The sequence below is a fragment of the Pseudomonas sp. BGI-2 genome (genome assembly GCF_004310295.1).
Taxonomy (GTDB): domain Bacteria; phylum Pseudomonadota; class Gammaproteobacteria; order Pseudomonadales; family Pseudomonadaceae; genus Aquipseudomonas.
In genome coordinates, this window is record NZ_SISB01000002.1 from 172,853 (window position 1) to 280,874 (window position 108,022).

Sequence of the window (108,022 nt, forward strand, 5' to 3'; positions counted from 1 at the left end):
AGCGAATAAGCTGGCGGCAATTATGGTGGTACTGATGTTGGATTAACAGGTCTACCAGGTTCTCACACCCGATCACTGAGTCTTCAGTGACAGCCCCAGACTAGACAGCCCACGTCCGACGAACAACCTGAAAAAAGCGTGGGAAACGTCCGCCATTTTTGCATTCGTATAAACACATCTAAACAACCCCAGAATCACAATCCCCCTGTGGGAGCGGGCTTGCTCGCGAAAGCGGTATGTCTGTCTCGTTGATGCTGGACGTGCCGCCGCCTTCGCGAGCAAGCCCGCTCCCACGGTGGATTTGTGTCGAACACGGAACCTGTGAACGACGATAAACCCCTGTAGGAGTGAGCCTGCTCGCGATAGCGGAGTGTCAGGCAAAGTGATGCTGAATATGCCGCCGTCATCGCCAGCAGGCTAGCTCCCACAGGTTCCGTGGTGTGCTTGTGGATCAGCGGCGGCGCATGAGGCCGATGAAAAACAACCCGCCAATCGCCGCCGTGGCCACGCCAATCGGCAGGTCTTCCGGGGCGATCAGGGTGCGGGCGGCCACATCGACCCAGACGAGGAAAATACTGCCCAGCAATACACACACCGGCAGCAATCGTCGGTGTTCGGCCCCGACCAGTCGACGGGCAATGTGCGGCACCATCAGCCCGACAAACCCGATGGAACCACTGATCGACACCAGTACTCCGGTCATCAACGACGCAATCAAAAACACGCGCAGGCGTACGGTGCGGGCGTTGAACCCAAGGGTCACTGCCGTCTGTTCACCAGCCATCAAAGCGTTCAGCGGTCGGGCCATGCCCAGCAGCAAAACCAGTCCCAGCAACACACTGGCGGCCGGCACCGCAAGCAACTCCCAACGCGCCAGCCCGAGCCCGCCCAGCATCCAGAACATCACCGCGGAACTCGCCCGATGGTCACCGAGAAACAGCAGCAAATTGGCAATCGCCATCATCACGAACGACACCGCCACGCCGCACAGCAGAAGCCGGTCACTGTCCAGCCGACCGTTGCGATTGGCGATCATCAGTACGATCAACATGCTCAGCAGCGCGCCGATAAACGCTGCAATCGGCAAGGTCAGCAGGCCGACGATTTCACCGACATGCAGCACCACAATCACCGCGCCAAGGGTCGCGCCGGAAGTGACCCCGAGCAGATGCGGGTCGGCCAATGGATTGCGCGTCACCGCTTGCAACACCGCGCCGATCAGCGCCAACCCGGCACCCACCAGCGCGCCCAACAGCATGCGCGGTACACGGATCAACCAGACGATATGTTCCTGTCCTGCGGCCCAGTCCGGAACGCCGAAACCAAACATCTTGTGCAGCAATATCCGCCACACCACCTCCACCGGAACCCGCGCCGGACCGAAGCCCAGCGACACCACGCACGACACCAGCAACAGCGCACCGAGCATCACCAGCAGCAAGGCATAGCGACGATCAATCATTCGCCGTGGAACCCTTTGGCCAGGGTTTCAACCGCCAGCACGTTGTCGATGCCCGGCGTGGCCTGCACATACGGAATCACGATGAAACGCTGGTTCTTGATCGCGTCCACCGATTGCAGCGCTTTGTTATTGAGCAGAAATTGCTCCTTCTGCTCGGCGGTGACTTCGCCATAGTCGACGATCACGATCACCTGCGGATTGCGCTCGACCACGTTTTCCCAGTTCACGCGCGTCCAGCTCGCCTCGACGTCGTCCAGAATGTTGCGCCCGCCCGCTGCGTCGATCAGTGCCTGCGGCATGCCGAGGCGGCCGGAGGTCATGGCGCGGTCTTCGCCGCTGTCGTAGAGGAACACGCGCGGTTTATCGGCGGGCAGCTCCTTGCGCACCTCGGCGACTTGCGCCTGCATGTCGGCGATCAGGGCATTGGCGCGATCCTGCACGTCAAAGATTTTGCCGAGGTTGCGCAGGTCGTTGTAGGTGTCTTCCAGACTGGCCGGTGGGCGCTTCATGACGAAGGCGCAGGACTCGGTCAGCTCATAGACATTGATGCCCAATGGCTGGAGCGTTTGCGGCGTGAGGTCGCCGCCCACGCGCATGCCGTAATCCCAGCCGGCGAAGAAGAAATCGACGTTGGCGTTGAGCAGGGTTTCCACCGACGGGTATTTGGCTGCCAGCTCCGGCAGACCGTCGAGGATAGTCTGCATCTGGGGCGTGACCGACTTCCAGCCCGTCACGCCGCTGTAGCCGGCCATGCTCGGTTTTAGACCGAGGGCGAGCATCATCTGGGTCATGTTGATGTCGTGGCTGACCGCGTGTTTCGGCCCTTGCTTGAACGTCACTTCGCGGTTGCAGCTCTGGATCGTCAATGGATATTTCGTGGTCTCGGCCAACGCTTGGGCACTGCCCAGCAGCAGAACGACGCAAAGCAGGGAACGCAAAGTCATGGTTGGGTTATCCAGGTGATTCGAGGGTAGCCGTGCAAGGGGTGTTGATCGATCAGCGCTTCGACGCCAAATACTTCGCGCAGCAGCGGGGCGGTCAGGACTTCTTTCGGTGTGCCGCTGGCAACAATGCGACCGTGATTGATCACGTACAAACGATCGCAGAAAGCGGCGGCCAGATTGAGGTCGTGGATGCTGGCTAACGTGCCGATTTTCAGGCGTTTGACCAGTTGCAGCAGTTCGAGCTGATAGCGTGGGTCGAGGTGGTTGGTCGGCTCGTCGAGAACCAGCAATTGCGGTTGTTGAGCCAAGGCGCGGGCAAGAATCACACGTTGTTTTTCTCCGCCGGAGAGGGTGGCGAAGGCGTGGTCTTCGAAGCCTTTGAGGCCGACTGATTCGAGGGACTGGGTCGCGAGATTGCGGTCTTCGAGGGTGTCGCCGTCGAACAGACCCTTGTGCGGCGTGCGGCCCATGGCGACCACCTCGTCGACGGTCAGGCCGAAGGCGTCGGGGAACTCCTGCAATACCACGGCGATGCGTTGTGCGCACCAGCGTGAGGATTGCTTCCAGACATTGTGGTGGTCGAGCCGGACCTCGCCGCTCTCCGGTTTGCTGAAGCGATAAGCGCAACGCAGCAGGCTGGTCTTGCCGCTGCCGTTGGGGCCGATCAACCCGACGAACTCACCGGCGGCCACGTGCAAGGAGGCATCACGCAGCTGGAACTGGTGATGACAATGGCCGTGGCCCAAGGGCGTCCAGGCGAGGTGTGTGAGGTTCAGCGAGGTCATGCATTTGCTCTGAATTATTCGGTGTTGCTCATGACCTCTTCGCGGGCAAGTCGGATCGCCGCCCGCACGCTCCTACAGGGTTTGTGTCGGTCACACATATTACGTACGACACAACTCTGTAGGAGCGTGCGGGCGGCGATCCGACTTGCCCGCGAAGAGGCCGGATGCTTAAAACATATAATCCGCGGTGACAAAGAACGACCGCGGCTCACCAAGGGGCCACTGCTGCCCCTCATTGTATTGGCTTTGCGCATACTGCCGGTCAAAACAGATTGTTCACCTGAAACCCCAGCGTCGTATTACGCAACGCCTTCCTGTGAATCACTTCTTCAAAAGAAAACCCGCAGCCAGGGCTGCGGGTCAGGCGGTGCATTTGGCGTTATACAGTAACACTAAAATTTACCGGGAGATAAGCGCGGAAAGTCTACAGATCCCTCTAAGCCACGCATCTCGCCTGTTTCATGATGAAGATGAGGCCGATTCAGTTTGCCGGGTGAAGCGCGAAAACAGCACGCGATCCAGCAGCCACACCACCACCAACGAAGCACCCACCAGCGGAAACGCCACGGCCAGGGCGAACATGATCACCATCGCGGTTTTCCATTTCGGCAGGTCGTGGCGCAACGGCGGCACACCGATCTTGCCTTGCGGACGACGCTTCCACCAGATCACCACGCCGCTGACCGCGCTGAGCAGAATCATCAGGCAGATCAGCAACACGATGATCTGGTTGAGCACGCCGAACATCTTGCCTTCGTGCAACATCACGCCGATTTCCGTGGCGCGGGCGACGGTGCCGTATTGCTCGTAGCGCACGTCGGCGAGGACATCGCCGGTGTACTGATCGACATGCAGCGTGGCGTCGTTGCGCGGGTCGTCGGCAAACACGGCGATGGTGAACACGCCCGTTGCAGTGGTTGGGAAGGTGATGCTGTAACCCGGCTCGACCTTGCGCTGCACGGCGATGTTCTGCACGTCTTGCAGGCTGATGGTCGGCGCGGCAGGGCCGGCTTTTGCGCCGTCGTGGGCCATGTGTTCGGCGTGGGCGCCGGACATCGGCATCGGCGTGTTTTCCATGGCCCAGGGCACGGTCTGGCGAGTGGCGGTGTTGAGGCTGCGGGCCTCGACGTCGGACTTGGGCACGTTGTCCCACATCGCCGCCGGGAACACGTTCCACACCTGCGCGTATTTCTGGCCCCAGAACCCGGTCCAGGTCATGCCGCTAAGCAGCATCACCAGCAAAAACGCGGCGCCCCAGAAACCGGTGACGGCATGCAAATCGCGCCACAACACCCGACCGCGACTGGTCAGGCGCGGCCACAAAATACCCGCGGCCTGGCCACGGGGCCACCACAGAAATACGCCGGAAACCACCAGCACCACGGCCCAACCGGCGGCCAGTTCGACCAAACGATCACCGACGGTGCCGATCATCAATTCGCCGTGAATTGCTCGCGCCACCGCTTGCAGATTCTTCTTGGCGTCTTGCTCACCGAGGATGTCGCCCTGGTAGGGGTCGACGAACACGTTAAGCTCGTTACCGCCATTGATCACCACAAACTGCGCGCTGCGCTCGGCGTTGACCGGCGGCAGGTACTGTTTGATCGTGGCTTGTGGGTACGCCTGTTTCACCCGCTTGAGCAGGTCGTCGGCCGGGACGCTGTGATGCCCGGCCGGGACGTTCATCAGGCTGCCGTACATCAACGGATCGAGTTGCGGCTTGAACAGGTAGATGACACCGGTCAGGGCCAGCATCACCATGAAAGGCGCGACGAACAGACCGGCATAGAAATGCCAGCGCCAGGCCAGGTTGTAGAAATTCACTTTGGGCTGTTTCATCGGTTGTGCTCCGCTTGGCTTGGTTCTTTTGTTGTTGTCTGGTGACTGCTGCGCAGTCATTCGCGGGCAAGCCTCGCTCCTACAGATTGAGGTGTTCCTGTAGGAGCGAGCGGTGCGGCGATCCGACTTGCCCGCGATGCTTTTAGAAGCTCATGTCCACCTTGGTCCAGAGCGTTCGCCCCGGTTCTTTAATGGCCTGCGGGTCATTGGCCGGGTAGCCAAAACCGGCGTTGCCGGCCAGGTTCAAATGCTCGGCGTACGCCTTGCCGAACAGGTTGTCGACGCCACTGCTGACCTTCCAGTTCTTGTTGATGCGATAGGCACCATTGAGCGAGAACACGCCAAAACCCGAGGTCTTGTCGAAGTCCTTGCCCACCACGTTGCCCTTGTTCCGGTCGATGCGGTTTTGCGCCGCGACCACGCGCCACAAGGCCCCGGCGCTCCAGTTGTCTTCGCTGTAGGTCAGGCCGAAACGCGCATCCAGCGGCGGCATTTGCGGCAATGCGTTGCCATCGCTGCTGTTCTTGCCCCAGGCGTAGGCCAGGGTCGCGTCGGCTTTCCAGTTGGAGGTCAACTGGTAAGCCGCTCCCAGTTCGCCGCCCATGATTCGCGCGTCAATGTTCTGAGACTGAGAGGTGGTGCCCATCATGGTCGGGGTGTAGTTGAACAGGATGTAATCGCGCACCTGGCCGACGTAGCCCGAGGCCCAGGCTTCGAGGTCTTCGGTCTTGTATTGCAGGCCGAAATCGAGCTGGGTGGTTTTTTCAGGCTTGATCGAATCGAAGGCATTCACCGATCCTGCAGGCCCGGACTTGGGTGAAAACAGTTCCCAGTAATCCGGGAAACGCTGGCTGTGACCGAGGCCCGCATACAGCGTGGTCGGGCTGTCGGCCAGGTCGTGCTCGTAGCGGATGAAGCCGCTCGGCAAGGTGTCGGCGCGGGTGTCGTCGGCGGTCGGGTTGGGGCGGGTCATCATCCCGGAACCGGTGGTCTGCCGATAATCCTTGGCCGAGGCGCGGTCCAGGCGGGCGCCAGTGATCAGCCGGTCACGGTCGGCGGCGTACCAGGTCAGTTCGCTGAACACGCCGTAGTTATGGAAGTCGGCATCCTTGGTGTACGGCAGATCCTTGTAGGTATCGATGCCCATGCTGCCGCGTTGGCGATGTTCGTTGGTCTGCGCGTCGATGCCGCTGATCAATTGCACATCGGCCCAGCGCCAAGTGGCCTTGACCCGCGCGCCGAGGGTCCGGCGGTCGACGTTGGAGGCCATCGGGCCGGCCATCATCCCGGTGCCGGACGGCGTGCGCAGGGTGTAGTTGTCCATCACGTGGTCGGCGTAGTTGTAGTAGATCTGCCCTTCGACCTTGTCCAGCACGTCGCCGATGTTGGACTTCTCGAACCGCAGGCCCAGGCTTTCACGCTTGAACTGCGAGCCGTCCATGCCGCGCCCGGCGTAACGGGCTTCGCCATCGCCCTTGCCGGCGGTCAGTTCCAGCAGGGTGTCAGCGTCCGGGGTCCAGCCAACTGCCACATCGCCGTTCCATTTGTCATAGCGCGACGGCACGGTGTCGTTGTTGCCGTCCTTGTAGTCATCGGCGTGCGCGGTGTTGCCGATCACGCGCACGTAACCCAACGGCCCGCCGGCAGCGGCGTCCACCACTTTGTCAAAGCGGCCGTTGGAGCCGGCCAATACACTGGCGTTCACTCGCGTACCGAGTTCGCCGAAGCTTTCCGGCTCACGGTCGAAGAGGATCGTGCCGGCCGATGCTCCCGGTCCCCACAGCACGGTTTGCGGGCCTTTGATAACGGTGAGTTTGTCGTAGGTTTCCGGCGAGATGTAGGAGGTGGGCGCATCCATCCGGCCGGGGCAGGCGCCGAGCAATTGGCCGCCGTTGGTGAGGATGTTCAGCCGCGAACCGAACATGCCGCGCAGCACCGGATCACCATTGGTGCCGCCGTTGCGTACCAGGGCGAAGCCGGGAATGGTTTTCAGGTAGTCGCCACCGTCGCTGGCCGGAACGGGTTGGCGCGGGTCCTTGGGGTTGGTGACGATGGTCAGCGGCGAACTCGGCGCGATGGCGGTGATCACCGTCGGGCTCAGATCTTCACTGTGGCCCGCGTGTTCGTTGGCCAGCACCGTGGGTGTCAGCAATGCGCCGCAAAGGACGGCAGTAGCGTGCCTGAAACGAATACTCGATTCGTTCGGGGCAGAAGAAGCTTGGGCAGGGCGCAAGCGTGTGTCAGCAGTAAACCTGGACATGACAATTTCCATCGAACAGTCGTAAACGACACGGCCGGCAGCCTGTGGCTGTCTTCGAAACCGTGTGAAATCGGAGGTGCGTGTTTACGTGACGATGGGTGGCGCGCGGGTTCGGGCGCCAGGGAAGAAGGTTTGCCGGGCATGGCCCAGGCGAGGGGAAGGGGTGGTGAAGGTGGTGGCTGTCGGCGTGTCAAATGCGGCGAAAGTCTGGCCGCCAGTGAGCGCCGGACAATTGAACAACAGGCTGCAATAACCGCATTTTTCCCAGAGCACATGGTGCGAGGCTTTGGGCGGGCAGTGTTCGGCGGCGGGTTGCGCGCCGTGGTCGGCGTGCTCCATGGCCGACATGTCCATGCTCATGTCCATCGACAGGCTCATCGACATCGACGAGGCGCGTTGATCCATCGGCATCGACTGAGAAATCAGCGGGCCGATAAAGATCATCAGCATGGCGAACAGGCTGATCCAACTGCCGTGCGTCAGGCTTGACGACTGACGACGGTGTGCGGATGACCTAGCGCTAAGCGGGCGCATGGCGTTTTCTGCTCAGTCGGTTACTGGGCGTGGGCGTGCATTTTCATGTCTTCCGGCGGCTTCTTCTGCACCGAGACTTCGACCGTCACGTCACCGGATTTTTCGAAGTGCAGGGTCAGCGGGAAGCGTTTGCCGTCGCTCAGCAGGCTGCGGTCTTTCAACTCCAGCAACATCACGTGGTAGGCCATCGGCGCAAACGTGACATTGCCACCGGCAGGAACATCGACGTTCGGCACTTGCTGCATTTTCATCAGATCGTTTTGCATGATGTGCTCATGCAATTGAGCAATACCTGCAATCGGCGAGTCGACGCTGAGCAGGCGGTCAGCGGTTTTGCCTGGGTTCTGAATGACAAAATAGGCCGCTACGGTTGGCGCGTTCGGCGGCAACTCCTGCGACCACGGGTGAGCGATCTCCAGTTCGCCCGCCTTGTATTCATGGGCATTGGCAAAGCAGGCAGGCAGCAGCAACGCAGCCAGAACGATGAGTTTATTCAACATGGCAGTTCTCCAGAGCGATTCAAGACGCAGGTCAATTGCGAGAAAGAATCACACCAGAGGGGACGCGCGGGGGTTGAGGCTCGGCCATTGCTGGCGCGGGGTGGGTGTTTCGAGAGAGGTTGCAGGCACGCTTCGATTGGCATCGAAACGGGCGAAATACAGCTGCGGCACATGCCCGGGTAACGCCACCAGCGGTGCGGAACCGGAGCAGCACCAGCAATGCTGCATGTTGGAATGATCGTCGTTCTGCGGAGTTTTCTGCTCAAGGTCGCCCAGAGAAATCGCCACCATCTTCGTGCCGCTGGACGTACAAAAACTGCCCCACAACAATTGCTCGGCGGGTGATTTCGCCGACTGCGCCATGGCTCCGGTCATCGGCATGGCGAGCATATTGAACAGCACTGCGAAGCAGGCGATCCAGGCAATTGCGAGCCGTTGTCGGGACATGGGACAAAATCCGTTGGGTGGGCGATCAGGCGCGGCTATTTAGCCTGATCAGGGCCGATAAGTAAAAAAGCAGCGTGCGGTGTGGTGTCGCAGGAAAAACAGTTTTTTTTTCGTTCCATCAGTGCGCACGTACCGCATGCACTTGCATATCTACCCCAAGCGTAGCGCGAATTACGGCAAATATCGCAGCCAGGTTATCCATGCTCGGGTTGCCCTTGGCAGACAACATTCGATGGAGACTTTTGCTTGGTTTTGCTGTTTCCTTCGCCAGCTCTTCAAAACCAACGGTGGCGTTGACGAGATCGCGCAAAATGATCCTGGCCATTTCAGGTTCACCATTAAGAAACAGAGTAGCAGCCTCATCCAACAATGCCTGAGCGAACTCGGGATCACGCTGGGCACGCTCGGCGATGGTGTGTTTGTAGCTTCGGGTGAGCGCCATGACTTTATCTCCGGGTTCGTTCAGCTTTCTTACGGGTTCTAAATTCAGCTATCAGTGTTTTTGCCTGTTTGATGTCGGCCTTTTGGGTGGACTTATCGCCGCCACCAAAAAGGATGATCAGGCGTTTTCCCTCTTGAATAAGATAGATTCTGTAGCCTGGGTCCCAATTTATTCGGTATTCGCCGAGACCTTCAAGCCACTTGATATTGGAAGTATTGCCCAGCTCCAGTCGGACCAAGGCAGTAGATACCTTAAACGCTGCCCGCTTATTTAAGGTGGAAAACCAACGTCCAAAGGGGCTTGTTTCGTTTTCCTGCAAATATTCTTCGAGTGTGATCACAGACGGCCCTGAAGGTAACAAATAAGTTACTTGTCATGCAAGCCAGCGATCCTGCCTTATTGAACAAAGGTGGCCAACGCATCAAGTGTTTCTTGAAGCGTCAGTAGCTCCCGATCCACCCCCGGCAACATCGGCCGCTGCAACACAATCACCGGCACCCCACGCTCTCGTGCCACTTCCAGCTTCGGTTCGGTCGCCGTGCTGCCGCTGTTCTTGCTGATCAACACATCAATCTGCCGACGTTCAAACAGCTCCCGTTCATCCTCGATCAGAAACGGCCCGCGTGCGCCAATCACTTCGCAACGTTCGTTGCCGGGGTAAACGTCCAGTGCACGCAAGGTCCAGAATTGCTCCGGCGGGATTTCGTGCAGGTGCTGCAACGGTTCGCGGCCGAGGGTGAACAGCGGTCGGTGGAAGGGTTTCAGGGCTTCGATCAGTTCGGCCCAGTCGCTGATGTCCCGCCAGTCATCCCCGGTCTGTGGCTGCCAGGCCGGGCGGCGCAACGCCCAGCATGCAATGCCGCTCAGCTGCGCGGCAGTCGTGGCGTTGTGACTGATTTGTGCGGCGTAGGGATGGGTCGCGTCCAGCAGCAGATCGATCCCTTCATCGCGAATGAACTGTGCCAGGCCTTCGGCACCGCCGTAGCCGCCGACGCGAACCTCACAGGTCAGGTCCGTCGGCACTCGACCGACACCGGCCAGGCTGTAAATGTGTTCTGGCCCCAGCGTGCGGGCGATGGCCAGGGCTTCCGTCACGCCGCCGAGCAGCAAGATTCGTTTCATTGAAAAGCTCCCGCATGGCCGACAATCCCGCCCTGGCGATCAATGGCAAACACCTCGACTTGCACCTGTGCCGGCACCACACTGCGGGCAAAATCCAACGCGTGCTGGCAGACCGCGTCACCAAGGGCGATGCCCGCCGCGCTGGCCATCGCCAAGGCTTGCTGACTGGTATTGGCTTCGCGAATGCTTTGCTGCAACGCCTCATCGGCACCCATCGCGGCGGCCCATTCGGCCAGTTGCGGCAGGTCGATGCTGGAATGCCGGCTGTGTAAATCCATATGCCCGGCCGCCAGTTTGCTGATCTTGCCGAAGCCGCCGCACAGGCTGAGCTTATCCACAGGCACTTTGCGCAAGTGTTTGAGCACGGCGCCGACGAAGTCGCCCATTTCGATCAGGGCGATTTCCGGCAGGTCGTAGACGCGGCGCATGGTGTCTTCGCTGGCGTTGCCGGTACACGCGGCGATGTGCAGGTAACCGTTGGTTTTGGCGACATCGATGCCCTGGTGAATCGAGGCGATGTAGGCCGCGCAGGAAAACGGCCGGACGATGCCGCTGGTGCCGAGGATCGACAGCCCGCCAAGAATGCCGAGTCGCGGGTTCATGGTTTTCAAGGCTAACGCTTCGCCGTCCTCGACGTTGACCGTGACCTCAAAGCCGCCGCTGAAGCCGAGCTCTTCGGCCAGCAACGTCAGATGCTGAGTGATCATTTTGCGCGGCACCGGGTTGATCGCCGGCTCGCCGACACCCAGTACCAGGCCTGGCCGGGTGACCGTGCCGACGCCACGGCCGGCGCTGAAACGGATGCCCGGCTCGTGGCTCAGTCGCACTTGGGAATACAACAGGGCGCCATGGGTCACGTCCGGGTCATCCCCGGCATCCTTGATCGTCCCGGCTTCGGCGCCGTCGTCGATCAATCGGCAGAACTCCAGGCGCATCTGTACCTGTTTACCCTTGGGCAGAACGATTTCCACGGCGTCCGCGCTCATCCCGCTCAACAACAAACGCGCCGCCGCCAGACTGGTCGCGGTGGCGCAGCTGCCCGTGGTCAGGCCGCTGCGCAGCGGGGCGGGTTGTTCGGCGGTTTCGTCACGCATCGAAGGGCTTCGTCACGTCCAGCAAGGTAATCGGCAACGCCTGACGCCAAGTGTCGAACTCTCCGAGGGGCTGGGCTTGGGCGACGTGAATGCGGGTCAGCTCACCACCGTGGCGTTCGCGCCAGGCCATCAGGGTTACTTCGCTTTGCAGCGTGACGGCGTTGGCGATCAGTCGGCCGCCGGGTTTGAGCTGAGCCCAACAGGTGTCGAGCACCCCGTCACGGGTGACCCCGCCGCCGATAAAAATCGCATCCGGACGTTCGAGCCCGGCCAGGGCCTGTGGTGCACTGCCGCGAATCAGCTGTAAACCGGGCACGCCGAGGGCATCGCGGTTGTGTTCGATCAGCTGTTGCCGACCGTCATCGGCTTCGATCGCCATCGTTCGGCAACTGGGGTGAGCGCGCATCCATTCGATGCCGATCGAGCCGCTGCCGGCGCCGACATCCCACAGCAGTTCGCCGGGGACCGGGGCGAGGCGCGCAAGCGTGATCGCACGGACGTCGCGTTTGGTCAGTTGACCGTCGTGCTTGAAGGCCGAGTCTGGCAGGCCGGCCAGTCGCGAGAGGCGTGGTGCGTTCGGCTCGGCGATGCACTCGATGGCGATCAGGTTCAGATCGGCGACCGATGGAGCGTTCCAGTCATTGGCCACACCATCGATGCGTCGTTCGGCTGTGCCGCCCAGATGCTCCAGCACGCTGAGACGGCTCGGACCGAAACCGCTTTCACGCAGCAGTGCCGCAATGGCGGCCGGGCTTTGGCCATCGTTGCTCAGCACCAGCAAACGCACGCCGCTGAACAACTGCGCGTTCAGTGCGGTGATGGGCCGCGCAACCACCGAAAGTGTCACCACCTCCTGCAACGGCCAGCCCATTCGTGCCGCTGCAAGCGAGCAGGAGGAGGGCGCGGGCAGGATCAGCATTTCATCGTTGGGCATTTGCCGCGCAAGGCTGGCACCGACGCCAAAGAACATTGGATCACCACTGGCCAGCACGCAGACGGGTTCGCCGCGAAGCGCGAGCAAAGGGTCGAGGGAAAACGGACTGGGCCACAACTGCCGCTCGCCACGGATGCAGGCCGGCAGCAAATCCAGTTGTCGCTGACTGCCAACGATCCGCGAAGCGCGCAACAGGCCATGCCGGGCGTTTTTGCCCAGGCCCTTGAAGCCGTCTTCACCGATTCCCACTACTGTCAGCCAGGGTGACATCTGTAGCCCTCAAAAATAGTCTCAAACGAGCTGTTCCGACGGGCAGGCTTTTCATGCCGTCGAACAAAGCAGGCATAATACCGCGCCTTCGCCCGCGAAGCGTCTTTCCCCATTGCCGGTCGCCCCCTTGAACGAACGCCCGATGTCCTCAGCCTTACGCCCCTCGGCCTGCCCGGGATTGCTGCGTATTGTCCAGGCGCTGGATGGCGGCATCTGCCGAATCAAGTTGAATGGCGGTTCGATCAGCGTGGCTCAGGCCGAAGCAGTGGCCGATGCCGCCGAGCGATTCGCTGGCGGGGTGATCGAGGCAACCAACCGCGCCAACCTGCAAATCCGCGGGATAGGCCGTGAGCACGGCGCGTTGATCGACAGTTTGATGTTGGCGGGTCTCGGCCCGAGCAGCGTGGCGGGCGACGATGTGCGCAATCTGATGCTCAGCCCCGGCGCCGGCATTGATCAACAGATGCTGGTCGATACGCGCCCGCTGGCTGAGCAGATCCTCACGACGCTGCAAAGCGATGAACGCTTCCACGACCTCAGCGCCAAGTTCGCCGTGCAACTGGATGGCGGCGAACGTCTGGTGATGCTCGAGCATCCCCATGATCTTTGGTTGTCCGCAGCTGAACGAGACGGTACGCGGGTGTTTGCATTCGGTCTGGCGGGTTGCCTTGTCGACGCGCCCGTAGGCGCGGTGTTGCTGGAGCAGGGCCATGCATTGGTGGTCGCGGTGCTGGAGTTGTTCCTGGAATTGGCACGCCCCGAGCAGACCCGCATGCGGCACCTGCTCGCCGAGTGTTCGCTCGACACGTTTCTCGCACGCCTCGCCGAGCGTGTGCCGTTGATGTCCATCAAGGCTTGGCAGCGCGAGGCAACTCCAGGCGCCCTGCACATCGGCACCCATCCACAGCGTGACGCCGGGCGTGTCTACATCGGTGCTGTGCCTCCGCTGGGCCGCCTGAATCCGGCGATGCTCAGGGGCGCCGCACAACTGGCGCGCGAACAGGGCGACGGCACGTTGCGTTTCACGCCTTGGCAGAGCCTGTTATTGCCCGGTGTCTTTGGCGACGATGCGCCTCACGTTATCCACAGCCTCGAACACCTCGGCCTGCGTTGTTCGACCGATGATGCCCTGGCGCACCTCATCGCCTGCACCGGCTCGACCGGCTGCGGCAAAGGCCTGGCCGACACCAAGGTCGATGCCCGACAACTGGCGGCGCTGCTGCAACGCCACGGCCAGGCGCTGAACGTACACCTGTCCGGCTGCCAGCGTTCCTGCGCGGCCGCGCACATCGCACCGGTCACTTTGCTGGCGGTTTCTCTCGGTCACTACGACCTCTATTTTCGCGATGCAGCGCAGCCGGGTTTCGGCGCGCTGCACGCACGCAATCTTACTATTGAAGCGGTCGCGGCCTTGCTCGACGCCCGCTCACGGAGCCCCCTTGATGCTTGATTACATCCGCGACGGTCAGGAGATCTATCGCAACTCCTTCGCGATCATTCGTGCCGAGGCCAACCTCGAGCGAATCCCGGCCGATCTGGAAAAACTCGCGGTGCGGGTGATCCACGCCTGCGGCATGGTCGATGCCATCGACGGGCTGCAATTTTCCGCAGGCGCGGGCAAGGCCGGGCGTGAGGCGCTGGCCGCCGGCGCGCCGATTCTGTGCGATGCGCGAATGGTCAGCGAAGGCGTGACCCGCACGCGTTTGCCGGCCAACAACCAGGTGATCTGCACCCTGCGCGATGAAAGCGTTCCAGAACTCGCACGTGAGTTGGGCAACACCCGTTCCGCCGCCGCGCTGGAACTGTGGCGCCCGCATCTGGAAGGCAGCGTGGTGGTGATCGGCAACGCACCGACCGCTCTGTTCTATCTTTTGGAAATGCTCGATGCCGGCGCACCGAAACCGGCGTTGATCCTCGGCTTCCCGGTCGGCTTCGTCGGCGCCGCCGAATCCAAGGCAGCGCTGGCGGCAGACAGTCGCGGCGTGCCGTTTGTCATCATGCAAGGCCGGCTGGGCGGTAGCGCCATGGCCGCCGCCGCCGTCAACGCCCTCGCCACGGAGATCGAATGATGCAGTCACCTGGACGCTTGATCGGCCTGGGCGTCGGCCCCGGTGATCCGGAACTGATTACCGTCAAAGCCCTGCGCCTGCTGCGCGAATCGCCCGTGGTGGCGTACTTCGTCGCCAAGGGAAAAAAGGGCAACGCCTTCGGCATCATCGAAGCGCATTTGCAGGACGCGCAAACGCTGTTGCCGCTGGTGTACCCGGTGACCACCGAAGCGCTGCCGTCCCCGCTGTCGTACGAGCAAGTGATCAGCGATTTCTACGATGCGGCGGGCGAAGAACTCGCCGCGCATCTGGATGCCGGTCGTGACGTGGCCGTGATCTGCGAAGGCGATCCGTTCTTCTATGGTTCCTACATGTACCTGCACGATCGACTGGCCGAACGCTACGAAGCCGAAGTCGTACCAGGTGTTTGCTCGATGCTCGGCGGCGCTTCGGTACTGGGCGCGCCGTTGGTGTATCGCAATCAGAGCCTGTCGGTGCTGTCCGGCGTGCTGCCTCACGAGGACCTCAAACGTCGGCTGGCCGATGCCGATGCGGCGGTGATCATGAAGCTGGGGCGCAATTTTCCCAAGGTCCGTCAGGTGCTCGAAGAACTCGGTCTGGCAGAGCGTGCGCTGTACGTCGAGCGCGCGACCATGGCCAATCAGAAGATCGTTGCGCTGGATCAGGTCGAGCCGATGTCCTCGCCGTACTTCTCGTTGATCATTGTTCCAGGCGAACGGTGGCAAGGCTGATGGCCCGTCCAGTTCCGGCGATTGTCATTCTTGGCAATGGCAGCCTCGCGACCGCGCGCAAGATCCAGCAGGTCTACCCCGGCGCCTTGATCCACGGCCTGGCCGAACGGGTTGAAGGCGCGGATCGTGTCTATCACGAGTTCGGCGCGACCTTGCGCGAGCTTTATCAGCAAGACACTCCCATTATTGCCTTGTGCGCAGCGGGCATCGTGATCCGCACGTTGGCGCCGTTGCTGCTGGAGAAGGGCGCGGAGCCACCGGTGCTGGCCGTAGCCGAAGACGGTAGCGCCGTGGTGCCGCTGCTCGGCGGCCTCGGTGGCGTGAACGTCATGGCGCGGGAGATTGCAGCCAGTCTCGAGGTCGCTGCGGCGATCACCACCAGCGGTGAATTGCGCTTCGGCACCTGCCTGCTCAATCCACCCAGCGGTTACGCCCTCGGTGATCTGGAACTGGGCAAGCGCTTCGTCTCGGATTTGCTCGCCGGCCAAAGTGTGCGCATCGAAGGCGCCGCGCCGTGGCTTGCGCAAGCGCAGTTACCGGAAGACCCGCAGGCGCAGTTGTCGATCCACGTCGGCAGTGCCGAACGCACACCGTCGGCCAATGAATTGTTGATCTACCCGCGTAGCGTGCTGGTGGCGGTGAACGCCGAAGTGGCGGATTTGCCGAATGCGATTCGCGCAGCGCTGCATCAGGCGAACATCGCTGCGCAGTCGCTGGCCTGCCTGCTGGCCAGCGATCTGCTCATGGCCAGTCCTGCGTTGCGCGAAGCCGCGCTTGAACTGGGCGTGCCGCTGCGGTTTGCCTCGGTCAGCGGCGGCGTCAGTGAGCTGGCCCGCACAGTGCCGAACGCTACCGTCCTGTCGGCAGATACCGGCATCGCCATCGCGGTGACCAGTCAGCCGCTGGAGCTTGCACAGATCGGTCGCGCGCGCGGTCGTTTGGCCGTGATCGGCCTGGGCCCTGGCGCCGCTGAACTGATGGTGCCGGCGGTCAAGGCAGAACTGGCGCGGGCCAATGACGTGCTGGGTTATGAAACCTACGTGCGCATGGCCGGGCCGTTCCGCGATGATCAAGTGCTGCATTGCACTGACAACCGCGAGGAAATGCAGCGCGCTCGCCACGCCTTTGAACTGGCGGCTCAGGGGCGTTCGGTGGTGGTGGTTTCGTCGGGGGATCCGGGCGTATTCGCCATGGCGGCGGCGGTGCTCGAAGCATTGCACGAGTCGAGCGATCCGAGCTGGCACAGCGTTGATCTGGAGATTTTACCGGGCGTCTCTGCGTCCCTGGCAACGGCGGCCCAGGCCGGCGCGCCACTGGGACATGACTTCTGCGTGATGTCGCTGTCGGACAACCTCAAGCCATGGTCGATCATCGAGAAACGTCTGGATTTGGCGTCTCAAGCCGACCTGGCGCTGGCGTTCTACAACCCGATCTCGCGTTCGCGACCTTGGCAATTAGGGCGAGCACTAGAGATTGTCGCGCAGCACCGCAATGGCGAAACACCGGTGGTGTTGGGGCGAGATGTCGGTCGTCCGGGCCAGACCCTGCGCGTTATCACTTTGGGGCAGTTGACCGCGGATCAGGTGGACATGCGCACCATGGTGCTGATCGGCTCGTCCACTACCTGCACCTTCCCTCGCGCCGAAGGCGGCGAATGGGTGTACACCCCGCGGTGGTACGGTACAAAGCCGCCGTCCTGATGACTATGCGGTCTAACGATCGAGTGTTTTACAGGTGGAGAACCTGAACTGCATTCAAGTCGTGTCGTTACAGAAGGTCGTGGACTCTCTAGTTCACGGCCTTTTTTATAGGTCGTTTTTTAACGATTTATAGGTACAGCATCGTCGGGATGCTGTAGTTGAATGTTATTTGATGTTTCATATGACATTATTTGAAGTTTGTTGAGTTTGAATGGCTGTCTCTTTTGCAATAGCTTGCTCTCAAGTTGTGCGCGTTGCGTGGTATTTAGAATGTTGACCAGTGGCTCGTCTTCACGGTGATGAGTCATAAGCCAGCTGAGGTTCTATTTGATTACGGCGCTTGCCAATGTTGAATGCGCGAGCGAGTTCGCGTGCTTGAATGGCAGTTCTGCCAATACTGGAGCAAGGATGTGAATGTAATGAATGGGACAAGCGCTGCGCATGGTCATGGTTTCCCCTCGGTCGCAGAGTTTTCGAAAATTAAAGGCGGCTTCAGCGAGTTTTTTGAGAGCGCAGAGTATGAAGCGTTAGAGAGGTATTATCAGGCCGCCGTTGAAATTAATGATCCCAATGAAAAGCTGATGCCGGTTAAGTTGTTCCAAAGCACATTTGAATCGTTGCTTCGTCAAAAGTCGAAACCTTTGCCTTTGCTCGAACAGGCATATGCCGGGCTAACACGATATACATCCAGACTCGCAAATACTGTGGCCATGCTTTCAACAGTGGCTGATCCCGTGCCCAGGATCATGCACTTTGTATGGGTAGGTGGCAGTGAGGTCGGCGCTATTCAGCGGGACTACATGAATATCTGGCGAGAAATGCTGGCGGCGCAGAATTACAAATTCAATCTTTGGTACGACAGCGACGCATTATTGGCCTTTGAAATGAATCGGGTGATTCTTGACAGTGCCAGAGTTCATGCGATGGCGTCAGGAGGGGATCGGGTGACGAGGCCCGCCAATCTGTCGCAAATGATTGAAGATCGTGCGCGGGTGCTGAAGCTGCAGATGGCGGATCATCTCAATCAAGCACAATGGGCTGGCCGGGCAGATGAGGCGCGAATTGACCTGATGGTTCAAGCCTATGGCAAGGATCGAGCGATTCTTGAGGCTTTCCGCCAGCGGTGTCTTGACAGTCATACGTCCATGATCGGGCCTGATCTGCGGTTGCGCGATGTTCGCCATGAATTTGCCGGTCACTTTCTACGGGATGTCTATCAGCGTGAGGTCGCCATGCGCGGCAACTTTGCCGCGGCCAGCGATGTTGTCCGTTTACAGGCCGAGTATCTGGAAGGGGGTCGTTACAGTGACATGGACTATTTGCCACCCTTGATCGAAAAGCCGGGTGGAGTTGATATCAGTGGATTTGACGAGCAAGCACGAATCGGCGTGCTGCAACTTCTGCTAAATCATAACGACGCTTTGATGCCTGGTCGCGATCAACAACGCTATGCTGATAGAACTGGCAGAATTCCCGCCGAGCATAAAGAAGCACTGCTTACGTTCGCCCGCAGCAAACCTAATATTGGCGAAGTCTTTACTGCCCCGAAGGAAAGTTTGGTGCCGCGGGACGGGTTTCGCATGGGCACTGCATTCGGGTCACCCAGTGCGGGTGAGATGAACGCTCATTTTCTGGCTCATCCGGGCAGCGGAATGACACAAGCCATCATGCAAATGATTCGGTTGAATTATGACTGCCTGCACGAGGTTGAACGCCAACTCAGCAAGGAAGGTATAACCCCGGATGATAAAGATCGGTTATATGACGTCATTCTGAGTGTCGTTGATAAAAAACAGGCCGAAGGGAAGTTTCCGGAATCAATTAACTTCTCTACGAGCAAACTTGTCGAAGCTATTGGCACGTATTACCAGGACGGGATTCGCATAGGCGCTAGAGGCACTATTACCCTGACCGGGCCTGGCGCCGCTTCGAGCGGGTTGCTTAATTATATGTTGAAGCACCTTGAGCCCGATCATCTGGAGACGGTTCGTACACGGCTGAAATTGACCGAGGGTTATAACGTCTACACCGAAGAAGAAATGGTTTCTGGCTGGACGGTCAATGGTTCTGAGGACGAGTGGCTGGCAAAAGAAAATGAAAAATGGAAGACAGGCAAACTCAAATCTCGTTACATCGGCAATGTGACGGAGTTGCTGAAAGAGCAAACGCTCACCTTCAAACAAGGCTGGCCGGTCATTGAGGGCAAACAGGTATTGTTGACGTCGGTTCTGCAACAATTGCTCGATGATTTGGGCGCGCCGTTCATCCGTGCGATGAATGACAAATTGAGTGGCGACATCCCCGTCGGTAGACGTATCGCCCTCAGCTTCGAACAGCGTCAGATGATCCTGGCGCAGCCCGCCCTTGAGCTGCCGCCATCGGTAGGCGCCGAGCTGTTCGGTAATCTGAATGAAGCGCTGACACGGATCGCCGGCAACAAGTTGCCTGTTGAGCAATTGAGCCCCCTGCACCGCTTGGTGTTCGGTGGACTGTTTGGCGCGACAACTCTGGACATCGAGGGCTTCGCTGATGCCTGGGAGGCAACCCGTTCCCTCGCCGGCAACACCCAGGATCGTGGACTCGGTGCGCGCTACGAACAGATTGAGCAGACCCTTCGTGAGCAGAACAGCGCGGCATTTGAGGCTGGCTTCAATACACCCGTGCCTGACACGCGAACCACGGAAAAGTCTGCGGTGCTCAAAGGTCTGGCCTTCGCTGAACCATTGAGCATACGTCAATGGGGTGAGCACATTGCCGGGATCCAGCTCCAGGCCCAATACGAGCTGCGTCACGTTATTTTCGAGCGCAGTGCCACGGTGCTGGAAACCTTCATTGCACAGGGCGCTTCCAGCGGGAGGTTAATGCCTCAGGGATTGCTGATCAGGGGTGAAGGCGATCCCGGAAGGCGTTGTTATCCACTGGTGTTGGCCATGGCAGCGGCCCTCGAAAAGGGCACCTCTGCCGTGGACGCTTTGAGCGGCAGACTGGCCAATGCCAACCTCTCGCCCGACGCCAATGAAACCCATGCATTTCTCACAACCCTCGATGAGCTGCGCACGGTACCGATGGCGCGCTCCGGCACTTTGTTGGGTGCGTCCCGGCTGGACCAGATCCTGCAAACACTGGAAGCCAGGACTTCCACCAGCACACTGATGCTTAACACCGAAAGCCATTCCCTGCTGGTCGCAAAAGTGGTTGATGGGGCGTCGATGGGCTACCGCTTTTATGATCCGAACTTCGGTGTCTTCGGGTTTGAACAGGTTCAGAACCTGCGACTGGGTCTAGAGCAGTTTCTTGGCAATCCCGAGCTCGCCAGACTGTATGACATCGGTCAACTGAAGGACGCTGCTTTCAACGTCGTTGACCTCAATGGCCCGCTCATTGCCGATCAGCGGCTACCGTCGCGCAATAATGTGTCGGGCTTGCTGAGCCATGACCCGATCAGTGCCGGTGTGACCGTGACGCCATGGGAACATCAAGCCGCATTGAGGGCCCGTTCGTTGTCGGAAAATGCCCGATTGGGGCGCGGTTTGAACGAGCTGGATACCCGCCACTGGGCGCAGCAAATTCAGCAGAGCACTGATCGTCTTCGCACGGAAAGCAACCTTGGGAAAGAATACGTTCCGGTGTTCGACAGCGTCCGAGAGGTGCCAGGCGGTCGATATGATATCAGCCTGGTCAATATCAAGGACCCTGCGCGCACGGTCCGGGTCTCCAGCGCTGATGGCGTTTTGTCGCGAATCCGTTCCTATCTGACAGAAACCTTCCAGACCCTTTCAGTAAAGCCGTCCGTTCCGGGCAAGGTTGACCCGACTGACGTCAGTGCCGTGCATACCTTGAATGCGGCCTTTACAGTTCAGGCGTTGCTGTTGGCGCTCAAAACCCATGAGCAGGTCGGCGACATCAATGAAGACCGGAGCCTGACGACTGCCGTGCGAATGCATGGCTACCTCAGTTACGCGCAACTGGTCCACGGTAATTTGCTCGACGTCGTAGAGCTGGTCAAATTGTTCCAGGTGGCGTTGAGCGATGCACAGCTGGTGGCCCGGACCACCTCCTCGGTGGTGGTCAACGCGCTGGGACACATTGCCAGAGATGGTCTGGCCACCGTGTTGCAACTCGCCACGGTGGGCTTCGATATCTATCTGCTGGCCAATGCCAGGGACGATCTGCAACGGGCTCAATACGCTACCCAACTGGCGTTCGATTCGCTAGGGCTGGGGCTTTCGGTGGCCGGGGTGGGCGCCGGACTTGCCGGTGCGACTACGACGGCTGCATTTCTTGGTGGCGCCGGAGTGATTCTGGGCGGATTGGCCATTGGCGTGGGCGCGCTGGTAGAAGGGTTCAACGGTACGTTGGAGCGAGGGCGGCGGGTAGGTCAGTACCTGAACCGCGTCGACAAAGCCTATCGCACGGGGGGGCACTCGGTCAGGGAGGGTGTGTTTTATCCGAATCCATACGCAGACATTCGCGAGATCGATTTGCGCAGGAAGCGAATGACCTTCGATAGCCAGGAGATTTTGTCGGCCACCACCACCACGTTGCATGTGCCGGATCAGAACCCTGATCGTTCAAATGCCATTAATATCCGGACAAGTCTCGGGTTGCCGGAGCATGCCACGGTCACCGATCCGTCGACCTTTCAAACCATCGTCCTGCCCTGCGTAGCCAAGACCTGGTTCGGCTTTGATTACTCGGCGCTGCCGTTATCGACCACGCGATCCGAGCATTTTGAAACCGCCCTGAAACTGGAACACGACGCAGCAGGCAATCGTCAGTTCTGGTTTACCTTTTACAAATTTCCCTCCGAATACATTTTGCATAACTTGTATCCGGTGGAGGTCGACACAACGATCAGGGTCTTGCTCGATGAGGCGCCACGTTCGTTGCTGGTACCCGAACTGCCCAAAACATTGCACGGAAAGTTGTCTTACAGTATTGAAGGAGAGGGTGGCTATTGTGCGTTGACACTTGACCCGGGCGTGCAATCGGTGACTCTGTCCCAGGTTCAAAAATCTCGTCCCATGGCCTGGACCTTGCGCGCGCTCTGGTTAAACGAAGCAGATGTCGTTGTTGATGAGGGGCAGCTGAAGCTGGGGGCTATAAACGTCCAGGTTACGGATACGCCTGAATTGGTTATCCAGACCTCGCATCATTCATATCGGGTTGACTGGACGGATCGGAAGTTGTTGATCGAACGGCTGGAGACTGATCTGACTGTCGATATCGCGACTGTCCAGGTCCGAGTCAGGGAGTTGGCCCGCACCCATCGTCTGGCCAGCCCGTTCACAGCGGTAGAGAATTTCCCGGTTCCGTTCGCAGACCCACAAGAACCACAACTCACAACGGCTTTTTATGAGCAGGCCCGTGATCGCTTTATCTACTCTCGAGACCTGCCATCGGCGCTGGCGGATCAAGTCAGCCTGGGCGAGGTGATAGGAGGACAGGCGTATTTCTTTTGTCCCCGCGAAGCGCTTGTCTGGCGTTCTGATGTGGTCACGGGGCAGGTCAATCGATTCTATCGTCTGATGGATCCGGTGCCCGGCTCGAACATTTCGGTGTTTCAAGATCTAGGGCACGGGGTCATTCGCATCGTTCAGCAGGTGACACAGCGCACAGGGCGTGAAGCCGAGGTGATCTACCTGTTAGGTGAGGAGGACGTCAAGTTGATGGCAATCGCCGGCCATCTGACCGAGCGTCAGCAAAGCCTGTTGCTCAAGAAGGAGATGAAAGGGTGGTCAAACTTCTTTTGGGATTACGAGTTATTGGTCACGGATTCGAAACTTTGGCCTTTGACCCAAGTGAAGGTCGTGGACTACAAGCCGGCGGAGTTTGTCTCGATCACCCCGTTGTTTGAGGGTAAAAAGGATCCGGTCAGTACTTGGGTGCGTGGTGCAGATGGCCTTTTGATCGGGCCCGATGTGCCGCAGACAGAAGGGCCGGGGGGGGCGGTGAGTCCGTCATTGCTGACACCCGCTACACGTGCGGGTGATGTCTTCCTGTTTTTCGACAAGCGCAATCGTACCCTTTATCGCCGGAAGATCGACCCGGCCACTACCGCCGTGAATGTGCGGGCCGAGATTATCGAACCCTACAATGTGATAGAGGTCGTGCCCAATGAGCGTCGCTATCTCGCGTTGACCCTCGAGGGGTTTTATTTCGATATCGATGACCAAGGGCAATCGCAGTTGGCTGCGATAACCGCAGACTGGCTGAATGAGGCCAAGGGGCCAATAGACTTTGATTTTGAATGGTGGACAGCGGTTGAAGCCGTTGCCAACGACCATCTAGCGTCGAGCGTTGCCATTCTTGGTTTAGAGAACAGTACAAGGGATAGAAAGTTGCGCGCCTGGTATACCGGCCGTCAGTGGTTGATTGCAGATTTTGGGCCAGCATCGGTAGTGCGGTTAGTGGCAACCACACCTGATGGTCGGGCGGCCTGGCTGTTGGATGTTTCCGCTGGACAGCTCTTTCGTCAGGCGTTTATCGAGCCTGAGCAGTTGAGCCGCGCGTTCGGCAACGGCTTGCATCTGGTCAATGCCGAGGCGCTCCCTCAACCAGAAAAAGTGTGGAGCCCATGGTCGTTTTCTGAAGTGCTGCCCGACGGCACCGGTTTGCGTGGCCGTACCCGTGACGGGGTCAATCTTGAACTGATTGAAGACGAACCGGCAAGGATCATCAGTGTCGAGTACGCCTGGACCTATCGTTACATGGAGTCGACTGAAGCACTGGCGGGTCGCCTGAAAGATTTAGTGTCCGGTCAGGCACATGCGCCTTACCTGCCGATCGGGAATTCGACCAACCGTTACGCCTATTACGTACCCGAACTCAATCGTGTATTTGATATTTCCGGTAGGGCTGACGGGCAATGGGCGAACTTCCTCGGTACGAAACGAGGGCGCGTTGCGCTGTTGTTTGATCCGGTGGACGGCTTGATTTTCAACCGCAATAGCAGTGAGGTTCTGTGGGTCGCGGCGAACAAGGCCAGCCGGGAGGGTGAAGTCATGACGCTGGAAGTTTCGGGAGAGGTAAAAGATCTTCTGGCCCTGGTGCCCGACGGTGTCAGCACATTGATTTTGGGCTGCGCTGAAACGGGGTCGACTTATCACGTGTCGGAAACCGACTGGCAGCACTTCGACTGCATTGTGGTCGATTGCACTGCCTGGCCGGGTGTTGATGCTGTGCCCACGCAGCTGATTCTGGCCACCGGAGCGCAGGACAACTGGCGTGTCGCCCGGGCGGACAAACACCTGGTGTTCACTGACCCCGACAACGGCAGCAGCCTTGTTTTTCGTTCGGCGCAATCCGAGGACTGGGCATTGGCCCAGTCGCTGAAACTGAGTGTGAAAGTCCTTGGCGGTACGCTTGAGGTCAACGTCCATGAACTGTGGCAAACCCTGTTCGATCAGGAGGAAAGCAGTCTTGAATTGAAGGCGCTCGTCGAGAAGTTGAACTCGGTCTAAACAAACAGGGGGTGACAAGTGGGTGTCTGCCCTCGTTAGTACGAAGAAGAAATCTTCGTGAGTGTCGGCGGCCTCGTCCTGAGGCCGCTCTTACATACAGGGAAGTATCTTTATGGGTGAGCAAACTGTTCGTCGTGTGAACGGCTACGTCAATTTTATTGATCTGTTTAAACTGTCTGATCTTGAACAGGCGTTACAGGAGCATAAAGGGACAGACGAATACGACGCGGTGTTTCGGTATTACTTCGCTTGTATCGCCGTGCTCGATTTTCCGAGAATGCTTGCCCCACTTGGGTTGCTGCGCGAGGCGCTCGGGTCTTTTGTTGAACCCAAGCGCCGGCGTCGACGTGCGGCGGGGATGGAACCGCCAGCTGCACAGCAGGGCGCTGCCGCTCCGGGCCTGACTGAAATCCGCGACAGAATCGAAGACTTTCAGGTGCGCCTGTCCGACAGCATTGAACAGCTGAGTGTCGCGGCTTTCGAAGTGCCGAAAAATCTGCACTTCGTCTGGCTTGGAGGTGGCCTCGGACCTATCCAGCGTGACTACATTAATGTCTGGAACAAGGTGTTGGCCGGGCAGGGCTATGCCGTGAAGCTCTGGTACGACAGCGATGCATTACTGGCCTATGAAACCAACCGGATCATTGTCGAAGCCGCGAAGGCCGATGCGATGATTAATGGTGGGCATAGCACTGAATCCAATAATGATCTTGGTGATAAATATGAGGAACGGGCCATTGTTCTCAAACAACAAATGTTCGCCCATATCAATAAAGCGGTAGGGCGCGGTGTTAACCCGGATGACGCACGTATTGATCTTCTGGTTCGTGGATACGGCCAGAATGAAGCAAGCCTGAAGGCCTTGCGTGACAAAAATGGCCAGAGTATTTCGGCACTGGGCGAGGCCGGCGTGGAACTTCGTGATCTTGCGGCGAATGTAACACCGCTTCACTTGCAGGACATTTACCAACGGGAAATCAGTCTGCGAGGAAATTTTGCAGCGGCCTCCGATGTGGTACGCATTGAGGCCTTGATGGCTGAAGGTGGAAATTATGCGGATGTCGATAACCTGCCATCTCTTGTGGAGAGGCTGGGCGATGTGGACATCAGTCAATTCAGCAGCGATGCACGCCTGGGCGTAATGCAGTTGTTGCTCGATCAAAACCCGCAATGGATGCCTGGTCGCGAAGCATCGAGGAGTCAGTACAAAAGCTACGTTAAGTACATTCCTGAAGAGCATCGACCGGCGCTGGAAAATTTCGCTAAAAGTCGCCCGCAGTTGACCAGTGTTTTTCGCGCCCCCAAAGAACGTCTCGTTCGTCCGAACGGAATGCGAGCGGTTACCGAGGGGGGCAGCCTCAGTAATGCGTTTCTAATGGCTCATCCCGGATCGGTCATGTTGAGCGCCGTGATCGATCGTTTCAAACTCAATTATGAGATCGTTGATGCTACGGCCCGTTTGGCCATGGAGAACCAGGTCGCCGCTATCGACGCTGAGGCCATCAGTCGTATTGCGCTGGAGGTCGTCGAAGAACAGTTCGGCCTTTTGCATGCTCTGCCGGCGGATGTAGAACTCGCGCTGTATTTTCTGGCCAAGGCTGCAACCTTTTACTACAGCGACGGCATTCGCCCCCAAAGCGAAGTGACCATCTATTTGACCGGGCCTGCTGCGGTGCGCGATGCGCTCGCGGATTACGCAAAAATGCACTTCACCCCTCGTGCCGCGGGCGTCTGGCGAAACGATGTGGCTATTGACCCCGCCGCAGCGGTGAACCGGGACACCGAGGAGGAGCAGGACCACTCCTGGAAAGAAAACGAAAGTGACACCGTCGACTGGCTCAAAAACGAAAAACAACGTTGGGAGACCGGGCAATTCAAGGCGCGTTACGTGGGGAAAGTGGATCAGTTGCTTAAGAGCCGGACGATCCATTTCGACCATGGCTGGCCTGTCATTGAAGGTCGACATGTGTTGTCGACCGAACTGCTGCAATCCCTGGCGCAACACTTTGGCGAACCCTTTTTGCGAGCGATGAGTCAGCGGACCACCGGTGAGGAGACTTTCGACAAGCCGTTGCAACTGGGCTTTGACGAGCGTCAATCCATCCTCGCACAGGAAATCGCGCTACCGCCGTCGTTGGTCGGTGAGCCGGCGGCCGGGGATTTGCCTCTGGACGAATTGCTTCATCGAATTGGCCGGGACACTTTGCAGGTTGAACAGCTTGACCCCCGGCAGCGGTTGTTGATCGGTTCGTTGCTGGGCGCGCGGGCAATGGATAAACGCAACTTTGATCTCGTCAGTGCACGGCTGGAAAACCTCGCCAACAACGTGTCCGAGTTGGGCGTATCCCATCGTTACGGGGCCATTGAGCGGGAGCTGTTCAAAGAAAATCACCCTGCTTTCGTTGCCGGTTTGGCCAGCGCCTCGACACCCTTCGTAGCGTTGTCCGAGACCAGCATCGAGTTGAAGAAACAGGCGCTGGAGCAGTCTCTGACCTTGCTGCAATGGGGGCGCCAGGTCGCCCGTATTCAGCAGGTCGCAAAACTCGAGTTCCGTGACCGGATTGGCGAGCGTATGACCGATGTGCTCGAAAGCTTCAATCACGGCACTTTCAAACTGGTGCCACAAGACTTGTTGCTCCAGGGCGCCGGTGACCGGATCGCCGGGCGCTGTTATCCGTTGTCATTGGCCATGGCGGCTGCGATCAGCAAAGGGAACGAAGCGGGCAACATCCTTCGCGAGCGGTTTTACCTGGCGGTCATCGAGCCCGGTACCCGCGATTCGACGGCATTCGTGAGCATTCTCGAAGAGCTTCGCGATGTCGACGTTCATGACCTGGGTGGGCCGGTGGAGCGCGCCGATCTGGCACAGGTGATTGCGATGCTTGAAGAGAAAACCGTCAGCAGCACGTTGATGCTCAACTCGGATAACCACTCGATGCTGGTGGCCAAAAGTGTCGTTGACGAGCGCAGTACCTATCATTTCTACGATCCGAATTTCGGTGTTTTCGAGTTCGATACTGCTGAAGCGCTCAGCGCGGCGCTGACCCATTTTTTTGTTCGGCAAGAGATGGCCAGGCCTTACGCCGCGTATGGCGAGCTTGCTCGTCCAACCTTTGATTTGATTGAGCTCGACGCGGGTCGACTCAATGCAACGGTGCTGTCGTCGGGTGTCCGGGTGTCCAGTCTTTCCGATTCGGACAGCCTGCCTGAGCAGGCGCCTCGGGTCAGGCAGCGGCTGGCCAGCGCGCGAGGACAGTCGCTGGTCAAAAATGGGGTACTGGGCAATTCGTTACTGGAACTGGACGCACACTGGTGGGGCGGGCAGATCGCGCAGGCGACACGGCAGTTGCAGGAGCAACACGGGCTGTCGTCGGGCGCCGTTGCGTTGTTCGAGTCACTGGAGATCACCCCGACAGGCGAGTACAAAATCAGTCTGGTCGATACCGATCCTGCTCAGACCGTTGTGCGCGTCACCACCGCTGACCATCGATTCCTGAGGATCAAGAACTACCTCTCGGAAACCTTCCATACGTTGGCAGCGCAACCGCATGAGCCGGCCGGCTCGGCTGACGCGACGGACGCCGGTAGCGTCCATACGCTCAATGCCGGTTTTACCGTACAGGCCTTGATGAACGCGTTGCGCCATCACGAAGGCGAGGTCAGCGGTGGTGACAAGGCACTGACCACTGCCATTCGTTTGCATGCCTACGTCAACTACGCCCAGCTGGTCCACGGCAACGTGGTGGATGTGATTGGCGTTGTGGCACTGGTGCGTCAGGCGCTGGACGATGAAAAGCTGATCGCCCGTACCAGTGCGCCGTTGGTGCAAAAGGCATTGGGTCATGTGGCGAATGAAGGCGTCGGTACGGTGTTGGGGATGGTGAATGTCGGGTTTGATATCTACCAGTTGAGCCATGCCACCAATGACATTGAAAAGGCGCAGTTCGGGACGCAGCTGGCATTCGACTCCGCGAGCGCCGTGTTGGGCGCAGCCGGGCTTGGTGCGGCATTAGTGGGCGCGGGTACCGTGGCGGCGGTGCTGGGCGGTGCCGGGGTGATTCTGGGCGGGTTGGCGGTGGGCGTCGCTGCGCTGGCCGAAGGATTTGCCACCATTGCCGAGGAAGCCAAAGAGGTCGCCCGGTTTTTTGAGGGGCTGGAAAAGGCTTATCTACAGGACGGCTATCATCTGGACAAGGCCTCGAATGCCTGGATTGCGCACCCTTTGCTGGTATTCGCCGATCTTGATTTGCGTGCATCCAGCATCCGTTTCGACAGCCCCAGGTTGTTCCCGCTTCGGGACCATCTAGGGGTTCCGGGTTTCGATGTGGATTACAACCGCGCCACCGATATCCGTGTGGGCCTAGGGTTGCCCGACTCGGCGTCTTTTTCGCCGCAGCCCGGGCAGGCGATCGTTTTGCCCTGCACACCCAAAACCTGGTACGGCTATGAGTACAAGTTGCTGCCGTTTGTCTCGTTTCGTCATGCCGGCGGATTCGATACGGCCCGTCGGCTGGAGAAAAAGAATGCACAGGGGCAATGGCAATTTCTGTTTTCGTTCTATTCGTTTCCCGGCGAATACGTGGTCAACCGGCTGAACCCTGTCTACAAACCAACGGTGTTCAACGTTCGTCTCGACAACATTGAGCGCTCGCTGGTGGTGCCTGCACTGCCAAAGGCGTGGCATGGCATGGTTTCCTACCGTATAGAAGGAGCAGGCGCCCGCTGTTCCGTACTGCTCAATCCCGGGGTCAACCTTGAACTCCACGCGCCCGGTCACACGGCCATGCGCTGGGTGCTGCAGGCTCCCTGGCTGGCCGAAGCAGACATCCGCATAGCCGCTGCGGGTAGCCTCGTTGCGGATACGCTGGGTGTGAAGTTCAGTGGCGGCGTTCACGATGTGTTGCTCAAGCTTGCGAGTAACACAATCATGCGCGTTGATCTTGTTGCCCTGACGTTGGAGGTGGTCGAAGAAGAGGCCGATCCGGCGCTCGGGGAGCAAGCGTTGCTGGACCACTTCAAGTCACTGGCGCGTGAACATCGACTGACCATGCCTTACACCCCCGTTCACAACTTTGTGGTGCCGTTTGAAAAGCCGGACGAGCCGAGGACAGTGGCCGCGTATTACGACTCGGCTCAGGATCGTTTTCTGTATATCCGCGATCCGAATGTCTTGTTGGCCGATGAGGTCGTGTTGGGAGCGGTGGTCGAGGGCTCGGCCTACTTCTATCACCCCGAGAACTTCGATGTCTGGCAGGTCGACGCGATCACCGGCACGCTGGTTCAGCGCTATCGTTTGCTGCTCAGAGATGGCTTGACGATTGCCCGCTGTGAGGCTGTGGTCAACGGTGGCATTCAGATCGTTCAGCGGTCCACTCCCAAGGAAGGCCCGCACGATGAGCTGACCTATGTGATCCATGACGGGGCAGTGTTGCTTGGCTCAATCACCCGCGGTCACGACCCAGCATTGCCGGCCGTTTTACAGGTCGACACGCTCACGGACTGGAAGCAGGTACTGGGCGATTATGTGTTGCCCGCAGAGTCCATCGATACCGTGAATTGGCGCCCTGGGGCGCTGGTTTCGATTTGTTGGCAGTTCGAAGACACGTCTCGTGATCTGGTCTGGGTCCGCGATGTTGACGGGTTGATCATCCGTGCGGCTGCCCGGCGTCACCATGCGCGGGGATGGGAGGATTCGATCAAGGCCTTGAATACCCTTTTACTGATTGCTCCCGCCAGTGCTGAGGGCGAGGTGTTCGTCACTTTCGACAAGCCTGTTGGAAGCCTCGTGCGACAGCAAAGGTCAATGGTGGAGGGGCGCGTGCAATGGTCCTCCAGAGAGATTGCCCCCACAGGGCTGAAAAATGTTGTCGCTGTTGAGCAGGGCCATCTCGCCCTGACCGACTCCGGCCTGTTCTTCAATATGACGCCGGACGGGTATCTGCACTTGGGCGGATTGACTGAAACCTGGTTAAAGGATCGAACCCAATGGTGGTCAGCATTGCCAGCGGTGTCGACGCGGTACCCGGTGGCTAGTTTCGCCCTCCTTGGGTTGACCAACTTTACCGGGGGCGCCGGTTTGTGCGCCTGGTACCTGGACGATCGGCTGTTGCTCGCGGATCTTGGCCATGGAAAAGAAGTGCGGTTGCTGAGTATCGCTCCAGACAATCAGGCCGCCTGGTTGTTCGATCTTTCAACAGGCAAGGTTTTCAGCCAGCGCTTTATCGATACGAAACTATTGGGCGCTGCATTCGGCCAAGGAACCAGACTTTTGCAAGCTGAGGCATTGCCCGCCCCGATGCAGGAATGGGCGCCCTGGATCTTTACCGACGTGAAAGTGGACGGTGCTGGCCTGAGGGCGACGACGCTCGGTGGCCTGGAGGTGGATTTACAGCACAACGAACCGTTACGGATTACGGGTGTGGACAGCCGCTGGGTCACCGCACTGAAACGACCATTGAGAGAGGGGCTGGCGGTGCTGGCGAACGAACATCGATGCGCCGATTTTCTGTCCGTAAAAGACCCTGACAGCCTTCAATGGTATGTGGTCCGGACCGGACGATTGATCCGGATTCCGAAAGCCGGCATTACTGCGCAATACGCGCTGGTGGGCACCCGGGATCAAACCAATGTGATGCTGCACGAACGCGGGGATGGTTTGTTGCACACCTATCCGCAAAACAGCACGGTCGGGCCGCTCGACTATGTTCAGCGAAACGCCGAAGTCCTGGTGGTCGAGGGACCGAAGACGGCTCATGACCTTCTCCCGTTGATTGCCGATGATGTCAGCATCCTGGTGCTCAAAATGGGTCAAGGGGCAACGACTGGCCGGCTGACCCGGGCGGCGTGGTTGAAACTTGAATCGGTCATCGTCGATTGTCGTTATCCGCTTGAGCGCCCACCCTTGATTCCGGGGAAATTGATTCTGGACGCTTCAATCATGGATCGGTTATGGGTCAGCCTGGTCGATGAACACTTGGTGATGAACGGCCTGGACAGCGGGCACAGCCTGATTTTTCGCGGCGTTTACTCAGCGGATGTGGCGTTGCGGGGTGACGTGTTCCTTTCGCTCAATGGCTATCGATCACGTGCGGTGTCGGAAATAGTCACCGAGTTGCTGAGACAAAAGGGCGCTTCCGGCAGCGCAACGTTGACGGAGCTGATGTCGAATTATCAGGTCGAGGTGATCGCAGAAGCGGCTATTTAGAACGTAGCGCTCACTGGCTGATTACGGCACCAGATAACCTTTCACGCCCGTGAAGATAATCTGTGCCGCCAGCGCGCACACAAACAATCCCATCAACCGGCTGACGATCTGCAACCCTTGGTCACCGAGAATCCGCTCGATGCGGTTGGACAGATAAAGCACCACGCCGACCGTAAAACTGGCCAGGGCAATACTGAGAATGGCCGTGAGTTTGTCGTCCCAATGTGGCTGGCTCACGCCCATGACCAGCAAGGCACCGATGGTGCCGGGGCCGACCGTCAATGGAATGGTCAGCGGGACGATGGTCACGTCCTGCTGCACATTGTCGGTCTGCACCGCCGACTTGCCTTGGGCCATGCCCAGTGCCGAGATAAACAGCACGCTGCCGGCGCCGATGCGGAACGCGTCCACGGTGATGCCGAAGACATTGAAAATGACCCGCCCGAACAGGTATAGCAAAACGCTGGACACCAGCGTGGCGGTTGCCACTTTCCAGGCCAGTCGACGCTGTTCCTTGCGTGAATAACCGCGGGTCAGACTGATGAAGCAGGACAACACGAAGAACGGGCTGTAGAGCACCAGCATCTTCAGGTAAACGCTGAATAACACGTGGAGCATGGTTTTGGCTCGCATCCAGAGAGGGGTGAGTCGGAGTCTATCAGTCGGCCAATTGTCTGTGGGTGTCGAGTTTAAAAGATCTGAAAGTTATTTTTCTTCACGTGTAGTCTGTTCGACTGAGTTTGATTGGTTAGTTGTTTGTGATTGATTCTGTGGATGATGTTACAAGTTTGGGTTTGTCAGAGTGAGTTTGTTTGTTTATCGTTTCTTCCAGCAAGTTCATGATGAGCTTGCATTAATGTCGATAAGGAAGAAGTCGTGAATAATTTGTCTAGTGAAGTTCATATTGCTGCCTGTTTAAAAAGTCTTCAGGCTTATGACCTGGGTGAACAACTATTTATTCGACCCCGCGGTTTGTTTGCGTCGGGTGACGAAGTTGAAGTGCCGTCGAAGGGATCGATCGTAGGCGAAGGCCTTATTAGTTTCAGCGGTAACCTCACCGGTATTAACCGCAGTGACGCACAGAATGCTTATCAGTATGCGACGCTTGTGGCAAACAAACAGTTTCCACTGGAGCACCAGGGCAAGGAATGGTACGCGCAGTTCCGTAAAGTCATGGGTGAGATTGGTTGGGCGGAGACTAGCAAATACTTCAATGATCTGGACGTGTCGGGAACCAGTGTCCGCATGGACAAGTTGGTACTGGAGATCCTTGCTTCGGTAGTCACAGGCCTTGCCGTACCGGGCCCGGCTGCTGCTCTGATGCTGAAAACCGCGGGGGATGCGATTTCCGCCCTGCAAAAACGCGATACCGCATTGACGCTTTATGAGAGCAACTTGCTGAAACATGGTGTGGGTGGCATATCGGCCGGCTCGTGTATCGATGTTAACGGTGCTTCTGTTTTTGCCATTGGTACAGTACGTTTTCTACGCGAGAATTCATCGAGAAAAGTGCTGTTCGTCGATGTGGATGTTCGTAATGTAAATCTGTATCGCGGTGAATCAGTTTTCGAAAAGAATGATCTGCAGGCTGCGGCTACTCGTGAGTTGATTGCATCGAAACTTGTTAAGTACTCGACTGATAAACTCGACTACGATATTTGATAGGGTCTGGAAGGGCGGTCGAAACAACGACTGCCCTTCGCTGTGTGGAGGTATTTAAATGAGATGTGATTATTCAGTACTGGTTGTCGGGGCTGCGGTTTTGATAGTGCCCGAATCAGAGGGTCTGACCACTTATGATGATGTGGTCAATACGGTGTTGTATGCACAGTTGGCAGCCAATAAAAAAACAGAACTAGAGCCAGGTGTGAGTTGGTATGACACCTATATGAAAGTTTTGGATGGTATCTGGACGTGGCCCGTTAAAGCGCGCGAAGACTTGAGTCTCCCTCCAGAGAGTGTTGAGTCGGCGGTTCAGTGGGCGGCCGCAGCGATGTCCAGAGTGGGGGCAGATGAAGGGCATGTGACTGCCGAAGTGTTGTCACGAATTGCCAACGAATCGGACATCGACCCGGCAGCCAACTTGTTGCGCAGCCATATGCAAAAAGTGTCCAAAGAGCAGTCCTCCGAGGTGCCGACACCTGCGATGGATATTCGTTTACTGGTCATCGTGGCGCCAACACCGACGTCGTTCAGCAGCGTATGTATCGAGCTCAAAACCAATCAATTGCTGAGTTCCAACCCTTTGGCGCACCTCTATTTTGGCGAAGATGTACAGGGCATCATTAGCCGCCGTTACGTCCGGGCGAAGCTGTCGGAAGCGGTATATGCACCAGTACGGGATCAAATTGCTCTGAAGATCAAAGACCGGATCGGAACCAATGTTGCAAAGCTGACCCTGCACGACGATGCCTGCAGCACCACGGAGCCAGGGGAGGTTCGGTCATGACGGATCTGATTGCACCACCGGCAGCGGTGGTCGGCGGCAGTATCGTGTCGTTCGCCAGCGGTCTGCCTGCGTCCCACCGCGAAGACGTCTACATGAGCACGGCTTTTGCGCAAAGAGCCACACGCGATGCCGTTAATGATGGATTATCGGGCGATTGGTTCGACTACTACTGCAACCAACTCCGATTTCTGGGATGGGATGTGCCCACACCTCAAACGTTTTCACCCGCGCCTGCCGCTCCGATGGGCAGCAAAGCGATACAACGTATCCGGGAATCCATCGGTGATAGATTCTCAATACCCATCAGCCGCGCCCTGACAGCGTTGGAGCGCAATTCGCTGGCGCTCGAAATGTTTGAGTCCACGACCCTGAAGGGAGACATTGCCTACTTTCAGATGATTCCTTGCGTAATGAACGGCGCGCACAAGGTGGATATGGCCGTCTATCACCGCAAGTTTTCGATGGTGGGAGGCATCTCTCGGTTCCTGTTCAGCAAAAATGATTCGCTTGAGCAAAAAAGCACCGAACAGATAACCACGATCACGTTCAACACGCTTCATTACGGCGCGTTTCGGGAGAAGGTGAAGAAGTCTGTAGTGTCCCAGTCCCTGAAATACTTGAGCGCTCTGGACATCTGACCGAGCGCCAGCCCGAGGGATTTCAGATGGTCGACACTGTGCGGTTCTGCTGATCCCGCTGGGCAACCCAATGCTCGATCAGGTCGCGCAACTGCGACAGCTCGACCGGTTTGGCCATGTGCCCGTCCATGCCGGCCTGGCGCGCACGCTCTTTATGCTCGGCCAGGATATGTGCGGTCAGCGCCACCACTGGCGTGCGGATCCGCTGGTTGCCGACTTCCCAGGCACGTAGCTGCTGGGTGGCAGAGAAACCATCGAGGATCGGCATTTCACAGTCCATCAGGACCAGGTCATAACGCCGGGCTTTCATTGCCTGCAAGGCTTCTTCGCCATTGCTGGCGGTGTCCGGTTGCAGGTTGAGCTTGCCGAGCATGCCGCGAATCACCTTGGTCGAGATGTTGTTGTCTTCGGCCACCAGGATGCGGAAATCACTCGGGACCTTGACCGGAAGCGTCGGGCCGGTGGGCAGATGCTGCGAGACGGCCGGGCCTTTGTTGCGCTGGTTCAGCTCGTCCGCCAGGGTGGTCTTGAGGGTGTAGCCGGCCACCGGTTTGGCGAGGATGCGTTTGATCCCCGAGTTGCGCGCGATGATCTTGCTCGGCGCGTTGCTGATGCCGGTGAGCATGATCAGCAGAATGTCGTGGTTCAGGCTCGGGTCTTCCTTGATCTTGGCCGCCAATTGCATGCCGGTCATGCCAGGCATGTTCTGGTCCAGCAGGACCACGTCGAAATAATCGCGCAGGTGAGCCTTGGTGCGCAGCAGCGCCAGAGCCTCTTTACCGGATGGCACGGCGCTGACGTTCAGGCCCCAGGCGCTGCATTGCTGCACCAGCACTTTGCGGCAGGTGTCGTTATCGTCCACCACCAGCACGCGCGCACCTTGCAGTGGTCCATCGAGGTCGGAGGTCGGGTGCTCGAGACGATCAGGGTCCAGCGGCAAGGTCAGCCACAAGGTGCTGCCCTGGTTGGCACCGCTCTTGATACCGAATTCCCCTTGCATCAAGCGGATCAGCTGACGGGCAATCACCAGCCCCAGGTTACCGCCCAGGCTGGTCGCCGAGAGGAAGTGTTTGCTGTGCAGTTCGGCGTGCATCAGGGCGTCGCGTTCTTCGGCCTCCATCGGCACGCCGCTGTCCTGCACGGCGATGCGCAGGCGCGGTTTGGCGCTGCGTTCGTCGAGGGCGACGACGATCAGGATCTCGCCCTCGTCGGTTTTCTTCAGGGCGTTTTCCAGCAGGCTCAGCAAGGTCTGGCGCAGGCGCGTCGGGTCACCGCTGATGACGCGCGGCACTTGCGGCTGGATAAAGCTGATCAACTCGACGTTCTGCTGTTCGGCCTTGGCGCGGAAGATGCTCAGGCAGTCTTCGATCAAGGCGTTGAGATCAAACTGCACGTCGTCCAGTTCGATCTGTCCGGATTCGAGCTTGGAGATGTCGAGAATCTCGTTGATCAGGGTCAGCAGTTCGTTGCCGGCACTGTGGATGGTCTGCACGTAGTCACGCTGCTTGACCGACAACGGTGTGCCCAGCAGCAGTTCGGTCATGCCCAGCACGCCGTTCATCGGGGTGCGGATTTCGTGGCTGATCTTCGCCAGGAACTCGGCCTTGGCGTTAATCTCGGCGTTGCTGGCCGCCAGGTCGCGGCTGACGCTGAAACGATCTTCGGTGATGCTGCGCTGACGTTCGCCCAGCGCAATGCTCATCAACAGGCCACTGATGCAGATGAACACCAACAGCGTGATGATCAGCCCTTGAGGGGCGACCAGGGTCAGCCCCAGCAGGGCGGGCAACATGATCAGCGTACCAATGTTGAACACCACCATCGCCGCCACGAACAAGCGCGCCGGGCGATACCCCTTTTGCCAGTGATAGGCACCGACGAACAACATGCTCAGGCCTGCCAGGGCGACCAGGGCGTAGGTAATAATGTTCAGCGGCAGTGTGTTGACGAACAACAGCAGCAAGCCGCAGACCACGATGAACAGAATGTCCCCCAGCAACAGCTTGTTCAGCGGGTGCGACCCGAGCGGGGCGAAGAAGCGATAGGCGAACATCAGGCCGCAGGGCGCCGTCAGCAGCAAGGCGAGATAAGCGCCGGGCGTCTGCACCGCGTGCCAGTTGGGTAGCCATGGTCCTGCCAGATTCAGCAGCAGCAACAGGCTGAGCATCAACAGGGCTTCGCATCCGGCCAGCCAGACGCTGCTGCGCGAGCGGGTATAGGCATAGCGGACGAGGTTGTGCAGGATCAGCATGCCGATGCAACCGAACAGCAGGCCGTAAATCAGCATCTGGTTCTGATTGGCTGCGGTCATGACCGCCGATTGCAGGGTGATGTACGGCCGCAACTGGTGTTCGGACACCAGTCGCAGGTAGACGTCCAGGGGTTTGTCGCTTTGCGGCAGCGGCAACATGAAATCGCTGCTGGGCAGGGGACGGTCAGTCTGGGGCTGGCCGGTGCCGGTGTTCAGTTGATCGATCAGCGTGTCGCCGTCGAGCACATACAGATTGAGGTGCGACAGGTCGGGGGCGAACACTCGCAGCAATTGCTCGTGCTTGCCGGGCGTGAGCCTGAAACGCAGCCACAACGCACCTTCGGGCTCGGCCGCGGAGAGGCGGTCGAGTTCGATGGGGCTGAATTGATTGGTGTAGCGAGCGGAACGGATGTCGCTCAGCTGCAGGTCGCCCTGTTCGTCAAGCAATACCGCCCAGCCACTGCCTTGCGCGGCCTGGGCCGGAAGCATGCAGAGCAAGGTCAGCAACGTGACGGTTAATCCTATGGCAATCCTGAGCCAGCGCACGGCGAAATCCCTTCGTAGGTTGATGCCAGATTATAACTATGCGCGGCGTCGGAACAGTCCGGCAAGGGCTTGAAGCTCAAGCCCTGCCGAACGGATCGCTTATTCCTGATTTTCGCCACGCTCGCGGGCAATGGCGCGGTAGCCAATGTCCTTGCGATAGAAACAGCCTTCCCAGTCAATCTTTGCCGCCAGTTTGTAAGCCTGCTGCTGGGCAGCATCAACGCTGGCGCCCATGGCGGTTGCACAAAGCACACGACCACCGGCCGTCACCACTTGACCGTCCTTGAGCGCAGTGCCGGCGTGGAAGACTTTACCTTCCAGTGTGGCGGCTGCATCCAGACCGTTGATGGCAACGCCTTTAGCGTAGTCGCCAGGATAGCCGCCCGCGGCCAGCACGATACCGACGCTCGGACGTGGATCCCATTGCGCTTCGACCTTGTCCAGGGCTTGCGCCAGGGCCGCTTCGACCAGCAACACCAGGCTCGACTGCAAACGCAGCATCACCGGTTGGGTCTCAGGGTCGCCGAAACGGCAGTTGAATTCGATGACTTTTGGGTTACCAGCTTTGTCGATCATCAAACCGGCGTACAGGAAGCCAGTGTAAACGTTGCCTTCCTCGGCCATGCCACGCACGGTCGGCCAGATCACCAGGTCCATGACCCGCTGATGGACCTCGGCGGTGACGACCGGGGCCGGGGAGTAAGCACCCATGCCGCCAGTGTTCGGACCGGTATCGCCGTCACCGACGCGTTTGTGGTCCTGGCTGGTGGCCATTGGCAGCACGTTCTTGCCGTCGACCATGACAATGAAGCTGGCTTCTTCCCCGTCCAGGAATTCTTCGATCACGACACGGGAACCGGCGTCGCCGAACGCATTGCCCGCGAGCATGTCGCGCACAGCGTCTTCGGCTTCGGTCAAGGTCATGGCAACGATCACGCCTTTACCGGCAGCCAGGCCATCGGCCTTGATCACGATCGGCGCGCCTTTTTCACGCAGATAAGCCAGGGCAGGCTCGATCTCGGTGAAGTTCTGATAGTCGGCAGTCGGGATCTTGTGGCGCGCCAGGAAATCCTTGGTGAAGGCTTTCGAACCTTCCAGCTGGGCAGCGCCGGCCGTCGGACCGAAGCAATCCAGGCCACGGGAGCGGAACAGATCGACAACACCGGCAACCAGCGGCACTTCCGGGCCGACGATGGTCAGGGAAACGTTTTTCTCGGCAAAGTCGGCCAGCTGTTCAAGGGCCAGCACGTCGATGGCGACGTTCTCACACTTGGCTTCAATGGCGGTGCCGGCGTTGCCCGGGGCAACAAACACTTTCTGCACACGCGGATCCTGAGCCACTTTCCAGGCCAGTGCGTGTTCACGGCCACCGCTGCCAATGATCAAAACATTCATTTCAAAAACCTCGGATGACGCTAATTCTGTGGAGCAGCCTCAGCTGCTTGGCTGCCAGTGCGCGGCATCTGCCATCACACCGAACCTGTAGGAGCGAGGCTTGCCCGCGAAGGCCTCACCTCGATGTTGCTGTTACACCGCGGCGTCCCCTTCGCGGGCAAGCCTCGCTCCTACAGAAGCAAAGAGCAAAAATCAGTGACGGAAGTGGCGCATGCCGGTGAAGACCATGGCGATGCCGGCTTCATCAGCGGCTGCAATCACTTCGTTGTCACGCATCGAGCCGCCTGGCTGGATCACCGCAGTGATACCGACCTTGGCCGCGTTGTCGATGCCGTCGCGGAACGGGAAGAACGCATCCGATGCCATGACCGCACCTTGTACCTGCAAACCAGCGTGTTCAGCCTTGATCGCCGCAATACGAGCGGAGTTCACGCGGCTCATCTGGCCCGCGCCGACACCGATGGTCTGGCGATTCTTGGCGTAGACAATGGCGTTGGACTTAACGTACTTGGCGACTTTCCAGGCGAAGATCAGGTCGTTGATTTCCTGTTCGGTCGGAGCACGCTTGGTCACGACTTTCAAGTCGTCGGCACCGATCATGCCGATGTCGCGGCTCTGCACCAGCAGACCACCGTTGACGCGTTTGTAGTCCCACGCAGCAGCGCGATCAGCCGACCACTCGCCGCAGGCCAGCAGGCGCACGTTGGCTTTTGCCGCCACGATGGCGCGGGCTTCTTCGCTGACGCTTGGCGCGATGATCACTTCGACGAACTGACGCTCGACGATAGCCTTGGCGGTTGCAGCATCCAGCTCGCGGTTGAACGCGATGATGCCGCCGAATGCCGACTCGGTGTCGGTGGCGTAAGCCAGTTCGTAGGCCTGACGGATACCGCCTTCGGCGTCCGGGCTGACGGCAACGCCGCACGGGTTGGCGTGCTTGACGATCACGCAAGCCGGTTTGACGAAGCTCTTCACGCATTCCAGCGCGGCGTCGGTGTCGGCCACGTTGTTGTACGACAGCTCTTTGCCTTGCAGTTGGGTCGCGGTGGCGATGCCGACTTCGGCTGGCTTGGCTTCCACGTAGAACGCCGCGCTCTGGTGCGGGTTCTCGCCGTAGCGCATTTCCTGCGCCTTGACGAACTGGCTGTTGAAGGTGCGCGGGAACTCGCTGCGACCTTCGGTGCTGAGGGTGTCAGCGGCCTGGTTCACGGAGCCCATGTAGTTGGCGATCATGCCGTCATAGGCCGCGGTGTGTTCGAAGGCCTTGAGCATCAGGTCGAAACGCTGGGCGTAGGTCAGGCCGCCGGCCTTCAGGCCTTCGAGGACGCTGGCGTAGTCGCTGGCATTCACCACGATGGCCACGTCTTTGTGGTTTTTCGCTGCCGAACGGACCATGGTCGGGCCGCCGATGTCGATGTTTTCGATGGCGGTCGGCAGGTCGCAGCCTGGCTTGTTGATGGTGGCTTCGAACGGGTACAGGTTGACCGCGACCAGGTCGATCGGCTTGATGCCGTGCTCGTTCATGATGGCGTCATCGATACCGCGACGACCAAGGATCCCGCCGTGGATTTTCGGGTGCAGGGTCTTGACCCGACCGTCCATCATCTCTGCGAAACCGGTGTAATCCGCGACTTCCACTGCGGCAACACCGTTGTCGCGCAGCAGCTTGAACGTTCCGCCGGTGGAGAGGATCTCGACGCCCAGGGCTTCAAGCTCTTTGGCGAATTCGAGGATCCCGGTCTTGTCGGAAACGCTGATCAAGGCGCGGCGGATCGGCAGGCGGGTAGTCTGGTCGGTCATTTCAATTTCCATCAAAAGCAAAGGAGTCAGCAAAAAAGGCGACCGGTTTTACGCGGGCGCCTTTCTGGTTTGATTGAATGCTTACAGCAAATCGTACTGCTTGAGTTTCTTGCGCAGCGTGCCTCGGTTCAGCCCGAGCAACTCGCTGGCCTTGGTCTGGTTGCCCTTGACGTAGTTCATCACGCACTCGAGCAGGGGAGCCTCGACTTCGGAGAGCACAAGGTTGTACACATCCGTGACGGCAGCGCCTTCAAGGTGGGCGAAATAATTGTGCAGCGCTTTCTCGACACTCCCGCGAAGGGTCTGACCTTCTTCGCTCGGCGTATTGAGGTGCTGTTTCAAATTCACATTGTCGCTCACGGGTGTTGTTCCACTCACTAAAGTCTCGGTCATCATCGTCATGCGGCCACCTCGTCTCCGTCCCCTGTCAGGCTCTTGTTACGTTCGGCGAAGAAGCCCTGAACGTTGGCGCATTGTGCTTCCGTATCTTCCAAACGATTGAAGTGGGCGCGAAACTCCCTGGCGCCCGGCAAGGTTGCGAGATACCAGCCCACATGCTTTCGAGCAATGCGTACGCCCATGACGTCTCCATAGAAGACATGCAGCGCAGCCAGATGCTCTAGCAGAATGCGTTCCACCTCGATCAGTTCCAGCGCCGGGAGTTTCTCGCCGGTACGCAGGAAATGATCGATCTCGCGAAAAATCCATGGCCGCCCCTGGGCAGCCCGGCCTACCAACAGGCCATCGGCACCGGTCGCGTCGAGCACGTACCGGGCCTTCTCGGGTGAATCGATATCGCCATTGGCGAAGACCGGGATCGACACCGCCTGCTTGATCGCGGCGATGGTGTCGTACTCGGCTTCACCGGTGTACAGATCGGCACGGGTGCGGCCATGCACCGCCAGCGCCGTAATGCCTGCCTGCTCGGCGATCTTCGCCACCGTCAGGCCGTTCTTGTTGTCGCGGTCCCAGCCGGTACGGATCTTCAAGGTGACCGGCACATCAACCGCAGCCACGACGGCTTGCAGGATCTCGGTCACCAATGCTTCATCCTTCAACAGTGCGGAACCGGCGGCCTTGTTGCAGACCTTCTTCGCCGGACAGCCCATGTTGATGTCAATAATCTGTGCGCCCAGTTCGACGTTGGCCCGGGCCGCATCCGCCAGCATCTGTGCATCACCCCCGGCGATCTGTACCGAGCGTGGCTCGGGATCACCTTCGTGGATCATGCGCATCCGCGATTTGCGGGTGTTCCACAAGCTCATGTCGCTGGTGACCATTTCCGAGACTACAAGCCCTGCGCCCAGTCGCTTGCACAGCTGACGAAAGGGCTGGTCGGTGACGCCCGCCATGGGGGCGAGAATCAAGCCGTTGTGCAATGTATATGGACCGATGCGTACCGCCGACATAGGACTTCCCTGTTGTGGGGCCGGATCATGAGAGTTCGAAAAAGGGTTGGCATGATACCCGCTCTCGATGACTGGATAAAGGCTGAATTGAACAAAATCTGAACAGTAATTCTGTTATCGCCAGCGGTTTGGTATGAGCGGTCGAAGTCAGAAATATGCCGTCAAAGCCGTAACACTGAACCGTTTCACTCGGGCGAATGGAAGCTCAGGCTGTAATTCACCGCTTTGGCGCCTGGATCGAGGATATCCAGTGCGATGTGGATCGGCGTTTGCGGTGGCATCTCCGCCATGCCTTCGAGATCGCCGTTGAGGTACTCGCCGGGCTTGAAGCGACGGCTGGCGATCAGGTGACCGTTAAGGTCGGCGAAGCGCAGTTCCAGCAGCGGGAAGGGCTGGGAGAAGGGTGCGCGGTTGTAGATGATCGCATCGACCACCAGGGCTCCGTTGAACTCCGGGTGGCTGCGGACCACGAGGTTGCTGCTTTTGATTTTCGCAATGTCTACTTTAGATGGCACCGTGCAACCGAGTTGCGGGCACAGTTGCTGGAACCATGGACGGTACTGGTCCTGACGCGCCAGTTCGTCAAAGTGGTAAGCGACGTATTGGCCGGCGAGCGCGGCGGCACCGAGCAGCACCAGCAGCAGCCAGAAAAGCCGTCGGCCCCAAGGGGAGCGACGTTTTTGCCAATCGAGTTGCAGCGGATCGTCAGTCAGGTCTTGCAAGGCGTCGGCACGTTCGGTCGACTCGCTGCGTTCGTGTCGCTTGCGCAAGGGGACAATCGGGGGCAAGTCGTCGTCGGGTGCATCGGTTGCCGACAGGCGATCATGGTGCAGGGGCATGTCGAGCGGATCATTCAGGCGCAATTGCGGCACCTGGGGCTCGTCGTCCAGATCAACCGGTTCCAGCGAGAACGAAGGTTCAGTGCGCGAGTGCTTGCCCGGATCAGTCTGTGTTTCCCGTTGGTCGGCTTCGACCGCCTGGGCGCGATCAGCCGCCGATTCGCTGAAGAGGCTGTCGGACCAAGGGGCTTCGTCATGATCGTTAGAGTCGCGTCGAGCGCTGAGGCTGTCTTCGCGTTGCCGGCCGAATTCCGTAGTCGGCTGGATTTCCCGTTGTTCGAGCCGGGCGAGTTCTTCGTCCAGGTCCAGGCTGTCCAGATCCAGTTCGGTGGCGGACCATTGCTTTTGGCTGATGGCGCGCTGGGCCGGCGGTTCGACAATGGCCGGGGCGACCGGTTTGACCGCGTCCTTGTCGGCCCGTTGCTCTAGCAGCTGCTTGGCGGCGTTGAACACCTGCAAGCACGAGCCGCAACGAACCACTCCGCGTGCCACGCTCAATTGAGCATGGCTGACGCGGAAACTGGTTTGGCAATGCGGGCACTGGGTGACGAAGCTGTCGGTCATGCGGCGATCCGGTTTATGCAGGCGCTCATTCTAGCGCCGACGGCCAGTGATGCGCACCCAGCCATCGCGATTGGCGATCGGGTCCAGATCGAAGTCTTGAGCGTAGGCTTTGGCGACTTCTTCACCTTGCTCGGCGAGGATGCCCGACAGCGCCAGACGACCACTGGGTTTGACCAGGCTGGACAATTGCGGCGCCAGGGAAACCAGCGGTCCGGCAAGAATGTTCGCCACCAGCACATCGGCCTGAACCTGCGGTAGATCTTCCGGCAGGTACAGCGGGAAGAGTGCTTCGGCAATGTTGTTGCGCCCGGCGTTGTCGCGAGACGCTTCAAGCGCCTGCACGTCGATGTCGGTGCCGACCGCTTCCTTGGCGCCCAGCAGCAGGGCGGCAATTGCCAGAATCCCCGAGCCGCAACCGAAGTCGAGGACGTTGCAGTCTTTGAGATCCTGACCGTCGAGCCATTCCAGGCACAGTGCGGTGGTCGGGTGGGTGCCGGTGCCGAACGCCAGGCCCGGGTCCAGCAGAATGTTCACGGCGTCGGGTTCAGGGGCGGCGTGCCAGCTTGGAACGATCCACAGGCGCTGACCGAAGCGCATTGGCTGGAAATCGTCCATCCAGCTCCGTTCCCAATCCTGGTCTTCGATGACTTCGCTGTGATGCTCGGGCAGCGGGCTGCCGGTCAGCAGCTCCAGATGGGCCAGCACGCTGGCGGCTTCGGTGCCACCTTCGAACAGGGCCAGCAGGTGCGTATGCGACCACAACGGCGTGGTGTTGAGTTCTGGCTCGAAGATTGGCTGGTCTTCGGCGTCCATGAAGGTCACCGACACGGCACCCACTTCAAGGAAAGCGTCTTCGTAGGTTTCGGCTTGTTCTGGGCTGATGGCGAGACGGACTTGCAGCCAAGGCATGGCGGGCACCTTTGAAAAATATTGATTGCAGCCTAGCGGGCTGCGAGAAGCGCGCAAGTTTACGCGAGCGCGGAGCAGAAGACGACAAGGCCGACATATGCGTGTTCTTCGTAGGAGCGAGGCTTGCCCGCGAAGAACGATGACATGGTAAGTCTGAAACACCGCGGCGTTTGGTTCGCGGGCAAGCCTCGCTCCTACAGAGGGAGATATGAAACCTCCAGAAACAACAAAGCCGCTCGAAAGCGGCTTTGTTAGATCGGATCACAGACTAGTGCTTGTCGCCAGCCAGCTTGTGTTCCAGGTAGTGGATGTTGATTCCACCTTTGCAGAAGCCTTCGTCGCGGACCAGATCGCGGTGCAGCGGGATGTTGGTCTTGATCCCGTCGACAACGATTTCGTCCAGCGCATTGCGCATGCGCGCCAACGCTTCGTCACGAGTTGCGCCGTAGGTGATCAGCTTGCCGATCAACGAATCGTAGTTCGGCGGAACGGCATAACCGCTGTACAGGTGCGAATCGACGCGAACGCCGTTGCCGCCTGGGGCGTGGAAATGCTTGACCGTGCCTGGGCTCGGCATGAAGGTTTTCGGGTCTTCGGCGTTGATCCGGCATTCCAGTGCATGACCGCGGATAACCACGTCTTCCTGGGTGTACGACAACTTGTTGCCAGCGGCGATGCTGAGCATCTCCTTGACGATGTCGATGCCGGTGACCATTTCCGAAACCGGGTGCTCAACCTGAACGCGGGTGTTCATTTCGATGAAATAGAACGCGCCGTTCTCGTACAGGAACTCGAAAGTACCCGCACCACGGTAGTTGATGTCGATGCACGCCTTGACGCAGCGGGCGAGGACTTCAGCGCGAGCCTTCTCGTCGATGCCCGGTGCCGGCGCTTCTTCGAGAACCTTCTGGTGACGACGTTGCAGCGAGCAATCGCGGTCGCCCAGATGGATGGCGTGGCCCTGGCCATCGGAAAGCACCTGGACTTCCACGTGACGTGGGTTGGTCAGGAATTTTTCCAGATAGACCATCGGGTTGCCGAACGCCGCGCCTGCTTCGGTGCGGGTCAGCTTTGCGAAGGAGATCAGGTCTTCTTCTTTATGCACAACGCGCATGCCACGACCACCACCGCCGCCAGCGGCTTTGATGATCACCGGGTAACCGACTTCGCGACCGATGCGCAGAGCGGTTTCTTCGTCTTCAGGCAGTGGGCCGTCGGAACCCGGAACGGTTGGAACGCCCGCAGCGATCATGGCGTGCTTGGCCGAAACCTTGTCGCCCATCAGGCGAATGGTGTCGGCTTTCGGACCAATGAACGCGAAGCCGGAGTTCTCGACCTGTTCAGCGAAATCAGCGTTTTCCGCAAGGAAACCGTAGCCTGGGTGAATGGCGGTAGCGCCGGTCACTTCGGCTGCAGCGATGATTGCCGGAATATGCAGGTAAGACTTTGCAGCCGAGGCCGGACCGATGCAGACGGATTCGTCTGCCAGGCCCAGGTGCATCAGCTCTTTGTCAGCCGTGGAATAAACGGCGACGGTCTTGATGCCCATCTCTTTGCAGGCGCGCAGGATTCGCAGGGCGATCTCACCGCGGTTGGCGATCAGAACTTTTTCCAACTTCGCAGTCATCAAAGTCTCTCCGCGGTTCAAACGATGGTGAACAGCGGTTGGTCGTACTCAACCGGCTGGCCGTCTTCGACGAGGATGGATTCGATCACACCGCTGGTTTCAGCTTCGATGTGGTTCATCATCTTCATGGCTTCGACGATGCACAGGGTGTCGCCTTTCTTCACGGTCTGGCCGACTTCAACGAAGGACGGCGAGCTTGGCGAAGACTTGCGATAGAAGGTGCCGACCATCGGCGAACGGGCAACGGTGCCGTTCAGAACTGGCGCGGCCGGAGCAGCAGGTGCTGCAGCGGCAACCGGAGCGGCAGCAACAGGCGCAGGTGCCGGAGCGTGCATTGGAGCCGGTGCGTAGTACTGCTGAGCCGGGGTCTTGCTATGACGGCTGATGCGTACGGACTCTTCGCCTTCCTTGATCTCGAGCTCGTCGATGCCGGACTCTTCCAGCAGTTCGATCAGTTTCTTAACTTTACGGATATCCATGAATCATCAACTCCCAAGGGTCGGTCAGGGGCGTTACGCTTGTTGTTCAAGCTGTTGCCGGTCTTTCAAGCTGCTCCAGGGCGGCCTCCAGGGCCAGTCGATAACCGCTGGCGCCAAGGCCGCAGATCACTCCCACCGCTACGTCGGAGAAGTAAGAGTGATGGCGGAAAGGTTCGCGTTTGTGCACGTTAGACAAATGCACTTCGATGAATGGGATGCTCACCGCCAGCAACGCGTCACGTAATGCGACGCTTGTGTGCGTAAAAGCTGCTGGATTGATCAGAATGAAGTCCACACCTTCACTGCGGGCAGCGTGGATGCGGTCAATCAATTCGTACTCGGCGTTGCTTTGCAGGTGCAGCAGATGGTGGCCGGCTTCACGGGCACGGCGTTCCAGGTCCTGGTTGATCTGCGCCAGTGTCGTAGCGCCATAGGTGCCCGGCTCGCGGGTGCCGAGCAAGTTCAAGTTGGGTCCGTGCAAAACCAATAGCGTCGCCATCTGCTGTTCCTTGTTATCTGTGTGCAGTTGTCAGAACCCGGCGACTATGCCGCAAAGCCTTTGTGACTGTCCAGTTCTATGCAATAGCCAGCACGATGGCCGATGTTTGCGCGAAATATGTGACCGGGTGATTAAATCCGGTCATTTGCTTTCGCAACACGTTCGGCGAAGTCTGGCGCGTTGATCTCGCCGATCACTCGCACATCGGCGCGTTCGACACCGTCCTTGCCGAAAAACATCAGGGCCGGAGGGCCGAACAATTTGTAGCGATCGAGCAGTGCGCGTTGCTCGGCATTACTGGCAGTGATGTCGAAGCGGATCAGGCGATAGCCTTTCAGGCGTTCGACGACCGTGGCGTCGTTGAGCACTTCGCGTTCGATGACTTTGCAGCTGATGCACCAGTCGGCGTACCAGTCGAGCAGCAGTGGGGTGCCTGAAGATTTGGCTTCGGCGAGGACGCGGTCCAGGTCCGCCGGGGTGCTGATGGTTTGCCAGGCGCTGGAGTTTTTCGGCTGTTCATTGCCGGCAACAATGCGCGGCTGACCAATCGGGTTGAGCGGGTCGGTCTGCCCGCTGAACGCCCCGAACCAACAGGCCAGCGCGTAAAACAGCAGAAACACCCCGAGCAGTTGGCCGAGGCGTTTTCGAGGAGGTTTGTAGACGAATTCCAGAGCGCCCATGAACAGGCCGACGCCACCGGCCAGCAAACCGATCAGCAGCAAGGTGATCTGGCCCGGCAATACGCGACTGACCAGCCCGATCGCCAATCCCAGCAACAACACGCCAATCGCATTTTTCACATAGACCAGCCACGGCCCGCTTTTCGGCAGCCAGGCCGCGCCACCAGTGGCCACGAGCAGCAGCGGTGCGCCCATGCCGAGGCCGAGCATGAACAGTTTCAATCCGCCCCCCAGCGCATCGCCGCTGGCGCTGATGTAAAGCAGCGCACCGGCCAGCGGCGCCGAAACGCAGGGCGACACCAGTAGGCTGGAAACCACGCCCAGCACCGCGGCGCCCCAGAGCGAACCGCCTTCGGTGCGGCCGGCGATCCGGTCCAGCCGACTGCTGATGGCCTGTGGCAACTTGAGTTCGAACACGCCGAACATCGCGAGGGCAAACAGCGCAAAAAACATCGCGAAGGGCACCAGCACCCACGCCGATTGCAGACGGGCCTGGAGGTTGAGTTGAGCGCCGAACATCCCCATCAACGCCCCCAGCAGGGCGAAGCAAACGGCCATTGGCAGCACGTAAGCGAGCGACAGATTGAAGCCGCGCAACCCGCCGACCTGACCGCGCAAAACCACGCCGGAGAGGATCGGCAGCATCGGCAGGACACAGGGGGTGAAGGTCAAACCCAGACCTGCGAGAAAGAACAAGGCGAGTTCGCGCCAGCTCCAGCGCTGTGCCGTGGCGGGTGTCGGTACGCCAATGCCATCGATGTTCAGGCGCTCGGTTTCGGGGGGATAACACAGGCCTTTGTCGGCGCAGCCCTGATAGGTCACGGCCAGCGTGAAGGCGCGCGGATCGGTGCGCGGCACTTCGACGTCGAGAATGCCGTGATAGACCTCGACGTCGCCAAAGTACTCATCGTGCTTCTGTTCGCCCTTGGGCAATTGCGCCGCGCCAAGGCCAACCTCGGTTGGATCGGCGCGAAACTGAAAGCGATGACGATAGAGGTAGTAACCCTCTGTCGCGACAAAACGCAGTTTGATCGATTGCGGCGTGCTGTCTACCAGGCTCAGCTGAAACGCCTCGCGCACCGGCAGGAAGTCGGCGCTGTTGTTGATCGAGCCCAGGGTGGAACTGGGCCGACTCTCCAGCAACCCGGCGGCGGTAGCCGGCAGGGCGAGCACTAAAAGCAGCAGGCAGAGCAAACGGCGCATGACAATCTCGCGTATCGGAATTGGGGGCATGATAGCGGACGTCGGGCGGGTGTGCAGGGCGGGGCGTTTTTGATCGTTCCCACGCTCCGCGTGGGAATGCAGCCCGGGACGCTCCGCGTCCCAAAAGCGGACGCAGAGCGTCCATTGAGGCATTCCCACGCAGAGCGTGGGAACGATCATCAGTAAGCCGTCAGACGCGGAAGGCCTGAACGGCTGTATGCAATCGCCCGCCCAACACCAGCAGATTTTCCCCCTGCTCGCGTCCCTCGCCGATGCGCAGCAAGTTATCCCCGCCCAATTGGTGAATCCGTTCGCTGTGATCGCGGATCTCACTGACAGCCCCACTCTGCTGCGCAGTGACATCGGCGATGCGCACGGCGGTGTCGGAAATGGTCTGGATCGCCCCGACGATTTTATCCAGTGCACCATCGGCCGCCTGCGCCTGATTGGCCGTGGCTTCGGCGTGCTCGACCTGGGCGCGCATGCCTTCCACCGATTGCCGCGCGGCGGTTTGCAGGCCTGCGATCAAGGTCTGGATTTCTGCCGTGGCCCCGGCCGTGCGTTGCGCCAGTGAGCGAACTTCTTCCGCCACCACCGCAAACCCTCGCCCCATTTCTCCAGCGCGGGCGGCTTCGATGGCGGCGTTCAGGGCCAGCAGGTTGGTCTGGTCGGCAATCGAGCGGATCACCGTCAACACGCCGCCGATGGTCGCTGATTCTTCAGCCAGGTGCTCGATCATCTGTGCATTGCCTTGCACTTCACCCACCAGCGCATGCAGGCCGGTGAGGCTCAGGCCGATGACTTTCTGGCCATGCTCAACCGCCAGTCCGGCATGGCGACTGGCGTCGGCGGCCTGGCTGGCATCGCCGGCGACTTGTTGAATCGTTGCTTCCAGTTCGCCGAGAGAATCACGAATCAGCGCGGTGTCGCCGGCCTGGTGTTCGGCGCCGCTGTGCAAGTCGTTGCTCAACTCGGCCAGGGTGCGACTGCTGCCGGCGACCTGCTCGGCATTCAGGCGAATGGTCCCCACCAGGTCCACCAGGTACGCACGCATGCGATTGAGCGACGCTTCAATGTCGTGCAGTTCGCGATTGGTTTTGCCCAATTGAATGTCCTGGCTGAAGTCGCCTTCGGCCCAGGTCGAAAGGGCGGGGGCGAGGTTGGTCAGCGTCCGGGCCAGTTTCCGTTGCAAGGTGTCGATCAACAAGGCGATCAGCAGAATCAGGCCGATCATCACGCCTTGCATCAAGCGCACTTCGCCCTGAATCTGCCCGTGCTGGGCGCGGACCACCGGCTCCAGTGCGGCGATGGCCTGCTGCACGTCGGCGATTTTCAGGTGCGTCGCCGTGCTGAGGTCGGTGCGCTTCTGGATCTGGTCGCGAGTGCGTGAAAGTTCTGCGGGGTAGCGCGTCAGCAGGCTGTTGAGTTCCCGTTTGAGGCCGACACCGGCATCTTCGGCGACGGCTTTTTCGGTATTCTCCAGGCCCATCATCGCCGCGAAATCATCCGTGCCGGATTCGCTGCTGGCCGCCACGCCGAGCAACGGCAAGGCGCCAATCAGCTCAGACTGCGCGCGGATGCTGGCGACTTCGCGCTCGACATCAGCGGCCAGTTCACTGCGACCGCTGCTGACCAGTTTGTCCCGGGCCAGCGACAGTTTGCCCAGGTGCTGGGACGCAGCGAGCAAGGGCGCAAGGTACGCCGCGTTGCCACTGGCGTACTGGCTGAGTTGGTCGAGACTTGCGCCCAGTTCGCGTTCGGCTTGCAGCAACAGCGCCTGAGGATCACCGGCGAGTTTGCCGGCGGCCAGCAGGTCGGTTTTGCTGAATTCATTCAGGTTCGACAGGCTCGGACGCAACGTGTCGGCTAGGGCCGGCGGCAGTTCACCGAGTTCCTTTTGCAGGCCGTCAATGGCCTGGTTGGCGCTGCTCAGGCGCAGGGCATCGCCGCTGGCGAGGTAGTCGTCGACGTTTCGCTCCACTTCATTTTGAAATTGCTGGGACAAACTCAGGTAACGCTCCATCAGCAGATAAGGGCGTTCGAGGGCTTTTTGCGACCACCAGAGCGTCGCGCCAAGGGCCACGCACACGGCGACTAAAAGGAGGGTGTTGAGATTGGTCAGCAGCTTCAGGCGCATCGCGGGTCTACCAACGGCAGAATGGTAAGCGCCTGAAGTTATTGCGTTTCTGTTACAGAGTTATGACCGAATGGGTCCATTCCGATGAAAAAGTGGCACTTTGCTTTGACGTCCGCGCAGCTTGCACGCGATTACGTCCGCCATCCTTGGCGCGGTACAGCGCTTCGTCTGCCTGGCTGGCCATCATCAGGCTGTCGGAGTGTTCGCACAGCTCCACCACACCCGCGCTGAACGTACACCACAGATCCTGGGGCTGGGCCGGGTAGTGGATTTCGGCAAATCGCTGACGGATTTCATCGAGTACTTTGTGGGCCGATTCGAGATCGGTGTCCGGCATGACGATGGCGAATTCTTCACCGCCGTAGCGGCCGATGAAGTCGGTCTTGCGCAACCGCTGCTTGAGGAACAGCGCCAGGCTCTTGATGACCCGGTCACCCATGGGGTGGCCGTGGCTGTCGTTGACCCGTTTGAAGTGGTCGATGTCGAGCATCGCAAAACTCAGCGGCTTGCTCTCGCGGCGGGCGCGGAAGCTGCAGTCTTCGAGCAATTGCAGGATGTGGGTGTGGTTGTACAAGCCGGTCAGGCTGTCGCGGACCATCCGCGCTTTCAGATTGCGCGCCCGCGCCGCGCGGTTGCGCACGGTGGTGATCAGGTGTCGCGGCTTGATCGGTTTGGTCAGGAAGTCGTCACCACCTTCGCTCATGGCGTCGAGTTGCTTGTCCAGATCGTCTTCGGCCGACAGGTAAATGATCGGCACGCTGACGTAACGGTCGTTGTGACGGATCACTTTGGCCAGTTCCGTGCCGGTGCAGGTCGGCATGTACATGTCGAGGATGATCAGGTCTGGCTGGAAGTCCGCCAGTTCAGCCATGGCCTGAATCGGGTCGATCAAGGTTCGCGTGACGATCCCGGCGCTGTTGAGCAGGCGCTCGGTGTGCAAGGCCTGGGCGCGGGAGTCGTCGATGATCAACACTCTATAAGGTTCGTACTGGGCGACACAGGTCAGGACTTCGATCTTCTCCAGCAGGCTCGAGGCTTCGAGGGTGCCGGTGAGGAATTCCTGGCCACCGGCCCGCACGGCGGCGAGGCGGGTCGGGGTGTCGGTTTCAAGCAAGCTGAAAAATAAAAGCGGCAGCCGATGGTCGAGACCTTCCTGGGCCTCGGCGGCCAGTTTCAGGCCGATGCCGGGGCCACTGAAGTCCACGTCCATGACGATCGCGGCAGGAAGGCGCTCGACCATCGAGGAGCGAAACGCAGCAACGCTGTCCAGGGACTGGGCGCTGAGCCCGAAAAATTCCAGCTGCTTGGCCAGGCGTTCGGCGCGGTCATGATCCTGCAGCATCACGTAGATGGGCTTGCGCAGCGGCGGCAGAAAGGTTTGATCGAGCTGATCGCCGTGGCGCAGACCGGTTCGCGACAGGCGCTGCATCAAGCGATTGAGGTCGGTGATCAGTCCGCTGCTCAGGCGTCCGCGATTGGCGTCGACAGCCTCCAGCGACTGGCCGATGTAGCGCGCCAGTTGAGTGTGTTCCGGTTGTTCGAAACGCTCGGCAAACCGCAGCAGGCGCAGGTTGGCCTCGCTCAGTTCCGACAAATCGATGGTGGACCATTCGCTGCGTTGCAGGCGCTGCCATATCTCAAGAATTTGACGTGCCTGATGAATTACCCGCTGGGCAAAGTGGTGCTTGAGGCGCTCACGGCTGGGGTCTTCTGGCTCGGTCATATCCTGACTACTAGTTAGGGTGCATGCTGAGATCGACTGGTGGCTCTATGCTAGCACCTCTTTTTCGATCGCATGAGTGTCGCACGTCAATAAACTGCAAAGCGACGTTATTCAGTTTATGACCGATGAGTCTCGGTCGGGGCATCACTGACCGATAGAGCCTGATGAATCGCGCGTTTCAGGACGTCTCCTGATCATTTCAAGGCAACTTCCCAGGGCTCGGCAAGCTTCGTCTGTCAGGTATTTCTGATTTTCCGCACAGATGATCCGATCGGGATTTGTGGCTGATAGGGTTCAGGGATTCCCTTGAAAGCCGTCCGCAAACCATGACCCAGTGTTTCAAAGAACACCCCTGCGATGAGCAGCGCCTGAACCACAACAGCACGCCGGTTGCTGAGTGTGAATGTAAGGAGGTGCGGCTTTATGGCAGCGAGACGCTTGTTACCGATGTACCGATTCTGACTTGCGCAGGCCTATGGCGCATCTACCAGCGCGAGGCCGAAGACATCATCGCTCCTGATGGGTTTTTGATCGTTGATCCAGTGGAGCGGAATCGCGCGATCAACGCTGCGTATGCCCGACTGTGGTTACACGACTCGCGGTTTCAGTGGGCTGGGCTGGCTGCGTTTGCCTCTAAGCAGGTCGGCTGCGGACTTTTGCGTGCGGCGCACAGTGAGGAGCGAATCCGTGATGAGCGGGAAACCAGGCAGCGATTGCGAGATAGCCGCCGAGAGTTCGGATTGTTGAGGCCCGACCGAATGGCGGAACAGGCAGACGCCTTGCGTGACTATAAAGAAGCAGACGCGCGCAATCCTGTTCCCTTTGTTGACCTGCATTTAACGGGGGAGGACTTGTCTCTGGTGCAGCAGCAATTTCGATATGTGCACGAGATGATGGCATTGGGTAACACCACGCTGTTTCTGGATATTTTTCCTCTACATGCGTTTTACGCGAAGCGAGGCCTCAAGGAATTGAAAACGTGCCTGAAAGCGCGGGTTGGGATTTTTGGGCATCCGGAATTTCCGGTGATTTGGCCGGTAGGGCAGGAAAAGCTCCAGTTCGGGTTGCAACACGACGAAATCTTGAAAGCTTTCGACGCGATTGAAATAGGCGATGTAGCATTGAGCGTGGAGCATTTGGCAGAGCATGAACAGCGAAATATCCTGCAGCCGACTATTTATGAGGACTCGCATCTCGCCGCTTTGCTGCAGGGCAATCATGCGTCTTTTGTTACGGGTTTCCCTTCAGGCGTAGCCCAAGCAATCGAGCTGACACTTACCAGTCAATGTCAGCGACTTGATGATGGGCGCACTGTTGGTTTTGGCAACAATCCTCTGGCCAACCTCTCCGATGTTGAACAGCGCATGGTATTTGTACTCAGGGCTGCCGAACGTTTCGATGATCTGTTGCGCGACGATAACCGTTCTGCTCTAGAGCAGTCGATCCGGGAAATTGCAGCCGGTGGTGCACCTCCATGAATTTCCGACGATGGATCGATGGTTGGCGCTTCATACTGCTGATGGTGCTGGCGGTGACGTTGCTGCGCTGGTGTATTGACTCTACGCTGGACGACTTCGAAATCTCCCTGATTATCAATGAGCCTTGGGAGGATATGCTTCAGCGTTCAAACGCTGCAATCGGCCCCATACCCTCGGGAAAGGTATGGTCCAACAAATCCAGATCCGGTGTATGCCTGCGTTTCAATGACCCTGATTATGGTTTTGTCACGCCACTGGCCCGCTATTTCACAATCTCGTCCAAGAACGGACGGGTTGGAACGGTGCGTTTATCCCCACAAATCGAGCCACTACCGCTTGATGACGCTCTTAAAGTCGTACTGGGCTTGCATGATCAATGGCGCAAAAAAGGCTGGGTTGCGGCGAAAGTTCTTGATGACCCTGTGATAGCCGATACGCCTGAATGGCGGGCTTGGCTTCGGGACGGGACAGGGTACGCAATGTCTTTCTGGTTGGCTGGTGACAGGTATCAGCTAATGCTGGACCTTGAGCCGTTCAATCGTTCTCGTCATCGAACTGACCAGCGCTATTTAATCTTCGTCACTCTTGCTGAACCCTGGTTACCCTTCGAATACGCCGAGCATGCGCGGATTCAAGACCATTCGATCACTCCCGTATTCCCATCCAAATCTGACGGAGCCCCACCATGCCAACCCCCGCCTTCATGACACTCCATGGTGAGAGACAAGGCTTGATCAGCGCCGGCGCCTTCACCGAGGCGTCGGTTGGCAACGTCTACCAACTGGGCCGCGAAGACCAGATCATGATTCAAGCCCTGAGCCATGGCATTTTCGTGCCCAAAGGGTCGGGGGCGGGGCGCCGGATGCACAAGCCCTTGGTCATTACCAAGGCAATCGACAAGTCGTCGCCGCTGATCAACATCGCCTTGTGTTCCGGGGAACTGCTCAGCAAGTGCCGCGTCGAGTGGTATCGCACCTCGGCTCAGGGAATCCAGGAACATTTTTACACGATGGAGCTGGAAGACGCGGTGATCGTCGGCGCTGAAGTGCTCATGCCTCATTGCCAGGATCCCGGCACTGCTCACCTGACTCAGCTGGAAAAGGTACACTTCAGTTACCGGCGGATCTATTGGCGGCATGAGATCAGCCGGACCATGGGCTCCGACGAATGGCGCGCCGAGGAGCAGGTATGAGGCTGGTCAATGAATTTCATCTGTCCGCGTGGGAGCGCCAACATGCCTATTCCAGTGAGCAAGCGCTGGATCACGTGCGCCAGGCGTTGCTTGATCGGCAACCCATCGAAGGTCTTGACGAGTTGCGTGCGGGCCTGTTGATCGATATCGACAGCGAGGTGCTTGAACCGCTTGAGCGTGGATCGTGGCGGTTGATCCGGGCTGAGGCCGACTACGGCGACTGGCCAATACCGGTCCGGATCATCGATCAGAAGATCATTGATTTGATGAAAAATCCGCCAGCCCAGACCTCACGATCGCCAAGGATTTTCCGCCTCGTTGACAGCATAACGGCCGAGCCGCTGGCGCAGCAGCGTTACGTCGCAACCGTGGACGGGCAGGCTGCCCAGAGAAGAACCGACGGCGAAGGCATCGCCCATCTTTTTGCGCAGGCCGAGGTGCGGCAGATTTCAATGGAGGTCATAGGCGTATAGCGCATGGATGGACGCTTGAGTTTATCGGCAACGATTGCCGCAGGTTCGGCCGTAATTTTTTTGGATTAACCCAACGGCAGGTGCCGGCCAAAGGCACGTTGTTGTATGGTTGTGGTCGAACCGATGAACTCAAGTGATTGAAAGGATATCGCCATGCTGGACTGGAAGAATCGCGCGGGCAGCGCGCCTGAACGTGCCGCTGAACCGAAATCGGCCACCCGCAGTTACTTGGGTGGCCTGTTGTTCAGCCGGGCGCTGGCCACTCTGATTGCCATTTACCTGCTGGTGGCTATTGCGCTGGGCTGGTACTGGAGCCAGGAACCTGCACTGTTCCCGGTTCAGCAGAATGCCCAGATGGCCGCCGAGAAAGAAGGCAAGCAAATGGTCATCGGCTACACCACGGTCGAAACCCTCAAGACCGTCGCCGGTACTTTGCTGACCAAGCCGGGTGGCTATATTTCCAACGACCGTTTCCCGCCGGGCCTGTGGATGGACAACACGCCGAGCTGGGAATATGGCGTGCTGGTCCAGGTCCGTGACTTGACGCGTGCCTTGCGTAAAGACTTCGCCCGCTCGCAATCGCAATCTGCCGAAGACTCTGATCTGGCCAAGGCCGAGCCGCGTTTCAACTTCGACAATAAGAGCTGGGTGCTGCCGTCCAGCGAGTCCGAGTACCTGGAAGGCATTAGTTCCCTGAGCCGTTATCAGGCGCGCCTGTCCGATCCGTCGCAGAAAAACGCGCTGTTCTATGCCCGCGCCGACAACCTGAACAACTGGCTGGGCGATGTCGGCACCCGTCTGGGTTCGCTGTCGCAACGGCTGTCGGCCAGTGTTGGCCGGGTCAAGCTCAACACCGCATTGAAAACTGAAGTCGTCGCTCCAGGTCAGGTGCCGCAGGTTGACGAAGAGATCGTCGAAACCCCGTGGATGCAGATCGACAATGTGTTCTACGAAGCCCGCGGCCAGGCCTGGGCCTTGTCCCATCTGTTGCGCGCCATCGAAGTCGACTTCGCCGATGTGCTGGCCAAGAAAAACGCCACGGTCAGCGTGCGCCAGATCATTCGTGAGCTGGAAGCCTCGCAAGAACCGGTCTGGAGCCCGATGATCCTTAACGGCAGCGGCTTTGGCGTGCTGGCCAACCACTCGCTGGTCATGGCCAACTACATCTCCCGGGCCAACGCCGCAGTGATCGATCTGCGTCAATTGCTCAATCAGGGCTGAGTCATGGTCGATACTGCCAAAGAGGCTGCCCACCGCGCGGCCTCGGATGCCGAACAGATCGCCTGGGTCGACGAGCAGGACAACCTGCTCGGCGCTTTGGTCCGTTCCGACCTGCGCGAGCGCGGGCTGATCGGGCGCGGCACCTACATCATGCTGTTCAATTCGGCCGGTGAACTGTGCGTTCACCGTCGAACCCTGAGCAAGGCCATTTATCCCGGTTACTGGGACGTGGCGGCGGGCGGCATGGTGCTCGCCACCGAGACGTATGCCGAATCGGCTGCACGTGAACTGGAAGAAGAGCTGGGTGTGAGCGGCGTAGAACTGACCGCTCATGATCACTTCTTCTTCGAGGACACCGGCAATCGCCTCTGGTGTTCGGCATTTTCGGCGGTGTGGGACGGCCCGTTGATCCTGCAGCCGGAAGAGGTGCTGGAAGCGCGCTTCATCCCCATCGATCAGGTCCTGCTGGAAATCCAGCAAAAGCCTTATTGCCCGGACTCTTTGGCCGCGTTGAAGCGCTATCTGCGCGCGCGTGGCGAGAACGTCGCAAAAGAGCTATAAATTGGCACCGATTGGCTCTTAGCAAGTCGGCTTTTTGCCGTTACACTGCGCGACCTTTTGTAGGAGCGAAGCTTGCTCGCGAAGGTCTTCAACGATAACGCATACATTCAGGATGTACGCATCGTCCTTGCGTTCTTCGCGAGCAAGCTTCGCTCCTACAGGGTTGTACCGTATCAGTAGCGCTGCCCCTGCCTGAGTGGGGCTTCGCGGTCGATGGCAGCTTCCCGAGTTGCTGCGACCAGTCTTTGTCCTCCCAAGAGGATTGCCGGTGGCCAAAAAAGCCGCATCCTTCGCCGCCCTTGGTGGCTTGGTATTTTCCACCGACGCAGGTCGTCATTGCCCCGATTGCAGTAAACCGGTGGACGCCTGCATCTGCAAACAGACCGTTATCCCGGCCGGTGACGGCATCGCTCGCGTGCGTCGCGAAAGCAAGGGTCGCGGTGGCAAGACGGTGACCACCATTACCGGCGTGCCGTTGGCGGAAGAAGCGCTCAAGGACCTGGCCACCACGTTGAAGAAACGTTGCGGGACCGGGGGAGCGTTGAAAGACGCAATCATCGAAATCCAGGGCGATCATGTCGAGCTACTCTTGGCTGAACTGATCAAGCTGGGTTTCAAAGCGAAGAAATCCGGCGGCTAGCAGCCTCTGTGAAAACCACCCCCGGCTTGATCCAGTCCCGTTTCTACTCTGGCCTGGCGTCGTCTACATGGTTTTCACAGAGCCTGTTCTGACCGGTTTCTAAACTCAGCGCTGAATGTGAGGTCTATGGCCCTTGCATGCAGGCTAATCGTCATTTTCATTCTTTAGACTGCGCCGGCCTGAACCCAGGCGACGCTCTATGACTTCTTTATAGGGGACTTCAATGTCCGTACGACGCACACGCAAAGACGATGGCAGCCAATGGACAGTTGCGGACAGCCGCAGTGTTTACGGGATTCGCCATTGGGGGGCCGGGTACTTCGCGATCAATGACGCCGGTCGCGTCGAAGTTCGTCCGAACGGTCCGACCAGTTCGCCTATCGACCTCTTCGAGCAAGTCGACCAGCTGCGCCAAAGCGGCCTGTCCTTGCCGTTGCTGGTGCGTTTTCCTGACATTCTGCAAGACCGCGTGCGTCAGTTGACCGGTGCGTTCGACGCCAACATCGAGCGCCTGGAATACCAGAGCAAGTACACCGCGCTGTACCCGATCAAGGTAAACCAGCAAGAAGCGGTGATCGAAAACATCATCGCCACCCAGGACGTTTCCATCGGCCTGGAAGCCGGCTCCAAGCCTGAGCTGCTGGCCGTGTTGGCCCTGGCGCCGAAGGGCGGCACCATCGTCTGCAACGGTTACAAGGACCGCGAGTTCATTCGTCTGGCGCTGATCGGCCAGAAGCTTGGCCACAACGTGTTCATCGTGATCGAGAAAGAATCCGAAGTCGCGCTGGTGATCGAAGAAGCCGCCTCGCTCAAGGTCAAGCCGCAGGTTGGTTTGCGCGTGCGTCTGTCTTCCCTGGCGTCGAGCAAGTGGGCGGACACCGGTGGCGAGAAATCCAAGTTCGGTCTGTCGGCGGCGCAGTTGCTGTCGGTGGTCGAGCGTTTCCGCGCGGCCGGCCTGGATCAAGGCATTCGCTTGCTGCACTTCCACATGGGCTCGCAGATCGCCAACCTGGCGGACTACCAGCACGGCTTCAAGGAAGCGATTCGTTACTACGGTGAACTGCGCAACCTCGGCTTGCCGGTTGACCACATCGACGTCGGCGGCGGTCTGGGCGTGGACTACGACGGTACGCACTCGCGCAACGCCAGTTCGATCAACTACGACATGGACGATTACGCCGGTGTCGTGGTCGGGATGCTCAAGGAATTCTGCGACGCGCAGAACCTGCCGCACCCGAACATCTTCTCCGAAAGCGGCCGCTCGCTGACCGCTCACCACGCCATGCTGGTGGTGCAAGTAACCGACGTCGAGAAACACAACGACGACGTGCCGCAGATCGAAAACAAGGAAGAGCTGCCGGAAACCGTGCAGTGGCTGGTTGACCTGCTGGGCCCGACCGACATCGAGATGGTCACCGAAACCTACTGGCGCGCGACGCACTACATGAGCGACGTGGCCACCCAGTACGCCGATGGCAAGATGACCCTGGCTGAAAAAGCCCTGGCCGAGCAATGCTACTTCGCCGTGTGCCGTCGCCTGCACAACTCGTTGAAGGCCCGTCAGCGTTCGCACCGTCAGGTGCTCGACGAACTCAACGACAAGCTCGCCGACAAGTACATCTGCAACTTCTCGGTATTCCAGAGCCTGCCGGACACCTGGGCCATCGGTCAGGTGCTGCCGATCCTGCCGCTGCACCGCCTCGACGAAGAGCCACTGCGCCGCGCCGTGCTGCAAGATTTGACCTGCGACTCCGACGGCAAGATCAAGCAATACGTCGACGAGCAGAGCATCGAAACCAGCCTGCCGGTTCACGGTTTGAACGAAGGCGAAGACTACCTGCTGGGTATCTTCCTGGTCGGCGCCTACCAGGAAATCCTCGGCGACATGCACAACCTGTTTGGTGACACCGATTCGGTGAACATCTACCAGAACGCCGACGGCAGCGTGTACCACGCCGGTATCGAAACCCACGACACCATCGAAGACATGCTGCGTTATGTGCACTTGTCGCCGGAAGAGCTGATGACCCACTACCGCGACAAGTGCGCGAGTGCGCGCATCACTGCTGCCGAGCGCACCCAGTTCCTCGATGCTTTGCGTCTGGGCCTGACCCGTTCGTCTTACCTGTCTTCTTGAGGTAAGGCACTGCTCTCATCAGGTTGTCAGAAAATGTTCCGCACGCTGCGGAAATTTCAGATGACCTGGTGGGACGCTTCCCTGATTTCAAGCGAAATGACTCACATCCCCGGCTATCCAAGCGATGTGGTCCTCTTTTCGCGTAGGTCATTTCCTAAGTTGTACTTCGGCACTCTACTCGGCCAACTCTCTCAGAGAGAATCCCCGGCCGCCCCTCCTGTAGAGAATCGCCGATGTTCGATCCAGTCAACGAGCCGTCATTTCGTCTGGATGTAGAGGGTCTGCCCGACCCCGTTGAGGTCTTGGCCTTTACCGGCAGTGAAGCGATCAACGAACCCTTCGTGTTCGACGTTGATCTGCTGATCGATGACCCGACATTGGACCTGGCAAGCCTGTTGTACCGTCCGGCCTTTTTGCATCTCGGGCCGCCGGGGACCGGTTTTCACGGGCAGTTGCATGAGCTCGTCCAGGCTGGTCATGGTGCTGCCCCGAGGCTTTGTCGCGTGCGTCTGAGGCCGAAACTGGCCTGCCTGGCCCAGCGTTTCAGCCAGCGTATCTTCAGTAACCGTTCTGTACCCGAGATCCTCGCCCAGGTGCTCAAGGAGCATGGCATTGTCGGCAAGGATCGGCGCTTTGACCTTAGCGGCGATTACCCACTCCGTGATTTCTGCACGCAATACCGGGAATCGGATCTGCGGTTTCTCCAGCGTCTGTGTACTCAGGAAGGGCTTCATTACCACTTCGAGCATCGCCGGCGCGGGCACTGTCTGGTTTTTGGTGACGGGCAGGGACAGTTTCAGCGGGGAGCCGAGATGGTCTTTGAACCCGACACCGAACAGCCCGGCGTGCAGCAGTTCAAGGTTCAAGGCAAGACGCAGGCTGGCGAAGGTCAGACGAACCTGATGACGCTGCGCAGCGGTCAGCGCGTTCTGCTTTCAAGCCATCCGTGCGCCGACTGGAATCGTCTCTGGCTGCTGACCCATGTCGAGCATCAGGGCGGGCAGACGCCGGGGTTTGCTTATGGCAACCAGATCCGCGCTGTTGCCGGGGAGTTTCCTTTCGCGGCGCCTCATTCGACCATGAAACCCCGGATGCACAGCTTGCAGCGGGCCTGGGTGGTCGATGTCGATGAGCCGCAACCCGATTCATCCAGACCCGTTGCCGTGCAATTTGACTGGGTCTATCAGGGCGAAGGCGCTGCGCCCAGCCACTGCTGGCTGCCGTTGGCACCGGAGCTGGACGGCGCGCACGTCATGCCGTTGAGTGAAGGTGCGCAGGTGCTGGTGAGCTATATCGAAGGTGATCCGGATCAACCCTTAATCACTGGTTTTCTTCCCGGCCCACCCTTCACCCAAGCGTCAGACTTGCCTGAGCTTCCACCCGCTGCTGCAACAGATGACCACGTTGCGGTCGACGGACTGTTGCGTTTGTTGCAATCCAGCGAACCGATCGTGCTGCTGTGTCTGCTGCCCGGCGGGGGCAGTTTCAGCCAATGTGCGCAAGCCTTCTGCACCTGCCGGGCAGCAACGCAGTTTGGCCAGAGCGGTGCGGCATGATCGTAGCCCAGGCGCCCGACTCCATCGCGCAATGGCTGTTGCTCGATGTCCCGGGGGAGCCCCGGGCCGGTGCGGTGCTGCGCCAGCAGTTTGCGCAAGTCCGACGGTTCTGGCTGTTCGATGGCACCGAATTGCAGCCGATACGCGAGCACGGGCCGCTGTTGATCGATCTCAAGGGCTGCCCGGCACTGGCCGAATTGTGCCTGCGCGAACCTCACATCTGGAGCGGTTTGTTGCTGGTCAGTGAGGCTTCGTCGGCGCAACTGCTCGAGCATTTGCGCCGCATGCTCACGGTCACCTTCGGCCTGCACCACCGCGCGTTGTTGAGTTACTACAACCCCCACACCGCGAGCTACTTTTTCGATGCCTGCGATGCCCTGGAACTGAGTCGCTGGCTGGGGCCGATCAGTCAGTTGCGCTGGTTCGGCGGAACCTGGGCCGACCGCGCAATCGGCAGTCAGGGCTGGCAGCAGTTGTTCAATCCGGGGCTTGCCGTCAGCCCGTTAGCCATCGAGGAAAATCTGACGCCTCGTCAGCGGGACTCCTTGCAAACCTGCTTGCTTGAGCAGCATGCCTGGCATTGGAGCCGGTCCACCGGGACCGATTACCACCACCTGTGGGCTCACGTGCAGGAAGGGCTGGCGCTGGGTTTCAGCGAACGCGTGGTGCTCGATGGCTGGTTATGGCTGCGCTTGCAGTACCCTGGCGCTACGCCCGTTCAGCCATTGCCGGGCGTTACCCAGCAGGAACGTCTCGATAGCCTGCGCAACCTGTGGCAGAACGATCAACCCTGAACACACGGTTCGATGTTGATGGCGGCCCCTATCCGGCGGATGCCGACTCAATCAACTCGGCCTGTGAACCAGCCGTCATTCTTGCGCAGCAACCAGGCAATCGCGCCGAGGGTCAGGCTGCGCAACGCCATGAACAACAGGAACGTTATCCACAGTCCGTGGTTGCCCAAGCCTTGTAGTGCCCAGGCGAACGGCAGCAGCGCAATGACCGTCAGCAGCATGCCGTTGCGCATTTCCCGGGCACGCGTGGCACCGATGAACAGCCCGTCGAGCAAGTAACTCCACACAGCAATCAGCGGTAGCACGGCGAGGTAGGGCAGGTAGATAAACGCAGTGTCGCGCACGCTCTGGATGTCGGTCTGCATCTCGATGAACAGGTGCCCGGCGAAGGCGAACAGCACGGCAAAGCCCAGGCTCGCCAGCAACGACCAGCCGCAGGCAACCACCAATGAACGACGCAACGCTTCTCGATCGCGCGCGCCGATGGCATGCCCGCACAGGGCTTCCACAGCATGGGCCAAACCATCCAGCGCGTGGGCGGTCAGCAGCAAGCCATTGAGCAGCAGGGCGTTGGCGGCGACGGTGGCATCACCCAGCCGTGCCCCCTGTACGGTGATCAGAAAAAACACCGATTGCAGCGCCAGGCTGCGGATAAAAATATCGCGGTTGACGGCCAGCAGTGGCCGCCAGCTTTGCCACAACGCCAATGCGGCCCAGGCAATGTGGCCGGGATAGGCACGCAGGGCTTTTCGGGTCATCAGCAGTCCGATCACGGCGCCGGTCCATTCGGCGATCACCGACGCCCTGGCCGCGCCGACCACGCCCCAGTCCAGACCGAGGACGAACCACAGGTTCAGCGCGATGTTCACCAGGTTGGTGCTCAAGAGAATCGCCAGCGGTGCCCGGGCGTTCTGGGTGCCAAGGAACCAGCCGACCAGCGCATAACTGGCCAGCGCCGCCGGCAGACCGAATAGCCGGGTGTGGAAAAATTCGCGGGTCAGTTGATCGAGCTCGGCCGAAGGCTGCATGAAATGCAACGCGACGCCGCTCAACGGCACGCCCAGTGCGCCCAGGACAATGGCCAGCCCCATCGCCAGCAACAAGCCCTGCAACAAAATCTGCCGCAACGCCGCGCCATCCCCGCGTCCGGCAGCCTGGGCAGCGAACCCCGTCGTGCCCATGCGCAGAAAGCCCATGCCCCAAGCCAGAAAGGTATACAGGCTGGCCCCTACCGCGACGGCGCCCAACTGATGGGCGTGGGGCAGGTGACCGATGACGGTACTGTCGACCAGTGCTACCAGCGGAACGGAAATGTTCGAAAGAATCATCGGCGCGGCCAGCGCCCAGACCCGACGATGGGTAGGACGGTCGCGCCAGTCGGCAATCAGGTTGGACATGCAGGCTCCTTGGGGAGCGGGCATTGTAGCGACACATTTGAGATCTACAGCGATCCATTGTAGGAGCGAGCCTGCTCGCGTGATGGCGGCAGTCCAGTCAATATTGATGTCGTCTGACACTGCGCATTCGCGAGCAGGCTCACTTCCACAGGGGGGATTGGTGGTGTCAGTGAATGATCCAGCTCAGCAACCACAGCCCCAACAACAACCAGATAATCCCCATGATGATCGACGCGTTCATGAATGCCCGGATCGCCGACCACAACAGCATCAGCCCCAGAATCAGCGCAATGATGCTGATGATCGAAGTATCCATCCCCAACGCACGGGACAAGCCTTCGACAAAATTGCTGCCGGCATGGCTTAACAGGTTGAACAAGCCGCTGAGGCCATCAACGATAAACCGGATGACCGAACCGAGTGCCTGGCCGAGCCATTCAAAAAAACTTTCTACCTGCATGTCGTGAACGTCCTGATGTAAGTGGTGGCGTGCTTGCCGGACTTGAGCCTTGGGCCATGGATCACGGTGCCGAGTTCCCCACAAGCATAGAGGGTTGCATAGCCCCTGTGGGAGCGGGCTTGCTCGCGATAGCGGTCTGTCAGTCAACATCGGTGTTGGATTTCAGTCCGCTATCGCAAGCAAGTCGGATCGCCGCACCGTGGCTCCCACATTAAATCTGCCCACTTGCCATCCCCGGCCATCCCCCCGAAGCTATACGCCTTCAGGAGAGCCCGATGAACCTTGTTGAACTGACCGAACGCCTGCACGCCATCCGTGACCGCAATGACTGGCGGCAATTTCACAGCCCGAAAAACCTGGCCATGGCCGCGAGCGTGGAAATGTCCGAGCTGGTGGAGATTTTCCAGTGGCTGACTGAAGACCAGTCGCGCCAGTTGCCGGCGGATAAGCTCGCTCACGCCGGGCAGGAAATCGGCGACATCGTGCTCTATTTACTGCTGCTGTGCGGCGAGTTGGGGTTGGACATGAATGAAGTGGTGCGCAGCAAACTCGCGGACAGCGAAAAGAGGTTCAGCTGATGAGCGATCGTCATTTCGATCAACTGGCGACCCGGTTTGCCGAAAAAATCTACGGCGGTGCCAAAGGCGCGATCCGTTTGGCTGTACTTCAGGCCGACTTGGCCGAAACCCTGCCGGACCGGCCGTTGCGCGTGCTGGATATCGGCGCGGGCCTGGGGCACATGTCGTTGTGGCTGGCCCAGCGCGGTCATGACGTCACGCTGGCCGAACCCGCCGAACCGATGCTCGAAGGCGCCCGCCAGCGCTTCGCTGACGCCGGGCAGACCGCTACTTTCATTCAGGCGCCGTGGCAGGAGTTGCTCGGTCAGCTCACCGAACCTTACGACCTGGTGCTGTGCCACGCCGTGATGGAATGGCTGGCCGAACCCCATGCGATCCTGCCGGTCCTGCATCAGTTGACCAAGCAGGATGGGTGGCTGTCGCTGGCCTTCTACAACCGCGATGCGCTGATCTACCGCAACTTGCTCAAAGGTCATTTCCGCAAGATGCGCAAGAACGACATGGCCGGCGAGAAGCAGAGCCTGACCCCGCAGCAGCCCCTTGATCCGCGTGAACTGGCGGCGCAACTTGAGGGGCTGTGGCAGGTCGAAACCCAGAGCGGGGTGCGGGTTTTTCACGACTACATGCCGGTGGAATTTCAGGCACGCGCCGAACTTGTGGACTTGCTCGAAATGGAGCTGGCCCACCGCCGTCACCCAAGCTTCGCCGGGCTTGGGCGCTATTTGCACTGGATCTGTCGGCCGGTCTGATCGGAGCGCAACATGAAAAGTCGTTCAGGGTTACTGGTGATCTGTCTCGGGTTGGCGGCCTGCCAGGGCAGCAACCCTTATGTGGCGACCTCCAACCCCTTGCCGCCCGCACCGCCTCAGGCGGCGAACACGATCGACCGCAGTGCCTACCCGGCACCGCCGCGTGACTATGGGCGTTACCGCAGCTGGGCCTGGCTCAACGGTCAGCTGCCACCTGGCAGCGCCTGGGCGGACTCGGCCCAGGTCGCCGAAGCGGTCAGCAACGCCCTCGATCAGCGCGGCTTGCGCCCATTGCACGATAACGCCCGCCCGGCCGACCTGTTTGTCAGCGCCAATCTGCATCTTGAAACCCGTTTGCGCCAGGTTCAGGATGACTATGGTTATTACGGCGGGGGCTACTATGGCGGTGGTTACAACCGCTATGGCAACGGGTATGGCATGTACAACACGGTGCCGATCGTGCGCACTTATCAGGAACAGGTCGTGGTTGTGCGGGTCGATTTGTTCGACGCTCAAAGCGGTCAGCCGGTGTGGAGTGCCAGCGCCGAAACCGGTAATCGGGGTAGTCAAAGTGAGCGTGCCGATGCAATACGGGAGGCTGTGGAAAAGGCCATGTCGGCGTATCCTCCTAGTTAGCTTCTCTAGTTGAGAAGCCTTTCACAGGTTCATGTCTTCAACCGGAGAATCATCATGATCCGCCGTTTCGCTTTACTGGTTGTGGCCGCGTTGCTCAGTGCCTGTGCCGCCAACCGGGTCAATAATGACTTCGATGCCAGCCGCGACTTCGCCGCCTATCGCAGCTGGACCTGGAAGGAACCCGCCCTGCAATATCGCCCCGATGACCCACGGATCAAGAGCGACCTGACCGAACAGCGCATCCGCCAATCGGTTGCCGATCAACTGGATCAGCGAGGCCTGCGTCCGGCCGCAGCCGGCAGCAAAGGGGAATTGAACGTTCAGACCTACCTGATCGTCGAAGAGCGCCAGCAACAGGTGACCACCAACTATGGCGGCGGTTGGGGTAATCCCTGGAGCGGCTACTGGGGCGGGCCGATGTACAACGAAACCCGCAACGTTACCTATAAGGTGGCGACCATCCAGATCGACCTGCTCGATGGCAAGGACGGCAAACTGGTGTGGCGTGGTAGCGATGAGCAAATGCTCAGCCGTACAACGAATCCGTCCGATCGCAGCACGGCGATACGTGAAACCGTCGGGCGAATCCTCGCCAACTATCCACCGCGCTAAACCCAGCCCTCAAACACCACAAGCCCCCTGTGGGAGTGAGCCTGCTCGCGATGACGGTCGTTCAGTCGATACAGATATCGCCTGATGCATCGCCATCGCGAGCAGGTCGGATCGCCGCACCGTCGTTCCCACATTGGGTGCGCTGCTTTTTCTCCTCCGCTTGCAGTGCTTGATAAATTGACGCCATCACTTTGACATTTCTGTAGTGTCTAAATGATGGCTCGTGTACATTTGCCGCGCCCGAACAAGCAGCCTGCTGACGGGCCGGTAGGGATGCCTGATTGAAACTGCTAGCCCTGCTGGAACATTTCCAGGTTTCAGAAGGGATTCTCGATTGAACACCTCTTGCCTGCGCCGCTCCTTGCTGGCGCTGTCCGTCTGTGTTGCCACTGTTCACGCCGCCGGCGTTCAGGCGGTCACGTTCGTCCACGATCTGGGCAGCGGGCCGCTGATCAGCTCCAACCAATATTATGATTTCGTCAACCTCATCGGCAGTGTGAGTGTGGTGCAAACCTCGCCGTCGGCGCTCACCAGCGCGGCGCAGTTCACCCGGCCCATGGCCAACTACGATGTCAGAAACAAAGGGTCGATCACCATCAATGGCGCCACCCACGGTGTCGGCATCGGCTTGAACTCGGGCGGGGTGACGTGGGCGAAAATCAACTACAACCTGTTCAATGAGGGAACGATCAAGCTCAATGGCCTGGCCGCTAGCGGCGAGTCGATTGGTATTGCCGATCAAGGCGTCCAGTTCGGCGGTAATTTCATTAACTCTGGCGAAATTGCTATCACCGGCAACAACGCTACCGGTGTCTCGTTCGTCGATACGACGTTCGGCAAAGGAATTATCAACGACGGCACGATCACTGCCAGTGGTACGGATGCCCACGGTATTTACCTCGAAAACACCACACAAACGATGCCGGTCTCTAATAGCGGGATCATCAAGGCCACGGGCACGAATGCTGAAGCACTGACCCTCAAAAAAGCGACGTTCAACCCGCCTGTCGGCGTAAGGACCGGTAGCATTTTCAACTCAGGCACGATCTCGGGCGAAAGCATCGGTATTCATGTCAGCAATCAACCTGTCGGCATGGGCCCGCTGAGCATTTATCATTACGGCCGTCTTGAAGGTGGCAAGGCCGCCATTCAGGTCGATGATGGCCAGAGCTATCTTTACTGGACCGGTGGCGACGTCAAAGGCGATTTACTCGGCCTGTCCGGCGTATCGATTGACGGTGAAGCAACTTTTGACGGTTCGACCATCAAGGCCGGCTACGTGACGATTCAAGAGGGCCAGCTGACGCTGGTGCAGCCTCACACGACGATCATCGGCGACTTCGACATGGAAGAGGCCGACTCGATTCTTGCAATGTCCGTGGGCAACGATACCGACATCAATCGACCGATTCTGACCGTCACCGGCACCACTGATATCAGCCCCGGCGGACACCTGCAATTGCAGGCACGCTCCAGTGATTTCCGCACCGCTGCCGGCGGCAATCGCTACACGTTGATCCGCTCGGGCACACTGGTCGGGGGTGAAAACCTGGCAGTGGTGTCTTCATCCGCATTGCTCGACGTGAAGAGTTATGGCGTCGAAGGTAATGATGTGAAGGCGTTGGTCAGCACCAAGGCGGATGACGAGGTTGCGCAAAACACCCTTGACGCTGGGGGCACGCCTAACGCCGCGGTTGCGGTGGGGCGTCTTTCCAATTCGTTGATGGCCAGGCTCGACGAGCAAGACCCGGTATTCCAGGCATTCGCCAATGCCAGCACCGATGTCGAGCTGGCCGCGCTCGCCGAAAAACTCAGCCCGGACGTGAGCCGTGGTGTGCTGCACGCCGCCACTAACAGTCAGACGCTGGTGTCGAGCGTGATCAACGATCGTTCGAGCCGCGCGCGCACACTGAATTCATCCACTGAAAAAGGCGTGTGGCTGCAAGCGCTGACGAGCAATGCCGATCAGGACGCTCGCCGTGGTGTCGATGGCTACGACGCCGACAGCCAGGGCATCGCGGTGGGTGCCGACGGCCAGTTGAACGCCGATACCACCCTCGGTCTGGCATACAGCTACCTCAACACCGATGTGAAATCCGACGCCGGCAGCAAAACCGACGTAACCGGCCATGCGCTGACGCTGTACGGCAACTGGACCCACGACAACTGGTTCGTGGACTCATCGCTGATGTACGGCTGGAACGACAACGAGTCCAAACGCTACATCGCCGGCACTCGCGCCAAGGCCGATTACGACAGCGACATCTTTGGTGTGAGTGCGTTGGCCGGCTACAGTTTTCGCCTCAATCACAGCCTTCTGCTGGAGCCTCAGGTCGGCGCGCGTTATGCCAACGTGGGCATGGATGCTTATCGCGAGAAGGGCAGTTCGGCGTCGCTGAATGTCGGCAGTCAGCGTTATGAAGTCGGCGAGATGGGTGTCGGTGCGCGGCTGGCCGCTGCGTTTGATGTCGGCGCCGGCAGTCTCGAACCTGAGGCAAAGGTTATGGCCTGGCACGACTTCATCGGCGACAAAACCGCCACCACCTCGGCGTTCGTGCTGGGGGGCGATTCGTTCACCACGCGCGGCACGACCCCGGTGCGTGACACCTATGAAGTAGGCCTCGGTGCCAACTACCGACTGGGCGCCTGGAGCGTGGGTGGTTCGTATAACTACGTGACCGGCAGCGATTTCAATGCCGATACGTTTACTGCGAAAGTGCGTTACGCGTTCTGATCGGGTTCGGTGGTGCCTGCGCCACCGTCATCGCGAGCAGGTCGAATCGTCGCACCGTCACTCCGAAATTGGATAGTTGGCGATCACAGATTTTGTGCACGCAGGTGAGCCGTTGTGGGAGTGAGCCTGCTCGCGATGGCAATCTGACAGACACCTGAAATCAATCAGGCAATCGGCCGCCAATGCCCCGCCATGTGCTCCAGATCACCCGCCCCCACCAGCCGAAAGTCCCCGCTTGACCCTGCCGCGCTGGACAGCAACGTCACCTCGCTCGGCAACCGCACCGGTTTCCTGAATTGCACCGAAATCTCGGCATTCGCCGTGGGCAGATGCTCACTCAACGCCGCCAATGTCCGGGCCTTGTTCCACAGGCCATGGGCGATGGCTGTCGGGAGCCCGAACAATTTGGCGCTGACGGCACTCAGGTGAATCGGGTTGTAATCCCCGGACACCTTGGCGTATTGCCGGCCAATGTCCGCCGGGGCTTTCCAGCGCGCCACTTCCAGCATCTCCAGGGTGGAGGCCAGGACTTCCTCGACAGGTTCGCCTTCCAGCTTGACCCCGCGACACAGCATCTGACTTTCAGCCTCCCACAGCGGGCCCAACTGATCGTCGAGCGACGTCACCAGATCGAACGTTGCACCCTTGGCATGGGGTTGCAGGTTCTGCACCTGCACGCTGACCCGCACGCGGTTCACCCCGCCCATGGGGCGCAATACACGAATGCGATTGCTCAGGTGAATCAGCCCCAGCAGCGGGAACGGAAATGCCTTGGCCGTGAGCAATTGCATCTGCAAGGCAAACGCCAGGATGTGTGGATAGGTCGGCGGCAGCAAACCGTTGTCGGCAATACCGCAGACCGTGCGATACGCCGCCAGGCGTTGCGGATCGACCTCGACCCAGCAGCGCAAACCCGTGTCGGGCAACGTGGTGCCGGTGATTTTGCGCCGTGTCGCCGCCTGCACGTAGAGGCCCGTCAGGCTCGGTTCGCGGTTGAGTGTGTGCCAATCGGTGATCATCTTTATGCCCCCAAGACACTTTGCCCGCAGACTCGCAACGCTTGCCCGGTAAACGCGCCGGTCCCCGGTTGAGCGAGCCACGCGACCGCTTCGGCAACGTCTTGTGGCAGGCCGCCTTGGCCCAATGAACTCATGCGTCGCCCGGCCTCGCGGATGCCGAAGGGCAGGTGCGCGGTCATCTGGGTTTCGATGAACCCCGGTGCCACCGCGTTGATGCTGATACCGCGCTGATCCAGCAGCGGCGCCCAAGCCTGGGCCAGACCGATCAGCCCGGCCTTGCTCGCGGCGTAATTGGTCTGCCCGCGATTGCCGGCGATGCCGCTGATGGACGCCAGCAAAATCACACGACCGTTGTCATGCAGGGCGCCGCTGTCGAGCAGTGCCTTGGTCAGCACTTGCGGCGCGTTGAGGTTGACGGCGAGCACCGCGTCCCAGAATTCCGGGGTCATGTTGGCCAGGGTTTTATCGCGGGTGATGCCGGCGTTGTGGACCACGATGTCGACGCCGTCGGGCAGCAGTTCAACCAACTGCGCAGCGGCGTCTTCGGCGCAAATGTCCAGGGTGATGCTGCGCCCGCCAAGGCGCGCGGCGAGTGCATCGAGGTCAGTTTTGGCCGGAGGCACGTCAAGCAAAATCACCTCGGCGCCGTCACGGGCCAGGGTTTCGGCGATGGAGGCGCCAATGCCGCGGGCGGCACCCGTGACCAGCGCCTTGCGCCCGGTCAGTGGGCGAGTCCAGTCCGTCACCTGCGTATCGCAGGCCTTCAAGCGAACGACTTGCCCGGACACAAACGCGCTTTTGGGCGAGAGGAAAAACCGCAGCGGCCCTTCGAGTTGATCCTCGGCGCCTTCACCGACATAGATCAGTTGCAGAGTGCCGCCACTGCGCAGTTCCTTGGCCAGCGAACGGCTGAAACCTTCCACCGCACGCTGAGCGCTGGCGGCGAACGGGTCGGTCAATGTCTCTGGCGCACGCCCCAGAATCACCAAGTGCGCGCTGTGATCGAGGTTTTTCATCAGCGGCTGGAAGAACTCGCGCAGCTGTTTAAGCTGATCGGTTTGCACCAGGTCGCTGGCGTCGAACACCACGGCTTTGAGCTTGGGGCCGTGGCCGGGAATCCACTCGGTGGCCAGGGACGGCTCGGCGCCGTAGCTGTAGATCGCGTCGGTCAGGCGATTGGCGAAGGCACTGACTTTCTCCGCCAATGGGCCGCCGCCAATCAACAGCGCCCCTTCGACAGGCCGCAGCCGGCCTGCTTGCCAGCGCTCCAGGCGCACCGGAGACGGCAGTCCCATGGCCCCGACCAGACGATGGCCGATGGACGAATTGGCGAAGTCGATATAACGGTCAGACATGGAACGCACTCCGGCAGCTGGGGTTCAAAGTGTGGACCACGAATGGCAATCAGTCGTTCGATCCACGAGATAAGGCCTACGCTTGAATTCATCAGATTAGTTGAACCTGGGTTCAGCAAGCTTCGCAGGGGAAATGCGGTCAGTGTGGGAGCGGGCTTGCTCGCGAAAGCAGTGTGTCATTCACCGCAGATGTTGGATGTATCGGCCCCTTCGCGAGCAAGCCCGCTCCCACAGGGTTCGGTGTTCACAATTAAATATTTGTAAGGAGCTTTTCATGACTCAGCTGCGCCGCGTCGCGATTATTGGCGGTAACCGTATTCCCTTCGCCCGCTCCAACGGGCCATACGCCACCGCCAGTAACCAGGCGATGCTCACCGCAGCGCTCGAAGGCCTGATCGAACGCTACAACCTGCATGGCCTGCGCATCGGCGAAGTGGTCGCGGGGGCGGTCCTCAAGCTGTCACGAGACATGAACCTGACGCGCGAGTGTGTGCTCGGTTCACGGTTGTCCCCCGGCACCCCGGCCTATGACATCCAGCAGGCTTGCGGCACGGGTCTTGAGGCGGCGTTGCTGGTCGCGAACAAGATTGCCCTGGGACAGATCGATTGCGGCATTGCCGGTGGCGTCGATACCACCTCGGATGCGCCGATCAGCGTCAGTGAAGGTTTGCGCAGGGTGCTGCTGCAAGCCAATCGCGCCAAGACCACCGGCAACAAACTGAAAACGTTTCTGCAACTGCGTCCCCGGGACCTGATCCCGGAGTTCCCGCGCAACGGCGAGCCGCGCACAGGTTTGTCCATGGGCCAACACTGCGAATTGATGGCCCAGACCTGGAACATTCCCCGCGAAGAACAGGATCAACTGGCGCTGGAGAGTCATCAGAAACTCACGGCCTCGTACACCGAGGGCTGGCACAACGACCTGATGACGCCGTTCCTCGGCCTGACCCGCGACAACAACCTGCGCCCGGACCTGACCCTGGAAAAACTCGCCTCGCTGAAACCGGCCTTCGAGAAAAGCGCCAAGGGCACGATGACGGCGGGCAACTCCACACCGCTCACCGATGGCGCGTCGCTGGTGCTGCTGGGCAGTGAAGAATGGGCGAAGGAACGCGGCTTGCCGATCCTCGCGTATTTGCGTGATGGCGAGGCCGCAGCGGTGGATTTCGTCAACGGCGCCGAAGGGCTGTTGATGGCCCCGGTGTACGCGGTGCCGCGTTTGCTGGCGCGCAACGGCCTGACCTTGCAGGACTTCGACTACTACGAAATCCACGAAGCCTTCGCCGCGCAGGTGCTCTGCACGTTGAAGGCCTGGGAAGATCCGGAGTATTGCAAAACCCGTCTCGGCCTCGACGCGCCGCTGGGCTCCATCGACCGCAGCCGCCTCAACGTCAAAGGCAGTTCACTGGCGGCCGGGCATCCGTTTGCCGCGACCGGCGGGCGCATCGTCGCCAACCTGGCGAAGTTGCTCGACGCGGCGGGCAAGGGCCGAGGCCTGATCTCGATCTGCGCCGCCGGTGGTCAGGGCGTGACGGCGATTATCGAGCGCTGATCGGTTCGGCATTTTGCTGCGCTATGCGCTCGCGGTTGCGGTTGGCGTAATTCTCGGCCATCACCGAACAGACAATCAGCTGCAACGGGTGATAGATCATGATCGGCAGCAGGATCAAGCCGAGGCCCGGGTTGGCGCCGAAGATCAACGCGGCCATCGGCGCACCTGCCGCCAGGGATTTTTTGCTGGCGCAGAACACCGCCGCGATCTCATCGGCGGGGCTGAACTTCAAGGCGCGGGCGGTGAGGGTGGTCATCCACAGGATGATCGCCAGCAGGATTGCACTGCCGATCAGCGCGCTGAGAATCACGCTGTTGCCCTGTTGCTGCCACATGCCCGAGACCATTGAATTACAGAACGCCGAGTACACCAGCAGCAGGATCACCAGCTTGTCGACGATGTTGGTGTAACGCTTGTGGCGGGCAAAGAATTTGCCCAACAGCGGTCGCAACAGTTGGCCGAGCACCAGCGGCAACAGCAACATGGCGCAGAGGTCGAGCAGGGTTGAGCCCAGATCAATGCCGCCGGCACCGCTGCCGACCACCAGACTCACCAGCAACGGCGTCAGAAAAATCCCCAGCACGCTGGACAGGCTCGCGTTGAGAATCGCCGCCGGCACGTTGCCGCCTGCGCTGCCAGTCAGGGCCACGGAAGAAGAAATGGTTGAAGGCAGGGCGCACAGGTAGAAGAAGCCGAGCATCAGCAGCGACGGAATGTGCGAACCCAACAACTTGTCGCTCAGCCACCAGATCAACGGGAACACCGCGAAGGTGAAGCCCTGAACCATCACGTGCAGCTTCCAGTTTTTCAGGCCATGGCTGATCTGCTCGCTGGACAGGTTGACCCCGTGCAGGAAGAACACCAGGAACACGCCGATGTTGATCACGTACTCGGCATGCATCCCGCCGCCCGTGGCGCCGAAGACCGGGAAGAAATAGGACAGCAGCGTGGCGATCAGCATGCCGCACAAGAACCAGTCGGTGACCACACGTTTGAGGTGTTTAAAGGCATGCATAACAGGCACCGAATACATTTGTAAGAATTGATGACTTAGCCTAACGTCGGCCCTATCTGCCGTCTTGCGACACAAGGCCAATCAATGCCGACTAACGGACAACTTTCCCTCGAACGAACGATTCCGACACTGAAGGCGTTGCCGCGTCCGCTGTTCGCGCGGGCGGAAAGTCTGAATGCCGGGTCGTGGACGCCGCCTCATCGCCACGACTGGGTGCAATTTTCCTACGCCATCAGCGGCGTTCTCGGTGTGCACACTGCTGAGGGCAGCTTCTTTGCGCCACCGCAGTGGGGGATCTGGATTCCGGCGGATCTTGAGCACCAGGTGGTGACCTCGATGCGCGCCGAGATGCGCAGCCTCTACGTGCGCCGCGAGGATTGCGAATGGGCGGACGGGCGTTGCCGGGTGCTGGAAGTCACGCCGTTGGCCCGGGAGCTGATCAAGAGTTTTTGCCTGCTGCCGGTGGAATATCCACAGGGCGACAGCCAGGAAGCGCGGTTGGTGAATGTGCTGCTCGATCAATTGGCGAATCTGCCGGAGGTGGGGTTTTCCCTGCCGTTGCCGCGGCATGAGCGGTTGCTCGGGTTGTGCAATGAGCTGATCGAAAGCCCGGAGCACACCGTGACATTGCAGGAATGGGCGCAGCGCCTGGGGATGTCGGAGAAGACGCTGATGCGCTTGTTTCAGCGCGAGACCGGGTTGAGCTTTCGAGGCTGGCGGCAGCGGATGCGGTTGCTGTCGTCGTTGAGTTTGCTGGAGGAGGGCGACAGCGTGACCAATGCGGCGCTGTCTTGCGGGTATGACTCGACGTCGGCGTTTATTGCGGCGTTCAAGGGGTTATTCGGGTTTACGCCGGGGGAGTTGTTTCGGCAGTGATGACGCCTTCGCGGGCAAGCCTCGCTCCTACAAGGATGGCGTCTGTACCAAAATCAGGTACGACACGAAACCTGTAGGAGCGAGGCTTGCCCGCGAATGGCCGCGAAGCGGCCACCGGGATTCAGGATCAGGTCCTGAAACGGCGAACCAACCCATCCAGCTCATTCGACAACCCGGCCAGGCTCTGGGAGTCCAGTCGCGCCGAGTTCGCCAGTTCCGCCACCAACTGCGCATCGCCATGGATCTGGCTGATGTGCCGATTGATGTCTTCAGCCACCTGATGCTGTTCTTCCGCCGCCGTGGCGATCTGCGTGTTCATGTCACGGATCACATCCACCGATTCACGAATCAGCCCGAAACTGCTGCGCGCTTCGCCGATGCGGGTCACCGATTGTTGCGACACTTCCAGGCTCGCATGCATTTGCTGAGTCACTTGGCTGGTGCGCTTGGCCAGGTTGCCGAGCAAGCCATCGATTTCCGCCGTGGAATCCGCCGTGCGTTTGGCCAGGGCCCGGACTTCATCCGCCACCACCGCAAACCCGCGACCTTGCTCACCGGCCCGAGCCGCTTCAATGGCCGCGTTCAGGGCCAGCAGGTTGGTTTGTTCGGCAATCGAGCGAATGGTCCCCAGGATCGACTGAATGTCGTTGCTGTCGCGTTCAAGCTGTTGCATCGATTGCGCCGACTGTTCGATTTCCTGGCTCAAGCGATCAACGCTGGTCACTGCCGCATCAATCTGCTGCTGACCTTGACGCGCCTGGCGCTGCCCACTGTCGGCGGATTCCGCCGCTTGGCTGCAAGAGCGCGCAACTTCGTTGGCGGTGGCAACCATTTCGTGAAACGCGGTGGACACCATGTCCACCGCTTCACGCTGGCGCCCGGCGGCTTCAGCCATGTCGCTGGAGACCTGGGTCGAACTCTTGGAGGTGGCGAGGATTTTCGTCGCGGCGCCGCCGATGCTTTGAATCAGATTGCGAATCGCCGTCAAAAACTGGTTGAACCAGTTGGCCAACTGAGCGGTTTCGTCGCTGCCACGGATTTCCAGGTTCTTGGTCAGGTCGCCTTCACCTTGGGCGATACCTTCCAGGCCGCTGGCCACGCTGCGGATCGGCCGCACGATGACACTGGCGAAACTGGCGCCGAGGATGGCGAAGACCACTGCCAGTACGGCGGCGATGATTGCGATCAGCCAAGTCAGCTGGGTCGCGGAGCTCATCACGTCGTTTTGCTTGATCAGGCCGATAAAGGTCCAGCCCAGTTGCTCCGACGGCCAGACGTTGGCCATGTAGCGTTCGCCGTTCAACTCGACTTCCACCAGGCCTTTACCGGCCTTGGCCAGTTGCGCGTAACCCTCGCCCAGGCTGCTTAATGCCTTGAAGTTGTGTTCCGGTTGCTTCGGATCGACCAGCACGGTGCCGGTGTTCTCCAGCAACATCAGGTAGCCGGTTTCACCGAGCTTGATCTGTTTGACGATTTCGGTGAGCTGCTTGAGCGTCACGTCGATGCTGACCACGCCGCCATGGGTGCCCAACTTGTTGTCGATGGTGCGCACGGTGCTGACGTAGGTCGCGTCGTCCTGGGCCCAGTAATAGGCCTCAGTACGGAACGGCTTGCCCGGTTTGGCCTGGGCAGCCTTGTACCACGGGCGCTGACGCGGGTCGTAATTGCTCAGCTTCGCATCGTCCGGCCAGGAAACGTAACCCCCCGCCGCAGTGCCGAGGATGGCATAGGCGTAGGACGGATGGCTGTTGCCCAGGTCCTGCAGAAGGCTGAAAACCTTTTTGTCCATCTCACCCTGGGGAATGCTCTCGGCGTTGGCGCTCATGTAGGTCTTGAGGCTGTCGTCGGACTCCTTGATCAGGGGTTGTTTGGCCAGGTAATCGACGTTCTGGCTGATGCCGTCAAAGAACAGCTGCATGGCGTTGCTGACCTGACGAATTTCACGACCACTGCCGTCGACGAAATTGTCCTTGGCGTCACTGCGCAAGTTCATCACAACGAGGGTCGCGACCAGCACCACCGGCAAGCAGGCGATGATTGCAAACGCCCAGGTCAACTTTTGTTTGATGTTCATCCGCGCTCCAGATTTTTCTTGTAGGCCCACGCAGTGCAGATGACTCGCGGATTATTGGCAGAACGATTGTCGGACAAATCACTTTGTCACTGATGAATTCGGCTGATGGAGGCGGAAATTGAGGCCTATTAAGAAAAATCCTACGAAGGGTATGAGTCGAGGTGTCAACTTCTGTCGCAAATACCCTCCAAGCCTTACAGCACCAAGTGACGCTGGCTCAGCTATGATCTGGGGCGGCCGATGACGAGGGTCGGGTTTGCCTGATTAATCCGGCACAGTGTGTGCTTCTTGATGTCGATGGGAACGTTCATAGGTCGGCAACCCCTCCCCCGAATGAGCGGATTGCCGTATAACGAATGACTTTCGCGTGTTTGGTAATAAAGGACCCCCAATAAAAGCTGATGAAGACTCCAAAACGCATTGAACCCCTGATCGAGGACGGTCTGGTCGACGAGGTGCTGCGCCCACTCATGAGTGGTAAAGAAGCAGCTGTTTATGTGGTGCGCTGCGGCAACGAGTTACGTTGCGCGAAAGTCTACAAGGAGGCGAATAAACGCAGTTTCCGTCAAGCGGCCGAGTATCAGGAAGGCCGCAAGGTGCGCAACAGCCGTCAGGCTCGAGCGATGGCCAAGGGCTCCAAGTTCGGCAAGAAAGAAACCGAAGACGCCTGGCAAAATGCCGAAGTGGCGGCGTTGTTCCGTCTGGCCGGTGCTGGCGTTCGGGTCCCTCAGCCTTACGACTTCCTTGAAGGCGTGCTGCTGATGGAACTGGTGGCCGACGAGTACGGCGATGCCGCACCGCGTCTGAACGACGTGGTGCTGGAACCGGATCAGGCGCGCGAATATCACGCGTTCCTGATTTCGCAGATCGTGCTGATGTTGTGCACCGGTCTGGTGCACGGAGACCTGTCGGAGTTCAACGTATTGCTGACCCCGACTGGCCCTGTGATCATCGACCTGCCGCAAGCGGTGGACGCGGCGGGCAACAACCACGCGTTCAGCATGCTGGAGCGGGATGTTGGCAACATGGCGTCCTATTTCGGGCGGTTTGCGCCAGAGTTGAAAAAGACCAAGTACGCCAAGGAAATGTGGGCTTTGTTCGAAGCCGGCACCTTGCACCCGGCCAGTGTCTTGACCGGCGAGTTCGACGAGCCTGAAGAGTTGGCTGACGTGGGCGGGATCATGCGCGAGATCGAGGCGGCACGCCTGGATGAAGAGCGTAAGCAAGCGGTGCGTGCGGCAGATGATGCACCACCGGGCAAAACCGAAGAACCGCCTCCACCGTGGATGCAGTGATCGGTTAAAGAAAACCCGGCTTCGGCCGGGTTTTTTGGTTCATGACCTGGTAAAAGACCGAGTCGCCTGGTTCGCGGGCAAGTCTCGCTCCTACAGGGTTTTGTGTGGCAGCAATATTTTGTAGGAGCGAGGCTTGCCCGCGACGGCGTCAGTCTGTGCGCCCCGGAATTTTCATACCCACCACACTCAAGGACTGAATGTGAACACCTCCACCCGCAACGCCCAGTTGATCATCGCCGCCCGTCTGGTCTCGGACTTCGGCGCCTTCCTCAACATGGTCGCCCTGGCCACTTACGTTTATCTGCTCAGCAACAGCGCCATGAGCGTCGGGATCTTCCTCGCCAGCCGCGTGGGCGGAGGGGTTTTCGCCAGCCTGATTGGCACTTCGTTCTATCGTCGCTGTGCCGGGCGCATGCCGCTGATTGTCTTTGATCTGCTGCGCGCGGGGTTGTTGGGCCTGCTGCTGGTGCTGCCGGTCGCCCAGCAAGCACTGCTTTTACCGGTGATCGCGTTCGGCCTGGGGTTCGGCAACTCAATGTTCGCTATCGGCCTCAACAGCCAGTTACCGCACCTGATCGAAGGCGAACACCTGCTCAAGACCAACGCCTGGATCACTTCGGCATCGTCCACTGCCATGGTCGGCGGAAGCCTGGTGGCGGGCTTGTTGGTGGCGGCGTTTGGCTTTGAAACGGTATTTGCATTGAACGTGGTCACTTATCTGCTGGCCGCGTTGTTTATCCTGCCGTTGCGGTTTTCCCGACCTGCGCCCAGTACTGAGCTAACCCCGGCGCGTGGTGAGTGGCACGCCCTGCGCCAAGGCCTGCGCAGTACACCCGTGGTGGCCGCGATGCTCGCTGTCACCATGGCCGACACCCTGGGCAGCGCCGCGCACAACGTTGGCTTCCCGATCATTTCCAGACTGCTGACCCCGGAGTCGGCCAGCACCACGCTGGGTTTGATGCTGGCGGTCTGGGCCTGTGGAAAACTCATCGGCGCGCGCATCGCCAGTCGCCTGAAAGGTTCTGACAATGCACACCTGGAGCGGCGGTTTTTCTTCGGCGTGTTGCTGATGTCCTGCGGCTTCATCCTGATGTTTCAGCAGCAGACCCTCTACGGATTGCTGCTGTTCTCGTTACCGGCGGGGTTGGGCGACGGCTTCTCCGAGGTCGGCTTGATGTCGCGCCTTCAACGTGAACCGGACAGTCTGCGCCTGCCGATTTTCAGCTTGTTGACGTTGCTGCAAATGACCGGCTTCGGCGTCGGCATGTTGATCGCCGCGCCGTTCTATTCGTGGTGGACGCCGGGGGCCGTGGTGCTGCTGTTCCACGGCATTCCCGTCACCACGTTGCTGGTGGTGAAGGCACTCGCGATCAGGGGCGAACGGGTTGCGCGCAGCAGCCCGACTCCAGGTTCTTGAGGATCGGGCAGTCGGGGCGATGGTCGCCCTGGCAGTGTTCGACCAGGTCCTGCAAGGTGTCGCGCAACTGACCGAGTTCGCGGATCTTCTGGTTCAGTTCGTCGATGTGCTGGCGGGCCAGGGCTTTCACGTCGGCGCTTGCGCGTTCGCGGTCCTGCCAGAGGGTCAACAGTTTGCCGACCTCCTCGAGTGAAAACCCCAGGTCCCGGGAGCGCTTGATGAACGCCAGCGTGTGCAAGTCGTCATCGCCATAAACGCGGTAGCCGCTGTCGGTGCGATGGGCAGCCTTGAGCAAGCCGATGGATTCGTAATAACGAATCATCTTCGCGCTCAGGCCGCTATGGCGGGCTGCTTGGCCGATGTTCATCGGTTGTCCTCCAGATCCTTGGGTTTCCAGGTTTTCAACAGTAGCGCATTGCTCACCACGCTGACGCTCGACAACGCCATCGCCACGCCGGCCAGCACCGGATTGAGGAAACCGAATGCTGCCAAAGGAATGCCGATCAGGTTATAGACGAACGCCCAGAACAGGTTTTGCCGAATTTTCGCGTAGGTCTTGCGGCTGATTTCCAGCGCGGCGGGCACCAGCCGTGGATCGCCGCGCATCAGTGTGATACCGGCCGCGTGCATGGCTACGTCGGTGCCACCGCCCATGGCGATGCCGATGTCGGCGGCCGCCAGGGCCGGGGCGTCGTTAATGCCGTCACCGACCATCGCCACCACGCCGGTTTTCTTCAATTCGGCGACGGTGGCGGCTTTGTCTGCCGGCAACACTTCGGCGTGGACATCGGTAATGCCCAGGGCTTCGGCAACCACTTTGGCACTGCCACGGTTATCGCCGGTCAGCAGGTGGCTGCTGATGTTGCGTGCGCTGAGCTGTTGCACCGCGTGCAAAGCGCCGGGTTTGAGCGTGTCACCGAACGCGAACAGACCCAGTACGTTGGGCTCGGGGCTTTGTTCGATCAGCCAGGAGAGGGTGCGGCCTTCGGTTTCCCACGCAGTTGCGGAGTCAGCCAATAGGCCTGCGCTCAATCCACTTTCTTCCAGCAGCCTGCGATTACCCAACGCCAAACGACGACCGTCGAGCGTACCGGCGATGCCACGACCGGTCAGCGATTGGCTGTCGCTGATATCGGCCACGGTCAAACCGCGTTCGGCGCAAGCGTCCAGAACCGCCTTGGCCAGTGGGTGTTCACTGCCGCGTTGCAGAGCGCCGGCCATTTGCAGCAGGGCGGCTTCATCAGCGTTGATGGCACTCAAATGAGCGATACGCGGTGCGCCCGAGGTCAGCGTGCCGGTTTTGTCGAACACCACGGCGCTGACTTCATGCGCACGTTCCAGTGCCTCGGCGTCCTTGATCAGAATTCCGTAGCGGGCGGCGACGCCGGTGCCCGCCATGATCGCGGTCGGCGTGGCCAGCCCGAGTGCGCAAGGGCAGGCGATGACCAGCACGGCGACGGCGTTGATCAACGCGGTTTCCATCGGTGCGCCGTACAACCACCAGCCGATCAAAGTCGCCAACGCGATCAACAGAACGGTCGGCACAAACACCTGGCTGACTTTATCCACAAGTTTCTGGATCGGCGCCTTGGCGGCCTGGGCGTCTTCGACCAGACGGATGATCCGCGCCAGCACGGTTTCTGCGCCCAGGGCCTGGGTGCGAACCAGCAACCGGCCTTCGCCATTGATCGCGCCGCCAGTGACTTTGTCACCGGGTTGTTTGGGCACCGGCAGGCTTTCGCCGCTGATCAGCGCTTCGTCGGCGTGGCTCTGGCCTTCGACCACTTCACCGTCCACCGGGAAGCGTTCGCCGGGCTTGACCATGACCAGGTCATTGAGGCGCAAGGCGCTGATGGCGACGTCCTGCTCGCGGCCGTCGACCACCTGAATCGCGCGTTCCGGGCGCAAGGCTTCGAGGGCGCGGATAGCGCTGGCGGTCTGGCGCTTGGCGCGGCTTTCCAGGTATTTGCCCAGCAACACCAAGGCAATCACCACCGCCGAGGCTTCGAAATACAAGTGCGGCATGCGCCCGGCCGCCGTGGCCCATTCATAAAGACTCAAGCCATAGCCGGCGCTGGTGCCCAGGGCGACCAGCAAATCCATGTTGCCGGCCCCGGCGCGCACGGCTTTCCAGGCGGCCACATAAAAACGTGCGCCGAAAACGAACTGCACCGGTGTGGCCAGCGCGAATTGCGCCCAGGCCGGGAGCATCCAGTGCACGCCAAACGGCTGCAGCAGCATCGGCAACACCAGCGGCAAGGCAAGGGCAGTCGCCATGATCAACGCCCAACGCTCACGGTGCAGGCGCTGTTGTTGCTGGTCGGTTTGCGGGTGTTCGACTTCCCAGACGCTGGCGCTGTAACCGGCCTTGGTCACAGCGGCGATCAAGGCTTGCGGATCGATTTGTCCGAGCAGTTCCAAGTGTGCCCGTTCGTTGGCGAGGTTGACGCTGACGCTTTTTACCCCGGGCACCTTGGCCAGCGCCCGTTCGACGCGGCCGACGCAGGATGCGCAAGTCATGCCGTCGATGCTCAATTCCAGGCTTTGCTGCGGGACGCTGTATCCGGCCTGTTGCACCGCGTCCATCAAGGCCGGCAGGCTGTCGCGGGGTGCCTGGACCCGGGCCTGCTCGGTGGCGAGGTTGACGCTGACGGCAGAGGCGCCGATGACTTTGCTCAAGGCACGCTCGACACGCCCGGCGCAACTGGCGCAGGTCATGCCGGCAATCGGCAGATCGAAAGTGGTGGATTCGGACATCGGTCGCGCTCCCTGTAGAAGATGCTACAGGATCAACCTTGCCATGCTGGCAAGGTCAAGCGCAAAGATCGAGGTGCTCAAACCCGCCCTGTAGGAGCGAGGCTTGCCCGCGAAGGGGCCGTAACATTCAACATTGATACTGAATGCAACGGCCCTTTCGCGGGCAAGCCTCGCTCCTACAGGGGTCGATGGTGGTCAGTAGTCCAGGACAGTGGGCTTGAGGTACATCCCTTCCTGCGTCATCGCAATCCGGAATTTCAACACATCCCCGGCCTTGAGCGTGATGTTCTGCGAGCCCGGTGCGAGCATGCCCGGGTTGCAACCCGGTGCCTGGCCCGGCAACAGTTTGAGGCGCAGGGACACATTGCCCGGCGGCAGGTTGAACGAAGTGCTTTGTTCCTGGAACAGCCGCGCCGACAGTTGATCCTGGATGTACACGCCGATCTCGCAGGAGGTCGCGACTTCCAGGCGCTCGCGGGAAATGATCAGTACGCCATAGTCCTCCCCGGCGGCTTGAACCGAAGGTGTCGCGGCAAATAGGCTGAGGAAGCCAAACAGGCTGAGAGCTGACCAGCGCATGGCTGAATCTCCTGAAGTCGAGTCATTGATGCACGCAGCTTGGCCGAGCACGACGCCGATTGCCAGCCCGGCAGCTCTCTCCAGAACTTGACCTTGCCAGGGTGGCAAGCTCGAGACTGCCCGCAACCCTCATGAAAGGAGCCACACCATGCAAGTGTTCAACGTTCAAGGCATGTCCTGCGGTCACTGCGTCAAAGCCATTACCCAGGCGCTGCAAGCCAAGGATCCTGCGGCCAGCGTGCGGGTTGATCTGGCGGCAAAGGAAGTCGGCGTTGAAAGCGCGCTGTCGGCCGAGCAAGTGATCGCTGCGATCACTGAAGAAGGCTACAACGTAAAACTCGCTTAAGACCCAACATAAATCTCCTGTGGGAGCGGGCTTGCTTGCGAAGAGGGAGTATCAGGCGACATTACTGTTGAATGACACACCGCATTCGCGAGCAAGCCCGCTCCCACAGGTTTTGCATTCATTAAGTGATTTTAATAGTTAGCGACCTAACGGAATGTTCAAGGCGTCGATGCGCGGCTAGACTGTCGGGCTGCCGACTTATGCCCAACTGGATGCCTGATGAACTTCCGTACCATTTTGATTCTTGGCGCCCTGAGCGCTTTCGGCCCGCTGGCGATCGATTTCTATCTGCCGGCGTTCCCGGCGATGGCGCTCGCGTTCGGCACCGATGAGAAACACGTTCAGCTGACACTGGCCGCGTATTTCCTGGGCCTGTCCCTCGGTCAACTGGCGTACGGACCGGTAGCGGATCGCTTCGGGCGGCGGATTCCATTGCTGACGGGCGTCGGGTTGTTCACCGCCGCCTCCCTGGCCTGCGCGTTTGCGCCGAATCTGGAATGGTTGATCGGTGCGCGGTTCATTCAGGCGCTCGGTGGTTGCGCGGGGATGGTGATCGCCCGAGCGGTGGTCAGTGACAAATGCGATGCGGTGGGGTCGGCGAAAGTCTTTTCGCAGCTGATGCTGGTGATGGGCCTGGCACCGATTCTCGCGCCCATGCTGGGTGGACTGCTCGTCAATACGACGGGCTGGCAGTCGATCTTCCTGGTGCTGACCGGTTTCAGTGCCCTGGCGGGGTTGGCCGTGGCGATCGGGTTGCCGGAAAGCCTTCCGGCCCATGTACCGCGTCAGCCGCTGTCGGGAGCGTTGCGTCAATACGGTCGGCTGTTGTCGGATCCGGTCTACCTCGGCCACGCCTTGACCGGCGGTATCGCCATTGCCGGGATGTTTGCCTACATCGCCGGTTCACCCTTCGTCTTCATCAAACTCTACGGCGTACCGGCCGAGCATTTCGGCTGGCTGTTCGGGACCAACGCGGCGGGTTTCATTCTGGTGGCGCAGGTCAACGCGCGACTGCTGGCCAAGCGTGGCCCGGCATTCTTGCTGGTGCGTACCGTGTGGATCTACCTGGGTGCGGGCCTGACGCTGCTCGCCGTCAGTGCGCTGCACACCGAGCAGTTATGGCCGCTGCTGATTCCGCTGTTTATCTGCATCGCCAGCCTCGGTTGCATCCTCCCCAACGCCTCGGCCTGCGCCATGAACGGGCAGGGCGCCCGCGCCGGCAGTGCGTCGGCGATGCTCGGTTGCCTGCAATTCAGCGTCGCCGCCGGTGCTGCGGCGTTGGTCGGTGTTTTACACGATGGCAGCGCCGTGCCGATGGCCATGGTCATCAGCCTGTGCGGGATTCTGGTGGTGAGCGTGGCGATGCTCACCCGGCGTTTGCAAAATGCGCGGGCATTGGCGCAAGCCCAGGTCTGAGGACGGACTCAGCCAGCAGCGCGCTGCTGGCGGTCGGGGAATTGATGGGGCGCAAGCAATCGCGCTTCAAGGGTTTTAGTGAAGGCGAGTGCTTCAGCTTCGCTGCGGAACGTTACAGCGTGTTGGTCCAGACGGACCTGCCACTGGGATTTAGCCACTTCTTTTATCAGGATCTTCATTGCTGAACTCTCCTCTCTTAAAAGATGTTACGTAAAAGAATGCATCGCAGAGGTTTCGATTGTAGACCCGTATACGATCACAAATATGACAAAGGTCAACTCTCGGACTGACGGTGTCGTCCATCTGGACGACACCTGTTTCATCTTGTTTCAGAACCCTTCGAGCACAATCTTGCCCTTGGACTTGCCACTTTCAAGCAGCTCATGGGCGCGACGCAGGTTGGCCGCGTTGATGGTCCCGAAGTGCTCGCCGACCGTGGTCTTCAGCGTACCGGCGTCGATCAGCCCGGCCACGCGGTTGAGCAGTTTGTGCTGCTCGATCATGTCCGCCGTTTCGAACAGCGAGCGGGTGTACATGAACTCCCAGTGCAGCGACAGGCTCTTGCGCTTGAGCTTGGTCACGTCCAGCGCTTTCGGATCATCGATCAACGCCAGTTTGCCCTGTGGCGCTAACGCCTCGACCAGTTGATCCAGGTGGTGCTCGGTCTGGGTCAGGCTGGCGACGTGGGTCACATGGCCGATGCCTGCGCGTTTGAGTTCTTCACTCAACGGCTGGCTGTGATCGATCACCAGATCGGCGCCCAACTCGCGCACCCAGCTCTGGGTTTGCGCACGGGAAGCGGTGCCGATGACGTTCAGCCCGGTTAGCTGGCTGGCCAGTTGCGTGAGAATCGACCCCACACCGCCCGCCGCGCCGACGATCAGCAGGCTCTGGCCCTCATCGGCTTGACCTTCGCGCACTTGCAGGCGTTCGAAAAGCAATTCCCAGGCGGTGATGGCGGTCAGCGGCAACGCGGCGGCTTCGGCGAAACCGAGGGTTTTCGGCATATGGCCGACGATGCGCTCGTCCACCACGTGCAATTCGCTATTGCCCCCCGCACGGGCGATGGAACCGGCGTAAAACACCTTGTCGCCCGCCTTGAACAGTGTGACTTCACTGCCGACAGCCTTGACCACACCGGCCACGTCCCAACCCAGCACTTTCGCCGCGCCATCTTCAGGCTGGACGTTCTGACGGACCTTGGTGTCGACCGGGTTCACCGAGATGGCTTTGACTTCCACCAACAGATCACGCGGCCCTGCAACCGGTTCTGGCAGTTCGATGTCTTGCAGGGAATTGGCGTCACTGATCGGCAAAGACGCGTAATAGGCGATGGCTTTCATGTAGGGCTCCTGAACAGTCATAGAAGAAGGGATCAAGCCACGGTGCGCAGGCGCTTGAGTTCGAAGTGCTCGAGAAAGTCGTCGGCCTTGGCGCGGAAGCTCTGGACATGGGCGCTGGCGTCATGGGCTTGCAGGGCCTCGTCGCTGCTCCAGTGTTCAATCATGTAGAAAGCCAGCGGATTGGCCAGGTCCTGGTGCAGGTCGTATTGACCGCAACCGGCCTCGGCGCGGGTCGGTTCAACCAGCGCACGCAGGTGCTGTTCGAGGGCGTCTTGCTGGCCGGCTTTGGCGATGAGGGTGGCAATGGCGGTGAAAGGCTGGGACATGGTCAGCTCCAGAAACGGGATGATTTCGATGGGACGGATGATTGGCTATTTCTCTGCAAGATAAAACCCGCTAAAAGAGCAGTCTCTTTCAGTATTTTTTTGATAATCGGGGCTGGAAATGCTGCGTTTCGATGACTTGCAGTTATTCGTCCGGGCTGCGGACCTGGGGAGTTTGTCGGCGGCTGCACGGGTGATGGACATGTCGGCGGCGGTGGCCAGTGCGGCGTTGAAGCGCATCGAACAGCAACTCGGCGCGCGTTTGCTGGCGCGTTCCACCCGTAGTTTGCGCTTGACCGCCGAAGGTGAGGGCTTTCTGGAATATGCCCGGGCTGCCCTGAGCAATCTCGATGAGGGTCGCCGTTTGCTGGCCAGCGGTCAGGATCAGGTCAGCGGGATTTTGCAGTTGTCGGCACCGTCGGACTTCGGCCGCAACCTGTTGCTGCCATGGCTCGACGAATTCCAGCGTGAGCATCCCAAACTGACCGTGCGCCTGTTGCTGGGTGATCGCATCGCCGACCTGTTCCGCCAGCCGGTGGACATTGCCCTGCGTTACGGCGAACCGGAAGACTCAAGCCTGGTGGCACTGCCCATCGCTGCGCAGAACCGCCGTGTGCTCTGCGCGGCGCCGAGTTATCTGGCCAGGCATGGCGAGCCGCGGCATCTGGAACAACTGGCGCAGCACAATTGTTTGTTGTTCATGCTCGGCAGCCGGGTCCATGACCACTGGAGTTTCCACGACGGCAAACGCGAGGTCGGCCTGACCGTCAGTGGTGATCGCTTCAGTGACGATGCCGATGTCGTGCGGTTGTGGGCGGTCGCAGGGGCAGGGATTGCTTGTAAGTCCTGGCTCGATGTCGCCGCCGATGTGCTCGCCGGACGATTGAAAGTGCTGATGCCGGAGTTGCTCTGCGAGCGCGCACCGCTGAATCTGCTGTGCGCCCATCGCGCACAATTGAGTAAGCCGGTGAACCTTTTGCGGGAAATGCTTGCCAGCCGATGCGCTCATTTAGGCAGTCAATTTCCGACGATATCGGGCATCGATCATTAGTCGCAGGCAAATAGCGAAATTTCTGTCAGGAACTATCACCACCCGCGCTTTCCCAAGGGCAGGAACCGGCGGTTAACCCGCTTATACTAGCGCCCGCCTCATGTACGCACCGTCGATCTCGCGATGGCGAGTCCGCGTTCCAGTCGGCACGGACCCTCGGCCAGGCATCAGACCTTCGCGATACCTGCGAGGCAATGGCACAGGTGAGTGAGGGACTTTGCCCGGCTTATGGCGGTTTCCGCGTCTTGGCCGATGACACATTACTGGTCAAGATGTCTCTGAGCAGCAGACGAAACGATTCAACAGGGAGTGAATACATGGAACATGCACCTTGCATCAGCCAGATCGCCACGTTACTGGCTGACCCCAAGCGCAGCGCAATGATGTGGGCCTTGATGGACGGCTCGGCGCGGCAGACCGAAGAGCTGGCGCTACTGACCGGTCTGTCACCGTCTTCGGCCAGTGCACACCTGGGGCGTTTGTCCGCCGGAGGTCTGTTGAAAGTCGAAATCCGTGGGCGCAAACGCTTTTTCCGCCTGGCCGCGCCTGAAGTCGGCGCGGCAATCGAAGCATTGGCCAGCGCGACGCTGGCCAGTACCCCGCAGCCAGTCCCGGACGTTTTCAAGCGCCCCAGCCCCATTGCCAAACCTCAGGCAGCGCCTTCGTCGTTATTGCGGGCCCGACTGTGCGATGACCATTTGGGAGGCACTCTGGCCGCCGATCTTTACCAGCGGCTGCTGGATGCGGGCTGGATCGAGCAGTTCGAACAGCGCGTCATGATCACCCACAAGGGTTCCACTCAACTGGCCTCGCGCGGGGTGTTCATCCAGGCCCTGGCCCATCGCAACAGCAGAGTTGCGTGCCCGTGTCCCGACTGGAGCGAAAGACGCCCGCACATGGGCGGTTCGCTGGGCGCTGCGTTGTTGCAGCTGTTCATGCAGTCCGGCTGGTTGAGCCTGCCCAACGATTCGCGAGCCTTGCAGATCACGGCCGCGGGGCAGCGGGAGATCCATCGTTTTGCCAAGGAAACCGAGCTGGAAATGGCGCTTTAGAACCGTTTGATGGACTAAGCCGGTAGGGCAGAACACCGAACCTGTGGGAGTGAGCCTTTGTGGCGAGGGGATTTATCCCCGTTCGGCTGCGAAGCAGTCGCAAAACCAGTGCATGCGGTGTATCTGATACTGCCTTATTGCAGGTTTGGGGCCGCTGCGCGACCCAACGGGGATAAATCCCCTCACCACAAAGGCTCGCTCCTACAGGGGTTATGCGGTGAGGCTTATGGTTTCACCAATCGGGCATCCAGGCTGTTCTGCGCCAGTCGTTTGGCCTGATCCTGGGTCATGCCCAGATCGGTGTATAGCGCATGGAAGTTCTCTGTCACATACCCGCCAAAGTACGCCGGGTCATCCGAGTTCACCGTCACTTTCACGCCACGCTCAAGCATGTCGAGAATGTTGTGCTGGGACATGTGGTCGAACACGCAGAGCTTGGTGTTGGACAACGGGCACACGGTCAGCGGGATCTGCTCGTCGATGATTCGCTGCATCAAGCGCTCGTCTTCGATGGCGCGCACGCCATGGTCGATGCGCTGGATTTTCAGCAGGTCGAGGGCTTCCCAGATGTACTCGGGCGGGCCTTCTTCACCGGCGTGGGCGACAGTCAGGAAACCTTCGTGACGGGCACGATCGAACACGCGCTGGAACTTGCTCGGAGGGTGACCCATTTCCGAACTGTCCAGGCCCACTGCGACAAACGCCTCGCGAAACGGCAGCGCCTGGTCGAGGGTTTTCTGTGCTTCTTCTTCGCTCAAATGACGCAAGAAGCTCAGGATCAAACCGCTGGTGATGCCCAGTTGCTGCTCACCATCCTTGAGCGCCGCCGCGATGCCGTTAAGCACCACTTCGAACGGCACGCCACGATCGGTGTGGGTCTGCGGGTCGAAGAACGGTTCGGTGTGAATCACGTTCTGCGCCTTGCAACGCAACAGGTAGGCCCAGGTCAGGTCGTAGAAATCCTGGGAGGTGCGCAACACGTCAGCGCCCTGGTAATACAGGTCGAGAAACTCTTGCAGGTTGTTGAAGGCGTACGCCTTGCGCAGGGTTTCGACATCGCTCCACGGCAGGGCGATCTTGTTGCGTTCGGCCAGGGCGAACAGCAACTCAGGCTCCAGCGAACCCTCGAGGTGCAGGTGCAGTTCTGCCTTGGGCAGGGCGTTCAGCCAGTCGTACATAGTCTTTTCTCATCAGGTGCAGATGGCGAGCATTCTACAGATGCCCGTAGAAACAATTAGCAAAACCTGACCAGCCGGTTCATCACACCGCTGGCTGTTCCCGTCGATAGGCGTAGGTCTCGGCGAAGCGCGAGAGCAGGAATTCGGCGCAGGTGGTGGCCGGGTACTTCGCCGGGTGTGATTCGTCCTGGCAACCGGGCAGGCATTCAATGGGTGTGTCGGGGTGGGGTTCGGCGAAGAACGGCATCGAGTATCGATCGACACCCAGCGGGCTGATCACCCGGTGCGGCGTCGACACATAACGGTCGTTGCTCCAGCGCGCCATCATGTCGCCGAGATTGACCACGAACGTGCCTTCGATTGGCGGCGCGTCGATCCATTCGCCTTTGACGTTGCGCACTTGCAGGCCTCCGGCGGCGTCCTGATACAGCAGGGTGATGCAGCCGTAGTCAGTGTGGGCGCCGGCGCCTTGCTGATCGATGGAACTGGCGGAGTGGTGCGGCGGGTAGTGAATCATCCGCAGTACGCTGACTGGCTCATGGAAACGCGTGTCGAAGAAATCGCGCTCGATGTTCAGCGCCATCGTCATGGCTCGCAACAGGGTTTGGGCGAGCGCTTGCATGTCGACGTAGTGCTGCTCCATCAGCGCTTCCCATCCAGAGATTGATGGATGACGGTTGGGGCCGCGCAACGGTTTTTCCGCCAACACGTGCGGGTGATCGGCCGGCAGGTGGAGGCCCATGTCGAAGGTTTCTTTCAGGTCGCTGGGTTTGCTCGGGTCAAGTTGCTCGGTCGCGATGGCGCCGTAGCCGCGATGGTGACGGGTTTGGGTGATGTCGATCTTGAGCTTTTCGCCGACGGGCAGGGCGAAGAAGCGTTGGGCATGGTCGAGCACGGCGTCGATGCGCGAAGGGCTGATCGGGTGCCCCTTGATGTAGAAAAAGCCCCACTCGCGGCAGGCGTGGTCGATCTCTTCGGCAACGCATTTCCAGGCGTGCTGGTCTTTGCTGTAGAGCGGGGTGATGTCGATGATGGGAAGGCTATTCATGCGGCTGTCCTGATAGAGGTATTGGCTGGATCACAATCCATCAAACACCACAGATCCAATGTGGGAGCGGGCTTGCTCGCGAAAGCGGTGTGTCAGCCAACATCAATGCTGAATGTACTGCCGATTTCGCGAGCAAGCCCGCTCCCACAGGGATTTGTGTTCGCCTTGGGAGTTACTTCGGGATGTCGGCCTTCATGCCTTCAACGTAGTAGTTCATCGACGCCAGTTGCGCATTGCTGGCCGTCGCGCCCGCCGCGATTTTCTCGGTGCCGGCCTGATCCTTGATCGGCCCTGTGAACGGGTGGAAGGCGCCGCTCTTGATGTCCGCAATGATCTGCTCGGCTTCGGTTTTCACTGCCGCTGGCACCAGGTCACTGATTGGCAGCTCAACCGTGCCTTCTTTCAATCCGCCCCAGTAGTCCTGCGACTTCCACGTGTGGTCGAGCACGCTTTGGGTCGCCTGAATGTAATGCGGGCCCCAGTCGTTGACGATTGAAGTCAGCACCGCTTTCGGCCCGAAGTGCGCCATGTCCGAAGCGTAGCCGACGGCGTACACGCCGCGACGTTCAGCCGCCTGAATGGGCGCAGGGCTGTCGGTGTGCTGGAACACCACGTCCACGCCCTGGTCGATCAGCGCATTGGCGGCATCGGCTTCCTTGCCCGGGTCGAACCAGGAATTGACCCACACCACCTTGATCTCGGTGCCGGGGTTGTACTTGTTCAGGGCCAGTTGAATGGCGTTGATGTCGCGGATCACTTCCGGGATCGGGAAGGACGCGACGTAGCCGATCTTTTTGGTCTTGGTCATCTTCGCCGCGAGGAAGCCGCCAACGTAGCGACCTTCATACGTGCGCGCCAGGTAGGTGCCGAGGTTCTTGTCCTGCTTGTAGCCGGTGGCGTGTTCGAAGGTCACCTTGGGAAACTGCTTGGCGACTTTCAGGGTCGGGTTCATGTAGCCGAAGGACGTGGTGAAGATCAGGTCGTAGTTGTCCTTGGCCATGTTGCGGATCACCCGCTCGGCGTCGGCCCCTTCGGCGACGTTTTCCACGTAGTTAGTGGTGATCTGATTGCCGAACTTGTCGGCCAGCGCCTTTCGCCCCTGTTCATGCTGATACGTCCAGCCGTGGTCACCGATCGGACCGATATAGACGAAGCCGACTTTCAGCGGGTCGGCGGCACTGGCGGTCAGGCTGGCGCTCAGACCGATGGCTGCGACGACGGCGCAAAGCAGCTTCTTCAACGGACGTTTGTGCATGAATTCGAACTCCATGTTGTTGTGAGGTTGGCAGGGGCAATGCAAATTGCTGACCAACAGGACAACAAAAACTCCGAAACCGTGTCGAGGCCATCGCGAGCAGGCTCGCTCCTACAGGAGACCGCATTCCAATGTGGGAGTGAGCCTGCTCGCGATGAGGCCGGTAAGGCCGATAAAAGTGCACGCCCGAGCACAGCCGCCATCCACTGGTGCGCTAAGGTGTAACGAAACGTTAGCGCCGCCTCGCAGTCAGTAGCTCATCACACTGGTTTCGCTTCACTCGGCAAAAAGGCCTGGAATGCTCACACTCCTCAAGCAAGAAAAGTTTTTGTTGCTTGCCCTGATCGCAGCATTCATCGCTTACCCGATGGAACACTGGATGCTGCACAGCGGCCAACCCATTGCGCTGACCGCCGGCCTGGTGCTGATCGCGTTCATCGTCGTCGCCTCCATGCGAGTCGCCCATCACGCCGAACTGCTCGCTGAAAAAGTCGGCGACCCTTACGGCACGATGATCCTGACCCTGGCCGCGGTGCTGGTGGAAGTGGTGATCCTGGCGATCATGATGAGCAACGAAGCTTCGCCGACCCTGGTGCGGGACACGATTTATTCGGCGGTGATGCTCGACATCAACGGCATACTTGGCCTGGCCGCGTTGATGGGCGGGATCAAGCATGGCGAACAGTCTTACAACGACGACTCGGCCCGCAGCTACAGCGTGATGATCCTCACCGCCATGGGCGTTTCCATGGTGGTGCCGGAGTTCATCCCCGAGGCCAACTGGAAGATTTATTCGGCGTTCACGATTGGCGCGATGGTCGTGCTCTACACTCTGTTCCTGCGCATGCAGGTCGGGCCGCACAGTTACTTCTTCAGCTACAGCTACCCGGAAAAACGTCGCAAGAAAGTCCCGGAGGAGGAGCCTGAACCGGTCAATCTGGCGCTGAGTATCGGCACGTTGGTGTTTGGCGTGGTGGTCATTGGCGCCTTGGCCGAAGTGATGTCCAAGACCCTCGACCTGGGCCTGGAAGGAACGGGCGCACCGCCGGTGATAACGGCGATTCTGGTGGCGGCCATTTCCGCTGCACCTGAGATTCTGACCGCGTTGCGCGCGGCGTTGGCCAATCGCATGCAATCGGTGGTCAACATCGCCATGGGCGCGTCACTGTCGACGGTGATTCTGACGGTGCCGGTGATGGAAGCGATGGCGCTCTACACCGGCCAGCCGTTCCAGATGGCAATGACCCCGGTGCAGACCGTGATGATCTTCCTCACCCTGATCGTCAGCGCGATCAACCTCAACGATGGCGAAACCAATGCCATCGAAGGCATGACCCACTTTGTGCTGTTTGCGACATTCATCATGTTGTCGCTGCTGGGCCTTTAAAAGCTTCGCGGGCAAGCCTCGCTCCTACAGGTACGGGGTCATTCTCATGACTGATGAAAAACCTGTAGGAGAGAGGCTTGCCCGCGAAGGCGTCCTATCAAACGCCGGCGATTAGCTGCCGAGCCGCCTGGCTGTGATCGGCAATCAAGCCTTTCAGATCCAGCCCTTCAACCTGTCCATCAATCACCCGCCACTTGCCACCGATCATCACCCGATCCGCCCGATCCGCACCGCACAGCAGCAACGCCGACACCGGATCATGGCTGCCGGAGAAGCGCAGTTCATCGAGCTTGAACAGTGCCAGATCCGCCTGCTTGCCCACCGCCAATTCGCCAATGTCGGTACGACCCAGCAAACTCGCCGAGCCCGTGGTCGCCCAACCCAGCACCAATTCCGGCGTGATCTTCTCCGCGCCATACCGCAGCCGCTGAATGTAAAGCGCCTGGCGGGTTTCGAGCATCATGTTCGACGCATCGTTGGACGCCGAGCCGTCCACGCCCAGCCCCAGCAACGCGCCAGCAGCGGTCAGGTCCAGCGTCGGGCAAATGCCAGAGGCCAGGCGCATGTTCGAACTCGGGCAATGGCAAATCCCGGTGCCCGCGGCGCCGAGGCGGGCGATTTCGTCCGGGTTGAAGTGGATGCCGTGGGCCAGCCAGGTACGTGGGCCGAGCCAGCCGACGCTGTCCAGATAATCCACGGTGCGCAACCCAAAGCGTTGCAGGCAGAAGTCTTCTTCGTCGAGGGTTTCGGCCAGGTGCGTGTGCAGGCGCACGTCGAGTTTGTTCGCCAGTTCGGCACTGGCGGACATGATTTGCGGCGTCACTGAAAACGGCGAACACGGTGCCAGGGCGATCTGGATTTGCGCGCCATCGCCACGCTCGTGGTATTCGGCGATCAAACGCTGACTGTCGTCGAGGATCACTTCGCCTTCCTGGACGGTCTGCTGCGGTGGCAGGCCGCCGTCCTTTTCGCCAAGGCTCATGGAACCGCGCGTCAGCATGGCGCGCATGCCCAGTTCGCGGACGCTTTCGACTTGCACGTCGATCGCATTTTCCAGACCTTCGGGAAACAGATAGTGGTGATCGGCGGCAGTGGTGCAGCCGGACAGCAGCAATTCAGCCAACGCGACTTTGGTGGCGAGGGCGAGTTTTTCAGGGGTGAGGCGTGCCCAGACCGGGTAGAGGGTTTTCAGCCAGGGGAACAACGGCTGATTGACCACTGGCGCCCAGGCGCGGGTCAGGGTTTGATAGAAGTGGTGATGGGTGTTGATCAGCCCCGGCAGGATCACATGCTCGCGGGCATCGAAGACTTGTCCACAGGGCGCGGACGGTTGCTGGCCAGCGGCGAGCACTTCGACGATCACGCTGTCTTGCACAACCAGACCGCCACGGGCATCGAGGTCATTGGCAGTAAAGATCGCGAGGGGGGTTTTTAACCAGGTACGGGTCGCAGGCATGTTGGCCGGCTCCTCTGAAAGTGGGGTTCAGGTTAGCCAGCTCAGTGATTACCCTGTCTGCTGATCCAGGGTCGCCGCTAGGGCGAGGTGCGGAGTTTCGAACAAAACCGCCTGGCCGGCAAGCCCGGCCCGACCAGACGACGCAAATCCCGGATATGAAATGATCCCATGTGGGAGCGAGCCTGCTCCGGGCGGCGTTCCGACGATGACGGAGTGTCAGTCGACATCAGTGGTGTCTGACACTCCGCTATCGTCGGAACGCCGCCCGGAGCAGGCTCGCTCCCACAGGCGAATTGCGGTGATTACCAGGGAATGGTTTCGCCTCTGTAGTTCACAAAATGATGCCCACCCTTGCCGACATAAGCATTCACCTGATCAACCAACCCACGCGTGCTGGTTTCCACATCGATGTCGGCACCTTCACCGCCCATGTCGGTCTTCACCCAGCCCGGATGCAACGACAGCACAGTAAGTTTCTGCTCGCCCAGTTGAGTCACGAAGCTGTTGGTCATGGAGTTCAGCGCCGCTTTACTGGCCTTGTACAACGCCAGCTCCGGCGCGTCCGGCATGGTCACGCTACCGAGTACTGAACTCATGAACGCCAGCACGCCGGTGTCCGGGCGAATCTGCCCGGCAAAACGTTGTGCCAGGTTGATCGGCGCCACGGCGTTGGTGAAGAACAGTTGACCGACTTCGGCCAACGTCGCGCCGCCCGGCGTCTGCACCTCCGGCCCCTTGACCCCGGCATTGACGAACAGCAAATCAAACACTTCACCCTTGAGCTGTTGGCTCTGGGCGATGACGGCCTGCTGATCATCCATGTCGAGTTTCTCGATCCGTACCTTGCCCAACGCTTGCAGCGCTTCGGCGTTCTGCGGGTTGCGCACGGTGGCGGTGACTTGCCAGCCGTCGCCCAGCAGGGTTTTCACCAGACCGAGGCCCAAGCCCCGGGAGGCGCCGATGATGAGTGCGGTTTTTGCCTTGGACATGAGTGGCTTCCTTGATAAATGAGGATCATGGACGTAATGGACAGCGTTGCCCGAGCCGTTGTTGCAACTCGTTTCGCAATGCACCGAGTTCGTCCATACGGGTTTCAATCAGCTTGAGCTTGTCTTGCAGCAATTGCGTGACGGCGCTGTCAGGGTCGGGCGATTGCCATATCGCGGCGACGCTGTTGCCGATCTCGCCAAGCGTAAAGCCCAACCGCTGAGCCGTCTTGATGTACAGCACCAGTTGCACCATATCGGGCGGATAGTCGCGATAGCCGTTGGCACTGCGTTGCGCCGCGATCAGTCCGCGCTGCTCGTAGAAGCGCAGTGTGTCGCGGCTGACCGCGCTGGCCTGGGCTAATTCACCGATGCGCATCATGACGTCTCGAGAGGGGCTTGACCTTGGAGCATACTCCAGGCTTTAGCCTAGTTGCTCCCTGAATTTATGGAGCAAGGCCGATGTGGACTTCAACGCAATATCGCCGGTTGGTGCGGGGCAGCGCCTGGTATGACTTGATCGTCATGGTGGCGTTTGTCACGCCGTGGAGTTTTGCTGCATTGCATGGGATGTTGTTGAGTGTGAGTCAGGCTTTCGAATTGTCCGGCGAGCTGCCGCCGTTTGAGCCGATGCACATGCTGATGGCCAATCTGTTGGGGTCGATTGTCTGCGTCTGGGCGGTGCTGCGGATTCGGGATCCGCAGCAAGTGTATGGGCGGTATGACGCGGTGGGGCGGTTTTTGTTTGCGGCCTGGCAGGCTTATGCCTTGGCCCACGGCGGGAGTTCGCTATTGGCTATTTTCCTGTTCTTTGAATTGGCGTGGGGCGTAGCTCAGGTGTTGCCAGTGCGGGTGTCATCGCGAGCAGGCTCGCTCCCACAGGGGAACTCGGTCTAATGTGGGACCGAGCTTGCTCGGGATGAGGCCGGTGCAGGCCATCACTAATGTCCGCCCTGCCACGGCTGCCCCAACGACACCGGCGCATACAACCGCGTGCGCACCGCATCCCGCGACAGCAGCACCAACACCACAATCGTCGCGACGTACGGCAGCATCGCCAGCAGACTCGACGGAATCGCCAGCCCCAATCCCTGCGCCACCAGGTGCAGGATGCTGGCGAGCCCGAACAGGTACGCCCCCAACAGCAATCGCCACACTCGCCAACTGGCAAACACCACCAGCGCCAAGGCAGTCCAGCCACGCCCGGCGCTCATGTTTTCCGCCCACATCGGCGTGTAGGCCAGGGACAAATAAGCCCCGGCCAACCCCGCCATCGCGCCCCCGAACAGCACCGCCAGCGCGCGTACGCCCAACACCGGCAAGCCCATGGCGCTGGCCGCATCCGGGCTTTCCCCGACGGCCTGTATGATCAGCCCGACACGACTTTTCAGAATCACCCACGCCACCAGCGCAAACAGTGCGAACGACAGATACACCAGCAGATCCTGCGCAAACAGCATCCGCCCGATCAGCGGAATCTCACTCAACCAGGGAATCGCCACCGGCTCAAAACCCGCCAGTGGTTTACCGACCCACGCCGCGCCGACAAACGTCGACAGGCCCACGCCGAAAATCGTCAGCGCCAATCCGGTGGCCACCTGATTGGCGTTGAACACCAGCGCCACCAGCGCAAACAACGACGACAACAGCATCCCGGCGAGCATCGCCAGCCACACGCCGAGCCACAGGTTGCCGCTGTTCAGCGCGACGATAAACCCGATCACCGCGCCAAACAGCATCATGCCTTCCTGACCCAAATTCAGTACGCCGCTCTTCTCGCAGACCAATTCACCCAAAGCCACCAACAGCAACGGTGTGCCGCAGCGGACCATGGCGTAGAAAATATTGCTCAGCAGATCGATATCCATCACAGCGCTCCTGCGTGTACGGCGGTAGCTTGCGCGCGACGGGCCCAGCGCAGGTTCAAGCGCGGTCGGTAGAGAATCAGCACGTCGCTGGCTAGCAGGAAAAACAGCATCATCCCCTGGAATAATTGCGTGATTGCTTGCGGCAGATTCATGCTCATTTGCGCGCTCTCGCCGCCGATGTACAGCAACGCCATCAGCAGGCTGGAAAACAGAATGCCGATGGGGTTGAGTCGCCCGAGAAACGCTACGGTGATCGCGGCATAGCCATACCCCGGCGAGACTTGCGGCACCAGTTGGCCGATTGGCCCGGTGACTTCACAAACCCCCGCCAGCCCCGCCAATCCGCCGCTGATCAACAGCGCCAGCCAGATCAGCCGCTTCTCGCGAAACCCGACGAAACCCGCCGCTCGCTTGTCCAGCCCGAGCACTTTGATCTGGAAACCGACAAAGCTTTTCTGCAATAGAACCCAGGCCGCCACCAACGCGAGCAGGGCGAAATACACCCCGGCATGAACCCGGCCGTCCTCCATCAACAGCGGCAAGCGGCTGGCATCGCCGAACATCGCCGATTCCGGAAAGTTGAACCCGGCCGGGTCCTTCAGTGGCCCATGCACGCAGAACAGCAGCAGGTTCAGCGCGATGTAATTGAGCATGATGCTGGTGAGGATTTCGTTGGCATTGAAGCGCGTGCGCAACCACGCTGTCAGCCCGCCCCACGCGGCACCGGCGAGGGTGCCGACGAGCAGGATCAGCACCAGCGCCCAGCGACTTTGCATGTCGATGATGTTCACCGCCAGTGCGCTGCCGGCCAGGGCGCCGAGCAGCAATTGGCCTTCGGCGCCGATGTTCCAGATCCGCGCCTGATACGCCACCGCCAGGCCCAGCGCGCAAAGCAAAATCGGCAAGGCTTTGACCAACAGTTCGGAGACACCATACAAGTCGCTGACCGGCGCAATCAGCAGGGTGTGCAACGTGAGCAGCGGGTCATGGCCCAGCGCAATAAACAGCAGCGAACCGCAGCCCAATGTCAGGACGGCCGCCAGCAACGGCGAGCACCACAGCATCAGGCGCGATTGCTGGCCACGGGGTTCGAGAGAAAGCAGCATGTGAAACTCCGTTAAGCTGTTGCGGATGCGTGTGATTGAGGGGTGTCGAACTGGCCGGCCATCCAGCGGCCAACATCGATCAGGCGCGTGTCGACCGTGGCCCTGAGTGGCGACAGACGTCCGCTGCACAAGGCGCCGAGGCGGTCGCTGATCTGGAACAATTCGTCCAGGTCTTCGCTGATCACCAGGATCGCCGCGCCGGCATCGCGCAGGGCAATCAGCGCACGGTGAATGGTGGCGGCAGCGCCGACGTCCACGCCCCAGGTCGGGTGCGCGGCCACCAGCAACTTCGGCTGCTGAAGGATCTCGCGGCCGAGGATGAATTTCTGCAAATTGCCCCCGGACAAGCTGCGGGCTGGCGCCTGGGTATCGGGTGTCTTCACGCCAAAGCGGCTGATGATTTCTTGCGCCAACGCTTCGACCTTGGCGCGCTGGATCAGCCCGTTGCTGACCAGCCCTTGTTGAAATGCGGTGAGCAGGGCGTTGTCGGCGAGGCTCAATTCGGGCACCGCACCGTGGCCAAGACGCTCGGCAGGAACGAGCGCGAGACCGAGTTTGCGTCGTGCATCGGGCCGCAAATCGGCGACCGGTTGCTCGCCGAAACGGATCGTCGCGTTGTCGTTTCGGGCCAGCCGTTCTTCGCCGCTTAGCAGGGCCAGCAACTCATCCTGACCATTGCCTGCAACGCCGGCGATACCGACGATTTCGCCGCTGCGCACTTCGAGGGTAATGTCCGACAGGGAGCAGCCGAACGGGTCCGGGTTGTGCCACGACAAGTCGCTTACGTTCAAAAATCCATCACCGCCGATCACCTTTGGATAATCGGTCATCAGTTCAGCCGCCTCGCCCACCATCAGCGTTGCCAATTGCTGATCCGAACACTCGGCCGGCACGCAATGCCCGGCCACTCGACCGCCGCGCAGCACCGTGGCGCTGTGACACAACGCGCGTACTTCTCCGAGCTTGTGGCTGATAAACAGAATGCTGCAGCCCTCTGCCGCGAGTCGGCGCAGGGTGACAAAGAGGTCGTCGGCCTCCTGCGGTGTGAGCACCGAAGTCGGCTCATCGAGAATCAACAGACGAATGTCCTGCATCAGGCAGCGAATGATTTCCACCCGTTGCCGCTCGCCGATCGACAGGCTGTGGACAAGTCGCTCCGGTTCCAGCGCCATGCCGTAGCGCCGGGAGACGTCACGAATCTTTGGCTCAAGCTGTTTCGGCGTACCGGCCGCCGCCCCCATCGCGAGGGCAATGTTCTGCGCCACGCTGAGGGTTTCGAACAGCGAGAAATGCTGGAACACCATGCCGATTCCCAGTCCGCGAGCCTGCGCCGGGTTGCGCATGTTCACGCGCTGGCCTTGCCAGATCAGTTCGCCAGAATCGGCGTGGGTGACGCCGTAGATGATTTTCATCAACGTACTTTTGCCCGCGCCGTTCTCGCCGAGCAGGGCGTGGATTTCACCGGGAGCAATGTTCAGGTCGATGGCGTCGTTGGCTAGGCAACCTGGGTAACGTTTGCTGATGCTGCGCAATTGCAGGCGGGGCGTTTGATCGGGGATCGGCATGGGGTTGGGCATGACTGGCTCGGGTCGACAGGAGTTATGCTTGTGGATAAAGCAATTTCCTGGCCATTGAGTCAGGAAAACCGAAAATCCTTGGTGGCAAAGGCATTGGGGTCAGGGCCTCGCCATTTTTCGAACACCGATCAGGCACTACTTAGGGGCAAAGTCTTTGATCAGGCTCTGATTTTGCTCGCTGTGAATTGGTCAAAAAACGAGCAGCACGCGGCGACCTATGCCGGGTATAGGGCTGCGCCAGCCATGAACGGGTTATCCACAAGTTGTTCCACAGTATTTGTGCGCAAGCCGAAAGCACGGGCATAAGCACTGTGCGGCTATCTTCTAAAGGTGATAACCGACGCTAACTGTTTGTTTTTTCGTGGAATTACTCTTTAGTGTGGGAGATTGGACGAAAAATGAGCAAAGCCCGCAAAGCCGCATGACAGAAGGGTTACAGCAGGATATGCGCAGGTTATCCACAGCCGGGTGCACAGCAGATGTGGGCAACTGAACAGGCTCGACGAAAGGCCAGTGAACGTTGTTGGTGCGATCAGTGCTGCAACACAATGCGCCCGCGACTCAAGTCTGCGAGCTGCGTTTGCAAGGTCGTGATCTGCTCTTTGCCGATCGCCAATTGCAATTCCACGCCATCGGCGGTGAAGGTTTCTTCCACCACCAAACCACCCGATTCCGCGACCCGAAGTTTCACCAGCGCCAACTCGCCAAATGCACAGGCACAACTCACCGGCACCCGGCTAATCAGTTCGACTTTTGCCGCGCCTTGCAGGCACTTGTTGGCGCCGCCGCCATAGGCCCGGGCGAGACCACCGGTGCCCAGTTGAATGCCGCCGTACCAACGAATCACCAGCACCGCGACCTGATCGCAATCCTGCGCTTCGATGGCCGCCAGAATCGGTCGTCCTGCAGTGCCGCTCGGTTCGCCATCGTCATTGCTGCGGTATTGATCGCCGAGCTTCCAGGCCCAGCAGTTGTGCGAGGCGTTCAAATCGCTGTGCTGATCGATGAATGCCTGGGCTTCAGCGGGGCTGGAGATCGGTGCGGCGAAGGTGATGAAACGGCTTTTGCGAATCTCTTCGCGGTATTCGCAAAAACCGCTGAGGGTAAAAGGCATAAGTGTCTTAGATAACTGGCGTGAGGCCGCAGCCCTTGAGGATGATGCGGATCAGGTTGTTGCCGGCGTCTTCCATGTCTTGTTTTGTCAGCTTGGTGCGACCGCTGACACGGCAGATCTGTGTGGCGAAGTCGGCGTAATGCTGAGTGCTGCCCCACAGAAGGAAGATCAGGTTAACCGGATCGACCGGGTCCATCTTGCCGTCGTCGATCCACGCCTGGAACACCGCCGCCCGACCCTGAAACCAGGCGCGATAGTCCTGGTTGAAATACTCGGTCAGGCATTCGCCGCCACTGATCACTTCCATGGCGAAGATCCGCGAGGCTTGCGGCTGGCGACGGGAGAATTCCATTTTGGCGCGGATGTAACGCGTCAGCGCTTCGGCCGGATCATCCTCGGCGGTCAGGGTGTTGAAAGTGCTGTCCCACAACTGGAGGATGTTGCTCAACACCGCCACGTACAAACCGAGTTTGTTGGTGAAGTAGTAATGCAGGTTCGCCTTCGGCAACCCGGCATTCAGAGCGATGGTGTTCATGCTGGTGCCTTTGAATCCGTGACGGGCAAATTCGTCTTCGGCGGCTTTGATGATGGTCTCTTCGTTCTTCTGACGAATGCGGCTGGCAGGTTTGCCGCCGTGAGCGGGGACTTCAAAGGTCATAGGCACTTCCGAACAGGATGGGTGGGTGCAACCAAATGCGTTGATAGCGCACCCACAGGCTTCAGACAAGTCCCGACGCGATAAAACCTGAACACCCCAGATCCCTGTAGGAGCGAAGCTTGCTCCGGGCGGCGTTCCGACGAAGGCGTCTTAACATTCAGCATTGATGTTGATTGAGCCGACGTCTTCGTCGGAACGCCGCCCGGAGCAAGCTTCGCTCCTACAGTGCATGTTGGTTCTTAGCGGGTTGCGGCAAGACTCTCCAGAAAGCTTTCCAGCACCAAATGCGGGCGACGGCCCTTGCGCGTGACCGATGCGAGGCTCAGGTCATAAAAGCGCGCCTTGGGTTTCAGCGCACGCAATCGACCTTGCTGCACCCAGAGGCTGGCGTAATGGTCCGGCAGGTAGCCGATGTAGCGCCCGGTGAGGATCAGGAACGCCATGCCTTCGCGGTCCGAGGCACTGGCGGTGCAATTGAGTGCCTGGTAGTGCGCCTGGATTTCTGCCGGCAAACGAAAGGTCGGCGCGATGGCGTCCTGACTGTTGAGGCGCTCGTCGTCCAGCTGCTTGTCGTCGACATAAAACAAGGGGTGGCCGACCGCGCAATACAGCAGCGAGCGTTCGCTGTAGAGCGGCTGATATTCAAGCCCCGACAGCGCACTGGCCTGTGGCACCACGCCGACATGCAGGCGTCCGTCGAGCACACCTTGTTCGACTTCGTTGGGCGCGATCATGCGGATCTGAATCTGTACGTCCGGCCCGCGTTCCTTCAATTGCGCGAGGGCATGGGTGATGCGCATGTGGGGCAGGGTGACGAGGTTGTCGGTCAGGCCGATAGTCAATTCACCGCGCAGATGCTGGTGCAGACCGTTGACCTCGGTGCGGAAACTTTCCAGCGCACTTAATAGTTGCAACGCCGATTGGTAAACCTCGCGACCTTCTTCGGTCAGGGAAAACCCGGCGCGACCGCGTTGGCATAAACGCAGGCCGAGGCGTTGTTCCAGATCGCTCATTTGCTGGCTGATGGCCGAGCGACCGATTCCCAGCACCGATTCCGCCGCGGAGAAGCCGCCGCATTCAACGACGCTGCGGAAGATCCTCAATAAGCGGATATCAAAGTCGCTGACTTGTGCGAGTGGATCGGGACGGCGGCTACTCATAGTTTAGTGGTGGCCTGACTGAACGTTAGAAGAGTTGGATTTCATCGACTTTATCCCCGTGGCAATTTAGCTGCAAGAACGCTTTTGATCTCTATGCCGCTTATTGCCCTGCGAGGTTTTGCCCATGAACTTGCCCGAAAACGCCCCGACTTCCCTGGCCAGCCAGCTCAAGCTCGATGCTCACTGGATGCCCTACACCGCCAACCGCAATTTCCAGCGCGATCCGCGACTGATCGTGGCGGCTGAAGGCAGTTGGCTGACGGACGACAAGGGTCGCAAGGTCTACGATTCGTTGTCGGGTCTGTGGACCTGTGGCGCCGGGCATACTCGCAAGGAAATCCAGGAAGCCGTCGCCAAGCAACTCGGCACGCTCGATTACTCGCCAGGTTTCCAGTACGGCCATCCGTTGTCGTTTCAACTGGCCGAGAAAATCACTGATCTGACGCCGGGCAATCTGAACCACGTGTTCTTCACCGACTCGGGTTCCGAGTGCGCCGACACGGCAGTGAAAATGGTGCGTGCTTACTGGCGCCTGAAAGGCCAGGCCACCAAGACCAAAATGATCGGCCGTGCCCGGGGCTACCACGGAGTGAACATCGCCGGCACCAGCCTTGGCGGTGTGAACGGCAACCGTAAGATGTTCGGTCAGGCGATGATGGACGTCGATCACTTGCCGCACACGTTACTGGCGAGCAATGCCTACTCCCGTGGCATGCCGACAGAGGGCGGAATCGCGCTGGCTGATGAACTGCTCAAGCTGATCGAACTGCATGATGCTTCGAACATCGCTGCGGTGTTCGTCGAGCCAATGGCCGGTTCCGCTGGCGTACTCGTTCCGCCGCAGGGCTACTTAAAGCGTCTGCGTGAAATCTGCGATCAGCACAACATCCTGCTGGTGTTCGACGAAGTGATCACAGGTTTTGGCCGTACCGGTTCGATGTTTGGTGCTGACAGCTTTGGCGTGACCCCGGACCTGATGTGCATTGCCAAGCAAGTCACCAACGGCGCGATCCCGATGGGCGCTGTAGTTGCCAGTTCCGAGATTTATCAGACGTTCATGAACCAGGCGACGCCGGAGTACGCGGTGGAATTCCCGCACGGTTATACCTACTCCGCACACCCTGTTGCTTGCGCGGCTGGCCTGGCCGCACTCGATCTTCTGCAAAAGGAAAACCTGGTGCAGAGCGTGGCCGAAGTCGCGCCGCATTTTGAAAATGCGCTGCATGGCCTGAGGGGCTCGAAAAACATTATCGACATTCGTAACTACGGTCTGGCCGGGGCGATCCAGATCGCACCACGTGACGGCGACGCCATCGTGCGTCCGTTTGAAGCGGGCATGGCGTTGTGGAAAGCCGGGTTCTACGTGCGCTTTGGCGGCGATACCCTGCAGTTCGGCCCAACCTTCAACAGCAAGCCCCAAGACCTTGATCGCCTGTTCGACGCGGTCGGCGAAGTGCTGAACAAAATCGACTGATATTCCTTTCTATATAGAGGCGTCCTTTGAAGGGCGCCTGTGGACAACTTTTCTGGAGCCCCGCATGAGCCTTATCCCGCATTTGATCAATGGCGAACTGGTGACCGAAGACGGTCGCACGGCTGACGTGTTCAACCCGTCCACCGGCCAGGCGATCCACAAGCTGCCGTTGGCCAGCCGCGAAACCATTCAGAAAGCCATCGACTCGGCCAAGGCTGCGTTCCCGGCCTGGCGTAACACGCCACCGGCCAAACGTGCGCAGGTGATGTTCCGCTTCAAGCAGCTGCTGGAACAGAACGAAGGGCGTATCGCTCAACTGATCAGCGAAGAACACGGCAAGACGCTGGAAGATGCGGCGGGTGAATTGAAGCGCGGTATCGAGAACGTTGAGTTCGCTTGCGCAGCGCCGGAAATTCTCAAGGGCGAATACAGCCGTAACGTGGGTCCGAACATTGATGCCTGGTCGGACTTCCAGCCGTTGGGCGTGGTGGCCGGTATTACCCCGTTCAACTTCCCGGCCATGGTGCCGCTGTGGATGTATCCGCTGGCGATCGTCTGCGGCAACTGCTTCATCCTCAAACCGTCCGAGCGTGACCCAAGTTCGACGCTGTTGATTGCTCAATTGCTGCTGGAAGCCGGTCTACCAAAAGGGGTGCTGAGCGTAGTGCATGGCGATAAGGCTGCGGTGGATGCGCTGATCGAAGCGCCGGAAGTCAAAGCGTTGAGCTTTGTGGGTTCGACACCGATTGCCGAATACATCTACGCCGAGGGCACCAAGCGCGGCAAGCGCGTTCAGGCACTGGGTGGCGCGAAGAACCATGCGGTGCTGATGCCGGATGCGGATCTGGATAACGCGGTCAGCGCACTGATGGGCGCGGCCTACGGTTCTTGCGGTGAGCGTTGCATGGCGATTTCGGTGGCCGTTTGCGTCGGTGATCAGGTGGCGGATGCGTTGGTGGCCAAACTGGTGCCGCAGGTCAAAGCACTGAAAATCGGTGCCGGTACGACCTGTGGTCTGGACATGGGGCCGCTGGTTTCCGGCCAGGCTCGCGACAAAGTCAGTGGCTATATAGAAGACGGCGTTTCTTCTGGTGCGACCTTGGTGGTGGATGGTCGTGGTCTGAGCGTTGCCGGTCATGAGGAAGGCTTCTTCCTGGGTGGCTGCCTGTTCGATAACGTCACGCCAGAGATGCGCATCTATAAAGAAGAGATCTTTGGGCCGGTGCTGTGTGTCGTTCGGGTCAATAGCCTGGAAGAGGCGATGCAGCTGATCAACGATCACGAGTATGGCAATGGCACCTGCATCTTCACCCGTGATGGGGAAGCGGCGCGGTTGTTCTGTGATGAGATCGAAGTCGGTATGGTCGGCGTCAACGTGCCGTTGCCGGTGCCGGTGGCTTATCACAGCTTTGGCGGCTGGAAGCGTTCGCTGTTCGGCGATCTGCATGCGTATGGCCCGGATGGCGTGCGTTTCTACACCCGTCGCAAGGCCATTACCCAGCGCTGGCCACAACGAGCGAGCCATGAGGCATCGCAATTCGCATTCCCTAGTTTGTAAGTAGAAGGGAAGAAGGCCGGCCCCTTGGGGCCGGCCTTTGCGTTTCAGGGGCTTTTTTGACCTATATGACAGAATTGTGAAAATAGGTGTTGACGGCAGATTCTGGAAGTCTATAATTCGCCCCACTTCCGGCGCAGTCGAAACGGAAAACTCCTTGGTAAACAATGAGTTACGCGGTTTTCGACAGCGAGTTGCTTCAGGTCATCGAAGCCCAGAAGGAGTTGAAAGAGCAGGGTTGTGTGGCTCTTTTAACGGTTCGATCTTCTCGGTCGAAAGCGGTGCAAAAGAGGTGTTGACAGCAGCGAGTAACGCTGTAGAATTCGCCTCCCGCTAACGAGAGATCGAAAGCGCAAGTGGTTGAAGTTACAAAGGAAACTTTGAAAACTTCTTAAAATAACCGCTTGACAGCAACAGAGGCTGCTGTAGAATGCGCGCCTCGGTTGAGACGAAAGATCTTAACCAACCGCTCTTTAACAACTGAATCAAGCAATTCGTGTGGGTGCTTGTGGAGTCAGACTGATAGTCAACAAGATTATCAGCATCACAAGTTACTCCGCGAGA

Annotated in this window: 88 protein-coding genes and 2 pseudogenes; 37 read left to right on the forward strand and 53 right to left on the reverse strand. The window is 59.6% G+C overall.

From position 1 onward, the window contains the following. Positions 1–451: 451 nt before the first annotated feature. The 14 genes and pseudogenes from EYC95_RS02045 to cbiE form a co-directional block, all read right to left on the reverse strand. Complete coding sequence (locus EYC95_RS02045; RefSeq protein ID WP_131058873.1) at positions 452–1,462, reverse strand: iron ABC transporter permease; 1,011 nt, start codon at positions 1,460–1,462, stop codon at positions 452–454. Continuing rightward, positions 1,459–2,406, reverse strand: coding sequence for an ABC transporter substrate-binding protein (locus tag EYC95_RS02050; RefSeq protein ID WP_131058874.1), 948 nt, complete (start codon positions 2,404–2,406; stop codon positions 1,459–1,461). Before EYC95_RS02050 ends, EYC95_RS02045 begins: the two co-directional genes overlap by 4 nt. Beyond that, on the reverse strand, positions 2,403–3,191 hold the full coding sequence (locus EYC95_RS02055) for an ABC transporter ATP-binding protein (RefSeq protein WP_131058875.1): 789 nt from the start codon (positions 3,189–3,191) through the stop codon (positions 2,403–2,405). Before EYC95_RS02055 ends, EYC95_RS02050 begins: the two co-directional genes overlap by 4 nt. A 168-nt stretch (positions 3,192–3,359) precedes the next feature. Next, a pseudogene (locus tag EYC95_RS30435) lies at positions 3,360–3,504 on the reverse strand (hypothetical protein); the annotation flags it as partial. A gap of 146 nt (positions 3,505–3,650) precedes the next feature. Further along, positions 3,651–5,030, reverse strand: a complete 1,380-nt coding sequence (locus EYC95_RS02065; protein WP_131058876.1) for a PepSY domain-containing protein — start codon at positions 5,028–5,030, stop codon at positions 3,651–3,653. A 142-nt stretch (positions 5,031–5,172) separates the two neighbouring features. Beyond that, on the reverse strand, positions 5,173–7,290 hold the full coding sequence (locus EYC95_RS02070; RefSeq protein WP_131058877.1) for a TonB-dependent copper receptor: 2,118 nt from the start codon (positions 7,288–7,290) through the stop codon (positions 5,173–5,175). A gap of 84 nt (positions 7,291–7,374) precedes the next feature. After that, positions 7,375–7,824, reverse strand: coding sequence for a DUF2946 domain-containing protein (locus tag EYC95_RS02075; protein WP_131058878.1), 450 nt, complete (start codon positions 7,822–7,824; stop codon positions 7,375–7,377). A 20-nt stretch (positions 7,825–7,844) separates the two neighbouring features. Further along, the gene (locus EYC95_RS02080; RefSeq protein ID WP_131058879.1) at positions 7,845–8,324 is read right to left on the reverse strand and encodes a copper chaperone PCu(A)C; all 480 of its coding nucleotides are present in this window, start codon (positions 8,322–8,324) and stop codon (positions 7,845–7,847) included. A 48-nt stretch (positions 8,325–8,372) separates the two neighbouring features. Next, positions 8,373–8,771 carry a DUF2946 domain-containing protein gene (locus EYC95_RS02085; RefSeq protein WP_131058880.1) on the reverse strand — a complete coding sequence of 133 codons (399 nt, stop codon included), beginning with the start codon at positions 8,769–8,771 and terminating at the stop codon, positions 8,373–8,375. 118 nt (positions 8,772–8,889) lie between these two features. Continuing rightward, a complete protein-coding gene (locus tag EYC95_RS02090; RefSeq protein WP_131058881.1) occupies positions 8,890–9,213 on the reverse strand; it encodes a DNA-binding protein in 324 nt (107 codons plus the stop codon). 4 nt (positions 9,214–9,217) lie between these two features. After that, positions 9,218–9,553, reverse strand: coding sequence for a type II toxin-antitoxin system RelE/ParE family toxin (locus EYC95_RS02095; RefSeq protein ID WP_131058882.1), 336 nt, complete (start codon positions 9,551–9,553; stop codon positions 9,218–9,220). Between the two features lie 56 nt (positions 9,554–9,609). Further along, positions 9,610–10,335, reverse strand: coding sequence for a cobalt-precorrin-6A reductase (locus EYC95_RS02100; protein WP_131058883.1), 726 nt, complete (start codon positions 10,333–10,335; stop codon positions 9,610–9,612). Then, positions 10,332–11,429 carry a cobalt-precorrin-5B (C(1))-methyltransferase gene (locus tag EYC95_RS02105; RefSeq protein ID WP_131058884.1) on the reverse strand — a complete coding sequence of 366 codons (1,098 nt, stop codon included), beginning with the start codon at positions 11,427–11,429 and terminating at the stop codon, positions 10,332–10,334. Before EYC95_RS02105 ends, EYC95_RS02100 begins: the two co-directional genes overlap by 4 nt. Continuing rightward, positions 11,422–12,633, reverse strand: coding sequence for a precorrin-6y C5,15-methyltransferase (decarboxylating) subunit CbiE (gene cbiE / locus EYC95_RS02110; protein ID WP_131058885.1), 1,212 nt, complete (start codon positions 12,631–12,633; stop codon positions 11,422–11,424). The genes EYC95_RS02105 and cbiE overlap by 8 nt, the downstream gene beginning before the upstream one ends. Before the next feature lie 142 nt (positions 12,634–12,775). Here cbiE and cobG point away from each other — a divergent pair, with 142 nt between their 5' ends. The 6 genes from cobG (at position 12,776) to EYC95_RS02140 (ending at position 31,800) form a co-directional block, all read left to right on the forward strand. Beyond that, positions 12,776–14,083, forward strand: coding sequence for a precorrin-3B synthase (gene cobG / locus EYC95_RS02115; protein ID WP_131058886.1), 1,308 nt, complete (start codon positions 12,776–12,778; stop codon positions 14,081–14,083). Continuing rightward, positions 14,076–14,702 (forward strand): precorrin-8X methylmutase, encoded by a 627-nt coding sequence (locus tag EYC95_RS02120; RefSeq protein WP_131058887.1) that lies wholly within the window; start codon positions 14,076–14,078, stop codon positions 14,700–14,702. The genes cobG and EYC95_RS02120 overlap by 8 nt, the downstream gene beginning before the upstream one ends. Continuing rightward, positions 14,702–15,433 carry a precorrin-2 C(20)-methyltransferase gene (locus EYC95_RS02125; protein ID WP_131058953.1) on the forward strand — a complete coding sequence of 244 codons (732 nt, stop codon included), beginning with the start codon at positions 14,702–14,704 and terminating at the stop codon, positions 15,431–15,433. Before EYC95_RS02120 ends, EYC95_RS02125 begins: the two co-directional genes overlap by 1 nt. Beyond that, a complete protein-coding gene (cobJ, locus tag EYC95_RS02130; RefSeq protein ID WP_131058888.1) occupies positions 15,433–17,133 on the forward strand; it encodes a precorrin-3B C(17)-methyltransferase in 1,701 nt (566 codons plus the stop codon). Before EYC95_RS02125 ends, cobJ begins: the two co-directional genes overlap by 1 nt. Positions 17,134–17,552: 419 nt before the next feature. Beyond that, positions 17,553–24,596: a TcdA/TcdB pore-forming domain-containing protein gene (locus tag EYC95_RS02135; RefSeq protein WP_165557413.1), complete on the forward strand. Its 7,044-nt coding sequence runs from the start codon at positions 17,553–17,555 to the stop codon at positions 24,594–24,596. A 112-nt stretch (positions 24,597–24,708) separates the two neighbouring features. Further along, entirely contained in the window at positions 24,709–31,800 is a 7,092-nt protein-coding gene (locus EYC95_RS02140; protein ID WP_165557414.1) for a TcdA/TcdB pore-forming domain-containing protein, read from the forward strand. A gap of 21 nt (positions 31,801–31,821) precedes the next feature. On the opposite strand, the gene EYC95_RS02145 is transcribed toward EYC95_RS02140, so the two are convergent. After that, a complete protein-coding gene (locus EYC95_RS02145) occupies positions 31,822–32,418 on the reverse strand; it encodes a MarC family protein (protein WP_017336334.1) in 597 nt (198 codons plus the stop codon). Positions 32,419–32,676: 258 nt separating this feature from the next. On the opposite strand from EYC95_RS02145, the gene EYC95_RS02150 reads away from it, so the two are divergent. From EYC95_RS02150 to EYC95_RS02160, 3 genes are read left to right on the forward strand one after another with little or no spacing between them, the layout of a single operon-like run. After that, a complete protein-coding gene (locus EYC95_RS02150) occupies positions 32,677–33,462 on the forward strand; it encodes a hypothetical protein (RefSeq protein WP_131058890.1) in 786 nt (261 codons plus the stop codon). A 58-nt stretch (positions 33,463–33,520) separates the two neighbouring features. Further along, complete coding sequence (locus tag EYC95_RS02155; RefSeq protein ID WP_131058891.1) at positions 33,521–34,249, forward strand: hypothetical protein; 729 nt, start codon at positions 33,521–33,523, stop codon at positions 34,247–34,249. Continuing rightward, a complete protein-coding gene (locus EYC95_RS02160; RefSeq protein WP_131058892.1) occupies positions 34,246–34,887 on the forward strand; it encodes a hypothetical protein in 642 nt (213 codons plus the stop codon). Before EYC95_RS02155 ends, EYC95_RS02160 begins: the two co-directional genes overlap by 4 nt. 22 nt (positions 34,888–34,909) lie before the next feature. Here the strand turns inward: EYC95_RS02160 and EYC95_RS02165 are convergent, their stop codons facing one another. From EYC95_RS02165 to gcbA, 13 genes are all read right to left on the reverse strand, one after another. After that, the gene (locus tag EYC95_RS02165) at positions 34,910–37,684 is read right to left on the reverse strand and encodes a hybrid sensor histidine kinase/response regulator (RefSeq protein ID WP_131058893.1); all 2,775 of its coding nucleotides are present in this window, start codon (positions 37,682–37,684) and stop codon (positions 34,910–34,912) included. Positions 37,685–37,783: 99 nt separating this feature from the next. Continuing rightward, positions 37,784–39,079 (reverse strand): phosphoribosylamine--glycine ligase, encoded by a 1,296-nt coding sequence (purD, locus tag EYC95_RS02170; RefSeq protein ID WP_131058894.1) that lies wholly within the window; start codon positions 39,077–39,079, stop codon positions 37,784–37,786. Positions 39,080–39,271: 192 nt separating this feature from the next. Further along, a complete protein-coding gene (gene purH / locus EYC95_RS02175) occupies positions 39,272–40,879 on the reverse strand; it encodes a bifunctional phosphoribosylaminoimidazolecarboxamide formyltransferase/IMP cyclohydrolase (RefSeq protein WP_131058895.1) in 1,608 nt (535 codons plus the stop codon). A gap of 81 nt (positions 40,880–40,960) precedes the next feature. Beyond that, positions 40,961–41,281: a DNA-binding transcriptional regulator Fis gene (gene fis / locus EYC95_RS02180; RefSeq protein ID WP_007907419.1), complete on the reverse strand. Its 321-nt coding sequence runs from the start codon at positions 41,279–41,281 to the stop codon at positions 40,961–40,963. Beyond that, entirely contained in the window at positions 41,278–42,288 is a 1,011-nt protein-coding gene (gene dusB, locus EYC95_RS02185; protein WP_131058896.1) for a tRNA dihydrouridine synthase DusB, read from the reverse strand. Before dusB ends, fis begins: the two co-directional genes overlap by 4 nt. 185 nt (positions 42,289–42,473) lie before the next feature. Then, positions 42,474–43,691 carry a DUF3426 domain-containing protein gene (locus EYC95_RS02190; protein ID WP_131058897.1) on the reverse strand — a complete coding sequence of 406 codons (1,218 nt, stop codon included), beginning with the start codon at positions 43,689–43,691 and terminating at the stop codon, positions 42,474–42,476. Positions 43,692–43,721: 30 nt separating this feature from the next. Further along, positions 43,722–44,600 carry a 50S ribosomal protein L11 methyltransferase gene (gene prmA / locus EYC95_RS02195; protein ID WP_131058898.1) on the reverse strand — a complete coding sequence of 293 codons (879 nt, stop codon included), beginning with the start codon at positions 44,598–44,600 and terminating at the stop codon, positions 43,722–43,724. A gap of 268 nt (positions 44,601–44,868) precedes the next feature. Next, the gene (gene accC, locus EYC95_RS02200) at positions 44,869–46,227 is read right to left on the reverse strand and encodes an acetyl-CoA carboxylase biotin carboxylase subunit (RefSeq protein WP_131058899.1); all 1,359 of its coding nucleotides are present in this window, start codon (positions 46,225–46,227) and stop codon (positions 44,869–44,871) included. A gap of 17 nt (positions 46,228–46,244) precedes the next feature. Next, positions 46,245–46,706 (reverse strand): acetyl-CoA carboxylase biotin carboxyl carrier protein, encoded by a 462-nt coding sequence (gene accB / locus EYC95_RS02205; RefSeq protein ID WP_054044024.1) that lies wholly within the window; start codon positions 46,704–46,706, stop codon positions 46,245–46,247. 46 nt (positions 46,707–46,752) lie between these two features. Continuing rightward, positions 46,753–47,205 (reverse strand): type II 3-dehydroquinate dehydratase, encoded by a 453-nt coding sequence (gene aroQ, locus EYC95_RS02210; RefSeq protein WP_020797556.1) that lies wholly within the window; start codon positions 47,203–47,205, stop codon positions 46,753–46,755. A 131-nt stretch (positions 47,206–47,336) separates the two neighbouring features. Further along, the gene (locus EYC95_RS02215) at positions 47,337–49,088 is read right to left on the reverse strand and encodes a protein-disulfide reductase DsbD (protein WP_131058900.1); all 1,752 of its coding nucleotides are present in this window, start codon (positions 49,086–49,088) and stop codon (positions 47,337–47,339) included. 190 nt (positions 49,089–49,278) lie between these two features. Then, positions 49,279–51,225, reverse strand: coding sequence for a methyl-accepting chemotaxis protein (locus EYC95_RS02220; protein ID WP_131058901.1), 1,947 nt, complete (start codon positions 51,223–51,225; stop codon positions 49,279–49,281). A 52-nt stretch (positions 51,226–51,277) separates the two neighbouring features. After that, entirely contained in the window at positions 51,278–52,948 is a 1,671-nt protein-coding gene (gcbA, locus tag EYC95_RS02225; protein WP_131058902.1) for a diguanylate cyclase GcbA, read from the reverse strand. A 326-nt stretch (positions 52,949–53,274) separates the two neighbouring features. Between gcbA and EYC95_RS02230 the strand changes: the two genes are divergently transcribed. The 10 genes from EYC95_RS02230 (at position 53,275) to EYC95_RS02275 (ending at position 63,000) form a co-directional block, all read left to right on the forward strand. Continuing rightward, positions 53,275–54,426, forward strand: a complete 1,152-nt coding sequence (locus EYC95_RS02230) for a DUF2515 family protein (RefSeq protein ID WP_131058903.1) — start codon at positions 53,275–53,277, stop codon at positions 54,424–54,426. Beyond that, positions 54,423–55,133, forward strand: coding sequence for a hypothetical protein (locus tag EYC95_RS02235; RefSeq protein WP_131058904.1), 711 nt, complete (start codon positions 54,423–54,425; stop codon positions 55,131–55,133). The genes EYC95_RS02230 and EYC95_RS02235 overlap by 4 nt, the downstream gene beginning before the upstream one ends. Further along, positions 55,112–55,618, forward strand: a complete 507-nt coding sequence (locus EYC95_RS02240) for an Hcp family type VI secretion system effector (RefSeq protein ID WP_131058905.1) — start codon at positions 55,112–55,114, stop codon at positions 55,616–55,618. The genes EYC95_RS02235 and EYC95_RS02240 overlap by 22 nt, the downstream gene beginning before the upstream one ends. Next, positions 55,615–56,091, forward strand: coding sequence for a hypothetical protein (locus tag EYC95_RS02245; protein ID WP_131058906.1), 477 nt, complete (start codon positions 55,615–55,617; stop codon positions 56,089–56,091). Before EYC95_RS02240 ends, EYC95_RS02245 begins: the two co-directional genes overlap by 4 nt. A 153-nt stretch (positions 56,092–56,244) precedes the next feature. Beyond that, positions 56,245–57,312 carry a DUF2333 family protein gene (locus EYC95_RS02250; protein ID WP_131058907.1) on the forward strand — a complete coding sequence of 356 codons (1,068 nt, stop codon included), beginning with the start codon at positions 56,245–56,247 and terminating at the stop codon, positions 57,310–57,312. A gap of 3 nt (positions 57,313–57,315) precedes the next feature. Beyond that, positions 57,316–57,873, forward strand: a complete 558-nt coding sequence (locus EYC95_RS02255; protein ID WP_131058908.1) for an NUDIX hydrolase — start codon at positions 57,316–57,318, stop codon at positions 57,871–57,873. A gap of 268 nt (positions 57,874–58,141) precedes the next feature. After that, the gene (locus EYC95_RS02260; protein WP_131058909.1) at positions 58,142–58,513 is read left to right on the forward strand and encodes a translation initiation factor Sui1; all 372 of its coding nucleotides are present in this window, start codon (positions 58,142–58,144) and stop codon (positions 58,511–58,513) included. A gap of 223 nt (positions 58,514–58,736) precedes the next feature. Further along, the gene (gene speA / locus EYC95_RS02265) at positions 58,737–60,650 is read left to right on the forward strand and encodes an arginine decarboxylase (protein ID WP_131058910.1); all 1,914 of its coding nucleotides are present in this window, start codon (positions 58,737–58,739) and stop codon (positions 60,648–60,650) included. A 233-nt stretch (positions 60,651–60,883) separates the two neighbouring features. Next, positions 60,884–62,206, forward strand: a complete 1,323-nt coding sequence (locus EYC95_RS02270; protein ID WP_131058911.1) for a type VI secretion system Vgr family protein — start codon at positions 60,884–60,886, stop codon at positions 62,204–62,206. Beyond that, complete coding sequence (locus EYC95_RS02275; protein WP_131058912.1) at positions 62,203–63,000, forward strand: DUF4123 domain-containing protein; 798 nt, start codon at positions 62,203–62,205, stop codon at positions 62,998–63,000. Before EYC95_RS02270 ends, EYC95_RS02275 begins: the two co-directional genes overlap by 4 nt. Positions 63,001–63,047: 47 nt before the next feature. On the opposite strand, the gene EYC95_RS02280 is transcribed toward EYC95_RS02275, so the two are convergent. Together EYC95_RS02280 and EYC95_RS02285 are read right to left on the reverse strand one after the other, a co-directional pair. Further along, on the reverse strand, positions 63,048–64,397 hold the full coding sequence (locus tag EYC95_RS02280; protein WP_131058913.1) for an MATE family efflux transporter: 1,350 nt from the start codon (positions 64,395–64,397) through the stop codon (positions 63,048–63,050). A 166-nt stretch (positions 64,398–64,563) separates the two neighbouring features. After that, positions 64,564–64,857 carry a hypothetical protein gene (locus EYC95_RS02285; RefSeq protein WP_109627794.1) on the reverse strand — a complete coding sequence of 98 codons (294 nt, stop codon included), beginning with the start codon at positions 64,855–64,857 and terminating at the stop codon, positions 64,564–64,566. A gap of 275 nt (positions 64,858–65,132) precedes the next feature. Between EYC95_RS02285 and EYC95_RS02290 the strand changes: the two genes are divergently transcribed. The 5 genes from EYC95_RS02290 to EYC95_RS02310 all read left to right on the forward strand — a co-directional run bounded on the left by EYC95_RS02290 (position 65,133) and on the right by EYC95_RS02310 (position 70,166). Continuing rightward, positions 65,133–65,435, forward strand: coding sequence for a MazG-like family protein (locus EYC95_RS02290; protein ID WP_109627796.1), 303 nt, complete (start codon positions 65,133–65,135; stop codon positions 65,433–65,435). Further along, complete coding sequence (locus tag EYC95_RS02295) at positions 65,435–66,184, forward strand: methyltransferase domain-containing protein (protein ID WP_131058914.1); 750 nt, start codon at positions 65,435–65,437, stop codon at positions 66,182–66,184. The genes EYC95_RS02290 and EYC95_RS02295 overlap by 1 nt, the downstream gene beginning before the upstream one ends. Before the next feature lie 12 nt (positions 66,185–66,196). Further along, positions 66,197–66,820, forward strand: a complete 624-nt coding sequence (locus EYC95_RS02300) for a DUF4136 domain-containing protein (protein ID WP_131058915.1) — start codon at positions 66,197–66,199, stop codon at positions 66,818–66,820. A 54-nt stretch (positions 66,821–66,874) separates the two neighbouring features. After that, positions 66,875–67,432, forward strand: coding sequence for a DUF4136 domain-containing protein (locus tag EYC95_RS02305; protein WP_131058916.1), 558 nt, complete (start codon positions 66,875–66,877; stop codon positions 67,430–67,432). A gap of 334 nt (positions 67,433–67,766) precedes the next feature. Then, a complete protein-coding gene (locus EYC95_RS02310) occupies positions 67,767–70,166 on the forward strand; it encodes an autotransporter outer membrane beta-barrel domain-containing protein (protein WP_131058917.1) in 2,400 nt (799 codons plus the stop codon). Between the two features lie 164 nt (positions 70,167–70,330). Here EYC95_RS02310 and EYC95_RS02315 read toward each other — a convergent pair whose 3' ends face one another. Both EYC95_RS02315 and EYC95_RS02320 read right to left on the reverse strand, forming a co-directional pair. After that, positions 70,331–71,185 (reverse strand): MaoC/PaaZ C-terminal domain-containing protein, encoded by an 855-nt coding sequence (locus EYC95_RS02315; protein WP_131058918.1) that lies wholly within the window; start codon positions 71,183–71,185, stop codon positions 70,331–70,333. Positions 71,186–71,187: 2 nt separating this feature from the next. After that, positions 71,188–72,540 carry a 3-oxoacyl-ACP reductase gene (locus tag EYC95_RS02320; RefSeq protein ID WP_131058919.1) on the reverse strand — a complete coding sequence of 451 codons (1,353 nt, stop codon included), beginning with the start codon at positions 72,538–72,540 and terminating at the stop codon, positions 71,188–71,190. Positions 72,541–72,814: 274 nt separating this feature from the next. Here EYC95_RS02320 and EYC95_RS02325 point away from each other — a divergent pair, with 274 nt between their 5' ends. Next, a complete protein-coding gene (locus EYC95_RS02325; protein WP_131058920.1) occupies positions 72,815–74,092 on the forward strand; it encodes an acetyl-CoA C-acetyltransferase in 1,278 nt (425 codons plus the stop codon). Here the strand turns inward: EYC95_RS02325 and EYC95_RS02330 are convergent. Continuing rightward, complete coding sequence (locus tag EYC95_RS02330) at positions 74,079–75,182, reverse strand: bile acid:sodium symporter family protein (protein ID WP_371928400.1); 1,104 nt, start codon at positions 75,180–75,182, stop codon at positions 74,079–74,081. The two genes, EYC95_RS02325 and EYC95_RS02330, sit on opposite strands and share 14 nt — an antisense overlap. 9 nt (positions 75,183–75,191) lie before the next feature. Here EYC95_RS02330 and EYC95_RS02335 point away from each other — a divergent pair, with 9 nt between their 5' ends. Further along, positions 75,192–75,983 (forward strand): helix-turn-helix transcriptional regulator, encoded by a 792-nt coding sequence (locus EYC95_RS02335; protein WP_131058922.1) that lies wholly within the window; start codon positions 75,192–75,194, stop codon positions 75,981–75,983. 127 nt (positions 75,984–76,110) lie between these two features. Here the strand turns inward: EYC95_RS02335 and EYC95_RS30950 are convergent, their stop codons facing one another. Both EYC95_RS30950 and EYC95_RS30955 read right to left on the reverse strand, forming a co-directional pair. Continuing rightward, positions 76,111–76,878 carry a methyl-accepting chemotaxis protein gene (locus EYC95_RS30950; protein WP_370655161.1) on the reverse strand — a complete coding sequence of 256 codons (768 nt, stop codon included), beginning with the start codon at positions 76,876–76,878 and terminating at the stop codon, positions 76,111–76,113. A 90-nt stretch (positions 76,879–76,968) separates the two neighbouring features. Continuing rightward, positions 76,969–78,057, reverse strand: a pseudogene (locus EYC95_RS30955) (cache domain-containing protein); the annotation flags it as partial. 401 nt (positions 78,058–78,458) lie between these two features. On the opposite strand from EYC95_RS30955, the gene EYC95_RS02345 reads away from it, so the two are divergent. Next, complete coding sequence (locus EYC95_RS02345; protein ID WP_123369234.1) at positions 78,459–79,352, forward strand: PA4780 family RIO1-like protein kinase; 894 nt, start codon at positions 78,459–78,461, stop codon at positions 79,350–79,352. Between the two features lie 199 nt (positions 79,353–79,551). Then, on the forward strand, positions 79,552–80,769 hold the full coding sequence (locus EYC95_RS02350; RefSeq protein WP_131058924.1) for an MFS transporter: 1,218 nt from the start codon (positions 79,552–79,554) through the stop codon (positions 80,767–80,769). Here the strand turns inward: EYC95_RS02350 and cueR are convergent. The 3 genes from cueR to EYC95_RS02365 all read right to left on the reverse strand — a co-directional run bounded on the left by cueR (position 80,723) and on the right by EYC95_RS02365 (position 84,105). Beyond that, complete coding sequence (gene cueR, locus EYC95_RS02355; protein WP_131058925.1) at positions 80,723–81,136, reverse strand: Cu(I)-responsive transcriptional regulator; 414 nt, start codon at positions 81,134–81,136, stop codon at positions 80,723–80,725. The genes EYC95_RS02350 and cueR overlap by 47 nt on opposite strands. Next, entirely contained in the window at positions 81,133–83,526 is a 2,394-nt protein-coding gene (locus EYC95_RS02360) for a heavy metal translocating P-type ATPase (protein WP_131058926.1), read from the reverse strand. Before EYC95_RS02360 ends, cueR begins: the two co-directional genes overlap by 4 nt. Positions 83,527–83,721: 195 nt before the next feature. Beyond that, a complete protein-coding gene (locus tag EYC95_RS02365; RefSeq protein WP_131058927.1) occupies positions 83,722–84,105 on the reverse strand; it encodes a hypothetical protein in 384 nt (127 codons plus the stop codon). Positions 84,106–84,253: 148 nt separating this feature from the next. Here EYC95_RS02365 and EYC95_RS02370 point away from each other — a divergent pair, with 148 nt between their 5' ends. Together EYC95_RS02370 and EYC95_RS02380 are read left to right on the forward strand one after the other, a co-directional pair. After that, positions 84,254–84,451 (forward strand): heavy-metal-associated domain-containing protein, encoded by a 198-nt coding sequence (locus EYC95_RS02370; RefSeq protein ID WP_131058928.1) that lies wholly within the window; start codon positions 84,254–84,256, stop codon positions 84,449–84,451. A gap of 219 nt (positions 84,452–84,670) precedes the next feature. Continuing rightward, complete coding sequence (locus EYC95_RS02380) at positions 84,671–85,867, forward strand: multidrug effflux MFS transporter (protein ID WP_131058929.1); 1,197 nt, start codon at positions 84,671–84,673, stop codon at positions 85,865–85,867. Between the two features lie 8 nt (positions 85,868–85,875). Here the strand turns inward: EYC95_RS02380 and EYC95_RS30090 are convergent, their stop codons facing one another. The 3 genes from EYC95_RS30090 to EYC95_RS02390 all read right to left on the reverse strand — a co-directional run bounded on the left by EYC95_RS30090 (position 85,876) and on the right by EYC95_RS02390 (position 87,536). After that, a complete protein-coding gene (locus tag EYC95_RS30090; RefSeq protein WP_165557415.1) occupies positions 85,876–86,046 on the reverse strand; it encodes a hypothetical protein in 171 nt (56 codons plus the stop codon). A 150-nt stretch (positions 86,047–86,196) separates the two neighbouring features. Then, positions 86,197–87,210, reverse strand: coding sequence for a zinc-binding alcohol dehydrogenase family protein (locus tag EYC95_RS02385; RefSeq protein WP_131058930.1), 1,014 nt, complete (start codon positions 87,208–87,210; stop codon positions 86,197–86,199). A gap of 32 nt (positions 87,211–87,242) precedes the next feature. After that, positions 87,243–87,536 (reverse strand): putative quinol monooxygenase, encoded by a 294-nt coding sequence (locus EYC95_RS02390; RefSeq protein ID WP_131058931.1) that lies wholly within the window; start codon positions 87,534–87,536, stop codon positions 87,243–87,245. A gap of 118 nt (positions 87,537–87,654) precedes the next feature. On the opposite strand from EYC95_RS02390, the gene EYC95_RS02395 reads away from it, so the two are divergent. Both EYC95_RS02395 and EYC95_RS02400 read left to right on the forward strand, forming a co-directional pair. Next, complete coding sequence (locus EYC95_RS02395) at positions 87,655–88,584, forward strand: LysR family transcriptional regulator (RefSeq protein ID WP_131058932.1); 930 nt, start codon at positions 87,655–87,657, stop codon at positions 88,582–88,584. A 317-nt stretch (positions 88,585–88,901) separates the two neighbouring features. Next, positions 88,902–89,636 (forward strand): helix-turn-helix transcriptional regulator, encoded by a 735-nt coding sequence (locus tag EYC95_RS02400; protein WP_131058933.1) that lies wholly within the window; start codon positions 88,902–88,904, stop codon positions 89,634–89,636. 224 nt (positions 89,637–89,860) lie between these two features. Here the strand turns inward: EYC95_RS02400 and EYC95_RS02405 are convergent, their stop codons facing one another. From EYC95_RS02405 to EYC95_RS02420, 3 genes are all read right to left on the reverse strand, one after another. Further along, entirely contained in the window at positions 89,861–90,814 is a 954-nt protein-coding gene (locus EYC95_RS02405; protein WP_131058934.1) for an adenosine deaminase, read from the reverse strand. A gap of 82 nt (positions 90,815–90,896) precedes the next feature. Beyond that, positions 90,897–91,862: a 2-oxoglutarate and iron-dependent oxygenase domain-containing protein gene (locus EYC95_RS02410; RefSeq protein WP_131058935.1), complete on the reverse strand. Its 966-nt coding sequence runs from the start codon at positions 91,860–91,862 to the stop codon at positions 90,897–90,899. A 172-nt stretch (positions 91,863–92,034) separates the two neighbouring features. After that, the gene (locus tag EYC95_RS02420) at positions 92,035–93,117 is read right to left on the reverse strand and encodes a BMP family ABC transporter substrate-binding protein (protein WP_131058936.1); all 1,083 of its coding nucleotides are present in this window, start codon (positions 93,115–93,117) and stop codon (positions 92,035–92,037) included. A 298-nt stretch (positions 93,118–93,415) separates the two neighbouring features. On the opposite strand from EYC95_RS02420, the gene EYC95_RS02430 reads away from it, so the two are divergent. After that, positions 93,416–94,504, forward strand: a complete 1,089-nt coding sequence (locus tag EYC95_RS02430) for a calcium:proton antiporter (RefSeq protein ID WP_131058938.1) — start codon at positions 93,416–93,418, stop codon at positions 94,502–94,504. Between the two features lie 97 nt (positions 94,505–94,601). On the opposite strand, the gene EYC95_RS02435 is transcribed toward EYC95_RS02430, so the two are convergent. From EYC95_RS02435 to EYC95_RS02445, 3 genes are all read right to left on the reverse strand, one after another. Next, positions 94,602–95,960, reverse strand: a complete 1,359-nt coding sequence (locus tag EYC95_RS02435) for an 8-oxoguanine deaminase (protein ID WP_131058939.1) — start codon at positions 95,958–95,960, stop codon at positions 94,602–94,604. A gap of 302 nt (positions 95,961–96,262) precedes the next feature. Further along, on the reverse strand, positions 96,263–96,949 hold the full coding sequence (locus EYC95_RS02440) for an SDR family oxidoreductase (RefSeq protein WP_131058940.1): 687 nt from the start codon (positions 96,947–96,949) through the stop codon (positions 96,263–96,265). A 25-nt stretch (positions 96,950–96,974) separates the two neighbouring features. After that, on the reverse strand, positions 96,975–97,325 hold the full coding sequence (locus EYC95_RS02445; RefSeq protein ID WP_131058955.1) for a MerR family transcriptional regulator: 351 nt from the start codon (positions 97,323–97,325) through the stop codon (positions 96,975–96,977). 83 nt (positions 97,326–97,408) lie between these two features. On the opposite strand from EYC95_RS02445, the gene EYC95_RS02450 reads away from it, so the two are divergent. Continuing rightward, the gene (locus EYC95_RS02450) at positions 97,409–97,843 is read left to right on the forward strand and encodes a hypothetical protein (RefSeq protein WP_131058941.1); all 435 of its coding nucleotides are present in this window, start codon (positions 97,409–97,411) and stop codon (positions 97,841–97,843) included. Positions 97,844–97,887: 44 nt separating this feature from the next. Here the strand turns inward: EYC95_RS02450 and EYC95_RS02455 are convergent, their stop codons facing one another. From EYC95_RS02455 to EYC95_RS02465, 3 genes are read right to left on the reverse strand one after another with little or no spacing between them, the layout of a single operon-like run. Then, complete coding sequence (locus tag EYC95_RS02455; RefSeq protein WP_131058942.1) at positions 97,888–98,814, reverse strand: ABC transporter permease; 927 nt, start codon at positions 98,812–98,814, stop codon at positions 97,888–97,890. Continuing rightward, positions 98,814–99,920: an ABC transporter permease gene (locus tag EYC95_RS02460; RefSeq protein WP_131058943.1), complete on the reverse strand. Its 1,107-nt coding sequence runs from the start codon at positions 99,918–99,920 to the stop codon at positions 98,814–98,816. Before EYC95_RS02460 ends, EYC95_RS02455 begins: the two co-directional genes overlap by 1 nt. Positions 99,921–99,931: 11 nt before the next feature. Beyond that, a complete protein-coding gene (locus tag EYC95_RS02465; RefSeq protein WP_131058944.1) occupies positions 99,932–101,497 on the reverse strand; it encodes an ABC transporter ATP-binding protein in 1,566 nt (521 codons plus the stop codon). Positions 101,498–101,527: 30 nt separating this feature from the next. Here EYC95_RS02465 and EYC95_RS02470 point away from each other — a divergent pair, with 30 nt between their 5' ends. After that, the gene (locus tag EYC95_RS02470) at positions 101,528–101,803 is read left to right on the forward strand and encodes a hypothetical protein (RefSeq protein ID WP_131058945.1); all 276 of its coding nucleotides are present in this window, start codon (positions 101,528–101,530) and stop codon (positions 101,801–101,803) included. A 226-nt stretch (positions 101,804–102,029) separates the two neighbouring features. On the opposite strand, the gene EYC95_RS02475 is transcribed toward EYC95_RS02470, so the two are convergent. The 3 genes from EYC95_RS02475 to EYC95_RS02485 form a co-directional block, all read right to left on the reverse strand. Then, the gene (locus EYC95_RS02475) at positions 102,030–102,611 is read right to left on the reverse strand and encodes a YigZ family protein (RefSeq protein ID WP_131058946.1); all 582 of its coding nucleotides are present in this window, start codon (positions 102,609–102,611) and stop codon (positions 102,030–102,032) included. Between the two features lie 7 nt (positions 102,612–102,618). Beyond that, on the reverse strand, positions 102,619–103,269 hold the full coding sequence (locus tag EYC95_RS02480; protein ID WP_131058947.1) for a TetR/AcrR family transcriptional regulator: 651 nt from the start codon (positions 103,267–103,269) through the stop codon (positions 102,619–102,621). A 239-nt stretch (positions 103,270–103,508) separates the two neighbouring features. Then, positions 103,509–104,429, reverse strand: a complete 921-nt coding sequence (locus EYC95_RS02485; protein WP_008006295.1) for a LysR family transcriptional regulator — start codon at positions 104,427–104,429, stop codon at positions 103,509–103,511. 124 nt (positions 104,430–104,553) lie between these two features. Here EYC95_RS02485 and EYC95_RS02490 point away from each other — a divergent pair, with 124 nt between their 5' ends. Further along, positions 104,554–105,903: an aspartate aminotransferase family protein gene (locus EYC95_RS02490; protein ID WP_131058948.1), complete on the forward strand. Its 1,350-nt coding sequence runs from the start codon at positions 104,554–104,556 to the stop codon at positions 105,901–105,903. A 64-nt stretch (positions 105,904–105,967) separates the two neighbouring features. Next, a complete protein-coding gene (locus EYC95_RS02495) occupies positions 105,968–107,461 on the forward strand; it encodes a CoA-acylating methylmalonate-semialdehyde dehydrogenase (protein ID WP_131058949.1) in 1,494 nt (497 codons plus the stop codon). Positions 107,462–108,022: the final 561 nt, after the last annotated feature.

Coding starts and splice junctions, on each gene's coding strand:
- EYC95_RS02120 (WP_131058887.1), top strand. CDS start 14,076: ATGCTTGATTACATCCGCGACGGTCAGGAGATCTATCGCAACTCCTTC.
- EYC95_RS30090 (WP_165557415.1), bottom strand. CDS start 86,046: ATGAAGATCCTGATAAAAGAAGTGGCTAAATCCCAGTGGCAGGTCCGT.
- EYC95_RS02280 (WP_131058913.1), bottom strand. CDS start 64,397: ATGTCCAACCTGATTGCCGACTGGCGCGACCGTCCTACCCATCGTCGG.
- EYC95_RS02300 (WP_131058915.1), top strand. CDS start 66,197: ATGAAAAGTCGTTCAGGGTTACTGGTGATCTGTCTCGGGTTGGCGGCC.
- EYC95_RS02485 (WP_008006295.1), bottom strand. CDS start 104,429: ATGAGTAGCCGCCGTCCCGATCCACTCGCACAAGTCAGCGACTTTGAT.
- EYC95_RS02395 (WP_131058932.1), top strand. CDS start 87,655: ATGCTGCGTTTCGATGACTTGCAGTTATTCGTCCGGGCTGCGGACCTG.
- dusB (WP_131058896.1), bottom strand. CDS start 42,288: ATGTCGGCGGTACGCATCGGTCCATATACATTGCACAACGGCTTGATT.
- EYC95_RS02430 (WP_131058938.1), top strand. CDS start 93,416: ATGCTCACACTCCTCAAGCAAGAAAAGTTTTTGTTGCTTGCCCTGATC.
- EYC95_RS02250 (WP_131058907.1), top strand. CDS start 56,245: ATGCTGGACTGGAAGAATCGCGCGGGCAGCGCGCCTGAACGTGCCGCT.
- EYC95_RS02160 (WP_131058892.1), top strand. CDS start 34,246: ATGACGGATCTGATTGCACCACCGGCAGCGGTGGTCGGCGGCAGTATC.
- EYC95_RS02475 (WP_131058946.1), bottom strand. CDS start 102,611: ATGCCTTTTACCCTCAGCGGTTTTTGCGAATACCGCGAAGAGATTCGC.
- EYC95_RS02105 (WP_131058884.1), bottom strand. CDS start 11,429: ATGCGTGACGAAACCGCCGAACAACCCGCCCCGCTGCGCAGCGGCCTG.
- EYC95_RS02270 (WP_131058911.1), top strand. CDS start 60,884: ATGTTCGATCCAGTCAACGAGCCGTCATTTCGTCTGGATGTAGAGGGT.
- cueR (WP_131058925.1), bottom strand. CDS start 81,136: ATGAACATCGGCCAAGCAGCCCGCCATAGCGGCCTGAGCGCGAAGATG.
- EYC95_RS02370 (WP_131058928.1), top strand. CDS start 84,254: ATGCAAGTGTTCAACGTTCAAGGCATGTCCTGCGGTCACTGCGTCAAA.
- speA (WP_131058910.1), top strand. CDS start 58,737: ATGTCCGTACGACGCACACGCAAAGACGATGGCAGCCAATGGACAGTT.
- EYC95_RS02320 (WP_131058919.1), bottom strand. CDS start 72,540: ATGTCTGACCGTTATATCGACTTCGCCAATTCGTCCATCGGCCATCGT.
- EYC95_RS02070 (WP_131058877.1), bottom strand. CDS start 7,290: ATGTCCAGGTTTACTGCTGACACACGCTTGCGCCCTGCCCAAGCTTCT.
- EYC95_RS02285 (WP_109627794.1), bottom strand. CDS start 64,857: ATGCAGGTAGAAAGTTTTTTTGAATGGCTCGGCCAGGCACTCGGTTCG.
- EYC95_RS02440 (WP_131058940.1), bottom strand. CDS start 96,949: ATGTCCAAGGCAAAAACCGCACTCATCATCGGCGCCTCCCGGGGCTTG.
- EYC95_RS02450 (WP_131058941.1), top strand. CDS start 97,409: ATGTGGACTTCAACGCAATATCGCCGGTTGGTGCGGGGCAGCGCCTGG.
- EYC95_RS02075 (WP_131058878.1), bottom strand. CDS start 7,824: ATGCGCCCGCTTAGCGCTAGGTCATCCGCACACCGTCGTCAGTCGTCA.
- cbiE (WP_131058885.1), bottom strand. CDS start 12,633: ATGTCACCCTGGCTGACAGTAGTGGGAATCGGTGAAGACGGCTTCAAG.
- EYC95_RS02090 (WP_131058881.1), bottom strand. CDS start 9,213: ATGGCGCTCACCCGAAGCTACAAACACACCATCGCCGAGCGTGCCCAG.
- EYC95_RS02495 (WP_131058949.1), top strand. CDS start 105,968: ATGAGCCTTATCCCGCATTTGATCAATGGCGAACTGGTGACCGAAGAC.
- EYC95_RS02190 (WP_131058897.1), bottom strand. CDS start 43,691: ATGACCGACAGCTTCGTCACCCAGTGCCCGCATTGCCAAACCAGTTTC.
- EYC95_RS02295 (WP_131058914.1), top strand. CDS start 65,435: ATGAGCGATCGTCATTTCGATCAACTGGCGACCCGGTTTGCCGAAAAA.
- EYC95_RS02145 (WP_017336334.1), bottom strand. CDS start 32,418: ATGCTCCACGTGTTATTCAGCGTTTACCTGAAGATGCTGGTGCTCTAC.
- EYC95_RS02290 (WP_109627796.1), top strand. CDS start 65,133: ATGAACCTTGTTGAACTGACCGAACGCCTGCACGCCATCCGTGACCGC.
- EYC95_RS02245 (WP_131058906.1), top strand. CDS start 55,615: ATGAGGCTGGTCAATGAATTTCATCTGTCCGCGTGGGAGCGCCAACAT.
- EYC95_RS02385 (WP_131058930.1), bottom strand. CDS start 87,210: ATGAAAGCCATCGCCTATTACGCGTCTTTGCCGATCAGTGACGCCAAT.
- EYC95_RS02055 (WP_131058875.1), bottom strand. CDS start 3,191: ATGACCTCGCTGAACCTCACACACCTCGCCTGGACGCCCTTGGGCCAC.
- EYC95_RS02465 (WP_131058944.1), bottom strand. CDS start 101,497: ATGCCCAACCCCATGCCGATCCCCGATCAAACGCCCCGCCTGCAATTG.
- EYC95_RS02140 (WP_165557414.1), top strand. CDS start 24,709: ATGGGTGAGCAAACTGTTCGTCGTGTGAACGGCTACGTCAATTTTATT.
- EYC95_RS02335 (WP_131058922.1), top strand. CDS start 75,192: ATGCCGACTAACGGACAACTTTCCCTCGAACGAACGATTCCGACACTG.
- accB (WP_054044024.1), bottom strand. CDS start 46,706: ATGGATATCCGTAAAGTTAAGAAACTGATCGAACTGCTGGAAGAGTCC.
- EYC95_RS02315 (WP_131058918.1), bottom strand. CDS start 71,185: ATGATCACCGATTGGCACACACTCAACCGCGAACCGAGCCTGACGGGC.
- EYC95_RS02050 (WP_131058874.1), bottom strand. CDS start 2,406: ATGACTTTGCGTTCCCTGCTTTGCGTCGTTCTGCTGCTGGGCAGTGCC.
- fis (WP_007907419.1), bottom strand. CDS start 41,281: ATGACGATGATGACCGAGACTTTAGTGAGTGGAACAACACCCGTGAGC.
- aroQ (WP_020797556.1), bottom strand. CDS start 47,205: ATGGCGACGCTATTGGTTTTGCACGGACCCAACTTGAACTTGCTCGGC.
- EYC95_RS02380 (WP_131058929.1), top strand. CDS start 84,671: ATGAACTTCCGTACCATTTTGATTCTTGGCGCCCTGAGCGCTTTCGGC.
- EYC95_RS02390 (WP_131058931.1), bottom strand. CDS start 87,536: ATGTCCCAGCCTTTCACCGCCATTGCCACCCTCATCGCCAAAGCCGGC.
- purD (WP_131058894.1), bottom strand. CDS start 39,079: ATGAATGTTTTGATCATTGGCAGCGGTGGCCGTGAACACGCACTGGCC.
- EYC95_RS02215 (WP_131058900.1), bottom strand. CDS start 49,088: ATGCGCCGTTTGCTCTGCCTGCTGCTTTTAGTGCTCGCCCTGCCGGCT.
- accC (WP_131058899.1), bottom strand. CDS start 46,227: ATGACTGCGAAGTTGGAAAAAGTTCTGATCGCCAACCGCGGTGAGATC.
- EYC95_RS02275 (WP_131058912.1), top strand. CDS start 62,203: ATGATCGTAGCCCAGGCGCCCGACTCCATCGCGCAATGGCTGTTGCTC.
- EYC95_RS02460 (WP_131058943.1), bottom strand. CDS start 99,920: ATGCTGCTTTCTCTCGAACCCCGTGGCCAGCAATCGCGCCTGATGCTG.
- EYC95_RS02365 (WP_131058927.1), bottom strand. CDS start 84,105: ATGCGCTGGTCAGCTCTCAGCCTGTTTGGCTTCCTCAGCCTATTTGCC.
- EYC95_RS02240 (WP_131058905.1), top strand. CDS start 55,112: ATGCCAACCCCCGCCTTCATGACACTCCATGGTGAGAGACAAGGCTTG.
- EYC95_RS30950 (WP_370655161.1), bottom strand. CDS start 76,878: ATGGCTGAAGCCGCCGGGCGCCAGCGTGAAGCGGTGGACATGGTGTCC.
- EYC95_RS02155 (WP_131058891.1), top strand. CDS start 33,521: ATGAGATGTGATTATTCAGTACTGGTTGTCGGGGCTGCGGTTTTGATA.
- cobJ (WP_131058888.1), top strand. CDS start 15,433: ATGGCCCGTCCAGTTCCGGCGATTGTCATTCTTGGCAATGGCAGCCTC.
- EYC95_RS02435 (WP_131058939.1), bottom strand. CDS start 95,960: ATGCCTGCGACCCGTACCTGGTTAAAAACCCCCCTCGCGATCTTTACT.
- EYC95_RS02480 (WP_131058947.1), bottom strand. CDS start 103,269: ATGACCTTTGAAGTCCCCGCTCACGGCGGCAAACCTGCCAGCCGCATT.
- prmA (WP_131058898.1), bottom strand. CDS start 44,600: ATGCCTTGGCTGCAAGTCCGTCTCGCCATCAGCCCAGAACAAGCCGAA.
- EYC95_RS02405 (WP_131058934.1), bottom strand. CDS start 90,814: ATGTACGACTGGCTGAACGCCCTGCCCAAGGCAGAACTGCACCTGCAC.
- EYC95_RS02455 (WP_131058942.1), bottom strand. CDS start 98,814: ATGGATATCGATCTGCTGAGCAATATTTTCTACGCCATGGTCCGCTGC.
- EYC95_RS02420 (WP_131058936.1), bottom strand. CDS start 93,117: ATGCACAAACGTCCGTTGAAGAAGCTGCTTTGCGCCGTCGTCGCAGCC.
- EYC95_RS02220 (WP_131058901.1), bottom strand. CDS start 51,225: ATGCGCCTGAAGCTGCTGACCAATCTCAACACCCTCCTTTTAGTCGCC.
- EYC95_RS02360 (WP_131058926.1), bottom strand. CDS start 83,526: ATGTCCGAATCCACCACTTTCGATCTGCCGATTGCCGGCATGACCTGC.
- cobG (WP_131058886.1), top strand. CDS start 12,776: ATGTCCTCAGCCTTACGCCCCTCGGCCTGCCCGGGATTGCTGCGTATT.
- EYC95_RS02100 (WP_131058883.1), bottom strand. CDS start 10,335: ATGAAACGAATCTTGCTGCTCGGCGGCGTGACGGAAGCCCTGGCCATC.
- EYC95_RS02080 (WP_131058879.1), bottom strand. CDS start 8,324: ATGTTGAATAAACTCATCGTTCTGGCTGCGTTGCTGCTGCCTGCCTGC.
- EYC95_RS02255 (WP_131058908.1), top strand. CDS start 57,316: ATGGTCGATACTGCCAAAGAGGCTGCCCACCGCGCGGCCTCGGATGCC.
- EYC95_RS02125 (WP_131058953.1), top strand. CDS start 14,702: ATGCAGTCACCTGGACGCTTGATCGGCCTGGGCGTCGGCCCCGGTGAT.
- purH (WP_131058895.1), bottom strand. CDS start 40,879: ATGACCGACCAGACTACCCGCCTGCCGATCCGCCGCGCCTTGATCAGC.
- EYC95_RS02445 (WP_131058955.1), bottom strand. CDS start 97,325: ATGCGCATCGGTGAATTAGCCCAGGCCAGCGCGGTCAGCCGCGACACA.
- gcbA (WP_131058902.1), bottom strand. CDS start 52,948: ATGACCGAGCCAGAAGACCCCAGCCGTGAGCGCCTCAAGCACCACTTT.
- EYC95_RS02325 (WP_131058920.1), top strand. CDS start 72,815: ATGACTCAGCTGCGCCGCGTCGCGATTATTGGCGGTAACCGTATTCCC.
- EYC95_RS02410 (WP_131058935.1), bottom strand. CDS start 91,862: ATGAATAGCCTTCCCATCATCGACATCACCCCGCTCTACAGCAAAGAC.
- EYC95_RS02085 (WP_131058880.1), bottom strand. CDS start 8,771: ATGTCCCGACAACGGCTCGCAATTGCCTGGATCGCCTGCTTCGCAGTG.
- EYC95_RS02345 (WP_123369234.1), top strand. CDS start 78,459: ATGAAGACTCCAAAACGCATTGAACCCCTGATCGAGGACGGTCTGGTC.
- EYC95_RS02045 (WP_131058873.1), bottom strand. CDS start 1,462: ATGATTGATCGTCGCTATGCCTTGCTGCTGGTGATGCTCGGTGCGCTG.
- EYC95_RS02065 (WP_131058876.1), bottom strand. CDS start 5,030: ATGAAACAGCCCAAAGTGAATTTCTACAACCTGGCCTGGCGCTGGCAT.
- EYC95_RS02490 (WP_131058948.1), top strand. CDS start 104,554: ATGAACTTGCCCGAAAACGCCCCGACTTCCCTGGCCAGCCAGCTCAAG.
- EYC95_RS02400 (WP_131058933.1), top strand. CDS start 88,902: ATGGAACATGCACCTTGCATCAGCCAGATCGCCACGTTACTGGCTGAC.
- EYC95_RS02135 (WP_165557413.1), top strand. CDS start 17,553: ATGAATGGGACAAGCGCTGCGCATGGTCATGGTTTCCCCTCGGTCGCA.
- EYC95_RS02305 (WP_131058916.1), top strand. CDS start 66,875: ATGATCCGCCGTTTCGCTTTACTGGTTGTGGCCGCGTTGCTCAGTGCC.
- EYC95_RS02230 (WP_131058903.1), top strand. CDS start 53,275: ATGACCCAGTGTTTCAAAGAACACCCCTGCGATGAGCAGCGCCTGAAC.
- EYC95_RS02235 (WP_131058904.1), top strand. CDS start 54,423: ATGAATTTCCGACGATGGATCGATGGTTGGCGCTTCATACTGCTGATG.